This window comes from Thalassoroseus pseudoceratinae, assembly GCF_011634775.1.
In the GTDB taxonomy this organism is placed as follows: Bacteria; Planctomycetota; Planctomycetia; order Planctomycetales; family Planctomycetaceae; genus Thalassoroseus; species Thalassoroseus pseudoceratinae.
Window position 1 is genome coordinate 1 of record NZ_JAALXT010000008.1, and the last position, 115,343, is coordinate 115,343.

79 protein-coding genes (1 of these 79 running past the window's edge) are annotated in these 115,343 nt (G+C 55.2%); 35 read left to right on the top strand and 44 right to left on the bottom strand.

Going from position 1 to position 115,343, the window contains the following annotated elements:
• The coding region (locus G6R38_RS24435; RefSeq protein WP_166831426.1) for a choice-of-anchor M domain-containing protein at positions 1-5,088 on the bottom strand (5,088 nt) is incomplete at its 3' end.
• A gap of 507 nt (positions 5,089-5,595) precedes the next feature.
• On the opposite strand from G6R38_RS24435, the gene G6R38_RS24440 reads away from it, so the two are divergent.
• The 3 genes from G6R38_RS24440 (at position 5,596) to G6R38_RS24450 (ending at position 11,338) form a co-directional block, all read left to right on the top strand.
• Positions 5,596-6,915 (top strand): endonuclease domain-containing protein, encoded by a 1,320-nt coding sequence (locus G6R38_RS24440; RefSeq protein WP_166831427.1) that lies wholly within the window; start codon positions 5,596-5,598, stop codon positions 6,913-6,915.
• A 17-nt stretch (positions 6,916-6,932) separates the two neighbouring features.
• Entirely contained in the window at positions 6,933-7,958 is a 1,026-nt protein-coding gene (locus tag G6R38_RS24445; RefSeq protein ID WP_166831428.1) for a hypothetical protein, read from the top strand.
• Positions 7,959-8,092: 134 nt separating this feature from the next.
• The gene (locus G6R38_RS24450; RefSeq protein WP_206028712.1) at positions 8,093-11,338 is read left to right on the top strand and encodes a helicase HerA-like domain-containing protein; all 3,246 of its coding nucleotides are present in this window, start codon (positions 8,093-8,095) and stop codon (positions 11,336-11,338) included.
• Between the two features lie 118 nt (positions 11,339-11,456).
• On the opposite strand, the gene G6R38_RS24455 is transcribed toward G6R38_RS24450, so the two are convergent.
• Positions 11,457-11,603, bottom strand: coding sequence for a hypothetical protein (locus G6R38_RS24455; protein ID WP_166831430.1), 147 nt, complete (start codon positions 11,601-11,603; stop codon positions 11,457-11,459).
• A gap of 113 nt (positions 11,604-11,716) precedes the next feature.
• On the opposite strand from G6R38_RS24455, the gene G6R38_RS24460 reads away from it, so the two are divergent.
• On the top strand, positions 11,717-13,294 hold the full coding sequence (locus tag G6R38_RS24460) for a sulfatase family protein (protein ID WP_206028713.1): 1,578 nt from the start codon (positions 11,717-11,719) through the stop codon (positions 13,292-13,294).
• A gap of 132 nt (positions 13,295-13,426) precedes the next feature.
• Here G6R38_RS24460 and G6R38_RS24465 read toward each other — a convergent pair whose 3' ends face one another.
• The 3 genes from G6R38_RS24465 to G6R38_RS24475 all read right to left on the bottom strand — a co-directional run bounded on the left by G6R38_RS24465 (position 13,427) and on the right by G6R38_RS24475 (position 18,475).
• A complete protein-coding gene (locus G6R38_RS24465; protein ID WP_166831431.1) occupies positions 13,427-16,594 on the bottom strand; it encodes a hypothetical protein in 3,168 nt (1,055 codons plus the stop codon).
• 3 nt (positions 16,595-16,597) lie between these two features.
• Positions 16,598-17,647: a KpsF/GutQ family sugar-phosphate isomerase gene (locus G6R38_RS24470; protein WP_166831432.1), complete on the bottom strand. Its 1,050-nt coding sequence runs from the start codon at positions 17,645-17,647 to the stop codon at positions 16,598-16,600.
• A 105-nt stretch (positions 17,648-17,752) separates the two neighbouring features.
• A complete protein-coding gene (locus G6R38_RS24475; protein WP_166831433.1) occupies positions 17,753-18,475 on the bottom strand; it encodes a GNAT family N-acetyltransferase in 723 nt (240 codons plus the stop codon).
• Between the two features lie 280 nt (positions 18,476-18,755).
• Between G6R38_RS24475 and G6R38_RS24480 the strand changes: the two genes are divergently transcribed.
• The 8 genes from G6R38_RS24480 (at position 18,756) to G6R38_RS24515 (ending at position 30,922) form a co-directional block, all read left to right on the top strand.
• Entirely contained in the window at positions 18,756-23,642 is a 4,887-nt protein-coding gene (locus tag G6R38_RS24480; protein WP_166831434.1) for an outer membrane protein assembly factor BamB family protein, read from the top strand.
• 131 nt (positions 23,643-23,773) lie between these two features.
• Positions 23,774-24,670, top strand: coding sequence for an FAD binding domain-containing protein (locus tag G6R38_RS24485; RefSeq protein ID WP_166831435.1), 897 nt, complete (start codon positions 23,774-23,776; stop codon positions 24,668-24,670).
• Positions 24,671-24,723: 53 nt separating this feature from the next.
• Entirely contained in the window at positions 24,724-25,218 is a 495-nt protein-coding gene (locus G6R38_RS24490; RefSeq protein WP_166831436.1) for a (2Fe-2S)-binding protein, read from the top strand.
• 2 nt (positions 25,219-25,220) lie between these two features.
• Positions 25,221-27,524 (top strand): xanthine dehydrogenase family protein molybdopterin-binding subunit, encoded by a 2,304-nt coding sequence (locus G6R38_RS24495; RefSeq protein WP_166831437.1) that lies wholly within the window; start codon positions 25,221-25,223, stop codon positions 27,522-27,524.
• A gap of 4 nt (positions 27,525-27,528) precedes the next feature.
• Entirely contained in the window at positions 27,529-28,446 is a 918-nt protein-coding gene (locus tag G6R38_RS24500) for a TIGR02996 domain-containing protein (RefSeq protein ID WP_166831438.1), read from the top strand.
• 118 nt (positions 28,447-28,564) lie between these two features.
• Complete coding sequence (locus G6R38_RS24505; RefSeq protein ID WP_166831439.1) at positions 28,565-29,380, top strand: diacylglycerol/polyprenol kinase family protein; 816 nt, start codon at positions 28,565-28,567, stop codon at positions 29,378-29,380.
• Between the two features lie 61 nt (positions 29,381-29,441).
• Positions 29,442-29,705 carry a MoaD/ThiS family protein gene (locus G6R38_RS24510; RefSeq protein ID WP_166831440.1) on the top strand — a complete coding sequence of 88 codons (264 nt, stop codon included), beginning with the start codon at positions 29,442-29,444 and terminating at the stop codon, positions 29,703-29,705.
• A gap of 110 nt (positions 29,706-29,815) precedes the next feature.
• Complete coding sequence (locus G6R38_RS24515; RefSeq protein WP_166831441.1) at positions 29,816-30,922, top strand: hypothetical protein; 1,107 nt, start codon at positions 29,816-29,818, stop codon at positions 30,920-30,922.
• Here the strand turns inward: G6R38_RS24515 and G6R38_RS24520 are convergent.
• The 10 genes from G6R38_RS24520 to G6R38_RS24565 all read right to left on the bottom strand — a co-directional run bounded on the left by G6R38_RS24520 (position 30,919) and on the right by G6R38_RS24565 (position 47,080).
• Positions 30,919-34,002: a valine--tRNA ligase gene (locus G6R38_RS24520; RefSeq protein ID WP_166831442.1), complete on the bottom strand. Its 3,084-nt coding sequence runs from the start codon at positions 34,000-34,002 to the stop codon at positions 30,919-30,921. The genes G6R38_RS24515 and G6R38_RS24520 overlap by 4 nt on opposite strands.
• A 96-nt stretch (positions 34,003-34,098) precedes the next feature.
• Entirely contained in the window at positions 34,099-35,751 is a 1,653-nt protein-coding gene (cimA, locus tag G6R38_RS24525; RefSeq protein WP_166831443.1) for a citramalate synthase, read from the bottom strand.
• A 314-nt stretch (positions 35,752-36,065) separates the two neighbouring features.
• Positions 36,066-36,530: a hypothetical protein gene (locus G6R38_RS24530; protein WP_166831444.1), complete on the bottom strand. Its 465-nt coding sequence runs from the start codon at positions 36,528-36,530 to the stop codon at positions 36,066-36,068.
• A 103-nt stretch (positions 36,531-36,633) separates the two neighbouring features.
• Positions 36,634-37,512, bottom strand: a complete 879-nt coding sequence (locus G6R38_RS24535) for a DUF1559 domain-containing protein (RefSeq protein ID WP_166831445.1) — start codon at positions 37,510-37,512, stop codon at positions 36,634-36,636.
• Positions 37,513-37,630: 118 nt separating this feature from the next.
• Complete coding sequence (locus tag G6R38_RS24540) at positions 37,631-40,108, bottom strand: DNA translocase FtsK (RefSeq protein WP_166831446.1); 2,478 nt, start codon at positions 40,106-40,108, stop codon at positions 37,631-37,633.
• A gap of 297 nt (positions 40,109-40,405) precedes the next feature.
• Positions 40,406-41,032 (bottom strand): phosphopantothenoylcysteine decarboxylase domain-containing protein, encoded by a 627-nt coding sequence (locus tag G6R38_RS24545; RefSeq protein WP_166831447.1) that lies wholly within the window; start codon positions 41,030-41,032, stop codon positions 40,406-40,408.
• 40 nt (positions 41,033-41,072) lie between these two features.
• Entirely contained in the window at positions 41,073-41,621 is a 549-nt protein-coding gene (coaBC, locus tag G6R38_RS24550) for a bifunctional phosphopantothenoylcysteine decarboxylase/phosphopantothenate--cysteine ligase CoaBC (protein ID WP_166831448.1), read from the bottom strand.
• 23 nt (positions 41,622-41,644) lie between these two features.
• Positions 41,645-43,987 (bottom strand): efflux RND transporter permease subunit, encoded by a 2,343-nt coding sequence (locus tag G6R38_RS24555; RefSeq protein ID WP_166831449.1) that lies wholly within the window; start codon positions 43,985-43,987, stop codon positions 41,645-41,647.
• Between the two features lie 13 nt (positions 43,988-44,000).
• A complete protein-coding gene (gene asnB, locus G6R38_RS24560) occupies positions 44,001-45,950 on the bottom strand; it encodes an asparagine synthase (glutamine-hydrolyzing) (protein ID WP_166831450.1) in 1,950 nt (649 codons plus the stop codon).
• Positions 45,950-47,080, bottom strand: a complete 1,131-nt coding sequence (locus tag G6R38_RS24565) for a glycosyltransferase (RefSeq protein WP_166831451.1) — start codon at positions 47,078-47,080, stop codon at positions 45,950-45,952. Before G6R38_RS24565 ends, asnB begins: the two co-directional genes overlap by 1 nt.
• A gap of 183 nt (positions 47,081-47,263) precedes the next feature.
• On the opposite strand from G6R38_RS24565, the gene G6R38_RS24570 reads away from it, so the two are divergent.
• The 4 genes from G6R38_RS24570 to G6R38_RS24585 all read left to right on the top strand — a co-directional run bounded on the left by G6R38_RS24570 (position 47,264) and on the right by G6R38_RS24585 (position 52,706).
• Positions 47,264-49,558, top strand: coding sequence for a DUF1592 domain-containing protein (locus tag G6R38_RS24570; RefSeq protein ID WP_166831452.1), 2,295 nt, complete (start codon positions 47,264-47,266; stop codon positions 49,556-49,558).
• An 80-nt stretch (positions 49,559-49,638) separates the two neighbouring features.
• Positions 49,639-51,024: a DUF1552 domain-containing protein gene (locus tag G6R38_RS24575; RefSeq protein ID WP_166831453.1), complete on the top strand. Its 1,386-nt coding sequence runs from the start codon at positions 49,639-49,641 to the stop codon at positions 51,022-51,024.
• A gap of 73 nt (positions 51,025-51,097) precedes the next feature.
• Positions 51,098-51,880, top strand: a complete 783-nt coding sequence (locus G6R38_RS24580; protein ID WP_166831454.1) for an NYN domain-containing protein — start codon at positions 51,098-51,100, stop codon at positions 51,878-51,880.
• Positions 51,881-51,923: 43 nt separating this feature from the next.
• The gene (locus G6R38_RS24585) at positions 51,924-52,706 is read left to right on the top strand and encodes a 3-keto-disaccharide hydrolase (RefSeq protein WP_166831455.1); all 783 of its coding nucleotides are present in this window, start codon (positions 51,924-51,926) and stop codon (positions 52,704-52,706) included.
• Positions 52,707-52,831: 125 nt separating this feature from the next.
• Here G6R38_RS24585 and G6R38_RS24590 read toward each other — a convergent pair whose 3' ends face one another.
• Entirely contained in the window at positions 52,832-54,238 is a 1,407-nt protein-coding gene (locus G6R38_RS24590; RefSeq protein WP_166831456.1) for an arylsulfatase, read from the bottom strand.
• A gap of 179 nt (positions 54,239-54,417) precedes the next feature.
• Complete coding sequence (locus G6R38_RS24595) at positions 54,418-55,233, bottom strand: 2-keto-4-pentenoate hydratase (protein ID WP_166831457.1); 816 nt, start codon at positions 55,231-55,233, stop codon at positions 54,418-54,420.
• A gap of 275 nt (positions 55,234-55,508) precedes the next feature.
• On the opposite strand from G6R38_RS24595, the gene G6R38_RS24600 reads away from it, so the two are divergent.
• Together G6R38_RS24600 and G6R38_RS24605 are read left to right on the top strand one after the other, a co-directional pair.
• Positions 55,509-56,552 carry a glucose 1-dehydrogenase gene (locus G6R38_RS24600; protein WP_166831458.1) on the top strand — a complete coding sequence of 348 codons (1,044 nt, stop codon included), beginning with the start codon at positions 55,509-55,511 and terminating at the stop codon, positions 56,550-56,552.
• Positions 56,553-56,598: 46 nt separating this feature from the next.
• The gene (locus G6R38_RS24605) at positions 56,599-57,627 is read left to right on the top strand and encodes an AI-2E family transporter (RefSeq protein ID WP_166831459.1); all 1,029 of its coding nucleotides are present in this window, start codon (positions 56,599-56,601) and stop codon (positions 57,625-57,627) included.
• Between the two features lie 98 nt (positions 57,628-57,725).
• On the opposite strand, the gene G6R38_RS24610 is transcribed toward G6R38_RS24605, so the two are convergent.
• From G6R38_RS24610 to G6R38_RS24620, 3 genes are all read right to left on the bottom strand, one after another.
• A complete protein-coding gene (locus tag G6R38_RS24610; protein WP_166831460.1) occupies positions 57,726-59,075 on the bottom strand; it encodes a Gfo/Idh/MocA family protein in 1,350 nt (449 codons plus the stop codon).
• A 151-nt stretch (positions 59,076-59,226) separates the two neighbouring features.
• The gene (locus G6R38_RS24615) at positions 59,227-60,216 is read right to left on the bottom strand and encodes a glycosyltransferase family 2 protein (protein WP_166831461.1); all 990 of its coding nucleotides are present in this window, start codon (positions 60,214-60,216) and stop codon (positions 59,227-59,229) included.
• A gap of 2 nt (positions 60,217-60,218) precedes the next feature.
• A complete protein-coding gene (locus tag G6R38_RS24620) occupies positions 60,219-61,247 on the bottom strand; it encodes a lysylphosphatidylglycerol synthase transmembrane domain-containing protein (RefSeq protein ID WP_166831462.1) in 1,029 nt (342 codons plus the stop codon).
• A gap of 82 nt (positions 61,248-61,329) precedes the next feature.
• On the opposite strand from G6R38_RS24620, the gene G6R38_RS24625 reads away from it, so the two are divergent.
• A complete protein-coding gene (locus tag G6R38_RS24625) occupies positions 61,330-61,938 on the top strand; it encodes an MT-A70 family methyltransferase (RefSeq protein ID WP_166831463.1) in 609 nt (202 codons plus the stop codon).
• A 235-nt stretch (positions 61,939-62,173) separates the two neighbouring features.
• Positions 62,174-62,443 carry a hypothetical protein gene (locus G6R38_RS24630; RefSeq protein WP_166831425.1) on the top strand — a complete coding sequence of 90 codons (270 nt, stop codon included), beginning with the start codon at positions 62,174-62,176 and terminating at the stop codon, positions 62,441-62,443.
• A gap of 81 nt (positions 62,444-62,524) precedes the next feature.
• Here G6R38_RS24630 and G6R38_RS24635 read toward each other — a convergent pair whose 3' ends face one another.
• Both G6R38_RS24635 and G6R38_RS24640 read right to left on the bottom strand, forming a co-directional pair.
• Complete coding sequence (locus G6R38_RS24635) at positions 62,525-64,174, bottom strand: alpha-keto acid decarboxylase family protein (protein WP_166831464.1); 1,650 nt, start codon at positions 64,172-64,174, stop codon at positions 62,525-62,527.
• Between the two features lie 704 nt (positions 64,175-64,878).
• A complete protein-coding gene (locus G6R38_RS24640; RefSeq protein ID WP_166831465.1) occupies positions 64,879-66,222 on the bottom strand; it encodes a 6-phosphofructokinase in 1,344 nt (447 codons plus the stop codon).
• Here G6R38_RS24640 and G6R38_RS28290 point away from each other — a divergent pair.
• Positions 66,221-66,355, top strand: a complete 135-nt coding sequence (locus tag G6R38_RS28290) for a hypothetical protein (RefSeq protein ID WP_261345419.1) — start codon at positions 66,221-66,223, stop codon at positions 66,353-66,355. The genes G6R38_RS24640 and G6R38_RS28290 overlap by 2 nt on opposite strands.
• Before the next feature lie 65 nt (positions 66,356-66,420).
• Here G6R38_RS28290 and G6R38_RS24645 read toward each other — a convergent pair whose 3' ends face one another.
• Positions 66,421-67,425 carry a HEAT repeat domain-containing protein gene (locus G6R38_RS24645; protein ID WP_166831466.1) on the bottom strand — a complete coding sequence of 335 codons (1,005 nt, stop codon included), beginning with the start codon at positions 67,423-67,425 and terminating at the stop codon, positions 66,421-66,423.
• 107 nt (positions 67,426-67,532) lie between these two features.
• On the opposite strand from G6R38_RS24645, the gene G6R38_RS27900 reads away from it, so the two are divergent.
• Positions 67,533-67,745 (top strand): hypothetical protein, encoded by a 213-nt coding sequence (locus G6R38_RS27900; RefSeq protein ID WP_206028714.1) that lies wholly within the window; start codon positions 67,533-67,535, stop codon positions 67,743-67,745.
• 80 nt (positions 67,746-67,825) lie between these two features.
• Here G6R38_RS27900 and G6R38_RS24655 read toward each other — a convergent pair whose 3' ends face one another.
• The 3 genes from G6R38_RS24655 to G6R38_RS24665 form a co-directional block, all read right to left on the bottom strand.
• Positions 67,826-68,260 (bottom strand): 3-hydroxyacyl-ACP dehydratase FabZ family protein, encoded by a 435-nt coding sequence (locus G6R38_RS24655; protein WP_166831467.1) that lies wholly within the window; start codon positions 68,258-68,260, stop codon positions 67,826-67,828.
• Positions 68,261-68,334: 74 nt separating this feature from the next.
• Entirely contained in the window at positions 68,335-68,847 is a 513-nt protein-coding gene (locus tag G6R38_RS24660; protein ID WP_166831468.1) for a hypothetical protein, read from the bottom strand.
• Between the two features lie 10 nt (positions 68,848-68,857).
• Positions 68,858-70,285, bottom strand: coding sequence for a phytoene desaturase family protein (locus G6R38_RS24665; protein ID WP_166831469.1), 1,428 nt, complete (start codon positions 70,283-70,285; stop codon positions 68,858-68,860).
• Positions 70,286-70,685: 400 nt separating this feature from the next.
• Here G6R38_RS24665 and G6R38_RS24670 point away from each other — a divergent pair, with 400 nt between their 5' ends.
• The 3 genes from G6R38_RS24670 to G6R38_RS24680 all read left to right on the top strand — a co-directional run bounded on the left by G6R38_RS24670 (position 70,686) and on the right by G6R38_RS24680 (position 76,451).
• Entirely contained in the window at positions 70,686-71,531 is an 846-nt protein-coding gene (locus tag G6R38_RS24670; protein WP_166831470.1) for a sensor histidine kinase, read from the top strand.
• Positions 71,532-71,587: 56 nt separating this feature from the next.
• Positions 71,588-72,610, top strand: a complete 1,023-nt coding sequence (locus G6R38_RS24675) for an ROK family protein (protein ID WP_166831471.1) — start codon at positions 71,588-71,590, stop codon at positions 72,608-72,610.
• Positions 72,611-72,830: 220 nt separating this feature from the next.
• Complete coding sequence (locus tag G6R38_RS24680; protein WP_166831472.1) at positions 72,831-76,451, top strand: acyl-[ACP]--phospholipid O-acyltransferase; 3,621 nt, start codon at positions 72,831-72,833, stop codon at positions 76,449-76,451.
• A gap of 1,002 nt (positions 76,452-77,453) precedes the next feature.
• Here G6R38_RS24680 and G6R38_RS24685 read toward each other — a convergent pair.
• A complete protein-coding gene (locus G6R38_RS24685; protein WP_166831473.1) occupies positions 77,454-79,646 on the bottom strand; it encodes an arylsulfatase in 2,193 nt (730 codons plus the stop codon).
• 573 nt (positions 79,647-80,219) lie between these two features.
• Here G6R38_RS24685 and G6R38_RS24690 point away from each other — a divergent pair.
• From G6R38_RS24690 to G6R38_RS24715, 6 genes are all read left to right on the top strand, one after another.
• Positions 80,220-81,167: a DUF1559 domain-containing protein gene (locus tag G6R38_RS24690; protein WP_166831474.1), complete on the top strand. Its 948-nt coding sequence runs from the start codon at positions 80,220-80,222 to the stop codon at positions 81,165-81,167.
• Between the two features lie 101 nt (positions 81,168-81,268).
• The gene (locus tag G6R38_RS24695; protein ID WP_166831475.1) at positions 81,269-81,694 is read left to right on the top strand and encodes a S24/S26 family peptidase; all 426 of its coding nucleotides are present in this window, start codon (positions 81,269-81,271) and stop codon (positions 81,692-81,694) included.
• A gap of 210 nt (positions 81,695-81,904) precedes the next feature.
• Positions 81,905-83,443, top strand: a complete 1,539-nt coding sequence (locus G6R38_RS24700; RefSeq protein WP_166831476.1) for an RNA polymerase sigma factor — start codon at positions 81,905-81,907, stop codon at positions 83,441-83,443.
• A 157-nt stretch (positions 83,444-83,600) separates the two neighbouring features.
• A complete protein-coding gene (gene mqnE, locus G6R38_RS24705) occupies positions 83,601-84,743 on the top strand; it encodes an aminofutalosine synthase MqnE (RefSeq protein ID WP_166831477.1) in 1,143 nt (380 codons plus the stop codon).
• Between the two features lie 95 nt (positions 84,744-84,838).
• A complete protein-coding gene (locus G6R38_RS24710) occupies positions 84,839-85,240 on the top strand; it encodes a VOC family protein (RefSeq protein ID WP_206028715.1) in 402 nt (133 codons plus the stop codon).
• Positions 85,241-85,465: 225 nt separating this feature from the next.
• Entirely contained in the window at positions 85,466-85,669 is a 204-nt protein-coding gene (locus G6R38_RS24715) for a hypothetical protein (protein WP_166831478.1), read from the top strand.
• Positions 85,670-85,684: 15 nt separating this feature from the next.
• Here the strand turns inward: G6R38_RS24715 and G6R38_RS24720 are convergent, their stop codons facing one another.
• A complete protein-coding gene (locus G6R38_RS24720) occupies positions 85,685-87,628 on the bottom strand; it encodes a DNA gyrase/topoisomerase IV subunit B (RefSeq protein WP_166831479.1) in 1,944 nt (647 codons plus the stop codon).
• A gap of 343 nt (positions 87,629-87,971) precedes the next feature.
• Here G6R38_RS24720 and G6R38_RS24725 point away from each other — a divergent pair, with 343 nt between their 5' ends.
• A complete protein-coding gene (locus G6R38_RS24725) occupies positions 87,972-89,717 on the top strand; it encodes a hypothetical protein (protein WP_166831480.1) in 1,746 nt (581 codons plus the stop codon).
• Between the two features lie 18 nt (positions 89,718-89,735).
• Here the strand turns inward: G6R38_RS24725 and mgtE are convergent, their stop codons facing one another.
• From mgtE to G6R38_RS24745, 4 genes are all read right to left on the bottom strand, one after another.
• Positions 89,736-91,076, bottom strand: coding sequence for a magnesium transporter (mgtE, locus tag G6R38_RS24730; RefSeq protein ID WP_166831481.1), 1,341 nt, complete (start codon positions 91,074-91,076; stop codon positions 89,736-89,738).
• A gap of 141 nt (positions 91,077-91,217) precedes the next feature.
• Positions 91,218-91,592 (bottom strand): 30S ribosomal protein S9, encoded by a 375-nt coding sequence (gene rpsI / locus G6R38_RS28155; protein WP_240928376.1) that lies wholly within the window; start codon positions 91,590-91,592, stop codon positions 91,218-91,220.
• A 348-nt stretch (positions 91,593-91,940) separates the two neighbouring features.
• Positions 91,941-92,435, bottom strand: a complete 495-nt coding sequence (gene rplM, locus G6R38_RS24740) for a 50S ribosomal protein L13 (RefSeq protein ID WP_166831483.1) — start codon at positions 92,433-92,435, stop codon at positions 91,941-91,943.
• A gap of 277 nt (positions 92,436-92,712) precedes the next feature.
• Positions 92,713-94,569, bottom strand: a complete 1,857-nt coding sequence (locus G6R38_RS24745; RefSeq protein ID WP_166831484.1) for a polysaccharide biosynthesis protein — start codon at positions 94,567-94,569, stop codon at positions 92,713-92,715.
• Positions 94,570-94,911: 342 nt separating this feature from the next.
• On the opposite strand from G6R38_RS24745, the gene G6R38_RS24750 reads away from it, so the two are divergent.
• Positions 94,912-95,706 carry a Nif3-like dinuclear metal center hexameric protein gene (locus G6R38_RS24750; RefSeq protein ID WP_166831485.1) on the top strand — a complete coding sequence of 265 codons (795 nt, stop codon included), beginning with the start codon at positions 94,912-94,914 and terminating at the stop codon, positions 95,704-95,706.
• 2 nt (positions 95,707-95,708) lie between these two features.
• Here the strand turns inward: G6R38_RS24750 and G6R38_RS24755 are convergent, their stop codons facing one another.
• Complete coding sequence (locus G6R38_RS24755) at positions 95,709-97,658, bottom strand: divalent metal cation transporter (RefSeq protein WP_166831486.1); 1,950 nt, start codon at positions 97,656-97,658, stop codon at positions 95,709-95,711.
• 162 nt (positions 97,659-97,820) lie between these two features.
• Between G6R38_RS24755 and G6R38_RS24760 the strand changes: the two genes are divergently transcribed.
• Complete coding sequence (locus G6R38_RS24760; protein WP_166831487.1) at positions 97,821-99,188, top strand: TIGR02996 domain-containing protein; 1,368 nt, start codon at positions 97,821-97,823, stop codon at positions 99,186-99,188.
• Here G6R38_RS24760 and G6R38_RS24765 read toward each other — a convergent pair.
• The gene (locus G6R38_RS24765) at positions 99,179-100,357 is read right to left on the bottom strand and encodes a HEAT repeat domain-containing protein (RefSeq protein WP_166831488.1); all 1,179 of its coding nucleotides are present in this window, start codon (positions 100,355-100,357) and stop codon (positions 99,179-99,181) included. The two genes, G6R38_RS24760 and G6R38_RS24765, sit on opposite strands and share 10 nt — an antisense overlap.
• A gap of 90 nt (positions 100,358-100,447) precedes the next feature.
• Complete coding sequence (gene glgP, locus G6R38_RS24770; protein ID WP_166831489.1) at positions 100,448-102,595, bottom strand: alpha-glucan family phosphorylase; 2,148 nt, start codon at positions 102,593-102,595, stop codon at positions 100,448-100,450.
• A gap of 304 nt (positions 102,596-102,899) precedes the next feature.
• Here glgP and G6R38_RS24775 point away from each other — a divergent pair, with 304 nt between their 5' ends.
• A complete protein-coding gene (locus G6R38_RS24775; protein WP_166831490.1) occupies positions 102,900-104,372 on the top strand; it encodes an amidohydrolase in 1,473 nt (490 codons plus the stop codon).
• Between the two features lie 679 nt (positions 104,373-105,051).
• Here the strand turns inward: G6R38_RS24775 and G6R38_RS24780 are convergent.
• From G6R38_RS24780 to G6R38_RS24820, 9 genes are all read right to left on the bottom strand, one after another.
• Positions 105,052-105,852, bottom strand: coding sequence for a tetratricopeptide repeat protein (locus tag G6R38_RS24780; protein ID WP_166831491.1), 801 nt, complete (start codon positions 105,850-105,852; stop codon positions 105,052-105,054).
• Positions 105,853-106,117: 265 nt separating this feature from the next.
• Entirely contained in the window at positions 106,118-106,420 is a 303-nt protein-coding gene (locus G6R38_RS24785) for a hypothetical protein (protein WP_166831492.1), read from the bottom strand.
• 402 nt (positions 106,421-106,822) lie between these two features.
• Positions 106,823-107,788: a DUF1559 domain-containing protein gene (locus G6R38_RS24790; protein ID WP_166831493.1), complete on the bottom strand. Its 966-nt coding sequence runs from the start codon at positions 107,786-107,788 to the stop codon at positions 106,823-106,825.
• A gap of 386 nt (positions 107,789-108,174) precedes the next feature.
• Positions 108,175-110,247: an FHA domain-containing serine/threonine-protein kinase gene (locus G6R38_RS24795; RefSeq protein WP_166831494.1), complete on the bottom strand. Its 2,073-nt coding sequence runs from the start codon at positions 110,245-110,247 to the stop codon at positions 108,175-108,177.
• Between the two features lie 251 nt (positions 110,248-110,498).
• The gene (locus tag G6R38_RS24800; protein ID WP_240928372.1) at positions 110,499-111,863 is read right to left on the bottom strand and encodes a c-type cytochrome; all 1,365 of its coding nucleotides are present in this window, start codon (positions 111,861-111,863) and stop codon (positions 110,499-110,501) included.
• 126 nt (positions 111,864-111,989) lie between these two features.
• The gene (locus tag G6R38_RS24805; protein ID WP_206028716.1) at positions 111,990-112,772 is read right to left on the bottom strand and encodes a hypothetical protein; all 783 of its coding nucleotides are present in this window, start codon (positions 112,770-112,772) and stop codon (positions 111,990-111,992) included.
• Between the two features lie 13 nt (positions 112,773-112,785).
• Positions 112,786-113,322: a molybdopterin adenylyltransferase gene (gene mog / locus G6R38_RS24810; protein ID WP_166831495.1), complete on the bottom strand. Its 537-nt coding sequence runs from the start codon at positions 113,320-113,322 to the stop codon at positions 112,786-112,788.
• A 101-nt stretch (positions 113,323-113,423) separates the two neighbouring features.
• Complete coding sequence (locus G6R38_RS24815; protein WP_206028717.1) at positions 113,424-115,157, bottom strand: hypothetical protein; 1,734 nt, start codon at positions 115,155-115,157, stop codon at positions 113,424-113,426.
• 133 nt (positions 115,158-115,290) lie between these two features.
• Positions 115,291-115,343 carry the final stretch of an SRPBCC family protein gene (locus tag G6R38_RS24820; RefSeq protein ID WP_166831496.1) on the bottom strand. The gene runs 421 nt beyond the window's last position, so only the last 53 of its 474 coding nucleotides appear in the window; its start codon lies off the right edge, out of view; it ends in the stop codon at positions 115,291-115,293.

The window sequence follows — 115,343 nt, forward strand, 5'->3', positions numbered from 1 at the left end:
GTAGGTGACGATGCCGCTCTCGGTGTAGCGGTCGACGCCTTCGTCAAAAGTGCCGTTGTCATTGAGGTCGAGGAATCCGCTGGCGAACACATCGATCTCATAGATACCCGGCTGAGTGAACGCCCAATTCAAGTGGTCGTGACTGCCAGCTTGAAGGTAGAAGGTGTCTTCGTCACTGACACCATCGCTGGTTGCGATCCACACGGTCGGCTCGTCCACACGGGATGTATATAGACTAAACTGGCCGTTCGCTGGGCCTCGCATATCGACGAACTGTAGTTCGATCCAAGGAGCTGTGGCATTCACTCGCGGATCGTCGTTGGTGTAGCTGGCGAACGTCCCCGTCGCAATGCCCGAACTGCCAAGCCCCAGGTTCGGGATCGTCGGAGGCACACTCGATTGGGGCAAGACGTAAATGTCTGCTCCCGCCTCGACACCCAGGAAGGCAAACGCCGGATCGGACGGAGCAGTCACCTGACTATCCGGGCCAGCGACGATGAGCACCTCATCGGCTTCAAACGGACCATTCAAGGCATCGGGATTGATGTCGAGATCCCATAGACCGTACTCGAAATCGATGCGGATATCGCCGTGACCTTCGGTGTAGAAGTTCGTGATCTGGCGAACCTGTTGACGCTGAATCGAGAAGACCTCACCACCAACGAAGTCTTCGAGTAGTGGGTTGCCTTCTGCATCTTCGATCGTGGCCGTTTGGGCAACTTGCAGCCCAATCGTGCCACTTCCGGTCCCCGTCGATACCGTTACGAGGTACTCTTGGCCCGATCCGCTGACACCAGTGACAATCGCTCCGGTCACCCCGTCCAGCGTGAGGGCAAAGTTGTCCGTATCAACACCAGTCACCGCCTCACTGAAGGTCACCAGGAACGTTACCTCACCAACCGCGGTGGGGTTCTCCATGGAAGCACGCTCGATCGCTTGCACGACGGGAGCGGACCCGTTGACCAGCACGTCCGAGAAATCGACCGCCGGGAGCGTCAGATCAATGGGGTCACCAAACGGACCGACGATCGAACCGTCGTTGAGATCGACGGTGTTCGCGGCCAACTCAATACCGTTATCGTCCGTGTCCGTCGGCACTACCGTGTAGCGGAACAGCAATTCTGTCGTGCCGCTGCCGGATCGATAGGTTGCCACGACAGTTTGATCACCAACTTGCAGCGAGATACTGGGTGTGCCCGTGACGGTCACAGGAAAACCGAAGTGGACTGAGACATCCAAGTTCTGGCCAGCGGGGTAAGTCCGAGCGGCGGGTGGGCGAATCGTGGTGGCGAACTCATCAAATCGGTTCTGAACCACAGCGACCTCACCGCGGGCGAATGCGGCAATAACCGGGTCGGGGTCACCGTCGCCGTCCAGGTCGGCAGTGGCGATGCCATTGACTTGCCCCAACTCACGGGTGATTTCCAGCGGTTCGGTAAAAGTGCCATCGCCGAGATTTTGAAGCCAGACAACAGGGTCACCATACGACCCGATCAGGACGTCTTGGTCTCCATCTTGGTCAAAGTCCGCAGATGTCGCCGCATATGGTGTTTCTACGTTTGGCAACAAGGTCATTGGACCGATTGATCCATCCGGCTGAACGGCATGGAAACCGACATCCAGAGAATTTAGACCAACGACCAAGAGATCGGCAATTCCATCGGCGTTGAGGTCCTCAGCCGCATACACCGCAGTCCCTTCCGCGGAGGCGACCATTTGCTTCGGTCCAAACGTGCCATCACCGCCGTTGACGAAGAATGCGATTTGATCCGCTCCCAACTCGCCCGTGATAACCTCGGGATGACCATCACCATTTAAGTCACGGACGACAAATCCTGCGATTGTGTCCAAATCGGTGGCGATGACATTGCGTGAGCCGATAACGCCATCTCCCTCGTTGGCGTACCAGAAAATATCCGCACCACCATCCGGTGCCACGACCACATCGGTCAGCCCGTCGCCGTTGAGATCCGCTCCTAGGATGAACGGCCCATACACGTCCGAATCAATAGATTGAGCGGGGCCGAAGCTGTCGCCCAAATTTTCGTGCCAAACCAAGTCACCTAGGTAGCCCCCCACAATGACGTCTTGATCTCCATCCCCATCCAGATCAATCGGGTGAGCCTCCCAAGTGTAGAAAGTTTCATCAGAGACGATCCGTTCCGAGCCGAATGTTCCGTCGCCGAGGTTTTCGAACCAAACGACTTTGTCAGCCAAGAGCGATGCCGCCAGAATATCGGTGTCACCGTCGCCATCAATGTCGGCCACCTTCGGTGCAAAGACGTAACCCAAATCGGTGCCAATCACATCTGGCAATCCAAATGGGACAACATTCGGCGAAGGCGATTCCGCTGCGACATTCAGAACCGCTGCGGGAGACGGTCCATAGGCAACCGATCCGTCAGGTTTCAGGATCGAGACGCGATATTCGGCACCGTCGTCGGCTAGAGTGGCTGCGAACGAGAGCGTGCTGCCCGTCTCACCGGCAACGGGAGTGAATGACGACTCACCCGCGGCCTTCCGTTCCCAGAGATGGGTCGTGAGAATTGTTGCCCCGTTGGCTGGTAACTCGCGGGTTAGAGTGACGGTTTCGCCGGCCACGACCGACAATTCACCGGCAACAGTTAGTTGCTGTAGCGGCGCCGCGCCATGGTCATCGATTTCAATCGTCACCGGACCGGCGATGATCGGATCGAACTGCGAATCCGCGAACGTCAGAGTCGCCCGTACCTCAAGCCCGCTCAATGCTTGTTCCGCAGTAAGCTGATAGTTTAAGCCTTCGGCACCGGGAAGCATCTGCCACTCCATCCCAGGCCAACGCCACTCCCAACTGATCGTGTCGCCCTCGACCAATTCGGGATCAGCGAACAAATCGAGTTCAATTGTTGCTCCTTGGTGGAAGTGATCGGGAAGTGCGCTGAACAAGAAGAGCTGAGATGATGCATCATCAATGACGGTCAGGTAGGGATAGGCTCCACCGATCAAAGCCGTGTTGCCACTGTCGTAGGCGACTCTAGCTTGGATGAACAGTCGCTCGCCATCGAGGTCAGCCGTGAGCGGCATCTCAAAGGTGCGGCCTTCTTCGCCTTGGGCGACTTTCCACGGGTTTTGATCGTCGTCGTACAACGCCCACGAGTAAATCACTTTGTCGCCAAGATCAGGGTCGACCGTGATCGAGGCACTGAATGTCTGACCCGCGCGATATACGGGCTGCAACCCTTCAAAGAAGAATTCGACACGCGAAACGTCGACTTCAGGCATCTCAGATTGGGCCACGATGAGACCATCTCGAATCACCTGAAGAGCCAGCGGATAGACGTTGTTGCTTGGTGGTTCAAAGGCAAACGTGCGTTCGCTGAGCTGGTGGTAGCCGCGAGCCTGTAGCCAAAGGTTGGCGTGATCGAGTTCCGGATTGAGTACAATGCGAAGGCTCTCGCCGTCAGCCAACTCCCGTCCGGTCGCAACCAATGTCGCCGTATCACCGATGCGGAACGGAGTTGGTCCATTGTATGTGAGCGACAACGGCTCAACCGCATTGGCCACGGTGATCGGACCAAACCAATTGGTCGTGGCGATCGCCTGATCGTCTTGCATGACGGATGCGACCAACTCGTATCCGTTGTAGGATGCGTCCAATTGCAGATCGAGACGGCCAGCTTGAGCCTCCGGAGTGTCGGTCTCGGGAACACGTCGGCTGAGCACCGAACCGGTGAAGTCAGTCCCAACCGGCCGGATTCGCCACTGGATCTCCTGCCCTTCTCCCAGTGTCACTCCGGAGACACGGGCCTGCATGATATCCCCAGGCTGGTACGACGCAGCGATTCCAGAAATGGCGAACGGTTGGGTTGTGTCGTCGTCCTGAATTGTCACCGTTGCCGAAGTGACCTCTCCCAACAAACCGTTGGCGTCGTTCTCCTGCTGCTGTAGATACGCGTCGATGTCAGCTGGCGAAGGTTCGGACAACTCAATCGTGAACGTTTCGTCGAATTCCTGTTCCGTATCACTCAGGATGGGAACCGTGATCGTCTTGCGAGTCTCACCATCCAGAAACACGAGTGTTCCGTCGGTCGATGTGTAGTCCTCGGAGTCTGCCGTGCCGTCACTAGTGGAGTAGTCGACGCTGAGTTGTCCGTCGCTGCCGCCGGTGCGAACCACATCAATCGACGCCGTTCCCGCTTCCTCGTCCACCGCATAGCTGGATTGTTCCAACTGCAGTTGCCCGACGCTTTGGACCGAGAAGTAAATTGTGATATCGTCGCTTTCACTATACCCCTCGGCATTTGGCGTTGCGGTGTTCGCCGCACCATCGTCGCCGAAATAAGCCGACAGTTTCACGTCAACCTCGTAGCGACCAGGCTGCGTGAACCCGAAGTTATAGTGCGCATGCCCCCCGGCGATGACCCAAACTGCGTCATCAGCCGAGATGCCATCGGTTGTATCGAGGCCATTGGAATTCGGATTGGCGACGCCGTCGTCGTAAGAACTCAGAAAGACGTTTGATCCACCGAACGTGTCGGTTTGCCACATCGAGAATTCACCGTCACCGGGTGTGCCATCGGGTGTCGTATGTCGCACATCCGTCAAAGTGACCTTGGCATAGGCTGCACTGCCTGTTATTCGCCCTTTTGACTCCACCGATGCATCGTAGCGATCGACAGTCCCATTAAGACCATAGCCCGCGAAACCAACGAATAACGCATCTGGATTGTGGTTCTGCGGTAGTAGATAAAAACTCTCGCCGGAACCGACGCCAACGAAGTCAAACTCAGAACTCGATGGCCGCTGAGAAACGGACGGCGAACCAGCGTAAAGCACAACTTCGTCATTGGCATATTGAACGGCCTGAGACTCGCCAGAGGCTTGCAGACCAAGCGACCACTCAGAACTCGAGTGCTGAACATCAATGTCCACATGCTCTGTGGTGAGATATTCGACAAGTGCTGAAGTCAGAAGCGTCCTAGACTCCAAGGCCTCGATGGCTGAACGATACTCACCGCGACGTCGATCTCGACCTTTCAGTCGACTCGATCGGCGAGACAGTGGAGTGCTCCGCAGATCACGAAGGAAGTTCTGGAAACCGTTCAGCATTATCGGGCCCTTCATTTTGTTAGTCAGTGCAAAATAGGTGTTCAAAACAGCAAAACCGTCCTGCAGACGGCGTAGGTATGCTTACTGGTAGATTGCGGTCTCGTGGCATCCTGCCCCTGGTCAAACGATTTGCAGGACGTGGACCAAAGGCGTTAGGTCCTTCCGTCAGTCTGCCTAGGACTCAGGGGGACAGTCAGATTTCCATGCGTGTGGTGTCTGCAACATGTCGAAAGTCAGAGCCTCGACGTTCCCACGCAAAGACATTTTTTCAGCGAGATCAGCCTCTCGGTTGGCCGCCCACATATCGCAATCAAGAAACTAATGCAACCATTTCGTATATAAATGCTATTTACACATGCACAATTTGTGCAAACACAACATTAGGTATTTTCGTGTTACCAGTCAAGCAATTGACGAAGAATCGTCGGTCAGCAACTTCGAACGTTGTGCACCAGTCACGCTGGTATCACTTGACTTACACTGGTGTAAGTATTTTCATGTCTAGTTATGGGCGTGTCACTGTTGCAAACTCAGGAATTGGATCGCCGAAGTCGTCGGCCAACGATCTCCGTCTTATGTGGTCCAACGGCCGCATGCTTGGGCGAATGGAAGCGTTGGTGTCGTGAGAATCAGCGGACATGCGTGGCGACTCACAGCGTGACACCCGACCAATGGCTTCCCGACTACGTATCGGCGTTCCTCCAGGAATGCGATCCGTGGCAAGTCACGGAGCAATACCTGGCAGAGCGACTCTCGCAAAAAATTGGGCCGGGCGATTTATCTAAGAAGTCCGTGCATGAAATCCAACTCCTTTGCGAATCGGCGGCGTTGGACGACTCCGGCAGCGACCGTTTGTGTCAGGAGTTGCTGCTTGCACGGTGCCAAGCCCGACCCGTTACGGTAGCCGATGTGTGCGAATGGTGTGGTCATCCGGAGATTCTTGGCGAGGAGCCGGTTGACGTTCTCAGTGCGATTGTCGATTACCTGCCACCGGGTACGAGTCCGGCGATGATAATTTCGCCACCGAGCGACTCCGATTCGGCAAACTCATCGCAAGTGGAGTTCATTAAGTCGGCCGCGTCGCAACTCGCCCATGTGACCGCTCAAGTCCCAAGTTTCACGGTGGGACTGAATGTGCCCCCCGACGCTTTTCAACGGTATTTGCACGAGACTCCAGAGTGCTTCTCGAAAGCCGTGCTACGGGAATCCGTCGTTCCCATCCGCAATGTATCCGCTGAAGAAGTCGCGGACCTACTCAGACAACGAATCGGCGACCGCGTGACTCGCCATCGATCTGCGATTGATCGACTCACCCAACGGGGAGCATCCCGCGAGCTTGTCGAACGTTTCATCGATGCCGTCATCGAACAGGAAACCGCCCGGCAATCGCCGTCGCCCACGTGCGATGATCACGCGAAGTCTGCATCACCCACTCAACCGTTATCATTCGTAGACACCATCGAGGAATCGGAACAAGGTGGGGCACGAAGTGCAGCAGAGATGTTTTTGTTTAGTATATTCGAAGAAACACTAGATCTGGCGGGTCTGTTCGAACTGAATGGTCGACTCGGTTTCCCATTTGGAAACCAACCCGCTGAAGTCGATTTGGTGTGTTCTTCGAAAAGAATCGCGGTGGAAATCGACGGCTATCATCACTTCACGAACTCGGCGGCTTATCGACGAGACCGTCGCAAAGACGTCTTGCTTCAACAGCACGGATATTTCGTATTGCGATTTCTGGCGGACGATGTGGTGACGGAGTTGGAGACAATCATCGAAACCGTTCGATCCGCAATTCACTGGCGAAACGAATCCCCCAAAACCTGACAAGGAAATCCCAACGCATGAGCACCCCCTCGGCTCAACCACTCGATGTTCTAGGCCAAATGATCTTAGTCCGTCTGCTGGATTCCGGAAAAAACCCGCCGCCACGTTCTAAGATCGAAAGCGATCTAAAACTACTCGTCGCACTCTCAGCAAGCAAATCCGAATGGCAGGTACGACTCGCCGCCACGCTGAATACACTCCAAGAGAACGACTTGATCAATGTCAAACCCTACCGGTTAACCGATGCAGGCCGACAGCACGCACTAGCGTTCTTAAATATCGATTCAGTCTCCAAAGTCAATTGGCCGACCTTGCGAGACCGCTACCTCATCGCCGCTGCTTTAGGAATCTCTTCGGCCGACAAACAAGCCTTCCGTGATGTTGGTACATCCAACGGATTGCGTCCGGCGGTGTTGGTCAAGCATTTCAACTTGCCGGGTTCGGCAGTGCCATCGAAAGCGCGGGTGACGCATTTACTCGCTTGGCAGCAACTGCGATCGGCCCATGAAATCGAAATTCCGACGACGAAAGACATTAGCCATAAGAACATTCTTTTTGCCACACTGCTAGCCGGGCAAAAGGGTGACGACCCCGTCAAACTGCTTGCAGCGCAAGTCACCAAGGCGGAGAGCAATTCGATCAAACATTTGCGGGAAGCGGTCATCCGGGATTGGTTGGCGGACAAAGCACCAGTCGCGATGCCAACGCCCAGCAATCCAAAATCCGCAGACTCGGACAGTCACACGCCTAATCTCACCGAGTTCGCGGACCGCGTGCGAACGATTGCCAAGAATTCAGCGACCGGCCGGTTCGGTGACAACAAAGTCTTTCTCTCGCACGTGTGGAATCAATATCGCGGCGACGGTGGCGGTAACGGCATGACACGATCGGATTTCGATCAACTGCTCGTTGATGCCAATCGCAAAAACCTATTGACGCTCAGCCGAGCGGACTTGATCAGCGCTATGGATCCTCAAGATGTGCAAAGCTCTGAAATTCGTTTGGCGAATTCGACATTCCATTTTCTCCGTACCGATCGCTAGTGCGAAGTTCATCCGAATTTGGTAGTCGCAAAATCGACGACTAGCATGCGGACTAAGTTCGGAAATCAGTCAATTCCTAGTGGTTGCACCGCTAGACACTCGCTTGGATTCACTTGCCCCACAAGGTCTACTTTATGTCAGTTTCTTCCTATTCTGTTCCCGTCAAGAGGAAGCCATCACCCACTGATGAGGAACGTCGGGCGACAGTGTTTTGTTCCGCTAGCGGTCCCGTCATCTTTCGAGCGGTCGCCCACCCAACGGAAGTCTGGACGCCGGACCCGTTTGATGTCGAATCCATCCACGAACCTGCTCGCGATGTCTTCGTTCGACTGCTCGATCGAGCCACATCAGCTGACGAAACGAATAAAGTCGGCCGTATCCTATTGCTCAAAGGCGAATCCGGCAGTGGAAAAACGCACCTCATGCGGGCTTTCCGTACGCACACGCATCGTCGCGGTCTAGGGTACTTTGGCTACATGCAGATGACCTCTGCCAGCAACAATTACAGTCGGTATATGTTGCACAAGCTCGTCGATTCGCTCGACAAACCCTATTACCGGGCCGTTGATGCGCCGGATGAAACAACCGGTCTGTTGCGACTCGCCGAAGCAGTGACGGAATCGCCGTGCATTCCGCCGTCCGATTTAGAACTGCTCCGCCAGAACAGTCTCAATCAACGCAAGCGGAACGAGTTGATCGAAGACTTGGCGGACGAATTGCTAGGCGACCCACGATTCGCCGGTGACGAGAAACTACAAGACTTGTTACGGGCGATGTTCTTATTGCAATGCGGCCATGCCGGCGTGCGGGCCCGAGTCATGAAATACTTGCGAGGCGAAACACTCGGGGCCAGCGATCAAGAACGGCTAGCCGGTATTTCGCCACTCGACCCCGAAGCCGGTCCGCAAGAGATGCTCCAACGCTTAGGCCGTTTGATGTGGGCAGCACATGGGATGAGTCTAGTGTTGTGCGTCGATCAACTCGAAGACATGTACCGTGCCGACCAGTCCGCCGAAGCCGCCAACCGATTCCGTCGAGCGATGCAAGGACTAATTTCCATCGCCGCAGAGGTACCAACGTCAATCATGGTCGTCGCGTGCTTGGAAGACTATTACACGCAGCTCCGAAATTTGCTTGATAGTTCCTACCAGGACCGGATCGAGAGTGACCCGTCACCTGTTACGTTGGTAGCCAAGCGAAGTTCTGAAGAGATTTCTCAACTTGTCGGTGCACACCTCAATCATTTATATGACGAGACGGAGACATCATTCGATGAATCCGCCCCAACATCACCGATACCTCAAGTCTGCTTAGATCAGCAGGTCGGCCAACGGACACGCTCGGTCCTAGAGTGGTGCCGTTCTTATCGCAATTCATGTATTGCGGCAGGACGGATCTTAGAGGAATGCCATCCGGATTCTCCCGGTCATGATGACGGAGAGGACACACTCTTCGATTTAGAGCAGGAATGGAACGATTTTCTGGCTCAAGAACAACCCAGTCCGCCGGATGATGAGGCTGAGTTGGCGACTTTGTTGGAAAGCACGGTGCATTACTACGAGGACGAATTGCCGGAGAGTCATCGATTTGATAGTTATTCGCGGGGTCAGATTCTTGGCATTGTCTGGGCGCGAAATGACAAGCCCGCTCAACGGTTGCAGGTCGGCATTTGCAACAAAGCTCCGCAAGGCGGATGGTTGGGACGGCAGGTGAAGGAAGTCAGCCGAGCCGCACAGGATCAGGAACCTGAAGCCATTCCCGTCATCGTGCGATCCACCAATTTTCCCAAAAGTCCAACCTCGCAAATCTCAAAGCAGTTGGGCCAATTGGTTGCCAAAGGCGGTCGTCGCGTGGTCGTGCAAGACACCGACTGGCGAACGATGCTCGCGATGCAATCGTTCCGGAAACAGCATCACGCCGATCCACAGTTCTCAACATGGCTCGCCGAGACCAAGCCGCTCAGCCAACTCAAGAGTATTCGAGACATCTTCGGCATCGACGGCAGTTTTTCCTTCGACGAACCGGAATCCGAAGCGGACAACACCGTCGAAGCAGCCGAGTCCGTGCCTGAATCATCGAATGAACATGCTGAAGGGAATGGTCAAGTCGAGTCGGCGAAATTGACTCTGCCCACTCAACAGACGGGTACAGAACTGGCCATCGGTCAGATTCGGGCTCGCAATGCCGAGGCGATCACATTGAAACCGAACGCCCTCAAGCGGCATGCGGCGTTTCTTGGTGGCACGGGAAGCGGAAAGACAACGGCGGCCCTCAACCTGATCGAACAACTCCTATTGCAGGGTGTGCCGGCATTGCTTGTTGACCGCAAAGGTGATTTGGCTCGCTATGCCACTGAAGACGTTTGGAACAAACCACCGTCCGACCCCGCTCTCGCGGAACGATTGCAAAGGCTCAAGGAATCGGTCAACGTCACGGTTTACACGCCTGGTCGCATTGATGGTCGACCAATCACACTGACTGTCGTCCCCGAGCACATGCAAGACATGAACGCTGCCGACCGTCAACAAACCGCCCTGCAGGCCGCCCATTCACTAGCTGCGATGCTAGGCTACGGCACCACAGGAGCCAACGGCTCACGGACTGCAATCCTAGTCAAAGCGATCGAACTCTTAGCCCAAGAAGACGGTCGCGTCACACTGCAATCTCTCATCCACTATCTCGACGAATCCGATCCGGGCCTAGTCAATGCAATTGGTGTTCTCAAACCGAAACTGTTCGACAAACTTGTCGAAGATTTGCAAACACTGAAGATCAATCGTTCCAATCTATTCCCCGACCAAGGCGATCCGTTAGACGGGGATGCTTTATTCGGAAGTAATTCGCACCATCGACCCGGTAAAACACAACTAAGTGTCATTAGCACGAAGTTTCTAGGCAGTGATGCGGAAGTGCAGTTTTGGGTCTCGCAATTGCTGATGGAGCTCAGCCGCTGGATGAGCAAAACACCTTCGGATGATCTGCAAGCGGTTGTACTATTCGATGAAGCTGACTTGTACCTTCCGGCGACTAGCAAACCGGTGACTAAAGAACCGATGGAAGGCTTGCTCAAACGAGCACGGTCGGCTGGTGTGGGTCTGATGCTAGCCACTCAAAGCCCCGGTGACTTCGACTATAAATGCCGCGAAAACATCAACACATGGTTCGTTGGTAAAATCAAAGAAGATACGGCCATCAAGAAAATGAAACCGATGCTGAGCGACTGCCAATTAGATGTTTCCGACAAGCTGACTTCGCAAGAGATCGGACAGTTCTTCATTGTCCGAGATGGTCACGTCACACCCGTGCAAAGCCTTCGCTCGGCTGTCGAAACGGAACAACTCCCCGAAGACGAAATTCTGCAATTGGCAAGACAGCACTGATAGTCATCCATCGTCTTTTGTCCCGAGTTGCATTCGCCGCGTCTCTCGAACTCGAAATGTTTTTAGACTGACCAAGCGAATGCGCCCTTGTGAGAAGGCATAGATTCTGTTGTTCCGCTCAGATTCCGTCGGTCAACACCCTCGCGTGTTCCATGCTGGCCGAGTTGTTCAAGAAGATCTCAGGAAGTGTCGCTGCTGTTGCAGCCCGCTTCCAATGCCAAGCCGATTTGGAAGATTGTCCCCGCTGCTTCGTTTTCCGTTCCATTGACTTTTCCTTCCCGATCATGCCGTGGAAGTTGAACTCAGACGGCGATCACCGGATACTCGATTCTCCACATCCCACGTCATTCGAAACGTCGCTCGATTGGAGATCGGCCCATGCAATCTTGGAAACAATACGCACGCAGAGAACGTACACCACGAGTACTACACCGAGTAACGCCCCTCACTCTCATCGCCCTGACATCGATTCTGGCAATATGTTCACCAAAGACCGCGCTGTCCGCTGAAAAGCGAAGTGCACCGAATATCGTTATCATTTTGGCTGACGATATGGGCTATGGTGATGTTCATGCGTTGAATTCAAAATCGAAGATTCCCACGCCGAACCTCGACCGTTTAGCAAATGAAGGCATGACCTTCACCGATGCCCATTCCCCGTCGGCCGTTTGTACGCCGACACGGTATGCATTGCTCACCGGACGGTACTGCTGGCGGACGGAACTCAAACGAGGTGTACTCGGTGGCTACAGTCCGCCGTTGTTGGAATCGGGTCGAAAAACCATCGCGAACATGCTCAGCAAGCAGGGATACCATACGGGCGCGGTCGGGAAATGGCATCTTGGAATGGCCTTGCCGATGAAACCGGGCAAAGCGGTCAAGAGTTCGCAATGGAACGGCGATCCCGGTATTGATTGGAGCGGCAAGATCACCGACAGCCCCATTCATCACGGCTTCGATCAGTACTTTGGCGTGAGTGCCTCGCTGGATATGGCACCGTACGTTTACATCCGCGACGATCACTTCGATTCACCACCAACGATCCAACAACCAGCCGTTAAGTTTCCGCATTTCGTCCGCAAGGGACCGCGATCGGAAGACTTCGTGATTGATCAAGTCCTCGACCGGCTGACAAAAGAATCGGTCGACTACATCACCACCGCTGCAAAGAAAGATGAGCCGTTCTTCCTGTACTTCCCGTTGACCGCTCCCCACAAACCGACGCAACCCCACGAACGCTTTCGCGGCAAAACGCAACTCAACGAGTATGGCGATTTCGTGGCCCAAGTCGATTGGACGGTAGGCGAGGTGTTGAATGCTCTCGATCAATCCGGCGTGGCGGATGACACCGTCGTGTTTTACTCGTCAGACAACGGTTCCTACATGTACCGCTATGACGATCCCAACAAGAAAGACCACGTTGACGATGCGTCGATCCAGGGTTTTCGAGCGGAACATCACCGACCGAACGGACCGTTTCGCGGCACCAAAGCGGACATCTGGGAAGCCGGGCATCATGTGCCGTTATTCGCCCGATGGCCGGGCAAAATTAATGCGGGATCGAAATGCGACGAACCCGTTTGCCTGACGGACTTGTTCGCCACCGCTGCGGAAATCGTGGGAGCCGAACTCGATAACAGCATGGCCGAAGACAGCGTGTCGCTGTTGCCGATGCTGCATGGCAAGGAAACCCGACGTGCCGCCCCGGTGATTCACCATTCCGTCGCCGGGATGTTTGCGATTCGCGACGGCAAGTGGAAACTCGTCCTTGGTGATGGGTCCGGCGGACGTCAACAACCCAAGGGCAAACCGTTCGGCAAACCGTATCAGTTGTTCGATCTGTCCCAAGACATTGGCGAAGAAAACAACATCGCCGACGAACACCCCGAAATCGTCGAACGCCTTACGAAGACCGTCGAAACCATCCGCAACACCGGTCGCAGTGTCAAACGCTAGCCATGGTTGATTGGCCCATGCCCACCCTAAGCGGTGGGCATGCCACCCCGATGTTTTCGCCGTCGAAGGGTCTGAATGATCGCATTCGACCGTTGCAAAAACCGGCGTTGTCCCGACGTGACTTTGTTCGCGTTAGTTCACGAAATCGAAACCAGTTGCCCCGTCTGATTTGAGTTTCTTGAGTGTGTTGTTGGCGGGCACGAATTCCCAGCGTTGAGCATGGGCCGTACTTCGCGGTCCACCGACGCGTTCTTGACGCCAAATCGTGGCTTTGTGCGGGGCCTTCGAGTGGAGCACGTATTTCCCTTTGCGTTCGTCGAAGGTGATCGTGTCGGCTCGCCCTTGGAAGGTGCGGCCTTCGACAATCGCATTGCCCTGTGCTAACAACTCGACCCACGTCGTTTTCTTCTTGCCGTCCACGGGGGCGGCGTTCTTGTCTTCGCGTTGCGTGAACTGCAACCGATCACACTGCATCAGACCGGCATCGGTGGCAAGCCGATCGGGATCGACGGTTTGCGTGTAGCCTTTCACAGGGCCATACACTACCTGCACGCGGTCTTGGAACGTCTGGATTTTTTGATTGATGTTCCCGATCGTCGGGCCGTGAAAATCAATCTTCAAATAGTCCCAGCCATCCTCATTCTTGTCAGCCGCAGCGTTGGCTTGAACTTTGGCATTCGGCGCAAGAGCCGCTCGGTTTTCGTTGCCTCGTCGCCAAACCTTGATCCACCCTGGTCCCTCGGCGTGAGTATCACCAGTCGCCTGATTGAGCCGAAACTCCGAGAAAGACCCGCTCCGGACTTCTTTGATGATCTTGTCTTCGTACAGATAACTATCGAACTGCACGTTGTCTTTGCAGATGACAAGTTCGATGTTGGACGCTTCCTCCCGAGTCCCGTCTGCATTGCGGTTTTCTGATCCGGGTTGGCGACGGTCGGTGGAAAAATCGATCCGGTTGGTGAGGAAGACCTGCATTTCCGCACAATGGAGACTGCTGTCGCCCAGAACCGCGGCGACCCGACCATAGAAGTTGGCCTGTTTGCCATCGAACGTCATTTGCTCGTTCCAATGAATATCGAGCGGTTGTTCCTGTTCGAGTTTCTGCCCGTCGAGCGAACGCTTGACCGGCAACTGCAACAAACCTTTGCCCCGCACGGCCGACTGGTTGCTCGCTCGATCGAGAAAGATTTCTTTGCCTTCGATGAGCAATCCCTGATCCCGCACATGAGCTGGTCTACCGAAGATGGTCATGACCTGGTCGTTTTTGTCAGCGTCGGCATTAGGTCCATCCGGATCCCCACTCGGCGGATTGACAACGTGCAGATGGTCGCCGTCGATTGTGAGAGGTTTTTCAGGATCATCACGGAACTGCACGACCCGCACACTGTTTTGCGCGTGTGCTTCGGAGATGTGCGACTTCCGTCCCGATTGCCCCTGCAGAATCATCACCTTGAGCAGATCGGCCGTCAGGTGAATCGGGTTCTCGTCGTCAGATTGAGGTTGCGGTGCGGTGGTGTCGTCGGCTCGGAAGGCCACGTGCTGAATGACGGGCTCCGATTGAGCAAGCTTGACGAACTCCGCAGGATTCACAGGTTGTCGGCCATCCGGTTGATCCGGAACAACGGGGGGATTGGTTTGCACATTGAGTTGGGGAATCGGTTGGCCGGCGACCGGGAAGGGTTCGAAGAACGCTTCCAGACGTTTGGTTCGGCCTTCCAAATCAGGACTTACGATCGCGACGTTCTGCAAGGCCAATAATCGTTTCGGCTGCATCCGTTCGCTGGGGTTTTCGGTGGTTCCCGGTTGCGTTCCCGGACGCTGCGATTGCGGCTCCAACCACAGTCGCATCACATCAGACGCAAGACCAAACTGACGTTTCGGTTGGCGAACCTGAACTTCGCCGAGCAGTTCGATGATGTCCAATCCACCGGCCGGGTCCGGGTATTTGCGGAGTTCTTCCCGCCATTTGGCTGCGAATTCGACGTCGTTGGAATTCTTCTCGAGATTCGTCAGCCACCCCTGCCCACGACACCACACCCGATCGACTTCCCCACCTTCACGGTGAATGAGTTCGATCTCCGGGGCGTGCATTTCGCTTCGCCGTTGCAGCACGCGTACGGTATCGGCGGCGGCTAACTTCGCGGTTCGCAAGTCGATATCGTAATCCAGCCGATTCATGGTCGCAGTGAGCTGGTTGCGTTCGGACCGCAACACAACTTGCCGACCTTCCGCCTGCATCCGTTTGAATTTCAACTTGGAATTCAACCCGCGAAACCGATCGCTTTCCTCATCGGCTTCCACAACGATTTTCTCGTCTGTAGCTTCTTCGCCCGACTCGAAGAACAACGTCAGCCGATCGGATTCGAGCGAGTTGTATTCTTCCTCGGCGGTCGGTTGATAAACACGCACTTCCTCGCGGAACGTGGCGATATTCTGTTCTACATCGAACTCAAACGGTCCGGCGCTGCGAACCTTCACAATCGTGGGTTCCTTGGCCTTGTCGTTGTTCGATTCCCGATTCAAACCGGCGGGATTTGCGTCGCCGCGGAACTCCAGGTCCATCGACACGTTCCGCCGCAACAGCACTTGCCGAAACCCTTTGACGGCCAACTTCTCTTCCGCCTTGGCGACCGGATCTTCCACCAAGTGCACTTGCAGCCCATTGCCGTGCCCTTGGTGCGGACCGTACTGGAATTTCACTTGGCCATCGCACCAGATCTGCATCGCGTTTTCGGCGAAGAGGAAGTTCCGCCCGGTGACTTTCAATTCGTCCGGTCCGTGAATCGCGACGTCACCTTCCAGCGAACCGCCGATGACACGTCCCGGATCGGGGTCTTTGAAATCAAACTTCTTGGCAAATTTGACGTACGCCGACTGACTGACAACCGTGTAGGGTTGCTTATCAGGATCGGGATCTTTTGCCAGCCAAATCATGGCGAACGGCGTAAACCGCACGGCTTCGTCGTTGTCGAGAAGTTCGTAATCCTCGAAATAGATGAATGCCTGATCGGTCCGGATGACCGATTTCGCATTGGCAGCCCACGGTTGTGAGGCCAACCAACGCTCAGCCATTTTGATGCCCTGCATCGGTGGCGGAGCGGGTGGCAAACCGGTGAAGTCCTCGTTCTTGCCGATCGCGGGAGATTCGACGATCGGGTTGATGACCATCGAATACACCAGATAAAACCCGGTGAGAATCCCGGCGGTCAGTACCGTCAATGCAAACCGCCCCCACCCCGATTCGTTCGCAGACGGTCGGTTGGAGGAAGACGGTGTTCCCTGAGGCGGCATCGCAGTCACGGCTTACCCCGCATCCAGAAGCGATTGATTCGAAGCGTCCTCGTCGCGAGGCAGCAAACCAATGACGTCGGTAATATCGATCAAACCCACCGGCTTGTGATCCGAGTCGACTACCGGGAGTTCGCTGATTTTTCGTGTCGACAACAACTCCACTGCATCGGCCAATCGGGCTGACGGGCTGATCGTCAGCGGTGTTTTGGTCATCACGTCGCCGATGCGGGAATCGAGTTCCGCATCCATTCGGTTTTCGAGCAGCCGCGCCAAGTCACTGTCGGTATACAAACCGCTCAAACGCCCATTGGCATCGACGAGCATCACAGCACCGGTGCGTCGCCCGGTTTGCTCGACCCGCATGAAGACTTCGCGGACGGTTGTCTCTTCCGAAGCGATCCGCAATTCCGTGTCTTTCCGCATGACGTCACTCACGTGAGCCAACTTCCGCCCCAAGCTTCCACCGGGATGATAGACGGCGAATTCTTGCGGCGAGAAATTCTTGAGTTGGGCAATCACGAGCGCAAGTGCGTCTCCAATGGCGAGCATGATGGTCGTGCTGGTCGATGGAGCCAAGCCGTGCGGGCCAACTTCCTCAATCTTTCCGAGCGGAATCGTGACCGTTGATCCTCGCCCGAGTGTGCTCGACTTCTTCGCTGTGACCGCGATGATCGGGACTTTCATTCGCCCGATCGTGGGCAGCAGTCGATTGACTTCCTCGGTCTCACCGCTGTTCGAGAGAGCGAGCAACACGTCATTCGTGTGCAAACAGCCCAAATCCCCGTGCACCGCCTCGGCGGGATGCATAAAGTGGGATCGCGTGCCCGTCGACGAGAGTGTCGCAACGATTTTTTGCCCAATCAACCCAGCTTTCCCGATGCCGGTGACGATGACGGAGCCTTCGCACTCCACGATCAACCGAACCGCTTCGCAAAAAGAGGCATCGAGTCGTTGTGACAACGCCAACAGCGCATCGGCCTCATCCCGGAGAATGGCACGGGCTTCGCGAAGTTGTTCGAACGGGGTTAATGGACCATCAGACCAAGCGGCCGCGGAGTTCATGGGCGTCATCCTTGACGAAAGAACACCTAGCGGAAAGGGAATCTCGCAATTGGCGCGGAGTATACGCACGGGTCCGGCCACGGGTCAATCCGAACCTCGCGGGCCTCAAATGAGCGGAAAATGCGGTGGTTGAGTTTGAGACGCCGCGGGCCGATGAGTCATTGTCAAATAGTAGCCATCGGGTGACTCAAACCCTGTGACTTCAAAGGGTTCGAGCCGAATCTCGCCGGGAAGTTCAACCCGTTTGAGCGGTTGGGAAGCCGTCACTACGAACCCCAGTCGCTCGTAAAATCGAATAGCATGCGGATTATCTTGCATCACATGCAACACAATATCCGACGGTTGAAATGTCGTGTTTGCCCATGCAATGAGATGACCCACCGCCATCGACATTAGCCCCGGTTCGGCATCGGGCACGCCTCGGATGACGTTGTCGAGTTCCATCGTCCGCTGCGGATTGTGACATCGGGCAAACCCTGCATGACCAATGATCTGCCCCGTCCGATTGACGATTAAGAACAGAATCCGATCCGGCATGTCAAGCAAATGAGTTCGTAACCAACGGTGAGTTCGTTCCTCAGTGACCTCGAAAAAGGACGGGAATGTTGTGATCGGCTTGCGAAACTTAGTCAATAACCGCACGACGGCAGAGTCATTGGCATGACATTCACTGACGGGCACGAGAAATCCGCGTTGCCCACCCAAGGAGATCGCCACCGTTAGCAATTCCTCGCGAAGCTGAATTGCCTTCCGATGGTCGAAATCCTTCGTAATTTGGCTCTCAAACAGTTCCACAACACGGCCGGAGAGCGACGGAAATGTAATCATATTTGCCTCGGAAGAATACGCGAAGACGGGTGTCGTGATGTCATCCTAGAAAGGAGGGCTCACCCTGAGACAGGAGAAACTTCCAGATGCATTAGTAGAAACCCCAAGCCGCGCATGCTCTCCCGGACCGATGGATTTTTGCATCATTGATCCCTGGACAGGCTTTCCGTAATTCAGCCTTGAACTTGACCCGTGCTATTCTTCTAAGCCACCGCTATACTAGAGGTGTGACTCGATATCTCAACACTGCTGACGTTCTGATCGTCAAGGCTGGGATCAAATGACTGATTTGCAAACTGTTCCCGTGTGCTGCAATCCTCGCCTGGGTGGCGTCGGTATCACGGCTCTATTGACTCTCGTGTTGCTGCCGACCATTGGCTACGCGGACGATCAAGCGGATGCCGTTGAAGCCGGCGAAGCCGTGATGGAAGACGCTCCGGCAAAGGAACAAGCGGAAGCCAAGCCGGCACCGCAGAAACCCAAACCGGCCGCGAATCCATTGGGGCAGATTTTCCGGGGCATCTTCGGTCAGAAGCCACCGCAGCAGATTATCCCCCAAAACAAGAACAACCCGAAAGCGCCGCCGCAACAAACACGTCCCGCCGAGGAAGAAGCGGCGACCGAAGAAGAAGCCGACGAGAAATCGGCTCGTGACCATATCGACTTACGAGCGCCGCACGACCGCGAGTTGGCGAAAGCACTCCGTCGAGCGGAACGGTTCATCGAATCCGCCAAGGCCACGAATCAAGCCGCCGAGTGGCGAAACGCGATGGACACGTTGGCTCACATTTTGGGTTCCTCGGAAGCCAAACCTCAAGACGCCGACTCACTGACCACGAATCTCCCGGTCATCCGGCAAGAAGACGGTCAATGGACCCCCGCCGCCGATGTCGCGAACAAGCTCCTAGGAGAACTCCCGACGGAGTACCTCAACTTGTATCGTGCCACTTACGGCGGTCGTGCGAGGCAGCTGCTCGACGATGCGATTCAACAAGGGGACGCAGCGGCGATTGGTCAAATCGCGTTCCGCTATTTCCACACGCCGGCAGGAAAAGAAGCCCTCAATCGGGTGGGCATGTATCATGCGGACCGAGGGGAGTTCGGTTTGGCGGCTCGTTGGTTCGTGCGGTTGATGAATTCCCAATCGACCATTGCACAGCAGCCACGTTGGCAACTCAAGGCGGCCGCCGTTTTGAGCGCCGCGGGACATCCACTCGCCGATGAACTCTTGGAAAAGCTGAAAGAATCGGAGACCCCATTGACGGTGGGTGCGGACGTCGCGGTTGAGCCGCAGGAAATCATCACACAAATTCTGCCCAAACGAACAACGTCGCGTGTCCAATCCAATTGGCCGATGCTGCTAGGCAATCCCAGCCGCACGGGCATTGTCGACGGTGACGAACCACTCCTGTTGCCGCGTTGGCATCACCCGCTGACGAACTTCGAGCAGGGAGTCGAAAGCATCGAAATGTTAGCGGACGATCTGGTTGATCTCGGCCGTTCTCCGGTGCCCGCTTTCTTCCCGTTGGCAGTGGATGGAAAGATTCTCTCGCGGACGTTGCGGGGTGTATCCGTGTTCGATGCCGAGAGCGGTGCCGATTTGTGGGAAACCCGTGAAGGACTGTCGCCCGAACGAATTCTGTCCGGAGTCCGAATCACCAATCGCGCCAGTTTTGCGGTCGGCGGTGGTGCCATTCGGCAAGCCATGGCCTTTCCCACGAATTCCACAGGGTACTACAACGGCTACAACGCCGACCAAGACAAGCTCACCAGTTTGCTGTTCCGAAACGGCACCTGGGGAGTCATCTCCAGTGATGGTCAGCGGGTTTATGTTATCGAGGATCATGCCATTCTCTCGAAATATCAGCCAGGCAATACCTGGGCTTTTCGGAATGGCAACACCGATCCGTATCACCGTGATTTCACGAGCAACAAGATTGCCGCGTATGACATCAAGTCGGGACGATTGGAATGGGAAATCGGTGGCCAAGCGACCGACGAACCATTCGATCGACGATTGGCGGGGTGGTACTTCTCCGGTGTTCCCACCCCCGATGGCAACCGACTGCTCGTGATGGGCGAAAAAGAAAACGAAATCTGGCTGTTCGCTTTGGAACCGGAAACCGGCCGACCGCAATGGTCCCAATTGCTCGCCTTCGCCGACACCGAGATTTCGCACGACTTCGGACGCCGTTGGTGGAACGCCCAACCGTCCGTCAAGGATGGCGTCATTGTGTGTCCGACCACGATCGGTTGGCTGATCGGTGTGGACCAAACCCAACATGCGATTTTATGGTCGCATCGCTACGATCCGCCCAACACCGGTCAGCATCTGAATCGCTCGCATCGCAACGAAACCTATATTGTCCCCTCGTCACCGCTCAACGGACGCTGGACACCGTCGGCTCCGGTGATCTCCGGGCGACACGTCGTCTTCACCGCTCCCGAAACCCAGAAGGTTGTTTGCCTGGATTTGTTCACAGGAAAACCGAATTGGCAACGGAATCGAGACAACGACTTGTACTTGGCGGGTGTCTTTGACGACCAAGCCGTCTTCGTTGGCAAAACGCAGATGCGGGCTCAGAACATCACGACCGGCGAAACCGTTTGGACACTCGCATATACCGAGGATGCCAAAGACGAGACCGAACTGATGCGTCCCGCGGGTCATGGGGTGGCGGTCGATGGAATTTACCATCTGCCGTTGCTGTCGAGGCAATTGCTGTCGGTTGAGTTGGGAACCGGAAAAATCCGATCGCGACTGTTCCTCCCAGAAGATCATCCGGCTCTTGGAAACTTATTGATGCATCGTGGGTTGCTTGTGTCCGCTGGTCCGCATGGAATCACGGCATTCGAGCAACGCGACTCAGTTCGGTTGGCGATTCAAACGCGGCTGAAAGCCAACCCGATCGATGCCTGGGCGTTGTTGCGGCAAGGCGAGATTGAACTGTTGCATCACGACCACCAAGCCGCCTGGGAACTTCTGCAAAGGCTTGACTCAACGCAACTTTCCGCTGCGGATCAAACTCGATGGACTGAAGCCACGGTGTCTGCGGTTTCGCACCTCATCCGCGAGAACCTCGAAGGTGCCGACACGGAATTCGCGGCTCTCGAAGAACTCGCAGAGACTCATCCAAAGCATCGACGTCTTGTGCAACAACTTGCCGCCGAACGGTTCCGTGCCCGAGGCGATGTCAGTTCCGCGTTCCACGCGTACTTGAGCCTTGCCGATTCGACTCACGGTGAACTTGTGCCTCGCAACGATGACCGCGATGTGCGAGTTCGACTCTCACAATGGTTGGCCGGACGATTGGCAATGCTCTGGCGAGAGAGTTCCGAAGCCGATCGGAAACAATTGGACGATTTGGTCCGCGTACATGCGGACAAGCTCTGGCAAACCGATGACACGCCAAAGTCGTTCGATCGAGCCGAAAAGTTCTTGGACCTATTCCGGTTCCATCCACTCGCCAACGCGATCCGTGGAGAACTCGCGACACGTTACGCCGACAACGGCCAATTGGGAAATGCAGAACTTCATCTGCGTCGGCTCATGCAAAGCAACGACAAAGAGACTTCCCTCGCAGCGTTCGCACAACTTGCTAGTCGGTTCGAGCAGGCCGGATTACCCGCCGATGCCGCCACGGTTCGTCAGCAACAGTACCGCCGCTTCCCGGAAAGCACGCCCGCTGATCAAGCCGACCAAACGCCAACACAGGCGTTCAACACACCGGTGTCTTGGTCGGATCAAAGTGTGTCGCTGGAAATGATGAGTTCCTACTACTCATCGAATGAAGCCGCCCGTGTGCTGACTTCCCCGCCCTATCGGATGCCCTGCTTACAGCAATCGCGTTGGGAATTTCAGTATCAATATCAACAACTCGTACAAAAAAGTCTCCGAAGCGGTGAGGTCGAATGGATCGTCCCGCTGAAAATTCAGAACGGTGCACCAAGCCATAGCATGATCTCATCCGAAGTGGTGGGATCGATGATGTTCCTCGTGCACGGCGATGTCGTCCATGCCCTTTCCCCGCTGGAGAAACGAATCCTGTGGACACACGCCTTGGACCTTCGTGGTAGCAATAGCAGTCGCCGTTCGGTCAATCGAACTTCGATCCAAGCCATGCAAACCGGCAGTTCGTTCTCGAATAGTTCCAGTGTCCGTCAAAGGGCGTATGGTGGCGGGATGTTGGCGGTTGCGAACAGTGAATACGTTTGCGTATACGGTCGCCGTTCGATCTCCGTTCTCGATGCCCTCACCGGCGAAGTGCGTTGGGTCCGTGACCGTGTGCCGTCCCGGTCGGTGGTCTACGGCACGGATGAGGTCGTGCTGCTTGTGCCGCAGAACAGTACCGAAATCCAAGCCTACTCAGCGTTCGATGGTCGCAAGATCGACTTGAGAAACGCGCAGGCAGTCGTGAATAAATTGGTCCACACAACGGGTCGTCATCTCATCGTTTCCGAGCGGCGAACGTCGGCGAGCCTCTTGGGGTTGTCTGGTGCGAAGGCGTCCATCAAAGCGATTGAACCCGAAACGTCGAAAGTCAGTTGGCAACGAACCTTCCCCGAATCGACCTACTTTTCCACCACCGAAGACGGTTACTTGGCCGCTGTGCAGGCCACTGGCGATCTGAGCATGATCGACATGGAAACCGGCTTCGTGCAGAAATTTGAATCGTTTCCATCGGAATGGTTGCAAAGTTTGACCGAGCGATTCTTAGTCGTGGACTCGCATCAGGTTTACTTGTTCCTCAACAAACGCAGCCGAAACCACGTGTATTTCTCGTCGCAACTCAAACAGTTCCGCATGAACGGTCGGTTCATCGTGTTTGATCGGCAAACCGGCAAGCGAAAGTGGGATTCTGAAGTCAGCGATACCGTTTGTATCGTCGAGGAACTTCCCAATCTGCCGCTGCTGATGTTCTTCTCGGCCAAGTACCAGAAGAAGGGGAACTTCGGGTATTACTCGACCAAACTGACCGTTTACGACAAACACACCGGTTGGAAAGTCGCGGACCACGACTGGGCCACGAATTCGTCCGGTTTTCGGTCGTTGGAAGTCGATTTGAAGGACAAGCGAATCGAATTGGTGACTTACAACATGCGAATTCAAATGCAGGCCAAACCCCGTCCACCGGCGAAAGCCGAGGACGTCGGCACGGGTGAATAAGTCTTTCCCATCAACATCGGTGTATGCTAGCGAAGAATCCACCACTTCGAGTATGCTTTGAATGATCGGTGCCGGATTCGCTCGTCCGGCGACATTCATCTTCATGAAACAAAGCGAACTCGCTATCGACTATGCGTGACTTCGAATACGCCCGCCCGACAACTCTGGCCGACGCACTGAACCTGATTGCCACTCACAATGGGCAATCGCGATTGCTCGCCGGCGGGACCGACCTCATTGACCATATCCGAATGGAGCGACTCACCCCCGATTGGGTGATCGACATCAAATCGGTTCCCGAGCTGAACCGGCTGGAAGCCGATGACACGGGTTTCCACCTCGGTGCCGCGGTGCCCTGTTGGCGGATCAAACAAGACGAAACGATCTGCAATAGCTACTCGGCACTGGCGGATAGTTGCCGGATCATCGGGGGAATTCAAATCCAGAACCGGGCTTCGGTCGGCGGCAACTTGTGCAACTCTGGTCCCGCTGCGGACAGCACTCCGTCACTCATCGCCCTGAACGCCACCTGCGTGATTGACGGCGTGCACGGACGACGTGAAGTCGCGGTGGAAGAATTCTGTACCGGCCCCGGAAAAAACGTGCTTGATCCGGGTGAAATCTTGTTGGAGCTTCGGTTTCCGACGGCCCTTCCCTGGTCAGGTTCGCATTATCGCCGGTTCATTCCACGAAACGAAATGGACATCGCCAGTGTGAGTGTCGGAGCCTGGGTTCAACTCAACGAAAGTGGCGAGCGATTCGAAGCGGTTCGCGTCGCCATGGGAGCCGTGGCACCAACACCGCTTTACGTGCCGGAAATCAGCGACGAACTCGCTGGTCAAAGCGTTTCCGAAGAAACCATTCAGCGAGCGGCCGTCTTGGCGACGGCCGCGGCGCAGCCGATCGACGATATGCGGGGAACTGTCGAATTCCGCAAACACGTCAGCGGCGTCCTCACGCGACGAGTGCTCACCGAAGCCGTCGAACGTGCCCGCACCGGCCAGGTGCAATTCCACGTTCCCGGCTAATGACGTCGCAAGTTTGAATTCAGCAAGACTGTTCCCATCACGAAGGAACTCCGGTGGCCAAAAAACGAATTGTCAGTTTCACATTGAATGGACGAGTGGAAGAGTTTCTCTGTCTTCCTCGGCAAACGCTCTTGGAAGTGCTGCGAGACAACCTCAACCAGACCGGCACAAAAGAAGGTTGCTCCAACGGCAACTGCGGAGCCTGCACCGTGCTCATCGACGGTCGTCCGATCGACAGCTGTTTGGTGCTGGCGGTGGAAGCCGAAGGCGCAAAAATCGAAACGATTGAAGGTGTCGCGAAATCGGGTGAATTGCATCCACTTCAGCAAGCGTTTCTCGAAGACGCGGCATTGCAATGCGGCATCTGCACACCAGGTTTCATCATGTCCGCGAAAGCGTTATTGGATGAAACTCTCAAGCCGACCGAGGAACAAATCCGATTTGGACTCGCCGGAAACCTCTGCCGATGCACCGGTTACGACAAGATCGTCAAAGCCGTACAACATGCTGCCGAAACTCGCAATCAAATGATCGCTGAGGACCAATAATCATGTCGACAGTCGAACAACCGCAGACCACGAATGGAAAATACAAGGTCATCGGGACGCGACCGATTCGGCACGATGGTGTCGATAAAGTCACCGGCCGCGCCCAATACGGAGCCGACTTGCGTTTGCAAGGTACTCTCCGGGGGGCCATTCTCCGCAGTCCACACGCCCATGCGCGGATTCGTTCCATCGACACATCCGCCGCCGCGAAACTGCCGGGTGTGCACGCCGTCATGACCTCCGCGGATCTTCCGACGATCGAACACAAAGTCGAAGATCTCGGCGAAGGCATGTTCGATATGCAAGACCTCTCGAAGAACGTCTTGGCGACCGACAAAGTCTTGTACCGGGGTCATGCCGTCGCTGCGGTTGCGGCCGACGACGTTCATATCGCCTTGGAAGCCATCAAGCTGATTCAAGTCGATTACGAACCGCTTCCGCCCGTGCTCGATGTCCGTGAAGCGTGCCAAGACGGTGCCCCCATCTTGCACGAAGAACTACGGATGAGCGGTTTCGCCGACGCCAACGAACCGGAAGACCGCCCCACCAACATCGCCAAGAAATTCTTGCACGAAAAAGGCGACTTGGAAGCCGGTTTCGCGGAAGCTGATATCGTCGTCGAACGCGAATTCACAACGTCCACGGTCCATCAAGGCTATATCGAACCACATACCGCAACGGCCATGTGGAATTCCGATGGCAATCTGACGGTTTGGACGAGCACGCAAGGTTCGTTCACCGTTCGAGCCCAACTGGCGGGCTTGCTGGAGATTCCGCTCGCGAAAATCAAAGTTGTGCCGATGGAGATCGGCGGCGGGTTCGGTGGGAAGATCTCTGTGTATCTTCAACCGGTGGCGGCGGTGCTGTCCCGAATGACCGGGCGTCCCGTGCAATTCACCATGGACCGCACGGAAGTTCTCGAGGCAACCGGACCGACCCCCGGTTCCTGGATGAAAGTCAAACTTGGTGCCACGCGGGATGGCCAACTGACCGCCGGCGAAGCGGAAATCTATTTCGAAGCCGGTGCGTTTCCTGGTTCTCCCGTTGGTGCGGGGGCAATGTGTGTGTTTGCCTGCTACGACTTACCACACGGCCGCGTCACAGGTTACGACGTGTGCGTGAACAAACCGGCCACGAAAGCGTACCGAGCCCCCGGTTCGACACAGGTGGCCTTCGCGACCGAGAGCGTCGTCGATGAAATTTGTCGAGAACTCAATCTCGATCCTCTCGAATTCCGCATCAAAAATGCTGCCAAGGAAAGTACACGACGGATCGACGGACCGGTTTACTCCCGCATCGGTATGCAGGAAAGCGTAGAAGCGGCTCAAGAAAGTGACCATTGGAAGTCGTCACTCGATCGAGGCGAGTCTTCATCGGAAATCCGGCGTGGTCGCGGAGTTGCTTCGGGATTCTGGTTCAATGCCGGACTGAAGTCGGCTGTGTCCGCTAGCGTGAATTCCGATGGTTCGGTTTCGCTGGTGGAAGGTTCCACCGACATCGGTGGTTCCCGAGCGAGCATTGCGATGCAACTTGCTGAGACAATCGGTCTGCAAGCCGAAGACATTCGCCCCGCCGTCGTCGACACCGACTCGATCGGCTATACCGACGTCACCGGCGGCAGTCGTGTGACATACGCCACCGGTTGGGCCGCTTACGAAGCTGGACTGGATATTCGGCGTCAGTTCACCGAACGAGCCGCCATCATTTGGGATTGTCCGACCGACGAAGTCCAATACGATGACGGCACATGGCGGGGTCCGGATAATCAATCACTGTCCTTCCAGGAAATTGCCGCTCAGATCAATTCAACCGGCGGACCGGTCATCGGGCATGGCACGTCCGATCATGATGAACCCGGCGGAGCGTTCGCGACGCATGTGGTGGATGTGGAAGTCGATATCGAAACCGGCAAGGTGCAAATTATTCGCTACACCGCCACGCAGGATGTCGGTACGGCGATTCACCCAAGCTATGTCGAAGGGCAAATGCAAGGTGGGGCCGTGCAGGGCATTGGCTGGGCACTCAACGAGGAATATTGGTACGACGCCACCGGCGTGATGCGGAACAATAGTTTGCTCGACTACCGAATGCCAACATGCTATGACCTACCGATGATTGAAACGATCATCGTCGAAGTGCCGAACCCCGGTCATCCGTATGGCGTCCGAGGTGTGGGTGAAGTTCCGATTGCTCCGCCACCAGCCGCAATCGCCAACGCCATTCAAGATGCGATTGGCGTCCGAATGCGCCATCTTCCGATGTCGCCACCGCATGTATTGCACGAGATTTTAAAGTCATCGGTGTAGTTTGATGCCCCAGGATTCCGCGTTTCTTGAAGCGATTCTAGCCGATCCAGACGAGGATCTTCCTCGCTTGATTTACGCCGATTGGCTGGATGAACAAGGGGATCCTCGGGGCGAATTCATCCGCATTCAATGCGAATTGTTTCAGCGTTCTGACGATGTTCCATTTCTCCAGAACGAGATTTGGCGATTGCCACAACGGAAACGCGACGACGATCATTGGAATGCCTTGAAGTCTCGTGAACGGGAATTGCTTTCCGCCCATGAGGCCGATTGGATCCAACCGCTGAAATCCATTCAGACACGGGATTGGAAGCAATTCTATTTTCTGCGGGGGTTCGTCGAACACGGATGGTTTTCTGTTCGGGATTGGAAGAGTCACGGTGAAGAAATTTTGGACCAGGCTCCCCTGCTCGACAGTCTCGACTTGCGAGGTTTCGAGTCGCGGATGGGCACCATCGTGGAGTTGGAATCCCTGCAGAAAATTCGCCGCCTGACTCTCGAAGGGTATTTCCAAGGGTTCTCGACTGATAGCCCGCTCACCATGGGTGCCGATGGGGCCGCGTATTTGGCCGAGACGCCGCATCTGCTGAATCTCCGGGAAATTCGACTCCGAGAAAACGACATTCGCGATGCGGGTCTGCGTCACCTTTGCCAATCCCGTCATTTCGGAAGCTTGGAATTACTCGATCTCCAGCGAAACCAGATCACTGACGAAGGTATTACAGAAATCATTCGCAGCCATGCGTTTCCGAAATTACGGTCGTTGAATTTGCAATCCAATGAACTAACGGAAAGCGGGTTTTGGAGCCTCGTGAACTCGCCGCTTCCGGATCGCATGGACTACATCGACCTGCGAAATATCCGCGAATTGCGTCGCATCCGTGCACAACATCCGGAACTCCCCGATTCAATTTTGATTTGATCGCCGTCCTGCAAGGTCGGAATTGCTATCGGCTTGAACGTTGATTTCAAGTAGATTCCGCCGAATTGTCGGCCGCGATACGATTGTATCGGCAGCCCCGAATGGCGGAAGAAACTTGATGGATCAACTTCACCACCTATTTCCAACAAACTATTTACTCACGCTCGTCATCCACAATGTGGTTTTGGCGGCGTGGTGTTGGTTGTTGGGGTTGGCCGTTCTTGAGTTCGGTGTGAAAGTCAATTACACCCGGAAACTCAATCACTTCGTGCTGTTCATGCTGCCGATTGCGTTGGCCCCGCTACTGCCTTACGAACCGAATGTGTGGACGATCTCCGCCAGTGCAGTGGTTTTTCTAGCGACCACGGCCATTTTCTCCCGTCCGATTCGGGAACGCTTTTCGATCGTTCGCACGGCATTTGCGAGCGTTGATCGTCCTGAAGACCGGCCATACACCCTCTGCTGGATTATCACGCAGGCACTCGCTGCATATGCGACGTTGGTGGGCGTTTTCTTCGTGCTACGGGCGTGGGGTGATCCGAGACTGATCACCATTCCCCTGCTCATCACCGCCATCGGTGACGGACTCGCGGAACCGGTCGGCGTACGGTTCGGGCGGCATCGCTACCGTGTCATGTCCTGGGTGAGCGGCCGCGAATATGTTCGCTCGTGGGAAGGCAGTGCTTGCGTCTTGGTGTCGAGTGTAGTCATTCTTTTGTGCATGTCGTCGCTACTGACCACCACGCAACTCATTTGCCTTCTTCTATTTCTGCCCCCTTTGATGACGCTGATCGAAGCCGTCGCACCGCACTCCTGGGATGCTCCGTTTCTGTATGTTGTCGGTGGCGGGACCATTGCCATCGTGTTGCTCGTCTTCCCGACACCGGGAATGGCAACGGCGTCGCTATCTCACGCGGAGGCATTGATGAATTGATGTCGGTGGCATCAGGGTCGATAATTGCGAGAGCAACTCCAATAATCGAAGGCCGAGCCCTATGCCCCGCATTTTCATTCCGCCAATGCTGCGATCGCTGACCGAGAACCGTGATCGTTTCGAGACGAACGCCGTCACCGTTCGGGAAGCAATTGCCGATCTCGAAAGCCAGTTCCCTGGCATTGAAAGCCGGTTGTGCGTCGATGACAACTTACGACCGGACATCGCCGTGGCAATCGACGGTCGAGTCAGCCCACGCGGGCTCCGACAAAAACTCACCACCGATTGCGAAGTCCATTTTCTCCCAGCAATCGGCGGCGGATGAAAGAGACGTGAGAAGTCCCTGCTTGCGAAAATTGATCTGTTCCCTAGAGATCCTTTTCTCGCTGAATTGCGTTGTTCACTTCACACAAGAGCTCACTTCTGGGAATCGCCATGCCTGATCATCACTACGCATTTCATGTCTCGCTCAGTACAGACGATCAAACAACTGAAAGCCAATCACGCGAAGTCGATGAAATCAATGGCGAACTCAAGGTGGGGGAGTTGATTGACCGCCTGTTGAATGAATTCGGAATCGAGGGTCGATATTTCCAATGGCAACTAATGTTCGAGGGAACATTTATGCCGTTCAACAACCGACTCAACGAATGGTTCATGTCTCGGTCTGATCGCATTCCTTTGGTACTCTGCCCGAAGAATGACTTTTACGACCCGTTTAAAAGCGATTCTCAGTGGCCCGTTCAGTCAGGCAACACCAACCAAGAGATTGCTACTCACTGGATAGATCCGAGAAACTATGACGATAGCCATGAATCAGCCTTTTCGGATGATTGCCCATCAGTGTCAGACTTTAGCTTCGCTCCCGAAACTCAACGGGGTGAAAATTCAGTCCCCGCACCAGCGCAGCAATCTCGCAATGCGACGATCCGCTACTACTCTCGAATGAACCCACAGCGGGTGTACCCTTTCCTAGTCACCATTACCAAACAGATGGTAATCGAGGCAGTTCGCAAAGATGTAGGGCAAGACACAAAGGCATTTCGGCTTGCCCTAACTTTCCCTGTTGAAATTGAGCCGATTCTTCCTGGCTGCGACTGCTATCCCGCACGGATCGTCACGCGTCTCGATGACAACGACTTCCTCGCCAGGTTTCGGATTGTCCCTCGTGTTCTGGGAAAAGTGGATGGCGCTTCCGTCGTGATTCGGCAAAATCATGCTGTGCTGACCGAGATTGAATTGAAAGCCCGAGTCGTTCAGAAGATCTGGTTGATCGTCGCCGGAATTTTTACATTCGTGCTACCAGCATTCTCGACACTCGCAACACATTTTGGGCTCGATTTCGAATCCCAAAGCGAGCAGGGTTTTAGTTTCTACCTGACAGTTGCAAATCTACTACTAGATCAATTAACCCCTCTAAATTTGACCATCGGACTCGCATTGATCACAGCCGCAATTTGGTGGCGCACACGCCCCCAATCTCACGAAGTATTTTGGACTATCAGACAGGCTGAACCCGTAGCCTCCGCTGCAAACTCTTAGTCGTCCCGTAGTGCTTGCAGGATTTCTTCGACACTCTGAAGTTGGCTTTGGTGCCCTGCGAGTGTTTCTCGAATGCCGGCAACGACGTGTTCGGGAGCGTTGTTGAGGAAGCCCTCGTTGGCGAGTTTCTTCTCACTTCCCGCGATGAACTTGCGAAGTTTCTCGGCTTCTTTCTCTTGCCGTTTTAGCTCCGCTTGGCGGTCGATCAAACCTTCGAGGGGAATGAAGCCGTCTGCGTCTTCGATGGTGAAGTTCGCCGACGCCGGTGGCCGCGTGACTTCCGCCCCGGCCGCGCTGAGAACGGCTTTCGCAAGGTTGTCGAATTGGCTCGCGACACCTTGCAGGTCATCCGCAACATCAGCTTCACAGCGCACGTAGAGTTCGATCGGTTTGTTCGGTGGGATGCCGTAAACCGCTCGCACGTTCCGCACGGAAACGATGGTGTCTTGCAGCCGTTCAAATCGGCCTTCCAGGGACTTGTCTTGCCACTCTTTCGGCAATTCCGGCCAAGACGCGATGACGACACTCTCGGCGGCCGGTTCGGGTGTAGGGAGACCTCGTCCGGGCGCGATTTCTTGGAGTCGTTGCCAAAGTTCCTCGGTGACGAATGGCGTGAACGGTTGCAGCATTCGCAGAAGCGAATCCAGCACACTTACCAAAACACGCTGGGCCACCGGACGTCGAGATTCGTCCCGCAACCGTGGTTTGATCATCTCCAGGTACCAATCGCAGAACTCGTTCCACGTAAAATCGCGGAGCGTGCGTGTGGCGACATCGAATTGATACCGTCCCAAGTACGTCGTCAGTTCCTCGCTAGTCGTTGACAGTCGGCTGAGAATCCAACGGTCTTCGAGTTGTAAGTCTTCATCGGCAACCGCCCCGGGCGTGTAGCCTTCCAAGTTGAGCAGTGCAAACCGGCAGGCATTCCACAACTTATTGCAGAATTTCTGGCCGTACTCGAATCGTTCGCTCACAACGCGAGCCAACGGTTCGTCGGCAATCGGGTCAAGATACGGATGCGAGAACTGACTCTCCTCCTTACAACTCGTACAACGCATGCGTGGCGGTTCGCCGTCTTGCTTCGGTGGGAAGTCACCGATCAACGTTTCCGGCACCGAGTGGACCGCTTCGGGAGTCTTCAGTTGTTTCTGGTCGATCGTTTCGCCGCAGTGTGGGCACTCATACCCGACCGGCAACCGCACGTCTTGCGTTTCGCCGGCAAGCGAGGCAATGGTGAACCGCACCGCGTCGGTCCCATATTTGTTGATCAGGTCGACCGGATCAACCCCGTTCCCCTTCGACTTGGACATCGTCTGCCCGAAGCCGTCGAGAATTTTCGGATGGATGCACACATCGCCAAATGGAATGTCGCCCATGTTGTACAACCCCGTCAGCACCATCCGCGCGACCCAAAGCGTGATGATATCGCGACTCGTGACGAGCACATTGCCGGGGTAGAAATAGTCGAGAACTTCGTTCTTGGCGGATTGCGAATTGTCCGTGGCGGGCTGATCGGTATCCACGAGCGGCGGATTGTGTTTTTCGTCCGGCCAACCGAGCGTAGCATGCGGCCAAAGAGCAGAACTGAACCACGTGTCGAGAACGTCTTCGTCCTGCGCAAAACCAGCGGCGTCGAGTTCTTTTTCGATGTCCTCATGCCCGCCATCTACACAGACAAGGAGCACTTTCGTTCCTGGCTCGATGCCGTCCGCAACAACGCTGGCGGTGAACTCGCTCCATTCCGGCTTGATGGCTTTTGCTTCTTCCGCGCCATCGCCTTCCACACTTTTCGACCACACTGGAATCCGATGGCCCCACCAGAGTTGGCGGCTGATGCACCAGTCACGTTTTTCGCCGAGCCAATCGAGGTACGTTTTCTGATACCGTCGTGGATGGAATTTCACGCGGCCATCGGTGACGGCATCCATCGCGTTCTGTGCGAGGTCGTCCATCCTCACGAACCATTGGTCCGAAAGATAAGGCTCGATCGGCGTTTTTGAGCGGTCGCTGTGTTTGAGCGGAATCACCCGGTCCTCCACTTCTGTGAAGTGCCCCAGTTCTTCCATGGCCTCGATCACACCTTCACGGGCTTCGGGCATGGTTTTGCCGGTAAACCGACCACCATTCTCGTTCAGTGTGCCATCGGGATTGAGGATGTTGATCAAGTCGATTTCGTCGGGCTGACCGAGCTTCCGCTGATAGCAAGCATAGTCGTTCGGATCGTGAGCCGGTGTGACTTTCACAGCCCCGGTTCCCATTTCGGGATTGGCCAGCAAAGCGTCGGCGACGATCGGAATCAAGCGATCGCTGAGTGGCAATCGCACTTGTTGGCCGACGAGTTTTTCGTATCGCTTGTCACTTGGATGCACACATACCGCGGTATCGCCGAGCATGGTTTCCGGGCGGGTCGTGGAAAACGAGATTTTCTCACCGGTTTCGTTGCCGTCTGTATCGACGACCGGATACGTGAATGTCCAGAAGTGTCCTTGCACGTCTTCATCGAAGACTTCGTCATCGGCGACCGCGGTTTGCAGGTAGGTGTCCCAATTGACGAGACGTTTGCCTCGATAGATGAGACCGTCTTTGAAAAACTTGAAGAACGTCCGGCGGACCGCTTGGGAGCACACTTCATCGAGCGTGAACCGCACGCGTCGCCAATCGCAACTGGCCCCGATCGATTTCAACTGCCCGATGATGCGACCTTCGTAGGCGTCTTTCCATCGCCAAATGCGATTGACGAGCGCCTCGCGGCCGATGTCGTGTCGCGTGATTCCTTCCTCTTCGAGCATTCGACGTTCGACCACCGCCTGCGTGGCAATCCCCGCGTGGTCGGTGCCCGGCATCCACAGGGCTTCGTATCCCTGCATGCGTCGCCACCGGGTGATCAAATCCTGCAACGTCCCGTTGAGCGCGTGCCCCATATGCAACGCTCCGGTCACGTTGGGCAGCGGAATCATGATGGTATGTGGCGGCTTCGCGGGGTTGGGTTCCGCGTTGAAATAACCGCGACTTTCCCACACCGGATACCAATGCTCGCGGGCGGCGTGCGGATCGTATTGCTTCGGAATTTCCGTATTCATGATTGTTCGTTCAAGAACTCGTTAGGATTCAGTAGGTGCTCGGCAAGTGTGGGCCAAAGCGGTTTGCGTCCAGCCGTCCGATCGAGACGCTGAAATTCAGGGCATCATTTGCTCGGCCAATGACTCGGGTTGTTGGGTGGAATCGGTCGTTCCGTTTTCACCGACTTGGCCTTCATCTTTGAGCAGTTTGTACTCCACGCTATCGAACAACGCGAGCCAACTGGCTTCGATCACGTTTTCACTCACGCCGACCGTACTCCAAACTTCGTCAGCGTCGCGACTTTCGATCACGACCCGCACGCTCGCCGCGGTCCCACCGGCGGAGTTGATGACCCGCACTTTATAGTCGACCAGCTTCATTTCCGCGAGGTTCGGATAGCTCGGCAGTAGAGCTTTTCGCAATGCGTTGTCGAGGGCGTTCACGGGGCCATCGCCTTCGGCCACGACGTGTTCGATTCGCTCGTTGACGCTGAGTTTGATCGTGGCTTCGGTCAGAGCTTCGTCGAGCGGTTGATCGGGCATCGCGGGACGGTGCCCTGTTTCCACATTCACCCGGTAGTGAATGCGTTGGAATTTCGGCTCGTAATTACCGGCCAACTTTTTGACGAGCAAATCGAACGAGGCTTCCGCGGCTTCGAATTGATAACCGATGTATTCGAGTTCTTGAACCTTCTCCATGATGCGTTTCATCAAGTCGCCGTCATGATCGAGTTGATACTTGGTCGTTTTTGCAACGATGTTGGACCGCCCGGAAAGTTCACTGACCAGCACCCGCCGTTCGTTGCCGACAGCTTCGGGCTCGATGTGCTCGTAGCTCGATGCCAACCGATTCACCGCGTGCACGTGCATGCCGCCTTTGTGAGCGAATGCACTCGCTCCAACGAACGGCTGACCGTTGCGAAAATTCATGTTCGCCAGTTCGTACACATACCGCGACAACTCGGTGAGGCGTCGTTCGCCGCCATCGTGCAAGACATCGTGCCCCTTCTTGAGAGACAAATTGGCAGCCACGCTGATGAGGTCGGCGTTCCCGCAGCGTTCGCCGATCCCGTTGATCGTGCCCTGCACTTGAATCGCACCATGATCGACTGCCGCCAGAGAGTTGGCGATGGCCACATCGGAATCGTTATGACAGTGAATGCCGACGGGAATCGAGAGTTCTTTCCGTGCGATTTCGACGAATTCGGCGATCCGCTCCGGCAGACTGCCGCCGTTGGTGTCGCAAAGAACGGCGATCTCCGCGCCCGCTTCCTCAGCGGCTTTCAATGTAGAGAGTGCGTAGTCGCGGTTGGCTTCGGTGCCGTCGAAGAAGTGTTCCGCGTCGTAGACAACTCGTCGCCCTTCCGCCGCGAGAAACCCGACCGAATCGCGAATCATGGCGAGATTCTCTTCCAAATCGACTCGCAAAATTTCGGTCACGTGTAAGTCCCACGTCTTGCCGACGATGGTCACCACAGGAGCGAGGGAATCCCGGAGGGCTTTCAAACCGACATCATCTTCCGGACCAATCCCCTTACGGCGGGTCATTCCGAACGCCGCGACCTGGGCATGCTTCAAATCGAGATCACGGACCTGCTGGAAATATTCGGCGTCTTTTTGATTCGAAAGCGGATAGCCGCCTTCGATGAAATCGAAGCCCAACTCATCCAACTTCAGGGTAATTTGCAGTTTGTCCTGCAACGAGAAGTTCACGCCTTCGCCCTGGCTGCCATCGCGGAGGGTCGTATCGTAAAGTTGAATGCGAGCCATGAAACAGGTTGTCCGTTGTTCGTGATGAGTTGGAAGCCGAGCGTCAGCGGACACTCCACAAAAAAACCCCCGCAGGCCTAGCGACCTGAGGGGGTGAAATCTATTCGAAGATTCACCTACACTTCGAGCCGCTAGGACCGTCGCCAATAATGACGACGCCAATAATTTCGGCTTGAATTGTAATGGTGCAATCGAACATTAGTGAAACCATTCAGCCATTAATTTGAGTTTGATGTTAGACACGGACACGGGTGCTGTCAAATCCGTTCGGATTTTTTCCCCCGTAAACGGCGGCATGGGCGATTGCCGGCGGATCAAACTTCTTGTCGTCGGCTGCCCTTCGGCTTGGGATTCTTGGCCGATTTCGGAACTTTCAAGTCGACCGAAACCGGACTCGTGCCGTCATATTCGGGAAGATCGTACTGGAATTCGTACTCGGGAAAGAGAGGCGATCCCAGCGGCAACTCTTCATCCGGTTTGGGGTTTCCATCGAACGCCTTGACCCGAATGATGTGTGATCCACCAACCACACCGGTTCCGGCTTCAGCCGTCGTGAATTTACCGTCTTTGATTCGGGCACTTCCCGCGGGTCCGCTGTTCCCTTTGCCGCTGTCGGGGATCAAAGTAATCGTGCCAGCCGGAATTGGTTGGCCGTCGAAGACAATGCTTCCTTCAAGAGTATAACGATCGGGTGCATCGCTACCGCCACCACAACCAGTGAGCAGGCATGATACGAGAGCCAAACCGAGAACATGGGTCGAAATCAAGTTGAGCGACATCGTTGGCAACCACCCCACAGTGTTGAATTAAACTGACACGAAATAAATTAGTCGAGAGATGCCAACTAGCCCCCCTCGACTAATGTTACGCAATCGTGAACGATCAGTGGGCGACTTCCGTCTCTCCACCGGCGATACTAGCTGTCGAAAGATAGACGCCGTAGTCCACATTCTCAGAGATGAAAGCCACGGTGCCGTCACCATAGAGGAACTGAGCACCTCCAGGGTGGTTACTACCGAAGTTCATGTCGTTGAATAGCGAAGTATCGTCGCCGTTGATCTGCTGAGCGAAGTTCTTCGCGGGAGCCATGTAGCCGTTGCTGCCTGATGAACCACCGCGTGTCCAAGGACGATACCGGGTGGGATTGCCGTTTCGGTCTCCCCAAGAGATTTCCCCAACCACTGCGGTGTTTGAGGTTCCGTCGGTAACGTCACGGAACTTCTTCACGCTAGTCGTCCCATACTGGAACAATCCTTCGTGCGAGAAGCCACCGTGTGTACCGTCACTGTCGCGGTAATCGACCATGGTTACCGGGTTTTGCCCGGTCGGTCCTAAGATCCCGTAATAGTGCGTGGTGTAATCGTTGTTGTTGTCGTCGGCACGTTCTTCAGAGCCACTCGGACAGAGGTAAGCTGCCATCCGTTGTTGACGGAATGGATTGTTAACCCCGGAATTGTGTGCGATGCTAAAATCAAACTGTTCGAACAAGTTGTCTTGTTCCATGAATGGTAGAACAGAGACGAGCCAACTCAGGCCATTGCTCACGCTGACCGCACCTGGTGGAAACGCAGAGTTCACGTCGTGATAGTTGTGCAACGCGATTCCAAGTTGCTTCAACTTGTTCTTACATTCGGTTCGACGGGCCGCTTCACGAGCTTGTTGAACGGCTGGAAGAAGAAGTGCAATCAGGATTGCAATGATCGCAATCACAACCAGAAGTTCGATGAGCGTAAAGCCCCTACGTCTGACAGCATTCTGCATGTGACACCTTTCGAGAATTGACCGAACGGCCAAAAAAGAAGATTTGAAGATGTTCTAATTTACCAAGACGACAAACGGCCCGCAAGTACTGACATTTTTGAATAGCGCTAGAAATAAGCTATGCGGGCACGCCCTCACGATCGGCTTTAAGGGCTTCCCATTCTTCCATAGTGTAGAGCACTTCGCGAGCTTTGGAACCGTTGTAGTCACCGACGATGCCGTCTTCGGCCATGTAGTCGACAAGTCTCGCCGCCCGACCGTAACCGATCCCGAGAAATCGTTGCAGTCGTGAGACGCTTCCGAGTTGCTCGCGAATCACCACCTCAACAGCTTCCTCATACAGTTCGTCGCGGTCGTCAGTCCCGGTGGGTGTCCCGGATTTGTCACCCGTCGGGGCTTTGAGTTGTGCCAATTCCTGACTGTATTGCGGCTCATACTGTGAGTAGAAATCGATCACCGCGTTGACTTCTTCATCCGATACAAATGCCCCTTGCGCCCGAGTGACGGTACTTGTCCCCGGTGCAAGAAACAACATATCTCCGTTGCCGAGCAGGCGTTCGGCTCCCATTTCGTCCAACACCACACGGCTGTCCGTACGGCTGGCGACTTGGAAACTAATTCGTGCTGGCAAGTTGGATTTGATTAGTCCAGTCAGAACGTCGACAGTTGGTTTTTGTGTCGCAAGCACCAAGTGAATGCCCACCGCACGGGATTTTTGAGCCAATCGAATGATGTGCCCTTCCACGTCTTTGCCGCTGGTCATGATCATGTCGGCCATTTCGTCGGCGATGATCACAATATACGGCATCCGATCGGGAATCTCCTCGCATTCGAGCATGTCTTCCGGATCATCCGGATCAAGCCCCATCCGATCGAGAATCTCGTCTTTGCCGAGCTTGTTATAGCTGTCGAGATGGCGGACTCCGGTCCGCGCGAGCAAGTCGTAACGCTCCTCCATTTTATCCACCGCCCACGCGAGCATCGCCTCGGCTTTTTTCATATCGGTGATGACGGGGTGCATCAGGTGCGGCACGCGTTTGTATGGGCTAAGTTCGACCATTTTCGGGTCGATCATCAGCAGTTTCACGTCCTCGGGGGTTCGTGTCATCAACATGGAAATGATCAAAGTGTTGAGACACACACTTTTCCCCGTCCCCGTTCGACCGGCGATCAACAAGTGAGGCAATTTCGTAAGATCGACCGTCATCGGATGACCGCTCACGTCTTTGCCGAGATAGACCGGCACACGGTGCGAACCGCGTTCTTTCTCACAGCACTCGATGAGTTCCCGCAGACGGACCATGACCTGCTTTTCGTTCGGCACTTCCACACCAACCGTGTTTTTGCCGGGAATCGGCGCCACGACACGCACCGATGGCACTCGCAATGCAATCGCAATATCGTCGGCGAGCGCAGTGACACGCGACAATCGCAAACCGGGTTCCAACTGCAACTCGAACTGCGTGACCACAGGGCCGGTGTCGATCTCGACAACCTGAATGTTCAACCCGAACTCTTGAAAACACTGCTCCAAAGTCTGAGCCGCAACTTGAGCTTTGCTAGCTAGCAGTTCGTACGGAAACGCTTCCGGCTGTTCGAGCAAATCGGTTGTGGGCAACTCGATTGTCTGCACGACGGGTTTCGGTTTCGGCTTCGGAGCAACAGCGGCAGGTGCGGTCCGCGGACGGTTGATGCGAATCGGTTGCCGAGGTTTCGGTTCCTCCACCGCCAAGGGAATGCTTTCCGGTTCTGGATCCGGCTCCGGTTCCACTTCGAAGTTCATCTCAGATTTGAGTTGAAACTCCGGGCGAGCCGACGCATTGACGTTCCAACCGTCCGCGATTTCAAATGTTGGTGGTGGGTTGATCGGCACGGGTGGTCGCACAACCGGCGGTTCGGATCGTGGTCCATCCTCCGCTGCGTTCTGTGCCATCGAGCTTTGCAAAATCGGCGGTTGGGAAACGGGAATGCGATCCAGCTCCCACGACGATTTCTTCTCATCTTCGTCGTTCGCGTCCGGTTTTCGACGACGGAACGGGTTCAGCCAACGCAACAATCGCAACGGTGCTGTCAACGCGAACAATACGTTCCGAATGATGGCTAAGTCACCAGTCAACAACATCCCGGCGAGCAACGTACATCCGAGCAGAATCGAAACACCGATCATGTTGAACTGACCGGTCAGCAGGATTTGCCCCCACGCTCCGAACTTTCCGCCGCTACCAACGAGCGGGCCTAACGACCAATTCGGAACGAACAATTGCAGCAGCACACAGACCGCGACCAACGCCAAAGCGACACCCACGAGTCGGGAGATCCACCCCGAGACGCCCTCTTTGGAGAACAAGCGAGCGTCGGAAGTCAGCATGCAGGCCAACACAAACCACGCACCGAGTCCACAGTACTGGTTCAAATAGAACGCAACCTGCGCCCCGATCTCGCCACACACGTTGCGAATGTTCTTCGTCGCTGGCCAAATCAACTGGGAAGGCGGATCAGCCGGCGAATAACTGATCAGACTCAAAGCCACAAAGCCCGCCGCCGCCAACAGAGCCAACGCGAGCACATCATCCCGAATCCGTCGGATATTGATCATGAAACTTACCACCACGTCCGTATGGCGTCGCATCGTGGCTGGTTGGGAACGCAACACGCACCGCCGGTTGAGTAACCGTTCCAACTGCGTTTGCCAGTTCAACCCGTCCCACCCGACGAATCCGCCGCCGACTCCTAGAATTCATCTCCTTATTGGAATGCGAAATCCGACTCCCTACGATTCGCATTCCAAACTTATCACGCCGGTGCCAGAGTGATGCCAAAAAACAACACGCACTCTGGGTTTCCCGGGCGAGGTGTACCGACGGTACGGGCTGGGCAAACCTGAGAGACGGACTCAAGACGGATGAAGGTGCGTCGCGACCCAACCAACGAGGTCGTGCGCGATCTCACTTTTCAAACCGGCCCACTCCGCAAGCGTGTGGCCGGAGCCGTCCAGCAGCTCGACGGCATTGGCTTCAGAACCGATGGCGGTCGGTGCGTTCAACACCACGATGTCGCAATTCTTGGCCCGCAGCTTTTGCAATGCGTTCTCACGGGGATTGTGGGCTTCCAACGCGAACCCGACGACCCATTGGTCCGTCTTCGTTCGGCCCAACTCGGCGAGCACGTCATCGGTTTCGATCATCTCAATCGACACCGGCGCTCCCGTCTTCGCGATCTTCCCTGACACACGTTCTTTAGGTTTGTAGTCGCAAACCGCAGCGGCTGCGATCACGCCATCGCACGTGGGAAACATCTCTCGACAGACTTCGAGCATCTCGGACGTCGTCTCGACAGCGTGAAATTCACACCGAGTCGGTGGTGGCAACTCGACCGGCCCGCTGACGAGCACAACTTCGTGTCCCGCTTCGACCGCCGCCGCCGCAACCGCGTACCCCATTCGTCCGCTACTCGCATTCGAGAGGTAACGCACATCGTCCAAATATTCCCGAGTTGGCCCGGCCGTGATAAGAATTCGCATGACCCCGATCATCAAAAAAGGAAACAAGTGGCCGAAGATTCTAACCAACTGTCTCCAGCAATTCCGCGATGCGGTCGAAAATCGTTTTGGGTTCGGCCATGCGTCCGGCTCCGACGCGACCGCACGAGAGCCAACCGGAACCGGGTTCGACTATGTGCACCCCGTCGGATTTCAACGTACTCACGTTCCGCTGAACGGCCGGTTTCTCCCACATCGCAGTGTTCATTGCAGGAGCGAATAGAAACGGGCATGTGGTGGTCATCGCGAGTGTCGAAAGCAAATCGTCCGCCAAACCGTTTGCAACTTTGCCGAGAAAATCCGCCGTGGCAGGAGCGACCACGAACAATTCCGCCGCTTCCGCAAGCCCGATGTGTTCGCCACGAAAGTTGGTTTCCGGGTTCCACAGGGTTGTCAGCACCGGACGATTAGTGAGTGCTTCGAAGGTCGTCGGGCCCACAAACCGCGTGGCCGCTTCGGTCATCACCACCGACACCCCTGCTCCGGCTTGCACCAACTTGCTGCATAAGTCGGCCGTCTTGTAAGCCGCAATGCCCCCGGTCACACCGAGTAAAATTTCACGATTGTTCACAAGTCTTCCCGAATGAAATGGCGTCACGACACCTGCTGCGAACTTTGCAATCGAGCGCCGTCGAAGAGTCGGAGTAAATTCGGCAACAACACGAGATCCCCAACCAACGCGGCCACCATTGCGACGGCTGATAGTAGCCCAAAATGCGACATCGGCAGAAAATCGGATAAATACAGGATACCAAACCCAGCACAGTTCACGACGGATGTCAGCACGATCGGTCGGCCGATCTCACCGAATGTGCCCACCAGAGCCGTATCGACATCCGCGCCCTCCTCACGACGTCCCAGGTAATGCATCACGAAGTGCACCGTGTCGTTCAGACCGACTCCGAGTGCGATTGTCGTGACCATGGCCGATCCGCAGTTGAGTGGGATATCACAAATCCCCATGACACCGAACACCACCAACACTGGAAACGCATTCGGCAAAAACGCGATGGCCGTCAATCGAAACGAACGGAACAAAGCCACGCAGACGGTCGCCATCGCTAACATCGCCACCAGCAAACTCTTGGTGATCCCGCCGAGAAGCTGCTCGGAGAGCACCGCGACACTCGCTGCCGTTCCCGAGTAAAATGCCTCAAAAGATTCATCGGGAACCGCTTCGCGAGCCGCACTCATCAGCGGGCGAAACCCTTCACCCGCATCGTGCGACATGAACGTCACCCGCATCGCCCCGCTGTCCGCCCGATCGACGAGCCAATTGTTGAAGATGCGACGGAACACGGCACTCCGCCCCAAATGGGCGGCCCATTCGCGATACTCGCCGTCAGCCAACGCTTTGCCTCCTAACCGATCCCAAGCGTCAATCTTCTCCTGCATGGCGGCGGTTGAAATCGTTTTGCGAACTTCTGGCCGACCGGCGATCTTTCTTTCGAATTTCAATGCCAGATCGCGAAGGCGTCGTTCTTCTTTAGCTCGAGCCTCTGGATCGCTCGGCAACCCGTGTGGCTCCAGCACGACATCTAATAAATAGTGACCGAATTTTCGCTCGCTGAAGTGATTCAGCGCAATCGCTGTCCGTGAGGTTTCCGGGAAAAACGAGAATGGATCGGCATCGAGTCGCACCCAACTCGACGCCCACGCCAACCCCAAAAGCAATACGCACAGCACCGACGATGTCTTCCAAGGCGACCCGGTGACGAATCGCTCCATGTGTTCGAGTTTCGCAGCTGAGAGAATCACGCCCGGATACGCACGGAACGTCGGCAATGCCAACCACACACAGTACGCGCCTAGAAACGCCAGAATCGATCCAAAAAACAATTCGACCCCCAACTCTCTCGCCGGGGTGAGTTCGTTGAATGTCAGCATCAGAAAACCGAAGCCGGTCGTGATCGCCGCTCCCAGACACGGCACAGCGACCCAGTGAATGAAATGCCGTCGCTGTTCGCGGGAAACGTGTTGTGCGGTGTCCAGAGATGCTCGCTCATGGGCATCCGGCAAGACATCGTGGGAGTGACTTGGCACGGAATGGTAATGCGCAAAGTGTACCGTCGTTGTGATCACGACCACCGCCATCAGAACCGGTCCATCGACCGTTAACACGTTGAGTGTCCACCCCTGGGCAGCCACTCCGGCGAGCATCATTCCGACGGCCCACCCTCCACCGATAACCGCCGTCACAACCGCCGCCCAGGAACGGAAACCAAACCCCAACGTCAGCAACGCCAACAACACTGCAGGCGGTAACAACGTGTAGGCAATCCGCCGGGCAACTTTCTCCAATTCGAATTGAATGATGATCGGACCAGCGGCGTGAATCGTGATGTCCTCGGACGATTGCTCCGCGTGTTGCATCGCTTCGTAGATGCCGGCGGAAACGGCACGCCGTTGGTCATCGAGTTGCGACTTCTGCGTTTCCACGTCGAACTCGTCAACCATTTCGACAACCATCAACAACGTGCGACCGTCATCGGAACTGTCCTCGGTCCGCCAGACAGATGGATCATCGAACAACGAACCGCGATACATCTGGTACGGGTCCGGTTCGCCGGGTTCGGGAACGGCGACGAGTTTTGTCAGCGTGGTATCTTCGATGACTTCGGCAATCAACGAGGCATCGGTGACGCTGCGAACGCCATCGATTTGCAACAGTTCGTTCCGAAGGGACCGCATCGTTTCGAGATCGTCATCCTGTACCGGCCGAAAAAATTGCACACCGATGATGACCGAATCGCCGTACTCGTAATGCTCCGCGTACCGTTCCCACGCCCGAATGGTGCTATCGGGAAACCAACGTTCGGGGGAATCGTTGACGGATAGCGTCGGCAAAAACCACGCCAACCCGGCAAACGCCAAAACGGCGATCGTCAGCGTGACGATGCGATGCCGAGCCATCCCAATCAGTAAGGATTCGAGCAAAGTGATTCTTTCGTCAGGACGATGAACTTGAAAATTCCGTGGGACACTCCGCGGGCGACGGCTGATCGAGATACACCCGCTGCCAACCTTCCAAACAGATCAACGCCCACAATCGGGCACTGTGGTCCCACTGGCCGGAGACGTGTTCCCGCACCAATTCACGCACCGCATCCGGTCGGAATAAACCACGATCCAAAGCCCTCTGCGACAGTAACACATCGTCGAGCAATGGACGAAGCTCATCACGAAACCACGAATCGAGCGGCACACCGAACCCCATTTTCGCTCGGTTTTGGATCGGTTCGGGGATCAGGTCGTCGAATGTTTCCGTCAGAATCCGTTTGCCACGCCCGCCAGACATTTTCCATTCCAACGGCATCCGGGCGGCCAATTCAACCACATGGTGATCTAGAAACGGGCTGCGACATTCCAACCCCACCGCCATACTTGCGATGTCCACTTTGGTGAGAATATCGCAAGGCAAATACGTCAACACATCGGCCGCGGTCGCACGGGTGACGATGTCGCGACTCGGGCACAACTCATACGAAGACAACAAGAAATTCTCGCTGTGAACATCTTGCAACATCGTGCGGAATTCGTCGGAATACAAACTCTGTCGTCGCTGGGAATCGAAGATGCCAACCCAGTTGAGATACCGCAATTCCGGCGGTAGTCGGAGTCCAGCCAATAGTCGTTTCAGTCGCCGTCGGAACGATTTCTGTTTTGAGGATGCCGGAACTTGCTGCCAGAGTTTTGCAGTCAACAATTGTCTGAGCGGTTTGGGCAACCGATCGAATTTCGCACCGAAGGCGACGGCTCGATACCGATCGTAACCGGCAAACAGTTCATCACCGCCGTCGCCGGACAACGCCACTGTGACTGCTTGCCGAGTGACTTGGCACAACGCCATCGTCGGTATCGCGGAACTATCGGCAAAGGGTTCGTCGTAATGCCAGATCAAACGGGGCAACGTCTCAACCGCTTTCGGCTCGACGACGAACTCATAATGATCGGTCCCTAAGTGCTCCGCCGCCATCCTTGCGAAATGGCGTTCGTCGAATTGCTTGACGGGGAAACCGATGGAATAGGTTTGCACTTGCCGATCCGATTCCTGCTGCATCAATCCTGCGATGAGTGTGGAGTCGATCCCGCCGGAGAGAAACGCCCCCAACGGTACATCGCTCCGCATTCGTAACCGCACCGCTTCGGTTAACGTCTCTCGCAGGTGTTCGGACCAATCGGATTGAACTTTTTGATCGATTGGCCGTTCGTATGGCGGCGACCAGTAGCGTTCGATGCTGAGTTTTCCCCCTTCAAACGTCATCCGATGCGCGGGGGGAAGTTTTGCGTACCCTTTCAGAATACACATCGGGTGCGGCACATACTGATACTGCAAATACGCATCGACCGCCGCCGGATTCAACTCACGAACGGCATCGGGAAGTTGCAACAACGCCTTCAATTCACTGGCGAACACGACTCGCCCGGCATGCTCTCGATAGAACAACGGTTTCTGGCCGATGCGATCCCGAGCGATGAGCCCGCGATGCTTTCGCGTGTCCCAGATTGCGAATACGAACATGCCCCGAAAGTGATCAACGCAGTCGTCGCCATACTCCTCGTAGGCATGCACGATGACTTCCGTATCACTGTCCGTGCGGAATTGATGGCCTCGCGATTGCAGGTCGGATCGCAACTCCCGGTAGTTGTAAATCTCACCGTTGAAACTGACCCAGACGGTTTCATCCTCGTTGCAGAGAGGCTGTTTTCCGCCACCGATATCAATAATCGACAACCGCCGATGCCCCAGTGCCGCCCCGCCGAATTGGTCTTCCGACGTGAGATGGAAGCCGTCCGCGTCCGGTCCGCGATGCCGCAACGTACTGGTCATTCGGTGTAGCAATTCTTCGGAGAGCGGTTCACCATCGCCGCTCCAAAACGCACCCGCGATCCCACACATTAGCCGTTCTGCTCCTGTGTGATGGAGCGGAATAGTTCGGCATGCCGCTCGACCATTTGTTCGATGCAGAAGTGTTCCCGCATCCGTGAACGAGCCGCAGTTCCGAGTCGAGCTTTCAATTCGGAATCCGCCAAGATGCGGTCCGCGAACTGAGCAAAAGCCGGGCAGTCTCCAACGTTCACCACGTACCCCGTTTCCCCATCCACGACCAATTCCCGATTCGGTGGAATGTCGCTCGTGATGGCGGGCACACCGGCGGCCATGGCCTCCATGAGACTATTCGACATGCCTTCGAATTCGCTGGCCAACCAGAACACATCAAACAACCGCATCAAGTTCGACGAGTCTTGTCGATGCCCCGCAAAACGCACGAACGGTGCACACGTCATCTGTCGAGCGAACTCTCCCAGGGCATCACGTTCCGGCCCATCACCGACAATTAGCAGAAACACGTTCTCTTGGATTTGCCGAAGCATTTGGATGCTCCAAATCAAATCCTTGACCCGTTTCTGCGATGCCAACCGCCCGACATAGCCGACAATCCGAGCATCCGCGGGCAAGTCGAACTCCGCCAGCATGCGTTTACGTTCGTCTTGCGATAATGGTTCTGAATCGGTGACGTCCACGCCATTGGGAATCACGGTAATTTTCTCGCTGGGAACGCCCTGCTCTTGATAGAACGCCCCGACACTCTCGCCGTTGACAACCCACCGATCGGTCCGCGATTGCAGCTTTTGATCGGTCTTCAACTGCCAACCGGATTTCCAAGAATCCACGCACCGCTCGCTGACGATTACCTTTGGCTGCGGATTCTTTCCCACGGCCAGCCGTCCATAGGTGTTCGCGGTGAACAACCATGTGTGGACGATGTCTGGTTGCAAGCTCCGAACCAAACGCCGCAACCGCCACAAAGCCACCGGGTCCGCCTTCATCCGTTTGTGCAAAATCGTCAGCGGAATGTTGGCTTCTTCCAGCCAGTCGGCATACGGACCGCCCCGCGTCAACGCGACGGCGTGTAGATCGAATTCATCCTTCGGCAACCCTTTCGCCAAAAGTGAGAACTGTTTTTCGGCTCCGGAGCGGTCCAGAGTGGCAATCACGGACAACACACGAATCACGGCAGCGGACATCCTGCTAGCTGATTTTTGAAGAATCCTATTCGGCGAATCATCGACCACCGACCACGAATTTGCAACGCCACGCAATTCCTCATGCGACGACCGTCGACCAACAGGGGCTGTTCGTCAATGAGATTCCTGATAAGATGAAGCGATTAGTTTCCCGCCCAATTTCCAACCTTGAAGCATGCTCATATGCGTTGCGTTTTTCTTTTGGTCATCTCAATACTGGTGAATTCCTCGACCACTGCGGAAGAGCTGAAACCCGAGTCGGCCACGCTTTTTGAACAGTCTTTGCGGCCGGTGCTGGTCGAAACGTGCGGTGATTGCCACGACCCGGACGACGCCGAAAACGCCGTTCCGTTTCTATCGGCAACCAAAGCCGAGGCCGTCGCCACGCATCGAGGACTTTGGAAAAACGTTGCTGAGCAACTCCGCAATCGGACTATGCCGCCCGCCGATGCCGTTCAACCCAGCGAAGAAGATCGCCTGCGAATCGCGAATTGGATTGACGAAACGCTCCGCCAAACTGCGTGCCAACTCGGTGAGTACGCCGGTCAGGTTGTCAGCCGGCGATTGAATCGCATCGAATACGACAACACGATCCGCGATTTACTCGGGGTCGATCTGGACGTGTCCGACACCTTCCCCGTCGACGGGTCCGGTGGCGAAGGCTTCAACAACAACGGTGAAACCCTGTTCCTTCCCCCAATCCTGATGGAACGCTACCTCGAAGCCGCCACCACCGCACTCGATGCCGCCATTGTCACGCCACGATTGAAGAAGACGTTCCGCCCGGATGATTTGCAAATCGAGTCGAAGTCTCAACGGAATTCCAATCAAACGCTTCCGAAGAAATCGGCGGCGAATGCATTCGTGACCGTTTACGTGGCGGGTGATTACACCATTCGCGTAACGGCGGCAACAACGGAAAGTCACCCCGCGAAAGTCGTGCTGAAACTCGATGGCATCGCCGCGAACCGTTTCGAATTCACTGGCGAGAAGAACAAACCGATCCAGGAATCCGCCGTGGTCCGTCTCGCACGCGGTGTGCACGCCATTACCATCCGAACCGAGGAAACACCGCTGACGATTCATCGGCTGGAAATCACTGAGAACCGCAACGAACCGTCCGACCGCAAGTTGGAGAACCATCAAAAACTCCTCGGACGGTCACCCGGCGATATCCCGAAGAATCCACGTGACGCCGCTTACAAAGTCTTGAAGAAATTCACACGCCGAGCATTCCGCCGACCGGTGGGCGAGACGGAAATCGAGGGTTATCTTTCACTTTACGATCGAGCCGCCGAACGAGGCGATCCATACCCCGAAGCCGTCAAGTTGGCGATGAAAGCCGTCTTGGTCTCGCCACATTTCCTGTTCCGCGTGGAAGACGAACCCAACGGCAGCCAGCTCGAACCAATTGGCGACCACGAACTCGCTGTGCGGCTGTCGTACTTTTTGTGGTCGTCAATGCCAGATGACGAACTGAACCGGCTCGCCGATGCCGGGAAACTGCACGAACGCGATGTTCTCACATCGCAAATCAACCGCATGCTCAACGACCCGAAAGCCGACATTTTCGCGGAGCAGTTCATCGGTCAATGGCTTGGCACTCAGAAAGTCGGTAATGGACACGCACCGGACACCAGCACATTCCGCGATCAGTTCACGTTCAAACTCGTCTTCGATATGCAAGCCGAGCCGTTCCACTTGTTCGCTCACATTTTGGAGCAAAACCGTAGCCTGTTGGAGTTGATCGATTCCGATTACACCATTCTCAACCGCCGAATGCAGGTGCATTACGGTCTCATCAAACCGCCGAAGGATGCGGGATCAAAGTGGGTGCTGAATCAGTATCGGGAAAAAGACGGCGGCTCTTGGGAACTCGTGGAACTTCCGAACGACCAACGTGGCGGCGTGTTGGGAACGGCCGGTGTTCACATGCTGACATCCTATCCCAACCGGACCAGCCCCGTGTTGCGTGGTGGATGGGTCTTGGAAACGCTGCTCGGCGTGCATGTTCCATCACCACCACCTGACGTTCCGGAACTCAAACGTGGCAAGAAAGAAAAGAAGTCACTCCGCGAGCAACTCGCCATGCATCGTGACCATTCCGCGTGTGCCGCCTGTCACAATCTCATGGATCCGGTCGGTTTTGCGTTGGAGAACTTCGATGTCCTCGGGCGTTGGCGAGAAAAGGACGGCAACCAAGAAATCGACGCCTCCGCGACACTTCCTACCGGTCAAAAAATCAACGGCCCTGCTGGACTCCGAAAGGCATTGCTGGACCGAAAAGACGATTTCCTCCGCCAACTCACACGCAAAATGCTCGGCTACGCCCTGGGTCGCAGTCTGACGGATGCCGATGATTGCACTATTGGTCAAATTACCGACGCCGTCACCAAAGACGATTACAAGGCAAGAACACTCGTGCGTGAAATTGTTCTCAGTACCCCCTTCCGCATGCGATCCGGCCCGTCGAATTAGACGAACGGTGTATCACACGCCGAGGAAAATTCGATACGCTACGAAATCGCCGCACTCAGATATTTCCAATAGGAGCCACCATGAACCTTCGACTTTCCCGAACGATTTCCCGTCGAACCGTACTGCGTGGAACCGGAGCGGCATTGGCGTTGCCTTGGCTCAATGCGATGGCGTCCCGCACATCCGCCGCCGAATCGCTGGAGAAACCACCGCTCCGAAGCGTATTCCTGTTCATGCCCAACGGTGTGCGACCGGATCACTGGACACCCGCCGGCGACGACGAATCCTGGGAAATCACGCCGATGTTGAAGCCCTTGGCGAACGTCAAGGACGAGATCATGCTGCTGGAAAATCTGTGGAATGAACAAACCGTGGGACGGAACGGTCACTGGCCGAAAGTGCCCGCGTTTCTCTCGGGCGGTTTTGTCGTCCGCACGTCCGGACGCGACATGGACACCGGCGGAACGTCCGTGGATCAACTGATGGCCGCCAAAATTGGCGACCGCACACCATTGCCGTCGCTCGAACTTGGTGTGGATGAAGCCTACACGGGCGTCGATAATATCGGTGGCGGTTTTACACGCATCTACGGTTCGCACATTGCTTGGCGTGACCCGCACACACCGGTCCCCAAAGAAATCGTGCCGCGGTTGGCCTTCGATCGACTCTTCCGCACCGGACCGGCCGAACCGGTTGTTTCCGGTTTCACTCCCCGTCAACCGGCGGTGGTGAAATCGTTGGCACGCGACGACACAAGCGTGCTCGACCTCGTCCTCGAAGACGCCAAGAACCTGAGTCGCCGGGTCGGTAGCGAAGACAAAGTCAAAATCGACGAGTATCTCGAATCTGTCCGCAGCGTCGAACGCCGTATCGAGAACGCCCTCAAACCGCAAAAGCGCTGGATCAACGAAGGACAATTCGACCTGTCCCGCCCCAAACCCGGAATTCCGGAAACCCACATCGAGCACGTCCGCTTGATGCTCGACATCCTCGTACTCGCTCTCTGGACCGACTCCACTCGCATCGCCACATTCATGTTCGGCAACGCTCAGACGGGGCGAAACTTCTCGTTCCTCGACGGTGTTCGCGGCAGCTTCCACGGCCTTTCACACCATCGCAACGAAGCGAAAACCTTGGCTCAATACGAGAAGATCGGCACATGGCACATTGAACAATTGGCTTACGTTTTGGAGAAAATGAAAAGCCTCGATGAGGCTGGTTCATCGCTTCTCGACAACAGCCAAGTTGTGTTCGGTTCAACACTCCGCGACGGCAACCGACACGATCCCCACAACCTGCCGATCATTCTCGCGGGGCGTGGAACGGGTCTGCTCCGCCCCGGTCGTCGTGTGCGTGCCGAACGAGACACACCGCTTTGCAATCTGTATTTGACGATGTTGCATCACATGGGAATCGACGCAAAGTCGTTCGGCGACAGCACCGCCGCATTGCGAGGGCTGAGCTAAACGCCTACTCTGTGTTTCGCGAATCCGCAATATCATTTTTAGCTATCGTTAAAATCCTGCGAGGGAATTCGGGATGAGTGAGTCTGTTGAACAATTAATCGCGGTCTTCATCGATTTCGAGAACCTCGCACTGGGTGTGCGAGACATGAAGGTCGGGAGGTTCCAAATTGAGCTTGTCCTCAAGCGACTGCTGAAAAAAGGCCGCATCGTTTACAAACGTGCCTACTGCGATTGGCGAAACTACGGCGATGCCGTTCGTGAGTTTCATGGCCAAGGTATTGAGCTGATCGACATCCCCCAAACGAAAATGAGCGGCAAAAACAGTGCCGACATCCGCATGGTGGTCGATGCGCTCGACCTCTGCTATTCCAAAGACCATATCGACATGTTCGCCCTCATCTCCGGCGACAGCGATTTCTCACCGCTCGTTTCCAAGCTCAAAGAGAACAACAAACGCGTGATTGGCTGCGGCGTCAAAAGTTCGACGTCCGATTTGCTGATCAGCAACTCCGATGAATTTATCTACTACGATGACTTAATCCGCACCGCCCAAAAGAAACCGACCCCTCCCAAAACAAACAAACCCAAAAAAGAACTGTCCGACAAGGAAAAGAAGCAAGAGGCCAGCGACCGGGTCATGGAGGTGCTGCTCTCGATGGATCAAGACTATGACACGCTCTGGGGGTCGATGCTCAAACAAGCAATCCGCCGCGTCTACCCCGGCTTCAACGAAGGCTATTACGGTTACGATAGTTTCTCCGACCTACTCGAAGACTTGGAAGACCAAAGCCTCGTCGTCCTCGACTATGATGAAAGTCGCGGCAACTACAAGGTTCGTCGCGGACGAGTGAAATAAAAATCTCCCACTAAACAACAAGGCCTTTCAACGGAGACGATTCATGAGACTAGCCCTAGCAGCGCTCTGCTTGCTTGCGACCACGATGCCCGCCAATGCCGATGACGGCCCTAAAGTTGGCGAATGGTATTCGCTATTCAATGGAAAGAACCTAGACGGCTGGACCCCAAAAATCCGACATCACAAATTGGGGGAGAACTACAAAAACACCTTCCGCGTCGAAGACGGCGTGATGAAAGTTGGCTACGAAGGTTACGACAAGTTCAACGAAACTTTCGGACACATTTTCTACAACACACCGTTCTCACATTATCGACTGCGACTTGAATATCGTTTCGTCGGCGAACAGTGTGAAGGTGGTCCCGGCTGGGCGATCCGCAATAGTGGCATCATGATTCACGGCGAAGATCCAAAACTCATGGATATCGACCAAGACTTTCCCGCATCGATCGAAGTGCAACTGCTAGGCGGCGGCCCCACAGGCAAACGCACCACGGGCAACCTGTGTACTCCTTACACGCATGTGGTTATGGACGGCAAACTCCTCAAACGACACTGCACAAGCTCGACCTCGAAAACCTATCGCGGAGAACAATGGGTGACAGCCGAAGTTGAAGCCCATGGCGATGGAGAGATCAAACACTTCATCAATGGTGAAGAAGTCCTCTCTTACTCGAAACCGCAACTCGACGAAGGCGAAGCCCACTCAAAAATGCTCGCTGAGAAAGCCGGTCAAGTCATGCTCACTGGTGGCACGATTTCGCTTCAATCCGAAAGCCATCCGTGTGAGTTCCGAAAAATCGAAATTATGCTACTCAAAGAGTAGACGAGTTATCACCTCGTTTCCGTGTAACGACTGACTTTGGCGACACGGGGAAACATCAAAAAAGGACGCCCACCAATCCATCCGATTGGTGGGCGTTCTGCTTATATATCGACTATCGAAAACGACTATTTTTTGTCGAACGGAAACGGCCACAGTTTTGATGGCGTGTGAGCCTGCTCGAACATGGTCTTCGCTTCATGAACAATCTGTGGATGGCTCGCAGCCACGTTGTTGGACTCGTCAATGTCTTTTGACAAATCATAGAGTTCGATTGGCGAAGGCTTTTTCTTGTTCATATTGAGCTGCACCGCTTTCCAATTGCCGAACCGCACGGCTCGCTTCCCGCCCCGCTCGTGAAATTCCCAGTACAAATACTTGTGCGGCGTTTGCTCTTTCGGGTTTCCAAGTAGTGTAGGCACGAGAGAAATGCCGTCGACGTTTTGAGGTACCGCCACTCCGGCGAGTTCACAACAGGTCGGCAGAATATCCCAATGAGCCGAGATCAGATCGCTTGTGGTTTTCTTAGGCACGCGACCTGGCCAACGCACGAGAAACGGCGCGCGAATTCCGCCTTCATAGAGATCGCGTTTAAACCCTTTCAATGGCCCATTGCTATCAAAGAACCGCGGGTTATGCCCACCTTCCAAGTGCGGGCCATTATCTGAGGTCAACATTACGATTGTGTTTTCGTCAATTTCAAGCTCGGCTAGCAATTCGAGCAACTGTCCGACATCTTCATCAAGTTTCGTCATCATCCCCGCAAAAGCTGCGATTGGGTTATCCACTTCAGGACCACTGTAACGACCAATTTTGCCGTTGAACTGCGAGAACTTTTTGCGAAACGGATCGGAATACGAGTCGGGAACATGCATGGCAGCATGTGGAATCGTCACTGGCAGGAAACAGAAGAACGGCTTGTCCTGATGCTCCCGTACAAAGTCCAACGCATGCTTCATGATCAGATCATGCGAGTACGTTTTCCCGTCGAGCATCACCTTTTCTGTGTTGTGCCAAAGATGAGTCGGATAGTAGCTATGAGCTTCGCGTTGGCAGTTGTAGCCGAAGAACTCATCAAACCCTTGGTTAACAGGATCACCTTCCGACCCCGGCGATCCAAGTCCCCACTTGCCAAAACCGCCAGTTGCATAACCGGCTTGTTTCAACAATTCCGGCAGCGTGACCGTCTCATCGGGAATTGGCTGCTGGCCTTCGGGCTTCACTTCTTTGTTTCCACGTATATAGCAGTGCCCCGTATGCTGACCAGTCATCAGAACACACCGTGTCGGTGCACACACCGTGCAACCGGCATAGTGCTCCGTGAACTTCATCCCTTCCTCAGCGAGACGATCAATGTTTGGTGTTTCGAACTGTGACTGTCCATAACACGACAGATCACCATACCCTGCGTCGTCTAGCAGGATATAAACAATATTCGGACGCAACGGTTTCTTCGCATTGTCTTTGGCATCAGACTCCGTCGTCATCCCTAGCATCAAAGACACAAATAATAGATAGCTGAGTGTTTTCGTCATTCGAAAAGTCCTCTCCCTTCTTCAGAATCCTAAGAACTAGATTTCAGAATTGTGTGGATTGAAACGAGATCGCTTTGGTTCTGCCTGAGCGACAGTCCCAGCAACTTCCGCAGTGGAAAGGGATCTAACATAGTCCCTTCCAAACATGATTAAAACCCCGATGAATGACCCCCATTGATCTATGCAAAACGCACCGCTGCTTCTCCAAGATCCGCAAAGTGCACGCTCACGAGATCACCACGCGAGACCCATTGAGTCTGCACGACACTTCCCAATGCAATCAGCCAACCGGCTGGAATCTCGCGTTGCCGAGCGGACTCCGAATTGGCCAGCCAAACAAGAGCTTCAAGCGGGTGACCGTTGATGATGTCGCGTCCGACACCATCCCCCACGGATGTTCCGTTAATGCGCATCTCGCCGTGAACGGATGCCAAATCGAGTGTCTGCCAATCGGTGACCGGTGGACCAAGAACCAAACCCGCACCGAAGAAATCGTCCGCCACCCAAGTTCGCCAATCTGGCTCGCGGTTTGCGAAATCGACGTAACGATCATCGACAATTTCGATGGCTGCAAAGACGGCTTCCACATGATGTGCAATTTCTTCGCGACCATAGGAATGATCACGGGGCTGAATCGACTTGCCAATTCGCACCGCAATTTCGCACTCCACCCCGACATGCAGAAAGCGATCGAAGGAAACTTCGCCACTGTGCTGCAAAACCGTCGACTCAAAAATACCGCCGGCGCAGGGGTGAGCCATCCCGAGGTACGCTTGCATCACTGGTGTCGTGCAGCCGATCTTTGTGCCGACGACTTCCCCCCGCCCTGCTTCGGTCAGCAATTCATGGAGACGGCTTTGAATTGCCATCGCGTCCGCCACTAATTGCGGCCGACACACCGGGGGCAAATGCGAAATCAGTCGCGGCGGATGAGCACGCCCGCGGAAAAGTTGCCGAGCGGCCTGATCCAGTTCATCTGGAGACAGAGGCTTCATTTGATTCTCAATCGTAAATTTTCGGTGGTTATCATTCTCTCAGCTTGGACGCCGAACTACCAGCCGATTGCCCGCCGTGTCACTGATTCCGCCCGAAAACTCCGTTGCCCTGCGGTTGACAGTCCATTGTTGACCCGGGATTCCGCTTCTCCACTCGGAAGCTCTTGAAGTCACCGTCAATACGAAGGTTTTTTGACCGCAATGGTTTGCGATTTGCTGAGGAAGTCTGTTCGTTAAATGATTACCGTGCGAGACGATTCCTCAAAGGTTTTGTGATGAAAGCACTCGTTGTCCATCCCGGCCAGCCAAATTCCGCGAGTTTGCGTGAGGTCCCGGAACCGGATCCGCATCTTGGAGAAATTCTGGTGGAGACGTTAGCGGTGGGTGTCTGCGGAACCGATCGAGAAATCATCGCCGGAGAATACGGAGCCGCTCCCGCGGAAGACGACTACCTCATTCTTGGTCATGAATCTCTGGGTCGGGTATTGGAAGCTCCCGCAGATGGCGAGCTGCAACCGGGCGATTTGGTGGCGGGCATCGTGCGACGTCCCGACCCGGTTCCGTGTCCCAGTTGTGCGGTGGGCGAATGGGATATGTGCACGAATGAGAAATACACTGAGCATGGAATCAAAGGTTTGCATGGGTTCTGTGCGGAGCGTTTTCGTGTCACGACTTCGCACGCTGTTAAACTTGCCCCGAATCTTGAGAATGTCGGTGTGCTAGTCGAACCTGCAAGCGTGGTTGCCAAAGCTTGGCAACACATTGAACGTATTGGCAACCGCGCTCACTGGTCGCCGAGCCGAGTCCTAGTCACCGGCGCCGGACCGATTGGCTTGCTTGCCGCCCTGCTAGGCGTTCAACGCGGGTTTGATGTGCACGTACTCGATTTAGCCGAAGATGGTTTGAAACCCGAGCTCGTCGAAGAGCTGGGAGCCACCTATCATCATGATGGAATCCAAGAGGCATGCTGCGGAGCTGACATCGTCGTGGAATGCACGGGCGTTGGCCGTCTCGTTTATGAGGCGACGCAATGCAATGCTCATAGTGGAATCGTTTGCTTGACAGGTATTTCCTCAGGCCAGCGTGCGATTGATGTCGACTGGGCAGAACTCAATCGACGAATTGTGCTGGAAAACGATGTCGTCTTCGGCACCGTCAATGCAAACCGCGAGCACTATGAACTTGCTGCAGATGCATTGAAAGAGGCTAATAACGAATGGCTGGAACGACTAATCACAAGACGCATCCCCATCGACAATTGGCAAGCAATACTAGAACGCCCCGTCGATGACGTCAAAACTGTGATCACCTTCGACTAGCAATCATCAACTCGCAATCCTCGAACACAAATACTAGGGCTAACCAGTGAAACCATTCGCGAAACGTGTCTGGATCGCAGCCGGGATCATCGCCGCGATGGTGGTGGGACTTTGGCTTTTTACGTCTTTGTTTCAAGCCATTCTGATATTGTTCGCCGGCACGATTCTAGCAGTTTTCCTAACACAACTAAGCCATCGCCTAGCAAATGCGACCTCGTTGAATTACCAGTATGCGTTTGCACTCGTTGTGATCACATTTTTGACCATCATGATAGGCGGCGGCTATCTGATGGGCAACCAGATTGTTGACCAACTGAGCCAGCTATCCGAGGAACTTCAGTCAGCAAGTGACTATCTCCTTGACCGTATGGAAAACACCCCGAAATTGGCCGAATTCATTCGGTCGAACGGTGAATCATCCAATATCGCCAATCGCCTCTTCACAACCATTCAAACCACTGTTTCACTCACGATCACCGCTATCGGTGGGTTCATTCTGTTCTTGTTTCTCGGCTTCTACTTTGCCTATCAAAGCAAACTTTATCGAGACGGTGTGCGGCAACTCTTCCCTGACAATTTTCATAGTCGGTACGATGAGATTTGCGATCGTCTCTATAATTCCCTTTGGAAATGGATGCTCGGCCGAATGTTTAGCATGGTCGTAATCACAATTGGTTCGACCGTGGGACTATACTTTATGAACATTCCGGTGCCGATCACACTCGGTGTGATCGCGGGGCTGCTAACATTCATCCCAAATTTCGGGCCGGTACTCGCAGCGATCCCACCAATGCTGATTGGTCTCAAACAAGGTGTCGATGTCTCGGTCTATGTCGCCATCTACTATACTGGGTTGCAATTCGTCGAAAGCTATTTTCTAACACCGTTTGTTGCGGAACATCAGGTCTCATTGCCGCCAGTTGTGACTTTGTCGTGCCAACTTATCTTTGGAACGTTGGCCGGTGTGCTTGGAGTCCTTCTCGCGGAACCGCTTGCTTTGGCGACGATGTTGCTAATCCAGGAACTCTACCTCATTGATACGCTCGGACGAGATCCGGCTGACGTCCGAACCTAGTGAGTCTTGCAGTCATCGACATCTACAGTCAACGCAAAAACGCCCAAGGCGAATGCCTTGGGCGAAGCGTTTGATTGGCAATTGATTTTCAAACTGAGTTACGCGTACTCGCGTTTGGTTTCCAAGCCGGGCATTGGAACAGGATAGGTGCCATCCGGGCCTGCTTGGACAGGGGCGGGCGAACTCATCGTGAGTTGATCGACGGTCGGTGCGAATTCGTGTTCGCAGTTTAGCATTTCGTCGAATGTGATCACGCGTCCCGTGTGAGCCGCCATCCGTCCCATGGAGGTAACCAGGCTCGCTTTCGCACCGCGTTCGACTTCGTTGTAGTGTTTGTTTTCACGGATCGCGGCGATCAGATTGTTCCATTCCAACTGATAAGGATTTGGCTCGCGACGCGGACCTTGCCAAGTGATCTTGCTGCGATCGAACTTTTGTCCTTCGTAGATTCGGCTACGAGCTGGTGAGTGCGACGACGCGGAAATCACAGCGGACCCCTTCGAGCCATGGGCATAGCTCGCGAATTCGTTGTGGCAACCGACCATGTTTCGTCCGTTGAGGAACAACTTCGTGCCATCTTCGAAGGTGTACTCGACGGAATAGGTATCGAAGTTCTGGTCGACGTAGTCGTCTCGATAATGCCGACCACCGGAAGCTTTTGCTTCCACCGGCCAGGCGTTTTTCATCCAACAGCATTCGTCGATATTGTGAATCAAGAAGTCACTGTAGGCCCCACCGCTGGCCCAAAGGAACGAGTGGAACCGGCGAATCTGATATTCCAGTTCGTTCATGCCATCGGGTTTGGCTTTGGAGAACGCTGACGCAACCGGGCCAAGCATGCGGTAGGCCCGCAGGAACAAGACATCCCCGATTTCGCCGTCTTGAATCCGATTGAACAGTTCGCCGCGAATCTCACAGTGACGGCACATGAGTCCCACGCCGACTTTGAGATCTTTCTCTTTTGCCTTCTCGTTGAGAGCCAAAATCTTCCGTGTGGATGGACCGTCGACGGTGACGGGTTTTTCCATGAAGACGTTGAGGCCCTTCTCGATCGCGTATTTGTACATCACCCAGCGGAATGCAGGCGGCGTTGTGAGGATGACGACGTCACCAGGACGCAGACAATCCATCGCATTTTTGTACCCATCGAATCCGAGGAACTGCCGACCTTCCGGCACATCGCAGCGGTCGGGGAATGAAGTCGTCAGGGTTTTGTGGCTGGGTTTCAGTCGGTCCCCGAATACGTCGGCCATGGCGACGAGCTTGATCGAACCGTTTTGCACGGACAACGCGTTCGCCGCCGCTCCCGTGCCGCGTCCGCCGCAACCGACCAAAGCGATTTGAATTGTGTCATCCTCGCCCGCAAACGCATGCGGAGCGGAGGCAGCTAGCACGGCCCCGGCAGCGGCCACTTTTCCCGTGTTGGTCAGCATTTCACGACGGTTCATCAAACTCTCCTCAGGCTGGATTCATCGAAATGAAGGGGGAATCCTTGCGTGGGAAGATTCCCGGATCGAATCGTTCCAATGTACCCGGCCAAGACAGAGGGCGAAAGTGAAACGTCGGTTTCGGGTGTTTCACTGCACCTGGCGTGATGCTCTACGGCATCACGTCGGACTTCATCGCGTGATCCCCGGCCCCCGTTGACGAGGTGCGTTCGGCAACACTGTAGGTGTCGGCGTCACGACCGGTATTGGATACGATCAGTTCCGCGAGTAGCCCCAGCGAAATCGCCTGGGCCCCCAGCAATGCCGATGCGACAGAATAAGCGAGCAATGGTCGCGTGCCGATGGGGTCGAAACTGAAACCGGCGACGTTCGTCAGCAACCAGCACACAGCCAAGATGCCCAGACCAACCAGGCCCAAACCGAAGAACAGCAATCCGAACGCACCGAGCATATGTTGCGGACGCTGACCAAAACCGGTTAGAAATTTCACGGTGAGCAAGTCGAGGAACCCGCGCATAAACCGTTTGACCCCGTATTTCGAATGTCCGAATTGACGAGAACGGTGATGCACCGGCACTTCGGTCACACGGAATCCTCGTGCGTGTGCCAGCACCGCAATAAACCGGTGCAACTCCCCGTAAATGCGAATTTCGCGAGCAACTTCGGTGCGGAAGAGTTTGAGTCCGCAGTTGTGATCGTGCAAACTGAGCTTCGTCAACTTGCTGACCATCCAGTTGAAGACTTTGCTCGGGTACACCTTGTGCCATGGGTCGAGACGCCGTTGTTTCCAACCATTGACCACGTCGTAGCCTTCGTCCAATTTCGCGAGGAACTTGGGAATCTCGGCGGGGTCGTCTTGTAAGTCGGCGTCCATCATCATGATGACTTGCCCGCGAGCGGCTCGCATACCAGCGGTCAACGCAGCGGCCTTGCCAAAGTTGCGTCGAAAGCGAATGCCGCTAATGCGATCGTCTTGTTGTGCCAGTTCATCGACCACAGCCCAAGACTGGTCGGTGGAACCATCGTCGATAAAGACGACTTCAAACGCGACTTGGTTCTCATCACAAGCGGTGGTAATTTCGCTGTAAAGTTCGCGTAAACTTTCGTCTTCGTTCAGCACCGGAATGATAATGGAAAGCATGATTAGTGATCCGTTGTCAGCTGTTCGTGATTGTTGGTGGAGCCGAGCGAATACAACGTGCCGGCAATAATGACTTCAACGATAAACCAGACGAGTCGCAAGAGCACCGAGGCAGCGACCGCCTGCGATTCGGCGACATCCGGCCGGAGTGTTTGGAGCGTGACAATCAAGATTCCCTCACGCACGCCCAGACCACCGGGCGCGAAAATCGCGACGAAACCGAGGACCGTCGCCGCAGAAACCGCCCCGATAAGAATTGGCAAATCTGTGATTGCGACATTGCCGCCGACGGCTTGGAGTGTAAGTCCTAGACTGATCGCCAAGAAACCCCACCCGAGAATCAGCACACCGAACGCTTCCGCAAGCAGCCCCGCGGAAAGTTCAAACGAACGGCCTTCGCCACGCATTTCTAGTGGTGTCAGTTTGAAGACGACTGCGGTCAGAAGCTTCGCGAGCACAGGCAGAAGCCCAACACATCCGAGAACAACAAGCCCCGCCATCAGCCACGGTCGCGTTACAAACCATTGGAACCAAATCGGCGATTTCGCGACCCATTCCGACGAAAGCAACACCGGAGCGAGCGCCGTCGCCAATGCCGCCCCCACGCCCATCATGATCAAAGTCTCGAACGTTGCCGTCAGTGCGGACAACCGAATCGGCACACCAAGTGGTCGCAGTAATCCCGATCGAATGACGAGTACCGTCGCTTTTCCGGGAACATATTTGCCGAGATGTCCGCAGAAGTAAGCCCGAGTGGCATCCCACACCGGCACGTTCTCGCCGCAGGATTGCAACATCCGTCGCCAAAACCAGACTGACGGAATCCACCCCAAACCGTAAGACACGCCAGCGGCAATCGCCCAAGGCCAAGAGAATTCAAGATCCTGCGTTCCGCTTTCTTGGAACATGCGGACCGCTCGTCGTCCCACGAAAACCAGGACCAAGCCACACAGCGACCACTTCACGATCCGCCACGCCCAAACTTTCGTCGGGTTGGGAACTTCTCGGGGATCGGTCGCTTCCGTAGTCATAAGGTGATGGCCAGATGGCACTTTGCTTCAAAATCCGTTCAAATAGACCTTTGAATCATGACGATTTTCGGAGAGTGAGTCTATGTCAGTCGGTTTGCCGGGGATTGAGGGGCAATTTTCAACGATCTTGGCTGATCCCCCCTGGCGATTTCGCAACCGGACCGGCAAAGTCGCTCCGGAACACGGCCGACTAAACCGTTATCAGACCCTTTCCTTAGAGGAGATCTGCGATCTCCCCATCGCCAACCATGCCACGGAGCCGGCTCATCTTTACCTATGGGTGCCGAATGCGTTGTTGCCGGAAGGATTGCAAGTCCTTTCTGCATGGGGGTTTGAGTACAAAACCAACCTCATCTGGTACAAGACTCGCAAAGACGGCGGTCCGGATGGACGTGGTGTGGGCTTCTACTTTCGCAACGTGACGGAAATCCTACTGTTCGGTGTTCGAGGACGTTTGCGAACCGAGGCGCCAGGACGTCGGCAAGTCAACTTGATCCCCCATCGCAAGCAGGAACACTCCCGCAAACCGCGAGCGTTTCACGAGTTAATCGAAGAATGCAGCCGCGGACCGTACTTGGAACTCTTCGCCCGTGAAGCCGTGCCTGGCTGGACCCAATGGGGTGACGAGTTAGACACCTACATGGAAACACGTCGCGTGGCACCGGGATATCGGGGTGGTATCGAGAGTTGAGGACAGATATCAAAGCGTGGTGGAGGCTAGCTCTACTCTCCACCTACAACCGACGTATCACTCCGTCCACAGAGATCGGTTTATGACAATTTGCCCGAATACACGGATTCTCCCGAAGATTCCGAGATGGGTGGTCGATGATAGGGGTAACGACCGGCCTCATGGGCAAACGGGGACTGGTGAATCGTGTGACTCAGCCGAGAACGGCTGCAAGGCCAATTGTGAGGGAACATCAATGAGCCGATTGCTCCAAATGCGGTTTTGGCAGCTACCCAGCGTTTTGGCTGTCGTGGCATGCACTAGCGGCTGCCCAATGATTCCTCCGATGACGCAAACCACCGTCGGCGGTCAAACATTGCCATCCGCATACTACCTGCGAGACGATGTGCAATACTTCCCGGCCGGACCGGAATTCCAGCTGACCAACGAAGTGCAGGCGCACGAAGAATATCGCCTGCAACAGCAAGCTATCGAGGACGGACTCGACGTCGACATCGCACCGTAGTTGCCGATGCCGAGAGTGGAGGGTTGAGTGTCGAGAGTGGGAGCCAGAATTCCCCACCCTCGACCTACGACGATCGCCCCTCTACAAATGCTCCGACATCCGCGCCGCTAATCGTTGCAGCGCGGGACTTGTGTCGTGTGGCTCCAGGTGGATGTTCAGCAGACTGAAGCTGTCGGTATTGGCGAGTGCGGCTTGAATCGCCTTCTCCAATTCGCCTTCGGTGTGGACTTCAAACCCCCATCCGCCGCCGATCACGTCTGGCAGACGATGGTAGTTCCAATTCGGGATATCATTAAACGGGCCTTCCTGAAGGAACCGTTCGGTCGTGTACCCCTTGTTGTTGAGCACCATCACGATTGGGTTAAAGCCCAGCTTCAATGACGTGGACAGCTCCATTCCCGTCATCTGAAACGCTCCGTCACCGACAAGCACCAACGGACGCAGCTCCGGCTTGGCGACTTGCACACCAACGGACGCCGGCACCGCGAACCCCATCGATGTGTAATACGCCGGACTGATGAACTCGGTGTGACGGTAAATCGTCAAATCGCTGGCTGCGAACAACGAATCTCCCACGTCGGCGATGACGCACATGGATTCGTCCAACAGTCCGTTGATCCGTTGATACAACCGTTTGATCGTGAGCGGTTCGGCGGCGTTCGGTTCAAACGGGGCGATTTCGATTTTCTCTTTGGGCATTTCCCGTTTTGGTGGTTTGAGCGGTGCTTTTGCCAGCCCTTCAACGAAATCGGAAAGCATCACCTCGTGAAAGTGATGATGTCGAATACGGAGTTGCTCACTCGTGGCATAGATACATCGACTCGGATCGAGACGAGCCGTGAAGATGCCCAGATTGATATCCGTCATAAACGTGCCCAGCAGGATCACGCAATCACTGTCTTCCACGTACTTGCAGACGGATTCCCGCCCCATCGCCCCCTCGTACACACCGAGGTAGAGCGGATGTTTCTCGCTGACAACCGATTTTCCCAGCAGCGTGGCGGCCATCGGGATTTCGTGAGTCTCAGCGAGCTTGAGAACTTCCTCCCGCAGACCGAAGCGGTGAATCTCCACGCCCGCCAGGATGACCGGTTTTTTGCATTTGTCGATCAATTGCCCGGCTTCTTCGATGGCTTCGTGAAGCGCGTCGGGATTGCTCTGAGCAACATGGGTGCTCGGTTCGTGTGGGAACATGGGTTTGGTGTCGACACGGTCTCGGGGAAGTTCCAAATACACCGGTCGCCGATACCGCACCGCCGCCTCCAAACAGCGGTCGATTTCCCGAAACGCGGTGAGCGGATCATCGAGTGACGCGGTGGCGACCGTGATCTTCTCGAAGACTTCGCGTTGCGTGTTGAAGTCGCGGACTCGGTGATGCAGTAGCGGATCAGTCCGGCGTTCCTCGATTCCCGGAGCCCCGCTGATCACCACCACCGGCGACTTCTCCGCATACGCCCCGGCCACGGAGTTGCACAAACTCAATCCACCCACGCAATACGTCACGCAGACGGCTCCCAACCCGTTCACGCGAGCATACCCATCCGCCGCATAACCGACGCAATCTTCCCGCGTCATGCCAATCACGCGAATCGGGCTTTCCTCCAACTTCCCATAAAAGTTCAGCACAAAATCGCCGGGGATACCGAACAGGTCTTTCAGGCCATAATCCTGCAATCGCCGAATCAGATATTGCCCAATCGAATCCGGCTGCGTCGATTTTTTCCGAGCCATAACCGCCCTCCTTTATCATCAAAAGAGATTGTCGGGTGGGTTGTCGTTACACTTCCATTCTATGCATTAGCTAATAGACAGATGGCGAAAAGTCGGAATTCAATGCTAGAACTGGCCTTAAGTTCAGCGCAGCCAGGAGGGGCAAAATGGAAAGAATCGACGAATCAACCGATGTTGCCGGGTTGCTGGGCCGTTTCTTCGACTTCACTGACTCACTTTTGCACTCGTTATCTCTCAGATTCTCAAGGCAGGGGAATCAACGGCTTGAGGTCCGGATTGCGACCAGAGAAGCAGTCGCTGACGAGACGAATGGATGGACTGTCGGCGTTTTCGTGGTCGACAACATCATTGAAATGAAATTCGAAGAACACTGGAAACGTAAGCACGGAGTAATCTCCGATGGAATTCATGTCGTCAAGATTGGCGAATTGGTCGGCATCGAATTCGGAAACTCATACGAGAAACCTATGTCGATGAACGACCTGCAAGAGTCCGAATGCTTCGCATTGGGGAAAGAACTGTGGTTTGGAACCGAGCCATATACGGAAGAGATTTGGAGGTTTAAGCACTTCCAATGATCAATTAATCTGGACACAATCGCCGACACGACAAAAAAAGCCCCGACGCTGTGACGCCGGGGCTTCGATCTTCGATTATTGGTCGGTTGTAGTGGCGTGCTTCTACACCTGACACCTCACATCAACCTATCGGTCGTTGACGTGCGTTTCCAAAAACCGGGCGAGTTTGTGGAAGTCGCTGCCGGGTTGGATGTAGCGGACCATCGTGACGAGGTTGTCTGGATTGACGAGTTTTTCGAACGGCACGTAGTGCAAATCGAGTTGGCCAGTGACGGAGACCATCACGCCGTTGAGTCGTTCCTCGACCAAAGCCCGATACGCTCCCACACCGAGTTGGCTGCCGAGCATCACGTCGAACGCTTGCGGACGGGCACAACGGGATTCGTAACCGAGTTGGATCCCCCGTAAACGCTTCTTGCTGCCGGTTTGTCGTTGGTACTCTTCGCCGACCAGCTTCGCGATCATCTTGCCGAGATCAACGTGGGCGACCGAAATGTGCCCGTGCGGATCGCGGGGAACACCTTCGAGAGCCTGAGCCGACAAATATTCCGCCAACCCTTCAGCGAGCACGACGGCACCGAAGTTCTTGTTCTCGGATTCCTCACGAGCGCGAATCGTGCTCACGATCCGTTTGACGACGGCGTCGATGTTCATCACAGGACGAGTGGTTTTGACACCATCGACTTCGACCTCTTCTTCATCCCGGTATTTGCCACGAATGTCTTCGACGCTGATGACCAAGCTCGCTTCACCGGCAATCGCCGCACCGTAAGCCAACCAACCGGCACTGCGGCCCATGGTTTCGACGATGAAATAGCTGCCGTCGGCCTCGGCATCGGCGAGCAAGTTGCGAATCTCACCGGCGAGGGTTTCGACAGCGGTGAAGTAACCGAAGGTGAAGTCGATCCCCATGTAGTCGTTGTCGATCGTCTTCGGCACATGGACGACGGAGATCTTGCTGGTGCCTTCCGGCAGTTGATCTTGATACAGCTTAAATTTGTTGGCCGTTTTGAGGGTGTCGTCGCCACCGATCGAGACGAGCAAATCGACATCCAACGACCGTAGGGCTTCATCGACGGTCTTGAGCGGCGCGATTCGCTCGGCGTCTTGCAGGTGTTCTGGCGAACTCACGTGAGCCCCCGGATTCGCCCGTGCGGTGCCGATCATGATGCCTTGCGAGTTGCGTGATCGCCGCAGATGACGTTCGTCGAGCAGGAAGTAATCCTGATCTTCCACCATCGGTCGGTCGGCGGAGTATTGCATCAGCCGCGAGTAGCCGTACCGGACGCCGACGACTTCGATTCCGTTGTTCATGAACGAAACGGCGGCGGTGGAGATCACGGCATTCGCAGCCGGTGCCGGTCCGCCGGAGAACAAAATGGCCGCCCGGCGGAAATTGTGCTCAGCTTTTGCGGGTGGGCCGATTACGGATTCGGGTTGAGACGCATTGCCGTCAGGTGTGGTCGTCATGGCAAATCGAATTGGATACCTAAAAAATGTCTGTACGGACCGCCAGCGGAACGCTCCCCTGGGCGTGTTCGCCGCTCATCCTAACGGGTCCGTCGGCGTGTTGCCAGTGTTCGTGGCGGTGAAGATCTCGTGAGTGGAACAGAGTAATCCGACAGTCCGCTTCAGTCCAATTTCATGCCCGTTCGACAAATCTCCGCGTCAATCACGGAGCGCTTGCAATGCGAGATCGGCATCTGTTCGAATGCGGGATTCGGGATGGCTGTCGGCGATGGGTTGGATCCATTCGATGAGTTGCTCTGTCTCCGCGTCCGACCACTTACCTGCCAGGTCGCCCACCGCTTTGAGAGTATTTTTGAGCACAACCAGATTGACCTGCTGTCGCTCGACGGATTCCGGTTCGGTCTTGTTGGCGGTCTGAGTGAGCACGTCTCGAAAGACCGGCCAACCGGCGGTGACTTGCTGTCGCGCCAACGCGATTGCGGCATTGGCACGAACTTCCGAATCACCGTCGTTGAGCAGCACTTCCAATCGGTCACGCGTGGACTTCTCGGGGATTAGCCCGAGGATAAACGCGCCGGTTTGACGAAAGAGGGCGTCTTCGTCGTGCGTGAGGTCAATCATGCCTTCGACGACATCCGGCACCGCGAGCAACTCAGTCCGCAATTCCGGGACTTCACTCGATCGCCCACTGAGAACGGCCAACGATTGCGCAGCCGCTTTGCGGGTTTCTCGATCGTAATCCTCGGTCAACGCGGCTTGCTGCAACGGAGGAATGACTCGCCGGGGTTGATTGAGATACGCGAGCGTCGTCGCCAAATAGACTTGCTGCTTGATCACCGGATCGGTTTTGCCAGCGGCGAGTTGTTCTTCGAAGAGGTCCACCAAGGCTTTGCCGATTTCCGGATTGTTGCTGAGTTCGCTGTCGGAATCGGTGGCAAGATCATTTCGCAACATCTGAGCCAACCCCAAGGCGGCTCGCCAGCGGCGATGTTCGTTCGCGCTGCGAAGTTCGGTGACCAACTCCCGCCAATCTTGTTCCCCCGCGGCCAACCGACCGAACAACGTATAAACGCCGACAATCCCGATCACGATGATCGCCGGAATCACGAACAGTTGCACAATAAACTTCGCCGACGGCGGTTCCACCGGTGGAAGTTCTTCGAGTTCGTCTTGGGAATTCGGTTCCGAGGTTTCGTCGGACATGGTTGGCACCGGTTGGGCGTGTGTCGGTAGTGGCGTGTCTTCAAGTGTAGAAAACAAGCACCAAAGATCAACGAATGTAGAGGGGCGAGAGTGGGGAGCAGAGAGTCGTGCATTCCCATCACTCTCTAATCTCGACGCTCTACCCTCTACTCACCACCGATGGTCGCGGACGTGGCGGATCGGGGTTTGGTTTCGGTAATGGTGGGTCTGGCAGTGGTTGCGGTGCCGGGTCGGGTGTGGGGGACGGAATTGGTACGGGCTTAGGTTTGACGTTCATCAATGTCTTACTGTCTTGGAAGTCAGGAATTGAAGTTCAATGAGTGAGGCGTAAGTCATGTCTGGTTTTCCTCGCCTTACGCCTGACTCCTCACGCCTCACATGGTCCGCATCATCGTGTTCTCTACTTCGGAGCGGCGGCGGTGCAGGCGAATTCCAAGCGAGTCGAGACTTTCCCGTCTACCGTGACTTTGCCAGCGAGGAAAAATGCATTCGACAGTCGTTCGGTGATCTTCACTTCGATGTCGATTGTGTCGCCGGGGTGGACCATCTTGCGGAATTGCACGTTGTTCATCCGCGTGGCGACCGGAACTGCATCACCCTCGACGGGTTGAATGGTGGCAATCAGAATTGCCGACGCCTGCATACACGCCTCACACTGCAACACCCCCGGCATCACCGGAAAGTCGGGGTAATGCCCTTGGAAGACATCAATGGACGGATCGAGAAACTTCCGCGCGTGGATGGATTTGTCGGTCATCTCGACGACTTCATCAATCCACAAAAACGGCGGACGGTGCGGGATGAGTGCTTCGATTTGTTCGCGGTTGAGCGACATAGTTTTGTTGTCGTTGGATAAGAATTTGAGAGGGGACGCTCGCGTTACCCACATTGTAGACCGATCGGCCACACTCAGGTGTCGTATTCTCCGGTCCACGGCGGATAGAACAGCAAATCGTTCGGAAGAAGATGAACGTGGTAACGCATTTCCTCGTCGTCTTCCTCTTCGTCAAACATGTCGCATTCTTCAGTGGTGAGCAACCCGAAGATGCACCCGTCATGCTCGACTTGGAACCGCTCGACCGCGATATCGCAGAATGTCAGTTCGCCAATCGCGTTCAGTTTGGCCTCAAGACCGGCTCGTGCCTTTTCGATGACAGCGTCTTCACCGTCCGCAGTGGTGCCGTGCGATTCGATGTCGGAGTGCGTGTGTTTGCCGTCGGCGTCAAAATGATGGACGACCGAAAACCACGTTTTCTTCGACTCCCAACCGTCGTCTCCAAGCAACTCAAAATTGAGTGGCCCGACATTCGGTGTGACAAACCCCATGAAGAAGCCACCTGCACCCTTTTGGCCAATGTAGTGCGTGTGGTACTCCTCTTCGCGGTTGATCGGGATGCGTTTCGGCGGTTGCATGTCGTCCATCAGTCGGCACCTACAAACTTGCAGCGGCGGGTGTGAGGTACTTGTCGACATCGTTCGCGACAATCACGCCGTAATTCACCGCCCCCAACCAACCGGACATGATGATGCCCACACTGCCGGCGTGATACAGTCCACTGACTTGTTCCGGCAGGGACTTACTGACGGCGAGCCCTTCGAACTTGGTGCCGAAGGACGCTCCTTGTTGGTGAAGCGTGTAGTGTTTGAAGGTGCGTGGCGTGGAAACTTCGATGTGGTCCAACTTCTCGCGAACGTCGGGCACGTATTGTTCGAGGCAATTCAGCGTGGTTTCCGCGAGGTCGTTTTTGGCGGCTTGGTAATCCTCTTCGGAGAGGTCCGCCCAATCTTTGTAATTCGCGTTGGTAGACGAGACGACCAACCAACGATCGCTGCCCGGTCGGGTTTGCGGATAGTAGAACGAGAATGTGCGGCTGCTGACGTCGCGGCTGAGCATCGCTTCGATGTCAAAGCCTTTGTGTTCCGAGTGGAACAGCAAATCGCCGACGTCATCGAAACCTTCACCGGGTTTCAGGGCGATGTAGACTTGGCAACTGCTATTGTTCAGCCGGACGGCTTTGGTTTCTTCGACGAAATCGGGATCGAGATGATCCGGCCCGACGAGTTTCAAGATCGTGGATTTGATGTTCGCGTTCGAAAGCACCGCCCCACAAGTGATGCGACGACCGTTCACAACGACGGCTTTCACCTGGCGATCGGGCGTGATTTCGATTTTCTCGACGAGGCAGCGAATTCGCAAATCAACGCCGTTCTTGATCAGCTCCTCTTTCATCTGCGTCACAAGTTTGTCGGTGCCGCCCTCGAAGGTGAACACGCCCTTGTGCATGAAGTTCGAGAATACAATGCCGTAAGTGATGGCGGGGTCTTCGAGTGTTGAACCGTTGGCGTAGGTGATCGGCTCCATCAACAACCGCACGACATCATCACGACCGGGGAAGAATTCTTCGAACAGCTCCCGTGTGGTTTTCGATTGATCATCGAAGAAGTTCATGCTGCGAGCGGTGTCGAAGAACTTCTGCACCGTCTCCATCGGCACTTGAAATTTCTCGGTGATGATTCGCGTGAAATCATCGCGGTCGAACGTGGTTCGCAGGGAGAATTGCGGGTTCTCGAACCGGACGCCTTTGAGTTGCACGATGGAGTCAGCGATCTCGCGAGTCCAATACTTTCGGCAACTCTTGATCATGCCGTGCGGAAAACCGTGCAGGGAGATGTCAAAGATGTGGCCGCCAGAGCGTTTGAACCACGTCGCCATTCCGCCGAGTTGATAATGGTGTTCCAACAACAACACGGAGTGTCCCTGGCGAGCCAGGAGGTTCGCGGAGGTCAAACCAGCGAGACCACTACCGATAACAACCACATCGTAGTGGTCCCGAGCACCTTTGAGAAAATCTTTGGCCATAGTGTTCAGCAAACAATTCGAGAGGCGGTATGTCAGTCACCCCGACAGTGTAGGCACACGGCGGACGAATTTCGAGGGAGTTGTCTGTCACAGGGTTCCACAAGCCGCCGACAACGTCGCAACGACCGACACCAAGCGATGCAAATTGCCCGAGAAGGCCCCAAACGTCACCGGTTCCAAACACAAGAAAACACCCCATCTTACCCTGTTTCCCCGCTTTCGATTGATTGCGTAACGCTTTGGAAAAGTCGGGGGAGATCGTCTTGCGTCTTATGTCGGCAATGCTAGATTGAAGGAGAATCGCGGGCCACACCGATATCAAACCGGGAGGGGTCAGCCTGATGTATCGGTTGCCCCCCCATCACCGAAGCGGTCCAGCCACGGAAAGGCCAGTTCGCCCATGGCAACCAACTCATTGACGCCGACCGACGAAGCCTCTGACACGTCGATTGATTCGCTTTCAGCCGGCGAGGCCGCAGAGATTGAACAGCTCAAACAGCAAGTCGCGGCTCTGCAAGCCGAGCTCATGCAAGCACAGCGGTTGAGTTCCGTCGGAGCGATCGCCGCCTCGATCACGCACGAATTCAACAATATCCTGACGACGGTCATCAACTATTCGAAGATGGGGATGCGTCATAAAGACGACAAAACCCGCGACAAAGCCTTCGATAAGATCCTCTCCGCCGGACAACGTGCTTCGAAAATCACCACGGGGATGCTGTCCTACGCCCGCAACCGAGCGGATCGGCAAGAACCGATGGACTTGGTTGTGCTGGCTCAAGATGTGCTCGTGCTGGTCGAAAAGGATTTGCAAAGCCACCGGATTTCCCTCGATACCGATTTCCCGGAATCGGTGATGGTGATGGTCAATCCCAGCCAGATTCAACAGGTCCTGCTGAATTTGGTCATTAACGCCCGGCAAGCCATGGATGAGGGGGGAAGCCTGCGAATCGGAGTGCGACGCGATCCGGAAAACGGATTCGGCGAGATTTCCGTGCAGGATACCGGAAGCGGAATTCCTTCGGAGAAACTGCCGAAAATCTTTGATCCGTTCTTCTCGACCAAAGAAGCGGACTCCCAAGGACAAGGCGGGACCGGACTGGGTTTGTCGGTGTGTCGGCAGATTATTGAGCGTCATCGTGGACGAATTCGCGTCGAGAGCACTGTCGGTCGAGGCACGACATTCACACTGAAACTTCCGCTGGCGGCTCCTGTCGAATCGACAAAACCGGCATGGACTGAGTAAACTCCGACCGCTGTAACCCAAAGTGCCAACCGAGTTTCTCACGACCAAACGCAACCATGCCCCTTGACGAACATGAAGGCCCGTATTTTCTCGGGATTGATCTCGGTGGAACGAATGTCCGTGCGGGAGTGGTGAGCAATGCCGGTGAGTCGTTGGCACACGCCAGTCGACCGACGCAGGCGGCCCAGGGGTCGGAATTCGGCCTCAAGAACATTTTTCAGGTGTCGGAACAAGCGGTGACGGCTTGCAGTTTGTCATGGGACGACATCGCGGGCATCGGTGTGGCGGCACCGGGCACGATGGATATCCCCGCCGGCGTGCTGCTTCGACCACACAACTTGCCAGGTTGGTACGATGTTCCCATCCGAGAGCGGATCGCCCAACACTTTGACAAACCGGCGATCTTGCAGAACGACGCCTCCGCCGCTGCATATGGGGAATATTGGGTCGGAGCCGGTCGACACGCGGAAAGTCTCGCGTTTTGGACGCTTGGAACGGGTTGCGGAAGCGGCTTGATTATCAACGATCTGATTCTCGAAGGCGTCCACTCCTGCGGTTCGGAATGCGGGCACATCATCATCGAGATGGACAACGGCCGACTCTGCCGAAGTGGTCAGTATGGCACTCTGGAGGCGTATGTCAGCGCGACGGCTCTATTGGAAATCTGTCAGTCGAAACTCGCGGAAGGCCGGGAAACGGTCCTGACGGAGTGGATCGAAGCCGGACAAATCCTCACGCCGCTGCTGATTGGTCAAGCGGCTGAACAAGGGGATCAACTCGCGAATGAACTCATCATGGAAATGGCTCGCTGTCTGGGTGTCGGCACGGTGACGCTCATGCATGCGATCAATCCGGCGACCATTTTGATCGGGGGAGCAATGACGTTCGGTCGTCATAGCACGGAACTTGGTCGCCGTTTCCTCGAACGGGTGAAACAGGAAGTCCGCGAACGAGCCTTTCCCGTGCCTGCCGAGAGAACCATCATCGACTACGCCACGCTGGGCGGTTCCGCTGGGTACATCGGAGCGGCCGGTTGCATCCGCCGTGCAATTCGCCTGAATGAAGTCCCGGAGTGGTAGACTCTCAGCCCGCGAATTCCCCCTGTTTTCACTGTTCGGTATGTTCTTACTGAATTTGGTGTGATATTCTCCTCAAAAAATCGCCTTGGAGAATGCGTGGTATGCGACAACTCAACCGCGACTAGGGTTGTGTTTTTCATATCTGGGTCTGATCGTCAACGCGGAACAGCCATCGAAACGACGATCTTTGCGAACTTGAAGACAAGCCAGGCGGTCGCTGATGTCCAGCCCCTCACAGCCCGAAGTCCAAGACGGACTGTCCTCGAAAAGTTTCATCGCGTTATTAGTAACGCAATTCCTTGGTGCCGCGAACGACAACGCCTTCCGCTGGCTAGCCGTCTCGATTGCTATTGGTGTGATGGGCATTGCGCGGGAAGGGACCGCGTTGGCCTTGGGAACGGTCCTGTTTACGGCTCCGTACCTGCTCCTCGCCAACATGGCGGGATTTCTGGCGGATCGCTTCGACAAACGAGCGGTCATCGTTTGGTGCAAAGTCGCCGAATTGGTGTTGGCGTCGATGTTGGTTGGCTCGATTCTGCTGGGCGGCGTTGTCGGCGTGAACGGTAGTTTGGCGTTCATGTTCGTGACGGTGTTCCTCATGGGCTGCCAAAGCGCGTTGTTTGGCCCCTCCAAGTTCGGCAGCATTCCGGAGTTGGTTCGCACGGAGAAAATCTCCGCAGCTAACGGACTTATGGGAATGATCAGCGTGGTCGCCGCCGCATTGGGAACACTCGTTGGGCTGTCGCTTTACCAATTCAACGAGACGGCCATTAGCCATTTCGTCGGACACCGACTGAACATCCATGCGGAAATCACCGTGTTGGCATTGTGGCCGGTCATTCTGACACTGCTTGGAATGGCGGTGGTTGGAGTCGGTTCCAGCTTGATGATCCGTCGCCTCACGCCGGCCGACCCCAACCGCAAGATGGCGAAGAACCCGTTCCGGGAAACCGCGAACGACTTGAAAGTTCTGTTCGCCCGCCCGGCGATTTTACGGGTCGCGTTGGGCATTTCGTTCTTTTGGATGATGGCGTCGCTGGCTCAGTGCAATGTGAATCTGTACGGAGAACACGTTTTCGGTCTGAGCAAAAGCGGCGTGGGCATCCTGATGGTGGTCCTCGTGGGAGGCGTTGCCATCGGAAGCGTGTTGGCGGGTTGGCTTTCACACGGTCGTGTGGAATTGGGCATTGTGCCGCTCGGAGCGGTCGTGATCATTATAGGAACGGTCGGGTTGTGCATCGTCGGCTGGAATGCCGATTTGCCAATCACCTTCGACACCACCGCCAAACTGACCACTCCCTTCGTCATGAGTTACCCCAGTTTCTGGCTTTGTTCCGCTTTTCTATTCCTTCTGGGCTTTGGAGCGGGCCTGTTCCTGGTCCCGTTGGAAGCGTTCTTGCAGGAAGAATCGGAAACCCAGGTGCGGGGAACTGTCATCGCAGGCACGAATTTCGTCGCCTTCACAATGGTGATTCTCAGTTCGGGCATCTTCTTCATTGAACGGGATTTGCTGGGTCTGTCATCCTCGACGATCTTCCTACTGTGCGGCATCGTTTCCGTACCGGTGCTATTGTACGCATTGTATCTGCTTCCAATGGCGACCGTGCGGTTTCTCGTGTGGTTACTGATGGCGACAAACTATCGTGTACGAATCCGCGGACTTGAGAACATCCCCAAACGCGGTGGTGCGTTGATCGTGGCCAACCACGTGAGCTACGTCGATGGTTGGCTGGTGACGTTGTCGTCGCCCCGCCAAATCCGCTTGATGGCAGACGGCGATTTCTACAAAGGAAGTCGACTCATCACGTGGATGTCTGACTTGTTCAAAGTCATCTCTATCAACCCCACCATGGGTCCCAAAGGCTTGGTCAAGGCGTTGAAGGAAGCCAATCGAGCCGTCGCGAACGGTGAGTTGGTTTGCATTTTCGCGGAAGGCAAGCTGACACGGACTGGGCAACTCGACAAATTCCAACGTGGATTGCTGCGAGTGGTCGATGGGACGGACTGCCCGGTGATTCCTCTCTACATCGACAAGTTGTGGGGAAGCATTTTCAGTTATCACGGCGGAAAGATCATCTACAAATGGCCCCGACAGTGGCCGCACCGCATTTCCATGAACTTTGGCAAACCGGTACAAGAGCCCAAGAATCTGGCGGAGGTTCGTCAATCGGTGCTCGACATGAGTGCGGAATCCGCGAAACAACGACCGGAACGCAAACGCGGTCCGGTCCGGCGGTTTGTGCGTCGCTGTAAACAAGCAAAGTTCCAGACAAAGATTTCGGATTCCACGGGGCAGTCGCTCACTGGTGGAAAACTGCTGGCGGGTGCGTTGGCCTTGAAGAAGCAACTTCGCGAAGCCGGGATCACCAGCAAGCACGGCGATGCCCAAACAATCGGCGTCATGCTGCCACCGTCGGTCGGCGGATTCCTGGCGAACACGGCAATCTCGATGAGCCGAGATGTCTGCGTCAACTTGAACTACACGCTGTCCGAATCCGACCTGAATTACTGCATCGAAAAAAGTGGCCTCACGCATGTCATCACCAGCAAAAAGGTGATGGACAAACTGAATATCGAACTGAACGCCGAATCGGTTTTCCTGGAAGACCTGATTGCTTCCATCTCGAAAGGCACTCGCATCAAAGCGGGCATCCAAGCCTACGCCCTGCCCCCGTTTGTTGTGGAGCGTCTACATGGTTTGAACAAAATCCAGCCGGACGATTTGCTCACGATTCTGTTCACTTCCGGCTCGACGGGGCAGCCGAAAGGCGTGATGCTCAGTCATTACAATGTGCAGGCGAATATTGATTCCATCGACGACCTGTTCAATCTGAAAGCTCGTGATACGCAAGTCGGCGTGATGCCGTTCTTCCATGCGTTCGGGTACACGTTAGGCATGTGGCTAACCGGGACGACGCCGATTCGGGCCGTCTATCATCACAACCCAATTGATGGACGCACCGTCGGAAAGTTATGCGAGGAGCATTCCGCCACCATTTTAATGGGCACACCGACATTCCTGCGGGCCTACATCAAGCGTTGCAAGCCGGAACAAATGAAGCACCTCGATTTGGCCGTCGTGGGAGCGGAACGGCTGTCGCCGGAATTGGCAGAAGAATTCCAGCAGAAGTTCGGAGTCCTTCCGACCGAAGGGTACGGCACCACCGAGCTTGCTCCGTTGGCAACTGCCAACATTCCCAACACACGAACCGGTTTTGAAGAAGACGACGCTCGCAAGATCGGCAGTATCGGTCGTCCGATTCCAGGCGTGAGCGTTAAAGTGGTCGATCCAGACACCGGGGAAGATCGCGACTTCGGCGAAGAAGGTTTGCTGCTCGTGCGAGGAGCCAACGTCATGCAAGGCTACCTCGACGAACCGGAAAAAACCGCCGAAGTTCTCAACGACGGTTGGTACAACACCGGCGACATCGCCACCATCGACGAGAGCGGATTCGTCACGTTAGCCGGGCGACTCAATCGGTTCTCGAAGATCGGCGGCGAGATGGTCCCGCACGGTCGCATCGAAGAAGAGTTGTTGCGAATCGTCGGAAATCAAACCGAATCCGAAGGTGAAGTCCCGTTGGTTGTCACCGCCGTTCCCGACGAAAAACGGGGCGAACGGCTTGTGGTGCTGCATCGTCCGTTGGATCGCTCTCCCGAAGACATTTTGCAGGAACTTTCCGCAGGCAATCTGCCGAACCTTTGGTTGCCCTCCCGAGATAGCTTTCTTGAGGTGGAATCGATCCCGGTACTCGGTTCCGGCAAACTCGATTTGAAAGGCATCCGCGAAACTGCCGTCCAGCATTTTTCCGCAGGAACCGCTGCATCGACTTCCACATGACCGCCACAGGAACATTTGACCATGTTTCGCGGAATCTCGATTTTTTTTCTGAGATTCCGTGAGTTCTGTTGTCCTCCGCGGACAAAAAACGTTGTTCCTATTAGAGGATGCGGGCCACGATTTGAATCCTCACCCCTTGGGCAATCTGGTTCTCAAGGTTCTTGGGTCGACGATCCTCAGCATTCACGTGCTGAATCCATTGTCATTTCAACATTCAAAACTAGTCCCGTGGGGAAATGGATACGAAGCCATCCCCAGCCCAGCGGACATGCCCGGTCGGAGTACAATTCCGACCAGCGGAGGTGACGGTCATGACGCATTGGCTTTCGCAACACGGTTCCGAAATCATGCCCCAAGTCATCGCCGGTCTGGCGATCGTGTTTGTGCTTGGTGGAATCGTTTGGTATCGGCGGCGGAACCGGGGAGTCGCCGGTTTGCAGTCTCTTCAAGATCTCGCAAAACGCCAGGGCGGAAGCGTTGTGATGAACGAAGAGGGCAAACCGCAATGGCGAGTGCCATTCTACGGTGCCACGCTCGTTGTTGGATTTCGGACCACGAAAGGTGTGACCCAAAAATCCGCGCCACTCCCCTGGACTCGGGTTGCGTTGGAAGTACCGGGACTCAAAACGACCGAATTTCGCGGTATCCTGATGCAAGAACGACACGCCCCCAACCCCAACGTTTGGCGAGTTCTCGCACCACTCCGGGAAACTGCGGCTTGGGGTCCGTTGAAACTGGTGATCGATCCGAATGGCGAAGTGCCGACCGTCGAAATCTGGCGATTTGGTTGGGGTCGGCAAGACGTGAATTGGATCGAGCAAACACTCGTCTACTCGCTCGATGTTCTGCTCGATCTCACACGCACCGTCTGTGAAAACCCCTACAACGCAAAATCACTGAGGGAGTCGCTGACGACGAGTCGCATCTTCAAGAAACCCTTTTTGACGCTGGATGAAGACAACCAACTTCCCGAACGGGTGAAGTCCGCCATTTTCGAGTCGCCTAAGGGAACGTCAGAATCACGCGCTCGATTGTCCCGGAGTACTCAAACGGAGTCTCATAATTACCAACGGCTCCCGTCAAATCTTTCCCAACCTGCAAACCATCCAGCGGCATCTGGGTCAACACCCCCGCAGATTTTCCTTTCATGAACGGTTTCCGATTCACAGTCGCGTTGACGACGCCATCGTCTGCAAGGGAGACGGTGATGGTCTTGGCATCGGGCGGTAGAACTTCGGTGCTGACCAGATCATCGAGTTTGCCACTCCGCCGAACCGCGAAGTGCAATCGACCGTCTTGCACATAGACCGCATACCCAGCAGACGAACCGCCCTGCGCCACCAACACACCGTCTGACCCCAGCTCGGAAATTTTCACTGTCACGGTGAACGGTCGGTTCTCGACAAAAGGCGACTTCGAACGCGGCAGATTGGCATCGGCTTTCAGTTGGTAACGCTTCTTCTTTTTGTTGAACTTCGGTTTGTCATCGCGACCGGACAACGGCAGCACATTTGCCCGCTTTGCATAGGTCTCCCATTGATCGGCTAGCTGTTTGACCAACTCTGGATGGTCGTCGCTGAGGTCGTGTAACTCCGTGCGGTCTTTTTCGAGATCGTATAATTCCCAATCGCGGCTCTTCTTGGCGACCAATTTCCATTTTCCGTCACGGATCGCCCGGTTCCCTTCGTGTTCCCAGAAAATCGGACCGCTTCGTGAGATTTTTCCGCCTTCGAATGTCGGTCGGAGGGAAACGCCTTCGAGTGGTTTGATGTCCTGCCCGTTATGTTTGTCGGGATAGTCCGCGTTGGCCACGTCCACGCATGTCGCCATGATGTCGATGAGATGCCCCGGTTGATGTTCCAACTCTCCACGACGGGAAATGCCGTTCGGCCAATGGACGATCAACGGCGTGCTGATCCCCCCCTCATGCACAAAGTGTTTGTACTCGCGGAAGGGAGTGTTAGAGACATTCGCCCAATCAATGCCGTACGCGATGTAAGTATCTTCCGGCCCTGGCATGATGTGTGGTCCTTGCAGCGTTGGCACACCGGCTCGGTTCTGCTTTGGAATCACGTCGAGACGAATGGCATCCTGAGCAATTTTCGGTAGCGACGGGGCCACCGGACGCTTCCAATCCCCTCGCCGACCAACACCCTCCTGGCACCCACCGTTATCTTGCATGAAGAAGATCAGCGTGTTTTCGAACTGCCCTTGCTGTTTCAGCGTGTTCACAATCTGTCCGATTCCCTGATCCATACGGTCGATCATCGCGGCGTAGACTTCCATGCACCGCTGTTCCCACTCCGAATGTTGTACCTGCTCCCAATTCCCGACCGTGGGCGACATCTCCCAAGCAGCGTCGATCAACCCGAGTTTCCGCAACCGTTCGAGCCGACCTTGCCGATACGCCTCGTAACCCTGATCGAATTTACCGCGATACTTGGCGATGTCTTCCGGCAAAGCGTGCATTGGCCAATGAGCAGCCGTGTATGCCACGTACATAAAGAACGGCGATCGTTTGCCGTCCGTGCTGGAGTGCTCCGTGATGAAGCGAGCCGCATGATCGCTGATGGCGTCGGTGTAATAATACTGTTCGGGTTGATATTCGGGATCGGCAAACGGCGAGACCATCGTGTTGTCCCGCGTGAGTGTGCCGGGGTCGAAGAAACTGCCGGCTCCCGTAATCGTGCCGTAAAAGCGATCAAAACCGCGTTGCAACGGCCAATTGTGTTTCGGGCCCTCCGGATCGGTGTGCAACGTAACATGCCATTTGCCCACTCCATAAGTGGCATAACCTGACGGCTTCAACACCTCCGCCATGGTCCGGCAGCGATTGTTCAAGTTCCCCCGATAACCGTCGGTGCCACGATCGTTCATCATGTGACCGACGCCCGCTTGATGCGGATACAATCCGGTCAACAACGACGCCCGCGTCGGGCAACATCGTCCGGTGTTGTAGAATTGCGTGAAACGCAATCCCTCCCGAGCCAAACCGTCCAGCGTTGGCGTTTCGATCTCGCCACCATAACAACCAAGATCGCTGTACCCCATGTCGTCCGAAAGAATGACGATGATATTCGGACGATCCTCAGCCTGAACTGATGCCGTTGCCGCAATCAACAAAAGAATCGTCCACACGATTGATTGGACGACTTGGTGACGATTCGCGAATCGGGAATTTTGAAGGTCAAGCATTCGATGGGCCTTTGATTCTCGCAGCGCGGGAGAACTTCGACGAATACGAAACGACAACGGAATCGTTGTGCGACGATAAGTTTCTTTTTGTTCTACCCACCGACGGGGAAAATCGCGAACCCACCACAGTTTTTTCCGTTTCCACCGGTCGAGATGAGCCCGAAAACGTGGTCTGAATCTCTCGGCAAATGAGGAATGCAAAAGAGTCGATCCGAAACGTTATGGGTATGCACGTCAGTGCTGCCATTGCTCAACACGACGGAACTGTTGCCATAAGCTATCCAAACCACAGAACACACAAAACAATGCCCAAATGAACACAATGGTGTTTTTTACCGGTGTTTCAAGAATTAAATCTTGCAAGCCTTGCGAGTAGCCCCTACGATTGACGCCCCTGCAAAACCTACCACTTGGGGACAAGTTCAATCTTGAACTTCCGCTCCCCTCCGCAACTGTTAACTGCCTTCCTTCTCAAAACGATTTCCCCCTGTTTTTTCGATTCAGTTTTTGTCCGTGAGCGCCACGCTTCCGTTGCGATCACATATCTCAACTTTTCACTCTTAAGGAATTCGAATGTCAAAGCGCTCCCGAAAACACGGTTTCACTCTGATTGAGTTGCTGGTCGTCATTGCGATCATTGCGATCTTGATTGCCCTTCTGCTGCCCGCCGTCCAAGCGGCTCGCGAAGCGGCTCGCCGTTCGCAGTGTATTAACAACCTCAAACAATGGACGCTGGCCTGCCACAACTTCGCCGACATCAACAACGGATATTTCCCATTGGGTGGGATGAACTCCTTGGGCACGGTGGAGAACGGACGACAACACCAACGCATTAGCTGGCCGGTTTTCTTGTGGCCATTCATTGAGCAAGTCAACCTCTACGAACAGTACGATTTTGCTCAACCGTTCTACTTGGCCCCGAATATGTCTACGCAACGGGTCCACATTCCGGCTTACACCTGCCCGTCCGATTCCAGTCGCCCCGAACAAGCAAATTCGGACACCTATTGGCGAGTCATGGGCAACTACGTGGCTAACATGGGCAACACTCACTTGCACCAGAACGCCGCCGACCAAGCGATTTTCACCGGTGCCCCATTCGGGATTCGTCACGTGTATTCGATGAATCACTTCACCGACGGTTTGTCCAACACGGCGTGTTTCTCGGAGATTATCATTGGTGCTCCCGGTGAACTCACCGACAACCGAGGCGACTTGCTGAACGACGAAGGTAGCCCCGGCTTCATGTCGATCCTCACGCCGAACTCGTCCAGCCCGGATCAATGCCGCAAGTGTAAAGATACGTCAGAAGACCCGAACCATGCGGATTACCGCGTCATTCCCTGTGCGGAAGTTGGCTCGAACCAACAGTACCAAATCGCTCCCCGGAGTCGTCACGCGGGCAGTGTGAACGCCAGCATGTGTGACGGATCGGTCCGGACGTTCTCGGACTCCATTTCCCAAAACGCCTGGGAAGCCGCCCTCTCCACACGCGGTGGCGAAGTCGTTGAACTTCCGTAGGCACGATGATTTTCAAACGACCGTCCGTGCAAATCGTTTGCGGACGGTCGTTTTCCTATTCAAATGAATCAACTCCCCAGTGAAAGGGACGACAACCGAAAATGAATCGATTAGCTTTAAGCGCTCTCGCTCTCATGGTCACAGTGGCTTTGAGCGGTTGCGGCGATAAATCTGAGAATGTCCAGATCACCGGAAAAATTTCCATCGACGGTGAACCCATTCCCAAAGGCACAATTTCCTTTGTGTCTGCCGATGGGGAAACGCCTACCGGTGGCGGCGTCATCAAGGACGGAAGCTACACGGCACTCGTCCCGCCCGGCGACAAAGTGGTCTTGGTGTTGGGGAATAAAGTCGTCGGGAAAGAACCGCTCTACCAGGGAGTTCCCGACAGCCCAACGCGGGACAGCTACGAGAAGGTCACACCAGACGCCTATAACGCCGCCCATCTCACACCGCTGAAAGCCACAATCACCGAATCCCAAGAGAATCTCGATTTCGAGCTCACTAAAGACGTGAAAACTAAATAACGGCTGATCGCCAACGTAAAGTCTGGTCAGAATTTGCCATAGATAAGGGCGGAGTTCTTCATGAGCTCCGTCTTTTTCATGCGCAGCGACGAGTTTACGCCCTCGATTCCGAGTTTTTTCCAAGATCTCGCTGAAAGGTGCGCAACTGGCGGGTTATGATGAATTCTTATTAGGAATCAATAGGCATCGAACAAGGGGTGGTTACCTGGAATGAGTGCTTCCGTCGCGACTTTCCCTTCCGACTTTGAGTTACTCGGCCGATTTGTCGAACGCAAGGACCAGTCTGCCTTTACGGCCATTGTGCGTCGTCATGGGGGGATGGTACGCGGGGTGGCTCATCGAGTGTTGGGGGACCCGGCCGGTGCGGACGATGCGTTCCAAGCCACGTTTATTTCGCTCTCCAGACACGCACTTTCGCTGACGCAAACCGAGCAAACTCACGATTCGCTGTCGAGTTGGCTCTACCGCGTGGCTCACAATTCCGCTTTGCAGATCAAGCGAAAAGCGAAATCTCGTCGCCGATGCGAAACGACATTCGCCGAACACAAACAAGTCGAGGAACGAGAAAAAGAGTCTCGCGACGAATGGCTGCCGATCTTGGATGAAGAAATCGGTCAATTGCCCACGCGGTTTCAATCGCCGCTGGTGCTGTGCCATCTCGAAGGCCGAACCCAACAGGATGCCGCCGACGAACTCGGTTTGACCTACGCCACGATTCGCCGTCGACTTCAGCAAGCCAAGCGTTTGTTGCGAGAACGATTGGTCAATCGTGGCATGTCGGACACCGGTGCCCTGCTCGCTGTCCCGTTGTTGGTCCGAGCAGCAGAGTTGTCCGCTGCACCATCGGCCTCGGTCATTCAACAGACGATCAGTGCGGCGATGTCGCAGTCCGCGTCTACTCCGGTCGCAACCGCCGCAGCGGTCGGTGGGCAATCGTTGCTGGCAAAAGCCGTCGGCGTGATGTCGTCCGGAAAATCCATGATGGCGTGCGGACTCACCCTCATCGGTGGACTCTCCGCCGGTCTGTTGGCTAGCAATTTCGATTGGAGCACCGTCCAAGACGGCATTTCCGCCCGCACCGCACCCGCGCCGGATCTTGATCCCATCAACGACGAACACGCGAAGATCATCGCCGCAAACGATGCCTCTCCGACTCCCGAAGCGACACCGTTGGAGTCCTTCTCCGATCAGTTTGTCACAACCGAACTTGGCCAAAATCCCTTGGAATTGATCTCCGCCAACGATCGGGAAGCGGTGGAGAAACCGTACTTGGCTGCTGCGTCGGAAGTCCCCGAGTTGCAACCAATCGAAATCGACGACGAGAAACTCGACGATCAGATCGTCAACACGAATCAACCACCGCTCGATCTTCAGGAACCTGTCCAACCGGCATCGAACGAATCTCCGGAAACTTCCAAGACCAAAGCAAACGTAATCCGCAATGTCGTGACGGTTTTAGAAGATCAGAAACGTCGTCTTCACGAAGACCAATCCAACTCAGCGACGACCCGCCGCCAAGTTCCGCCGGCCGAGAAAGTCTTTAAAGGCGTGATTGTGTTCGGTGCGAAAACTCACCGATTCTACACACCGGACGAAGCCGACAAACTCTTGGAACGGTTGATCCAGCAGCCGGCACCGTCCGAAGATGTGGAGTTCCGAGCCGTCTTTCATATCGACGGTGTCGACCATGCCGCTACGGATTTCGGCCAGACACTCGACATTCTGCAACGCAAGCAATTTGTTCGTTAAGTGCATTCAATGACGGTCAGTTTGTGATTGACCGGTGGGAACGGTGGTCGAGACCGACGATTCCGCCTAGAATCCGTCGTGGACCATGCCGATGCCAGTTTGCAGGGCGTGGAATCAGAAATCCATCGAGCACACTCCAACCCTCGAAACCGCTCCCATGTCAACGACACTTTCGCCCGAACAAGCATCCTCGCAACTCGCGAACATTTCCGAGAAAGTCGCAGCCGGCGAACGGCTTTCGTTCGAGGACGGCATGTTCTTGGAAACCGAAACGGACTTGTTCACGCTGGGTCGATTGGCCAACCAGGTCCGCGAGCGGAAGAATGGCAACTTCGCGTACTACAACACCAACATTCACTTAAATCCGACGAACGTGTGCGTTTATCGCTGCACGTTCTGCGCGTTCCGAGCGGACCTGCGAGCGGAGAAGGCATACACCTTCACAGACGAGATGATCCGAGATCGCGTCTTGGAAGCGAAGGCGAACGGAGCGACGGAAATTCACGTTGTCGGTGGCCTTCACCACCTGAAAAAGTTCGATTGGTACCTCAACGTCATTCGTGTGATTCACGAGACGTGGCCGAAAATTCATATCAAAGCGTGGACGCCGGTCGAAATTGGTTGGTTCTGCAAACAAACGAAGCAGTCGATCCGTTGGGTGCTCGAAGAAATGCAAAAAGCCGGGCTGGGGAGTTTGCCCGGTGGTGGAGCGGAGATCTTCGATCCGGAAATCCGCAGCCAAATCTGTGAGCACAAAGCCGATGCCGACGTGTGGTTCGATGTCCATCGTGCGGCTCATGAACTCGGTTTGCGATCGAATGCCACGATGCTCTACGGACACATCGAGGGACCGGAGCACCGCATTGACCACCTCTGCAAACTTCGCGATCTGCAGGACCAAACAGGCGGTTTCCAGACGTTCATTCCACTTGCGTTCCACCCCGAAAACACGGGCATGGATCACTTACCGAAACCCAGCGGACTGCAAGATCTCAAGACCATCGCCATTTCCCGGTTGATGCTCGACAATTTCGACCACATCAAAGCCTATTGGATCATGTTGGGTGAGAAAATCGCCCAAACCGCGTTGGCGTTCGGTGCCGATGACCTCGACGGCACCGTGGTTCACGAAATCATCTATCACGACGCTGGCGCGGAAACGCCGCAGGGCTTGGCGGTCGAGCAACTTCACTCCCTGATCCGCGAAGCTGGTCGGGAACCCGTCGAGCGAGACACCCTCTACCGCCGCGTCATCCGCGACGGAGCCGACTGGAACACCGGCGAACCATTGGGGGCATAACTTCGATTCAACCGGCTTGAGTTGACTTTCCACTTTCGCCCGTTATCGTCGGATCACTTTGTATTTGTTCCCAGACTGCGTTTGAGGAGGCAATCGTGCCCGCAACTTCTTCTATCCGCGTGCAGACGCTTGATCACGTGACGATTGTGGTCAAAGACCTCGAACGCAGCCGACAGTTTTACTGCGATGTTCTCGGGATGGAGGAACAAGACCGCCCGAACTTCGCGTTCCAGGGAAGTTGGTTCCAAGCGGGTGACACTCAGATTCACACCATCTTGGAATTCGAAGATTCCGGCCCAGCGGGTGATGATGGCAAAAAATCGACGCGGGCCCATCACTTCGCGTTCCGTGTCGACGACGCCAAAGCGGCCGCAGAACACCTGAAGGCGTGCGGCGTGCCATTCGTTGCCGGTCCCAAAGAACGCCCCGACGGAGCCGTGCAAACCTTCGTCACCGATCCCGATGGCTACATTATCGAGCTGTGCTCCACCCCATAACCGCTGTAGTCCGGCTATCCGGAATGGATGACCGAATTATCACAAGTGGTTTTCAGAAGTTAAGTAGCGTTGGCTAGCGAGAATGGCCTATAATCGGTTAGTGTCTCAAGTTTTCGTATTTATGGTAAACGCGGCTAATGACAGGGTTTCGGTGCCTTCGTAGCAAGTGCTCCCGAACCACGGTCAATTAACGCGAATAATAAAACGTCCAACGGACAGTGTTTGATGTCGAATCTGTCGAAACGGATGGTGATCGTCTCCGGAATCGTCTCGCTACTTGTGGCGGTGGCGGCGATCCTGGATATCTTCATGGGGATACCGTTCTCATTCGGAACCCCGGACCGTCGCATGACGTTCGATATCACGCTGATTCTCGGCGCGATTGCCGCGTTGTATCTCTGCTGGGACACCTGGCGCGACGTGAAGTAACCGCGTCCCAGCCGCTTACAAGTCGACGTCATCCGCAAAACTGGCTTCATCCATGATCAGCCGGTAACGCTCGGAGGCATCTTTCCCAAGAAGCTGATGGAAGGTTTCGTCGGCCTCCACAAGGTTCTCGATATCCACCCGGAGCAGGATCCGGTTCTCTGGATCGAGTGTGGTCTCTTTGAGCTGCTTGGCGTCCATCTCCCCAAGACCTTTGAACCGCACGATTTCCGGCTTCCGATTGGCCGCGAGACCGCTGAGAATTTCTTCCTTGTGGGCATCGTCGAGGGCGTAGAAATTGTCCCGACCGACGGAAATTCGATACAACGGCGGTTGAGCGATAAAAAGCTTTTCTTGACGGATCAGATCCTGCATGTGTCGGAAGAAGAATGTCAGTAGCAGCGTGCTAATGTGGTAGCCATCGCTGTCGGCATCGGTCAGTAGGATGATCTTTCCATACCGTAGCCGACGGATGTCGAAGCTCGCTCCAATGCCGGTTCCCAGCGACTCGACCAAGTTGCTAACTTCCTGATTCTTCAGCATCTTGCTCAGACTGACGCCCTCGGTGTTGAGAATCTTCCCTTTCAGTGGCAGAACGGCTTGGTAACGGCTGTTCCGCCCCAGTGCCGCCGTCCCACCGGCGGAGTCCCCTTCGACGATGAACAACTCTCCCTCGTCGGGATTGCGACCGGAACAGTCGATGAGTTTTCCGGGAAGATTCGTTTTCTTTCCGCCAGCTTTTTTGCGGGTGACTTCATTGACCGCCGCTCGACTAGCTTCCCGGGCGCGGGCGGCAAGCACGATCCGTCCCAAAACCGCATCCGCAATGGAGGGATTGCCGTTGAGCCAGTTCTCCAGCGTTGGTCGCACGAGACCGTCCACCGCACTCGACATTTCGGAGTTGTTCAGCTTCTCTTTGGTTTGCCCTTGGAACATCGGGTCGGAATGAAACGTGGAGAGAATCGCAACGACACCTTCACGGATGTCGTCATTCGTGATGCTCACACCTTTCGGTTTGATGTCGTGGACATCCATGTAATTCCGAACGGCTTTGGCCACCCCACCCTTCAAACCACTTTCGTGCGTGCCGCCACCGTGTGTGCGAATACCGTTGACGTAACTGCGGATTTGCTCGTCGGTCGCTTCGGTCCACCGCAACACGACTTGTACCCCGATGCCGTCCTCGTCTTTTTCGGCACTGAAGAATGACTCATGAACCGGTCGCTTCTTGGCCTCGCCCGTCATCTTTTCGAGATACGCCGCGATGCCGTCGGGGTGGTGCAGTTCGTACTTTTCTTTCTTGACCTCATCCATGAAGGTGATTTGCAAACCACCGTGAATGTAGGAAATATCCTCCAAGTGCTGACGGATGGTGTCGGCGTTGAACGTGGTGCGAGGGAAGATGGTCGCATCGGGACGGAAGAAGATCGTGGTGCCGCTCGTTCCCTGATACGATCGCAGTTTCTTTACGCGTCCCGTTGGCACGCCGCCCTCGTAGACTTGTTCCCACTCCGCCTTGTCGCGGCGGATGGTGGCGATCATCTCGGACGACAACGCATTCACCACCGACGAACCCACACCGTGCAACCCACCACTGCGGGCGTAGTTCTTGCTGCTGAATTTCCCCCCTGCGTGTAGCGTGGTGAGAATGACTTCCAGCGTTGATTTCTTTTCCTCAGGGTGTTTGTCGACCGGAATGCCGCGACCGTTATCACTGACTGTGATCGACGAGCCGTCCTTGTGCAACGTGACGGTGATTTTATCCGCTTCCCCAGCCAGATATTCGTCGACAGAGTTATCGACGATTTCCCACACCAAATGGTGCAAGCCTTTGGAGTCCACGCCACCAATGTACATCGCCGGGCGATGCCGTACGGCTTCGAGCCCCTTAAGAACGGTGATGTCCTGGCCGGTGTAATTTCCGTTCGTCTTCTTGACGCCTGTGGTCGCGGTGGTCGTCATGTCTTACGCTCGTATCCGTGAATCGATTCGAATCCGTTGAATTCGTCGGAGGTTTGACGTTTCACTTGATGGAGTGACGTCGGTTTTGAGTCTGCCGATTTTAGTTCATCGCATGCTGTAGTGGAATGCGATCATTCAATCCCCAACAGACTTCATGAACAGGAGAACCAGAAAATTTTGACAAGCCGCCATAACCGGCGGATAATCAACCATCATTTCACGGGGAGTTCTTCCCTCTTTATCTGTTCGCGTTCGCATGTTGCGGTTGGGGCCAACCGTCTTGTGCGGAAGGTCACAAACACCATTCGATCGCTGACGGACACTCTCGTTCGAGGAGACTGTCATGTCACGTTCTGCGGGTCGATCGACGTCGTTGGTCCGGTATTTTGTCACTCACAACCCCTTCTATGCCATCAGTGCCGCATTGCTGATGTACTCGGTGCGTGCTGCGTACGGGGAGCTGGAAATTGGCACCATCAATTGTTGGCTGATGATGGGCGTGCTGGCCGTTTACACACTCACGTTGGCCGGAATCGGAGTTCTGCTGGTGCGGTTGGGACAGGTGTGGGAAGACGTGCGATCCGTCCTCCTATTGGTCCTGCTGATGTTTCTGGGCATCTCGATCAGTGCGGACGATCTGTTCGTGGCGATGGAATCCACAAGCGGTGGGGTCGCATTGATGGTGTTCGGCTATCTCTTTGCCGTCGTGGTCACGGAAGCCGTGTTGCGGCTCTCGCGGCTGCGGTTGAATTGGTTCTACCGCATTCCCTACTACCTATTCTTGGCGTTGTTCTTTGTGACGCCATGGTTGATGTCGCCGGAGTTGCACCCTCGAAATGCCCGGACGACGGAATGGATGCTCTTGCTCTTCCCAACCGCAGTTGCCGGCGTGATCCTCACGTTGATTCCCGCCGTCCGACGCGGACCACGGGCCGTCGAAAACAACGGAACGCCCTGGCAGTGGCCGCTGTTTCCTTGGACGATTTTCGGACTCCTCATCGGTGGAGCCGTCCTGCGAAGTTACGCGCTCTCGTTGACCTTCGGACCGACCGGACCGATTTGGGTTTATCCGAGTTCCGGAGGACGGGCGATTGCATTCGCCACGGTTTGGGGCTCGTATTTTCTCGTACCGATCATCGCCGCCATAATGGTTTTATTGCTCGAAAACGGAATTTGTCGAGGCAACCGCAAACTGACACAATCCACACTACTCGCCGCCCCACTCCTCCTCCTGTTCGCCATGCCGATTGGAGCCGGCCAGGTGTTTCGGTCGTTCTACTTCCATGTCACGTCGCAGATCGGATCGCCGATTTGGCTGTGCTTGGGCATCCTAGCGGCATTTTACGGCTACGCTTGGTTGCGAAAGGCAGCACACGCCGAGTTCGGTTTCCTGGCGACACTCGCAATGGCAGCGGTCGTCACCCCGCACACCGTCGGTTTCCGAACGCTGTCAGAACCGAATCCGTATATGCTCGCAACTCTCGCGGCGTTGTTCGCCATTCGAGGGATTCGATCCCGATCTGCTTTCACCAGTTTTGTCGCAGTTTTGATTGCGTCATTCACAACTTGGAAACTGCTTGAGGACTCCGCGTTCGCGTCGTATTCCGAGTTGGTTAGTGCGCATCTCCTGTGGATCGGCATGATCGGAATTGGCTTCTTGTACCGAGATCCCTTTGCACGACTGCTTCAGTTCCTGAGTGCAATGATGTTGCCTGTCGTGGCGGCGACAATCGTCGTGAACCCGAGTTTCTTTTCGCTCCCCCGAGCCTGGAACGTGCCGTACGTGGGCGGCATGTTTCTCGCATTCGGTTTGATCGGCTGGGCGTTTCGCAGTCGCTGGTATCTGGCCGTTGCTGCGTTGGGTGTGCTGGCGGGAATCTACGAGGGCTTCGCGTTCGGATTCCGATCAGTGGCACAGAATGTCGGTTGGGCGGCGGTTTCGGCCTTCGCTTGGAGCGTTGGTGCCCTGCTCCTTGGGTTACTCGTAAGCATGTATAAAGCGAATCGGATTCCTCCTCGAATGATGGCTTGGTTCCCCGCATCTAATCCGGAACCAACAGCAATACCAAACGAGTTGCCCGACTCCTGATGACCGGGATTCATCAAATCAATGGAGCAACAAAATGGCCACGTTGAAATAGATGACCACGCCCATCATGTCGACGATCGCCGCGATGAGGGGGTTGGACATCAACGCTGGGTCCATGCCAAGCCGTTTAAACAGCAACGGGAGCATGGACCCGGTGACCGCTCCCATCACGACCACGAGCAGCACCGTCGCCGCGACGGTCATTGCACGGGCGGGCGGGTTGAAAATTAGAGCGCACAGAAACGCCAAGACGCCCAAACACGCGCCTAACTGGCTGGCGAGCAAGACCTCACGCCAGAAAATTCGGAACGCGGTTTTTCGTCCCAACTCCCCCAATGAGACCGCCCGAATCACCAGTGTCGCCGATTGCGAACCGGCGTTTCCACCACTTGCGAGGACCATCGGCAGAAACAAAATCATCCATGGCTCTTGTTCGGCAATCGGCTGATAACCGCTAACCACCGATGCCGTCCCCAAAGCCGCTCCCAACAACAAGACCAGCCAGACACCACGTTTCCAAGTCAGAATCCGAATTGGCGTGGTGAGGTAACCGTCTTCGAGCGGCTCCATCGCCGCCAGACGTTGCACGTCTTCGGTGGCTTCTTCGTGGATGACATCGAGAATATCGTCGTGCGTGACAATTCCCACCAACCGATTCTGATTGTCGACAACCGGGATGGCGATGAAGTCGTAACGGGCCATCTCTTGAGCGACGACTTCCTGGTCATCGGTCACTCGCACGGAAATCACATCATGTTGCATGATGTCGGCGAGTTTACGATGCGGTTTGGCGAGGATCAGATCTCGAAGCGAAATAAATCCATGCAGGTGCCGTCCCTCATCGAGAATATAAATATAGTAGACGGTCTCCCGATCGGGCGCTTGTTTCCGTAACCGATCGAGAGCTTCGCTCACGGTGATATTTTCCGGAAGCGAAGCGTATTCCGTCGTCATCAACGCCCCTGCGCTGGACTCCGGATATGACAGCAACTTGCGAATGTCACTTCGCTCGGCTTGCGCGATGGACGGCAGCAGATTCTCGACCTTCTCGGCATCCATCCGAGAGAGCAAGTCGACGCGATCGTCCGGAGCCATTTCTTCCAAGAGACGCGTCAGCCGACCACGGTCAATGATTTCGGTCAGCCCAACTTGTTTCGGCAGACTGATGAATTCCAGGATCTCGACTTGCCGATCGAGACTACAAGTCCGGAGCACCCGCCACGCCAACTTGCTGTCGATGTCTTCCAGAACTTCCGCCGTCGCGGCCGGGTGGAGAATCTCACAGAATTCGCGCATGCCTTCGACGTCGTTCTCGTCGATCATGATCCGCAAATCAGGTTGAAGCAGTTCCCGGTACATTGGCGGTCAACCGATCGTCACAAAATGCGAAGCGCAGGGCGTTTAGGGTGACATGCAGATCATAGGTGGCTACAAAAAAACCCGAGGGTTTGCGACCCTCGGGTGAAATGAGTTCCGCGAAATCGGAACGAACTGATTGCGTTACCGTTTCGAGAATTGGAAGCTTTTGCGGGCCTTCTTGAGGCCGTATTTTTTCCGTTCCACCATCCGGCCGTCCCGTGTCAGGAAGCCATGCTCGGAGAGGGTGTGGTGCTGGGCCGGATCTTTGGCTTGGATCGCACGGGCAATTCCCAAGATCATGGCTCCGGTTTGGCCGGTGGTTCCACCGCCACTCACGCGAGCCCAGACGTCAACTTTGCCGTCCATGCCGGTGGCTTCCAAGACAGCCTTGATCGCTTTGCGGTCTCGTTCGACGGTGAAGTACTCATCGAGAGTCCGGTCATTGATGACCATCTTCCCGTCGCCTTCTTTGATTCGCACTCGGGCGACCGACGTTTTTCGTCGTCCGGTTCCGATGGAAACACCGAAGCGGTCGATTTTCCCGCGAATGACCGGTTGATAGTCGGGATCGACTTCGCTGGCCGCTGAGCCTTCGCCAAGCGTCAAACCAGAAGCCAGGTCGTCACCGGCAGTTTCTTCGCCAGGCGTGGTTGGTGGAACCGGTGCCGCAGCGGCCTCCGGATCGACCGTCGGTTCAGTTTCCGAAGCTGGTTGTTCGGGCGTAGCCGAAGCGGTTTCTTCGGGAACATCTGGTTTGTCGTCTTCGGGGTTGTCGGTCGACATATCAAATCATCCAGATCAGCAATCAGAAAGTGAATTCCAAAGAAGCAATCGCATCGTAACGACCAAGCGAAAGCCGATTGATTAACGCAAGTGCTCGGGCAACTCGACAGGTTGCTGCGACTGGTGCGGGTGTTCGGGACCGCAACAGAGCTTTAATTTCTTCAACATTTGCCGGCCGAGCTTGTTCTTGGGCAGCATGCGTCGAACAGCCTCTTCGAGAATGCGTTCCGGGTGCCGCTTCCAAACTTCCGCCGCCGTCGTGACCTTTCGACCACCCGGATAGCCGGTGTAGTGATCGTAAGTTTTACGGAGGAACTTCGTGGTAAAGTTTGGGTGCTCGTCGTGACTCACTGACGAACCACTGAAACGCACCAGGTGAGCATTCGTCACGATCACATAGTCGCCCGTATCCACGTGCGGCGTATATGTCGGTTTATGCTTACCCATCAGGACGGTCGCCAAACGAGTGGCAAACCGACCGACGATTTCATCGGTTCCATCAACGACGTACCACTCTGGCTGAAAGGTTTCTTTCTTGGCCACTGTGGTGCGGGGCAAAATCGGTCGCGAAGGCATAACATCATCTCCCGCCACACTGACGGGCGAACTAGAGGACAAAATGCGAACAGAAGTCGACTCAGTGATTCAGACACTCAAAATTTGACACAGCTGAGAACCACGTTGAACAGCACTTTCCTGTGGTGTTCAAATCGGGTTCACCGGCCAATTGAGAGACGATGATCCACGGACCCTCTTCCGGGAAGATCGAACATCTTAGCGGGCGCTGAGTTTGGTTTCAACGCCGAGCCATCGATTTCTTACGCTTCTCAGGAATTTTGGAAGCGTTGGGCAGTTAGGCAGCGGACCGAAGGTCGTCGTCAGTCCACGTTTCCGCATCGACGTAGCCACGCACGATGCGTCGCAAGTCCGTCGCGATGTCCGCCTGAGGCGTTTCGACGGCTTGCTCCAGCGTGGCGATATCATCGAGAACCCCGACCAAACGGGAGGGATCACGTTGAGCCCGGAAAATTTTGTCGTGAACTTTCTTCGTCCCCTCTTCCGAGAGGTAAAAGAGTTCCTCGTACAGTTTTTCACCGGGCCGAATTCCAGAGAAGACGATATCGATGTCTTCATGCGGTTTCAGCCCCGAAAGGGCAATCATGTCCTGAGCCAAGTCCAGAATCTTGACGGGCTCGCCCATTTCGAGAATCAAAATATCTCCGGAATCGCCGATGGCACCGGCTTGCAACACGAGTTGCACGGCCTCGGGGATGGTCATGAAGAACCGCGTCATCTCGGGATGGGTCACGGTGATCGGGCCGCCGCGTTCGATTTGTCGGCGGAACGTCGGAACCACGCTACCGGCGGAGTTTAACACATTCCCAAATCGCACGGTCACGAACTGAGCCGTCGTTTGGGCGGCGATCGTTTGCACGTACTTCTCGGCGACGAGTTTGGTCGAGCCCATGATACTCGTGGGCCGGACGGCTTTGTCGGTCGAGATCAGCACAAAGCGTTCGACTGGCAACGCAGCGGCCAGATCGGCGACGGTTTTCGTTCCGCCGATGTTATTCCGAACGGCCTCGCGTGGGTTTTCTTCCATCAAAGGCACATGTTTATACGCGGCCGCGTGGAAGACGATTTCGGGCTGGAAGCGGTCGAACACTTGCGACATGCTTGCCCGATCGGTCACGTCGGCAATCACGAAATGCAGCTTCTCGCTACGTTGCTTCCGATTTCTGAGTTCCTGCTCGAACAAGAACGTGCCGTATTCCGATTGATCAACCAGCACCAAGCATGCTGGGTCCAGGTCGAGAATCTGACGGCAAAGTTCCGAACCAATGCTGCCTGCCGCTCCGGTGACAAGGACTCGTCGACCTGTCAGACAATTCTGAATACTGGCGAGATCCAACTCGGCTGGGTCGCGACGCAATAAATCGTTGATGGTGACTTCACGGACCGACAAGCGATAACGCCCCCCGACAATTTCTTGCACGCCGGGAATCACGTGGACCTTGATATCCAACTTACTGCACTGCCGCGTGAGTTCACGAAGCTCTTTGCCTGGCACAGAACCTGGCACCAACAAATGCCGGGCTCCGGTTTTGTTGACCAGTTTCGTCAAGGAACTGTGTTTCGAGTAAACCCGGACGCCTGCGATAATCGACCGTGGTTTGCGTGGTCCACCGCCGATGAGTCCAACGACGTTAAAATTCGTTTGGCCTGTTTGGATCGCTCGAAGAATCCCGACCCCTTCGGATTTCGCTCCGTAGATCAAGGCGGGATTGAATGGGCTACCACGAAACAGCGGTTTGATGCTCTCGGCATACAACCGGAACGACATCCGCAACAACGCGGACGCCATGATCGTGAATCCCCAGTCAATCACAATGACCGAACGTGGAATGGGAATGCCCATCCAGCGGAGAACGGTTAGGTTCGTAATGTAAATCGCGACGGCGGCCAGAGTGGCACCGATTCCAACCCATTGCACATCGTGCAAGGATGCATAACGGAACGCGCGACGCCACTCCCCCGTTCCCAAACAGGTGACGAATTTAACCGCCAGAATGATCGGTAACGTGTAGCGAAACAGATCAAAAACAACTGGCGGAACGTTGAAGTCGCACCTGAGGACGAACGCGGTGTAATAACTGGCCACATAGATGGCCAAATAGGTTGGCAAAACGGCGGCCATTCGATGTTTCATGGATTCCGTCCGCTACTCTCACAAAACCAACCACACTCCAGGTCAGAACGGCATCGACCGCTGACTGCCAATTCACGGTGGGCACAAAAATTCTCTGTAAGACAATCGGCGATTTGGGTCTAGAGCAAATTCTACAACCGTCTCCGTTGGTTCGGTTCGGGTATCAATTGCGATCTGATATCGTCTAGTGTTGTATCCAACCGGAATTGACATGTTCGCAGTTTGCGATGAGCACGCCAACGAGCGTGCGGTCGAAGTTCTGGAACCCGTCAATACTGAGTGGTTGAACCACTAGGAAGTCCGCCCACATTGATTTCCACCGATCCCACGGAGTCCATCAAAATGACCGACCTTGCCGATATCACCCAATTTCTTGATCAGCAAAACCCTCCGGATTTAGCCGAGGATTGGGATAACGTCGGCCTTTTGCTCGGAGATCCTCAATCAAAAACCATCCGAGTTCTCACATGCCTCACATTGACCCCGGATGTCGCTGCCGAAGCGGTGAACAAAAATGTGAACTTAATTGTTTCGCATCACCCAATTCTGTTTCGACCCATCCAAAAAATTGCTTCGACAACAAGTGAAGGCGCGATGCTGTTGAAATTGATTCAACATGGAATCGCCGTTTACAGCCCGCACACGGCATTCGACAGTGCGGCGGAGGGGATCAATCAACAAATCGCCATGCGATTCGGACTGACGGAAATTCAGCCATTGCGACCGACCGACGAAAACGAGTCGATCGGCACTGGCCGATTCGGTGAACTGCCTGAAAGGATGTCTCTCAAAGAATTAGCGGCCCGAATCCGCGACGAATTCCGTTTGCCGGCCGTGCAGTTCGCGGGCGATCCCGACATGAGCGTGCAACGGTTGGGAATCGCATGCGGGTCGGCGGCGGAGTTTCTCACCGATGCCCGAAAAGCCGGTTGCCAAGCATTTCTGACTGGCGAAGCTCGGTTTCACTCCGCGTTAGAAGCCCGGACCGAAGGGATCGGATTGATCCTCATCGGTCATTACGCTTCCGAACGTCCCGCTGTCGAACAATTGGCGACCGTGATCGCGGATCAGTTTCCCCAACTGGATGTCTGGGCCAGCGACGTCGAAACTGATCCGCTGCAATGGTCGATCACCTGAGTTTAGGCTTCCTCAGTGGCATTTTTCCGACGGCTGAGATGGGCCAACAGGATGATGAACAGGAAGATTCCCATGGCGGAGAAGCCAACTTCCGGATAGTCGCTGGTTTTGATGCTCCAATAACTACCGAATGATGCCAAGCTCAAAGCCAGCAACATCAAGATGTTCCAGCAGAATCGTCGGAAGCCGGTCGGACGACGATCGCCGAGCAACGTCTTGGAATTCATCATTAGGAAGAACGTCAGGTAGGCGATGGGCAGGAGCATCATGCCGAACATCGACGTGGGCACGGTCAGCCAGAATTTTGCTTCGCCTGCGAAGACGAATGGTCCGAGCATACCGCTGAGCCCAGCCAACAACGCTCCCACACGGTGCGGCGTCCCCTTCGGTGCGACACGGATGGCCTCGCAGATTGCGAAACCGTTGATCAACATCAGGATGATGATGGTCGAAATTGCCATCCCTAACACACCGATCCCGAAGGCATAGTTCGCAATCCCTTTGCCTGCCAACGGTTCCAATGCTTTCGCGAGGTTGAACGCATCACGTTTGACGAGCATGGCAGCCATTCGGCGGTCTGCTTCCGGCAGTGCGTCGCGAGCTTCTTCAAGCGGTCCCTGTTCGGGACGGGTCTCTTTCAGCTCAGCGGTTTGGGTCGCCAGAGTTTTCAAAGACGCAATTCGCGTGTCGTCTTCCCGGGCCAAAATGGCTTCGGCTTCGGTAACAACAACACCCGTTCGCTCGTAGTATTCTTGGGCTTCTTTGAGGACTTTGAAGTCCTTCTCACCCAGTTCGGTTTTCAATCGTGTATCGAGCAGCCCTTTGAATCCACCGACGAGATTCCCGGCGGGTTGGATGGGGTTTCCATTCGGATCGGTTTCACCGAGGAAGCCGGGAGCCGGTTGCCCGTGGAATTGACTCGACGCCGCGATCACGACGCAACTGGTCGCCAACATAAACGGAATCAGCAGTCCGGTGGAAAGGTCGAAGATGGCCAAACCACGGAAGTCTTTGTCCCAACCACGGGCGAGCATTGAATATGGCAATAGGAATGTCATGTTGATCCCGACGGCGGTTGCGGCGGCGGTGATCATGACTTTCTGTTGATTGTTGACGATGTAATCCGTCCAGAATTGTTCGAAGTCTCCGGTTTGGCCAAGGGTTTCCGCAAACGCGGCCGCGGGTTTGTTGAGCAAGCTGAAGTCGGGAATGAAACCGCCGCCGATTGCACTCCAATCAAGCACACCTTCGGTGGACATCTTAATCACCACACCAAAGAAGCACAGCACAACAGTTCCGACCATCCCCTTCAAAATCAACTCGAACAGCTTGATCCCCCAACCACCAGAGTTGTAGAACCAAACCACCGTCCCCGCCGTGAAAAAGAGGATCGCCACACAGATGAGTGTGTTCTTCCGCTTCGTTTCCGCTTTGATTTGTGCGATGTCGTTGGCGGTGGCGTCCTCACCGGCATTCTCGACGGCCTTGGCAACGGCTTCTTCACCGAGCAATTCGGGAGCAAGATTCTGTTGAATGGCAGCGGTTCCGAGCCCAAATTGTGGCATACACCAGACCATGTTCGCCATGATGGTCGCTAGCAACCAACCCCAACCGAGAGCCGGGTTGATGTGCCGATTGATGGCCTGGAACGGTCGTTCTTTCGTCGAAAGTGCGACGTAACCAATCGCGCTGAGCATGATGATGCCCATCGCCATTGCGATCGGTTGCAACCACAACAGCCCAAACCCCGCGAGCACACCGAGATACAGACTTCCACCCAGCGAACCACCACCCAGAGTGATCGCACTTTGCAACCAACCCGGCCCGGAGAGTTTCGTGTAGGCCCACAGTTTTGCCAGCGGGCCACGGGCTTTGGCATCGAGGATCATTTGCCGATCGTGTTCGATGCGTTCGGGGTTTTCGATTTCGGCTTGGTCCCGGGAGTCGCTCATGTTGGGGGGTCTCGTACCGTCGGTGGGTCAGTTAAGAATCAGAGGATGGAAATTCACAATTTCGCTCGCCTTAGCAACCTAACCAGACATCTACCCCAACGCAAGCAACCTTTCCGGAACACAGCGTAAAGCCGTGCGAACCCACCTCTGGAGTCGAGAAAAATGAACGTTCCAGAAGACTGGATCGCTCCACGTCACGCTCAACTTGCCCTTGTCGGTTCATTGCAGACGGATAAAATTCCGTTTTCAGGAAGATCGACGACCCCACCAACGGATGGCGAGATGCCGCAAGCGGAACAGTTCCTACGCGAGATTCGACGACAACCGGACGACACCGTTCCGCGGTTGATCTACGCCGACTGGCTGGAAGAACGTGGCGACGCCCGGGCAGAACTCATCCGTGTGCAATGTGAGTTGGAAACACACGACGACATCCCCGAAGATTTCAGCCTCGCACTCAAAGCCCGTGAACGAGAATTGATTGCGGACTTGGAGTCTCAATGCTTGGCCGATCTGGACACGCTTGCGGTTCGAGCGGTCCGTTTTCGGGGCGGGCTGGTGGACGCGGTCATTGTCGAGGGCGATCGATTCTTGCAACACGGGCGGATTCTCAGTCGATGGGCACCGGCACTGCGTTCACTCGATTGGCGACAAATGCCCCGTGACGCCGGAACCGCACTTCGGCAAGCGTTACGGTCTCCGTTTTTGTCCGCGGTGACGGAACTTGATCTCTCTGACAATTCCATCGGTCGCAGCGGCATTCCCGAACTTGCCAACGCTCGCCGCAGTGAACAGCTTCGTTCGCTGTACGTTTCCCAAACTCGGCTGGCTGGACCGGGAATGCAGGAACTCATGCGGGCGGCGTTGTGGTCTTTGGAGCGGTTGGATTGCTCCCATAACGGACTCTCGCCGTTTGATGTGCAAGCACTCACGCGGTCGGAACAATTCGCGAAGTTGACGACGCTCGATCTCAGTCACAACACCATTGCCGACGACGGCCTCCGGATGTTGTCGCAGTGGGATCGATTGCGTTCCTTGCGGGACCTCAATCTCAGTTACAACGACATCGGCCCGGTCGGCATGAAAACGCTGACCGTTTCCGAGCACATGGTGGACCTGGATACGCTCGATCTCTCTGGCAACATCATGCACGGCGGGGGCATTCAGGAAATTGCGAGCGGTTCCAACTTTAGCCGCCTCAGCCGTCTCAAACTCAACGACGCCGGGTTGGAAGCGACCGACCTCACACGATTAGTGCGTTCGCCATACTTGAAACGCCTGACGCACTTGGAGTTGGATTTCAACCCGCTCGGCGAATTAGACCCGGACATCATGCAGTCGCCGATTCTGTCCCGATTGCGGCAACTCAGTTTGCGACACACCCAATTGGACAACGTCACTGCACGCGAAATCGCCAAGAGCGATGCGTTCACATCCATTGAACAACTCGACGTTCGTGAGAACCCGCTGATCGACAGTCGCACCAAGTTGCTACTCAATGAACGCTTCGGGCCACGCGTTCAGTTCTGAGCGGACTTGCTCTTCGCTTCATCCAGGGTCCGCAGAACTTTCCGAGCGGCTTGGCGAACGGTCGGACGGGAATCGTTCTCGACTTTTGTTAGCGCCTCCCGCACAATTCCTGGCGCGGATTGGCCGATCTCAATCAGCAAACGGTACGCTCGAATTCGATGCTGCCGATCGGTTTCGGCCAATGCTGTGATTGCTGCAGGAATAACCGTTTTGGCTTCTTCAGTGATTTGCCAAATCGCTTCGATTGCCTGAATACGAACACTGGCAGCTTCGTCGTTCAAGAGTTCTTCGAGTCGCACGACCGATGCCGACGCCTTCGGCCCCAGACGCCCAAGGATCCCTGCGGCCCGTGTCCGAACTTCCGGATCGCGATCGGCCAGCAAACCGGTGACCGATTCCATCACCGCTGGTCCGATATCCGAAAGCGAAACGGCGGCGGAATCCCGGACGGCAGCGGATTCATCGAAGATCATCGTTTCCAACAATGCGGACTGGGAAACCGATGCAGCCGGCCCGATCGCTCCCAACGCTTCGACGGCACGACGACGCACCAATTCGTTTTCGTCGTACAACGTGCGGGTCAACGCAGGCACCGCGGCGATCGCATCCGAACCGACGGTCGCCAACGATTCCCCTGCCAATGCCCGCAACGTATTCACATCCCGAGCGGCATTTTTATCAGCAGGTGGGGGCATGCCGAGCGTTTCGATCAACGCGGGAAGTGCTTGTGGATGTCGCGAACCGATCCGACCGAGCAACTCAATCATCACTTGTTTTTCTCCAAGTGACGATTGATCGGTCTGCAGGATTTCGATGGCCGTCGGAGCGACCGTGGCCGCCTCAGCCCCGAACAACGCCAACGCTTTGCCAATCCAGATTCGCGTTGAGTTACCAGCGTCCGGCTCTTTCAGAATTGCCCCCAACACCGGGACGGCGTCTTCGGCGATCGGCCCCAGTCGGCCCAGCGTCAGTGCAGCTTGACGACGCGTGAACCACGGCACGTCCGTGTCTTTCACGATCGCCACCATGCCAGAGACGGCGGATCGGCTTTCCGGGTTGTCCAATTCCAGCGACTTCATCCGCTCGCGCCACTCGTCGAGCGTCAGCCCATCATAAGTGGTGGATGGGTCACCGAGAACCGCAACACAGGCGAGGATCGCGACAACCATCGAGACACCTCCCATCTTCAGACCATAAAAAACACCTGACAACGAAAACCGCTGCCAGGTGTTGATTGTATGCACACGTTCGCCGATTGACTACGTGAGACTATTCATTTCGACCGACGTTCCACCGGCTGCCGGCACGTAAGCGTGCATCACGTAGTCCATCACCATGCGGTCGGCGTTGAATCGCCACCCCAACGTGCGGACCGCATGCTTCATCCGGCTGATCCAGTTTTGCGGCATGTCGTCGGCATCGCGTTCGTAGTACAACGGAATCACTTCGTTCAGCAAGACATCGTACAACGCATCCGAATCTCGGGCGTCTTGGATCTCGACGTTCTTGTGACTTCGGCCATCGCCAATTGCGAACCCATTGCGACCGTCGTACGCTTCAGCCCACCAACCGTCGAGAATCGAACAGTTGAGACCACCGTTGAGAACCACTTTCTGACCACTCGTTCCCGAGGCTTCCAACGGACGACGCGGGTTATTTAACCACACATCAACCCCCTGCACCAAGTGACGCCCCAGGTTGATGTCGTAATCCTCGAGCAACACGATCCGGCCTTTGAACTCCGGTTCCTGCGTGAGACGGTAGATCGTTTGCACAATCTTTTTCCCGTTCTCATCACGTGGGTGAGCTTTCCCCGCGTACACGAATTGCACAGGACGGTCCGAATTCGCAATGATCTTGCGGAACTTTTCAAGATCGCCCGCAACCAGGTCGGCCCGTTTATAGGGTGCGAATCGACGAGCGAAACCGATTGTGAGGTAATGGGGATCGAGTACGTCCTGCAACTCGGCAATTCGGGAATCGCTGTCACCGCGACGTTGAGCCTGAGCCACCAATCGTCGCCGAGCGTACGTGATGAGTCGATTTTTCAGCGATTGGTGCGTTTCCCAAAGTTCCGCCGGGGTCACACTTTCAAAACCGGCCCACACCTCGGCTTCCCCGGTTCGCAGTTCCCAACCTTCCGGAAGCACACGGTCGTAAATATCCCGCATCTGCCCCGCCAACCAGGTCGGCACATGAACCCCGTTTGTGATGTGACCGATCGGAATTTCATGCTCGCTCTTCCATGGCCACAGACTTTGCCACATCCGGCGACTGACCACACCATGCAAGTTCGAAACCGCATTGGCTCGGCGACTGGTCTTGAACGCCAACACCGTCATGCAGAAAGATTCTTCCGTGTTCTGCGGGTCGACTCGGCCCAGGCCCATCAAACCGTCATGGTTTAACCCCAGTTGATCCCCCAACGGACCCACGTGTTCTTCGACGAGATCGGCACCGAAGCGGTCGTGCCCCGCGGCCACCGGTGTGTGCGTTGTGAACACCCCCATCGAAGCGATATCACGCAGAGCTTCATCGAAGGTCAGCCCGTCCTCTTCCATGCGATTCCGAACCGCCTCCAGCCCAGCAAACGCCGAGTGGCCTTCGTTCATATGAATCACGGACGGCTTAATGCCCAATGCGTTCAACGCCCGGACTCCACCGATCCCCAGAATGATTTCCTGACGAATTCGGGTTCGGCTGTCACCCCCATACAAACGAGCCGTCAAATTGCGGTCTTCTTCCGCGTTCTGTGGAACGTCGGTGTCAAGTAGATAGAGATTGATTCGACCAACCGCGACATGCCAAATCCGAGCGAAAATTTTCTCGGCTCGCGTATCCACCGAAACCATAATCGGTTCACCGGCGGTGTCGAGGACCGGGGTGATCGGCAATTCCTGGCTGTTCAGTGGCGTGTAGGATTGTTGTTGCCAACCGTCTTTGTCGATTTGTTGAGAGAAGTAGCCTTCATCGTAAAACAGACCGATCCCAACCAACGGCACGCCCAGGTCCGACGCACTTTTCAGGTGATCGCCCGCCAACACCCCCAAACCACCGGAGTAAATCGGCAGCGATTCGTGCAAACCGAATTCGGCCGAGAAATACGCCACCGGGTGACTGCCAAGATTTCCGCCCTGAGTCGCCCCCCAAGACGTGGTGGATTCCATGTACTCGTGCCACCGTCGATACGCCCGATTGATGCTGGAATGCAGCACCAATTCACGGACACGCTCCTCCAGTTTCTCCGGGGAATATTCCTTCAACAACAAGACCGGATTGTGAGCCAACGCCGACCAACGACGCGGATCGATGGCCCGGAACAGGTTCGTCACCTCCGGTTCCCAACTCCACCAGTAGTTGCCGGCCAGTTCCGTCAATTTTTCGTACGCTGTCTTGGTGTTTGCCATGGAGTTCCGTTCCCGATCGAAGAATTTTCTGACGAGTAGCCGAAGTTCCGCAAGCCGGCAACCTGCCGGTTAAAACGTTCGAAGTATAGCGATTACGTAAACTGGGTCGAGTGCTACGGCCCATTAGTTGGAAATCGCCCATTGAGCGAGTTTCGAGATTTTCCAACCAGCCCCACACCAAGATTGCGTCTCGATCAGAAAACCGGCACGATGAACCACAACGCTTCGCAGCAACTTTGATCAATCCTCCCGAGCGTTTTCAAATTCTTGATGGGACGCAAATCTCGTGAAACGGACGACTGCCATGAAACCCTTCCTCGCCCTGATCTTCAGTTTGTGGTTCACAACCGCTGACCATTTGGCGTTCGCGGATGATCGTGACAGCACAAGACAACTCTCGGCGGCACAACAAACGGCCATTCGCACCGTCGACAGCCAACACGATTTGATTCTGCAAGCCAACCGCATGATTTGGAATTTCGCCGAAGTTGGGTTGCAGGAGAAGCACTCGGCCGCGCTCCTCGTTTCCCATTTGAAAGATGCCGGCTTCACCATTCGTGAGGGATTAGCTGGGATGCCGACGGCATTCGTCGCGGAGTTTGGCTCGGGAAAACCGGTCATTGGAATTCTGGCAGAGTACGATGCCCTGCCCGGTCTCTCACAGAAGGTCACGCCCTACCAGGAACCACTCGAAAAAGATGCTCCCGGACACGGGTGCGGTCACAGCGGTCTCGGCTCCGGAGCGCTCGGTGCGGTGCTCGCCACGAAAGCCGCAATGGAAGCCCATCAAATCCCAGGCACGATTCGGCTCTACGGCACCCCGGCGGAAGAAACCGTCATTGGCAAAGTCTACATGACGCTCGCTGGCGTATTCGACGACCTAGACATTTGCCTACACTGGCACCCATCGACGAGAAACCAAGCCTGGGCGGGCAGCAGCAAGGCGTTGATTTCGGCTAAGTTCACATTTAACGGGACCGCCGCTCACGCCTCGGGAAGTCCCGAAAGCGGACGCAGTGCTCTTGATGCGGTTGAACTCATGAACGTCGGCGTCAACTACATGCGGGAACACCTCAAAGAAGATGCCCGTATGCATTATGTCATCACTAACGGTGGCGGCGCCCCAAACGTCGTGCCACCGGAAGCCACGGTCTGGTACTTCGTGCGTGCTGACAATCACGAAGATGTCACCCGGAATTTCCAATGGCTCCAAGACATCAGTGAAGGAGCCGCCAAGATGACCCGCACCAAAGTCAAAATGCAAATCGACACCGACTGTCACGAGATCATTCAAAACCGCGTGCTAGCGGAAATCATCGACAGAAACTTGCGAGCCGTCGGCCCACCAAAATTCACCGAAAGTGACCAAGCCTTCGCACGCCGAATTCAAGGCCCGTTGATGGAACAATTTGGTTCACAGTTTCGAGTCGCAATTGAAGACACCGTCGAACCACTAGCGAAGTCGAGTAGTCCAAGCAAAGGCTCAACGGATGTCGGAGACATTAGTTGGCGTGTCCCGACCGGCGGACTTCGCACCGCGTGTTTCGCCGCCGGTAGTCCTGGTCACAGTTGGCAGAACGTCGCCGCCATCGCTTCCCCCATCGGTGAAAAAGGCATTCTCTACGGTGCCAAGTCCCTAGCAGTCACCGCGATCGAACTCTTCCAAAACCCAGATCAAATCGCAGCGGCAAAAGCCGAGTTTGAAGAACGAATGAAGAACCGAAAGTACACAACACTAATCCCCAAAGGTCAAAAACCCCCAAAGACGATTCGCTAAACGGTCACGCCCATCAAGCCGAGACCGACCGCTGACTAGTTGGGAGCAAATCTGAAGTGTCTCGAAGACGACGCCGAACAAAACGACGACACAAACGAAAAATCGCCAAAGGGAGTCGACGTCGATCACCACAGAAAGAAAACACTCCTCAATTTTCATGGCATTGGTATGCGGTCGTAATTGCTGTGGCTCTGATACTCTTTGCAATTTTCATAGCGACGCAATTTCGGCCCATCGACCGACTGCTCATGATCGGCACCTCAGGAATATGCGTTGGCATTGCTTTTCTGATCATCGGAGCCTGCACCGCAGTCGGGAATTTTGAATTGAATGAGAACTCCTGGTTCGGCAAAGTGCTAGGCTATCTCGTAGTTCTCGCAACGCCGCCAAGTTGGTCCCAACGACGGAGCAGATTGCGTTCAAAACTCAACAGAGTTTCCGCAAACATCCTTATCCCACTTGTGCTCCCGTCAGGTTTCTGCTTGTCGCTCCTAAGCCCAAAGCAAACATGGCCAGCAATCGCTTGGACTAGTGGAGGACTACTAGCCACACTCGCCGGAACTCTCTTCTTAATGATGACGAGTAGGTAGACTAGATAACAAACTGAACCGCACAAGCGATCCTACTCAACACAGCAAGACCATTTCCACTTGCTCTCGCTGACCTTTATTAGGCCTAGTTATCTTAACGCCACGGGCTCGCGTTGTGCTTTCTTGCACGCTTTCTTGTAGGTCTTTACGAGTTTTTTCTGTTGCAGGAGAGATGGTTGCAATTCAAAGAGTTGTTCGTATCGATCGCAAATTCCTTCGTAGTCTTTCATGCCTTCGGCGATGTCTGCGAGTCTAGCAACGACAGCGACATTGTTCGGGGCCAGTCTAAGAGCTTTCTCATACACCTGACGTGCTAAAGGAAGCCGCCCAGTGTTAGCACAGAACTCCCCGAATATCTGCAGAGGCACGGGGTCTTCGGCTTTCACACTGATCGCTTTCTTATAGGAATCGATCGCTTCTTCATCGTGACCAATGACTGCGAGGTCAGCGGCATCGACAAGATGATAGGCCTGACTATCCGATGGCAACACTTCCAAAATCTTTTGCACACTCTCTCCCAAACCACAGGCATGTAGCGTAACAATAGGACCGGCGAGTTGTGCACCGGCATGCACGGTATCGCCATCGGCATCAACGAAGGTGTCGTGACCATCGTTCACCGCCGCAATGGCCGGTTTCATGGCCTCGGTGATACCGCGGGTCAGGTTGGGAACTTCATCTTCGGGAACGTGGGACCCCATATCGCATTTCGCACATTGGAACAACACCCGCACGCGGCCGCCCATCGGAATCAACGGAATGAAGTAGATGTGACCGAACTTCCGCCCGAAGTAACTGAACTGCTGCCCGTACGCACCACAATGATCGCAAGAACCAAAAGTCTTGACCTGCTGCTTCTTGCCGTACATTCGTGAGCCGTAAATGATCATAGCAGTGCCCTTAGATGGGAGAGTTGAGAAGACAATGGAGACTTCCCTATTGAACCACCCCGTGTTCAATAGTTCCAGCCTGAATCAGTTTTCTACTCGACAACCCCAGCGGACTTTCGGGTACCGGTTTTCGCTAAACAGGCGAATCAGGAACCAAACCGTTCCTAGCATTGAAAAGAGACGACCCGCCACGCGTAAAAAAACGCCCCCAAAATCACAAGGATTCGGGAGCGTTGCGTGTCTGGATTGTGGATGGTGTTTGAAACTACTTCAGCTCAATGGGAAAGTCACCACCCGCTGCCGGAACTGTGACGATGTTTGGATTCATTTCATTTGATGGATCACTGTATTTGGGAGGAATCACCTGTACCGCTCCAACATCAGCCGCATCCTTGCCTTCGGGGATCGGTCCCCCATCAGGCATTGTCATCTTTGAAATGGCAACAGTATAAGTCCCTGGTTCGATGCCGTCCGCTTCGGTGCGATGCTTCAAAGTGTATTTGCCGGCTTGATCGGTTACCCCATAGGCTCCGGTTCCCTTTGTACCATCCCTCGGCACAAAACTCACCGAGGCTCCTGCCAACGGTTCGGAATTATAGGTAACCGTTCCTGTCGCAGGCACCAACTCCGGGGCTGGCTCTGACGAACCTCCACAGCCGAACGCGACCCCACAAAGAATCAGTGGAGCCCACAGTTTGAACCAGGAATTGTCAACTCCTAGCAACCTCATAAAAACTTGTCCTTGAGATAAGGAAAGGATTGGATATATGCACTCTGGCCACATCAACGACTTTTACTAGTCGGCTATTGTCATCGAGACCCAGTCGAGTTTCGACGCTGCTACCGCTTGCATCATCGTAGATGGTCTAGTCACTCTTGTGACCATCACAAACAAAGGATCGGGGAACGCGTGATTTGCTAGTCCCTCGACCCTTCGTTTATTGTCTCAATCAATCAGCAATCGACATGCTTAGAATTCTTGCAGAACATTGCCGTCGGAGATGGCGGACAAGTTCTCACGAGTCTCAGTGTCAATGGTTTCAGACAAGAATCGAACGGCACCGTCGGCTAACAAAACGTGACAGCCGCCTGGATGCAAACTACCAGGTTCACCCCACTCGCCATTTCGGCCGATTTGCTTCTGAGCATGTGGTGGCGATCGCCAAGCACAGCAAACCCAGTTGTTGATTCCGCGAGGTGCTGAGAGTTTGATCCCGAGTCCAACGTGCGAAGCACATGCCCAGGAAGCAGTTTCGCCATCGTCAACATCAAGTGTTGTTTCCACCACCGCTGCGGTGTTGCTCGTCCCGTCGATCACGTCACGAATCCGTGAGTTGGAATTGATTCCGAACAACGGCCGAGTTGCACTACCAATACTTTCCCACAAGTTGCAACTCGAACCTCCAGCAATGGAGAACCCGTAACTCGTCCGAGCGGATCTAGCAACTCCACAACCGTAAGCCGAACTTGTCGGTGCGTAGTACGGTGTTGCGTTGTCACTGGGACAGATTAGAAAATCAAGTACATTGGTCGAAAGGTCTGCGTTTCCGCTCGCAACAGGATCACCGACTAATGTTCCACCGTGAGAGTTCCAGACTCCGGTAGCCTGCGTCATGTCGAACTGTTCAAACAAATTGTTTTGTTCGACGAACGGCAGTAGCGACAACCAACCCGTGTGGTTTGTCACGTTCGACAGTCCGGACACGCCTCCACAGTAACTTGGGTTTGCGACCGCGTAGGGAAAGCGTTGGTAAGTGGAATGATAGTTGTGCAAGGACAAGCCAATCTGCTTCAGATTGTTCTTGCACTGCGTTCGACGCGCCGCTTCACGAGCCTGCTGAACGGCAGGCAGTAGCAACGCGATCAAGATGGCGATGATTGCAATCACCACCAATAACTCAATCAATGTAAAACCAGGACGAGACCGCAGACGCATGTTTCAAAACCCTTCACTAGTAATGGAGTTTGGAAATGACCGGTAGGAGAGAAAATTCGGGGGGCTAATGTGGTGGTCGGTGAGAACTCTGGTGGTTGAACCAAAGTCAATGACCAGGAGCCATCGAAGCAACAGTCATGCCATCACAGAGTGTGGGTGGGTTTGCAGCGAGCAAGATCCCGTCAACACACGATCACATGTGCCCATAAATTCTGACGTAACATTCTGCCGGGCAAAGAGTTTTGACAGTACATCTATGGTAGGCTTTTTCAATATTCCGCGAAGTTTTCAGCAACTCGCAGTGGCCGGACAGCCGGTTTGCCTAGACCGCAGGCAGGGTTGTCGAGCCACAATGCAGGCCACTAATGCCATGCGATCGTTCGTGATTACGGAATCTTGATGGACACGCGTTGGCTGCCGACTTGAAAGACACCGCCACTAGTGAGTGTCAGTTCATCGACTCGCATCCAGACGCCGTTCTTCGAACCCAGGTTGCGAATTGTCCAACGGTTTTTCGAATCCCGTTTGAGTTTCGCATGGACCGGGCTGATAAACGGATCGCCAAGCACGACCAACGCACACTTGAGAGGGTCGCGTCCGATATAAACGGACGATCGCCGTAAAGCGAACTTCTTGCCCTTCCCTTTCGGCGAGAGTTCAACAATGGAATCCAACTCTTGCGACCCAGGCTTCGCTCGGTGGAGTTGATACCGCCGAGAACCCAGCAAGAATTGTTGTTGGTCTTCTAAAATTGCCTTGGTCGCTCGGGCGAATGTTCCATTCGTGGTATTGAGATCACGAATTTCAAAATCGAACCGTCCGTCACCGGCGGGGACCAGTCGAATTTCGGCGTGTTTGCCCGACATGCTGCGATCGTAGGGTAACACGATGTCCCCCTCGGAACGCCCAATGACGAAGCTCGACTTGCGAATCCGAAATTGTTCGCCTTCCTTCGTTTCGCCGTCGTCCAGCAAGCACACCACCAGAGTGGCCGGACGGCTGAACGGTCGATATTCCATGGCAGAATCGTTGGTCTGCCGTGGGCGATGATGCACCAACGGATGCCGGTCGAGCACCACTCCATACGGCCCGTCGAGCAGTTCGTTTTCCGATTCGGTGGGCTCGGGGGTTGACTCCTCCTGATCATCTTCCGGCGCGGGCAAGTCGTCTACGGATCCATCGGAAACCGGCACGGCAGACCGGTCGTTCGTCCCGGAGACATTTTCCTGGAGGACGTTCGTACCGTTTTCTTCGAACTCGACGGACTGGCTATTCACACCAGATGCGTCAGATTCGTCTTCATCGTCAGCGGGACCGGTTGGCCGATTCCAAAGCCCCTCGATTGGCTCGAAATCGGTTTCGCGTTTCTGGTTGGATTCGTCAATCGCGGGCGGGCCAATCTCCTGGATATCCGGGATCGTGCTCATGCTTGCCCGTTCGGAATGACCGGGGTTTGGCCCCTGCTGTTGTTGGGCCGTGAGCGTTTGGATGGCCGCCATCATTTCCGCCGCATTTTGGTAGCGGTCGGTGATCGAAGGTTGCAACGCCGTCCGCACGACATCATCCCACCCTGGCGACAAGTTCGGGTCGATTTCGGACGGCCACTGAAACACACCGCGTGGACGTTGCCCGGTTAGCATCTCATAGAGCACAACGCCGACCGAGTACAAATCCGACTGATGACCGGCCGTGGTTGGATTGTCGATTTGCTCGGGCGACATGTATTCCAATGTGCCCAACGGTCCGCCGGCCTGCGTGAGTTGGGTGTGATCGTCGTTGTCTTTCCGAATAGACGCGATGCCAAAGTCGACCAGCTTCACGCGGCCAAACCGTGTGATCAAAATGTTCGATGGTTTGATATCACGGTGCACCACACCTTCTTCGTGTGCGTATGCCAGAGCATCGAGCACTTCGAGAATGATGCCTTCCGTTCGTTCCGGGTCCAGCTTTTGATCCCGAATCAGCCGAAACACCGTCTGCGGATCTTGCCGATTGGGGCCATCGACATACTCCATCACAATGCAGCAGTAGTCGTCCCGAAGAATAAAGTCGTAAATGCTGACAATGCCGGGATGCTGCAAGCGAGCCAACGTTTGGGCTTCACGCGTGAATCTCGCCTGGAAGTGCGGACTCTGAGCGAGCTTCGCGGCCAAAACCTTGATGGCGACTCGACGCCCCAAGATGTTTTGACGGGCTTCCCACACACTTCCCATGCCACCACGCCCGACGTGGCGAACCAATTCAAACCCCGGAATTTCATTGGGAATCGCGACAGACGATTCTTTAGCTTTCTTGGGTTGATCGTTGACGAGCGTCGGGACTTCTGATTCTTGATCCGATGGGGCCGCCTCGTCACTGGACGCAACGGTAACGATCGCACCGCAGAAAGGACACGTTGTCGGTTCCGTATTCTGCTGCAGCAAATCGAGTTCGGATTCACAGTCCGGACAGACAGCCATCGTCGGAAAAACACGAGATTGTGGTCAAAAGTGTTGCCCTCAGAACCTCAAACGCCACGTCCAAAGTTGACCACCATCGATTTGGGCCAACTTCAACTCGCCGAGTGACCATGTCAATCGGTCTTCTTGACCGCATCAATTTTCGGTCTCCGATTTTTCTCCATAGTACGCAGAGGTCCATGTCTTTTACGATACCAACACTCCTACCCTCACGATAGTGCAGTTTAACCTTTTCCGGCGATGTCAAGTGATCACAGGGTTTTGAGATACTCCAGCACCGCCGCCTTCTGCGGTTCGGTGAGAGATGCCGGGAAGTCGTGCCCAGCGGCGCTTTTGCCCGGCTTTCGAGTATCGAAGTAGCGACGCCGTTCTGCGATATTGGAGACACTCGGCAGACCATTCTCGTAGGACTCGACTTCTAACCCAACCCGATTCCGGTCATAGCCGGTCGCTGTTCGCCGCCAGACCGTTGGTCGCTGATCGGGATGCAAAACGTGCCACAAAGTCGGTACCGAACCATTGTGGAAGTAAGGAGCCGACGCCCAAACTCCATCCAATGGGGGAGCCACATAGCCCGCCGGATCGAGATCCACGTCGTCTTCCCCATAATGGCACATCCAACTCTCGGCGAGTTTTTGCCGATCGGTCGGTTTCAAGGCAGCCAACCGCAGAGGATCCGTGCCGACAACATCGATGGGGATGACCCGCTCGGGATAAGTCTCTTTCTGGCCGTAACTTCCGTGACAATCGCGACAGTTGTCGTTGAAGACCGCCTCGCCCTCTTTCGCTAATTCGGCGTCGATTTCCCAGGGATACTTCGGGGCCTGCAACGATTCAATCCATGCCAATACATTGCGGAAGTCGTCTTCCTTCGATTTGATCGACGCCGCATCGTTCACCGGGAGCAGCATGAACTGCACAAGGACGCGGTGATTCTTCGGCGAATGGCCGTCGCAATACAATCGGGATTTCTTTTTGACATTCCAGAACGGTGGGGCATCCATGTCATGATCGGTCCGTGGCGGTGCCGCCGATCCTTCGACGAAATTCATGTCCGCATCGCGAAGGGCCCCGAGCAGAATGCCGAACACCACGGCATTTGTCGTTCCATTCGTGCTCCCCAGCGAAAGATTGAAAATCGCCAAGTCTTTGCTGGCAAATGGTTTCTGAAGCCGAACCTTTGCCAAGCGGAGTTCTTCCGTCATGGTTTGCAACGCGAAATTCGAGTTGGGCACACCGGGGATCGCTTGGCCGGCGACCTGTCCGCCATGACACGCCAAGCAATTCATCACCCAACCGCCCTGCCCGTCATCGACATATCCGAGAGCCGGTCCGTTTCCATCGCCGTCGGGTGGTTCGACCAATCCATACCGCTCGAATGCCATTTTTCGACGCTCGGCCGCCGTTGCCTTTTCCGCTTTCGATCGCAATGGCTCGGGCCATTCTTGCCAGACGGCGTCGAACGTTTCTTGGTCAAAGTCGGTTGGCAACAACGGCGTGGAGCGGATGAACTCGTATCCTGCTTTCGCCGCGTCCGTTTGTGTCGATGGCGTTTCCGCGGCAACAGGGGTCGAGCAGAGACCAATTGTCACCAAGAACAAAAAGTGAAATTTCACGTCGCTCGTTCTCCATCAAGATATCTCGTATGACGGAAGATTATACGCCGACCGTCCCACCTCGGCCACGAAACGAAATCAACAGTTGCGATGCCATGTGAAATCAAAACCGCTTCATTCGATGCCTTAAGCCCGTCGGAGTTGCGAGAGCGGCACGTAAAACTTGGTGTAGCGGCGATTGTCGGAGTAGCGTTCGCCTTTCGGGTCCGGCACGAGAATCGTCGCTCGCTTCGTGACGCGGTTGACGTAACCAGTCAGGGTGCGACCTTCGAATGAGAACGTCACGAGATCGCCAGTTTTAATGCCGAACTGTTCGCGGGCTTGCTCGACGGGCGTGATCAGCGAATGCGTGCTCTCCCGATGACCGAACAACCGTGTGGCCATTGAGCGGAAGCGTTTGCGGAAGCAACTGGAATCATCCCAAATTAGCATTTCGACCAAGTGCAACGTTTCGTGCTCGAACACGCGTTGCATGGCCGCCAATCGATCGACGCAGGGCACCCCGCTGACGGTTATCGGCCGATGATCGCTGCCCCGAAACGCGGCAAACAACAACGCCGTCGAAATCGCGATCTCGTACTGAGCCGGTCCTTTTCGGCGGCGACGACGTTGGAACGTCTTTCCCGCCGCGGATGTCATCCGTGAGGACAACCGAAACGACAGCGTGTTCCCATCCGATCGAGCCAACCGCCCCAAGGATCCGTCATAGAAAATTTCGTCGTACAACTCGAACATTCGAGCCAAGTCCGCCTCGGCCACCCGTGTGAAGTTGGGGTCTTCGACGAGGGCGGATTCCAGCAGAATCGTATCGTAAACATCTCCCGTGCGAAGGAAGACATCGTCGTCGGCGAGTTCCGTTTTCTCGACGATTTCTTGCAAGCGACGACGGTCGGTATCCGTTCGGGGCATCGCTCGATCTCCGTCATTTCTTTTTGGGACGGAACGCGACAAGTCGGTTTTCGTCGGTGGTCAGGAACGGTCCGCCGATGAGATCGATGCAATACGGAATCGCTGGGAAGACGGCATCCAGGCATTCACCAATCGCCTTCGGTTGCCCCGGCAAATTGACAATCAACGCCCCGCCCCGGATTCCGGCCGTTTGCCGAGAGAGAATCGCCGTCGGCACCGCTTGCAACGAGACTTGCCGCATCAGTTCGCCAAACCCCGGCATCATCTTTTCACAAACCGCTTCGGTGGCTTCCGGCGTGACATCCCGCAACGCTGGTCCCGTGCCCCCTGTGGTGATGACCAAGCAACAGTGATCGAAATCGACCATCTGTTTCATCTCATCTTCAATCTCGGCTTGCTCATCCGAAACGATCTTCGCTACGGGTTCCCACTCGCTGGACAACACTTCCCGCAGATATTCTTGGATCGCCGGACCGCCCCGGTCTTCGTATTCACCACGACTGGCACGGTCGGAGACAGTGAGGATACCAATGCGAGCAGTTTCGGACATGGTTGGATTGCTTCAAGAGTCGAGGATTGACATTCAAAACCGAAAACCAGCGGCTGTGAATCAACTTGGCAATTATCGAATAATCAACCCCCATGTGCAATTCAGTTGGCCCACGCTTGAAAGCGGTCGAACCAGGTTTGCAGAGCAGCGACGCGATCGGTGGTCGACTGGTGTTTCCCGCCACGCATCCAAACCGCCCGCAACGCGAGCAAATGCCGACACGGCCCCATCCGCAAACCGGCTTTCTGATGATGTCCGCAGAAACATTTGCCGCGTTTCATTGTGCCATCGCCTTCGACGAGCAATTCGACCGGCTTCGTAGCCGCCTTGCCGGTGAGAAGGTGCAGTCCGTCTCCTTGCAGCGTATCGGTTTTGATGCTCACCACACCGCGGGCAACGATGTTCCAAGACTCCACAAGTTCCTCGTTCTCCGGCCCGAGATCGGCTTGGCTCAGTGCGTTCGGCATGATCCGTCGCCAACGGTACACGCCCGCGTGCAGGTCAAAAATGACTTCGCCGGTGCTTGCGAGTTTATTTAACGCGGCGGCACACTGCGGGACGGAAATTTGCTGGGCATTCGCGATTTCCGTTAGCGTTCCCATGCGGACCGACTGCAGATGGTCGGCGACCGAACTCAACGTGGACCCTTTGATTTCGACCGGCGGAGCCAACACATCGAGTGCGGAACCGCGTGTCCAATCGTTCGTCGTCCAACCAGACAGCCCGAGCGTGAGCCGCATGCTGCCCATGTCCGCAACCCAAAAACTCGGAAACCCGCTGCCCAGCAGATACACATCGAACCGCTCCGCCAACGGCAACACGCGCGCCAACGACAACAACCGTCGACGCCCCCAAATCCGAATCGGCTCAATTGGTTTTGATTCTGAAGACGGACCATGATACATCGTGCCGTGCGACGTGATTTTCAGTTCCCACGGTTCCAGCACAATGCTCGGGGGTTGTCCATCGACGAGTTCAAACCGCACTGCTCGCGGACTACGATCCGCCTTGTGACGTTTCAGGTACGCCAGCAGAGAATAGACAGCATCTCGGGAGAGTGTGACTTTACGCATGGGAAGCGACATCGCCGCTTGCAGTTGGCAGAACCCCCGCAACCAACCGTCCGGTAAGTCAATTTTCTCTTCCCGATGCCCCGCCGCCGCTTCGGTTTGCACGTCTAGACCAGACGGATCGACGGTGAACCGCGTCTCCCGATACGACCGCAGCGATTGAAAATGGTGATACAGATCCCAAGAGTAATCGACATTCGTCGTGCCAACTTGAAATGAATCCGAGTGCCCGAACGCATCGTCTCGGTTGACGGTCAGGCACCCGTAACTCGATTCGTCCGCTGAGAAGCATTCAAAGAACACCACATCGTCAGCCACGGTCACGATCGGATCACAGGGCATCAAAAGTCGCCAGAGTTCGCGATCGCGTCGCCACAGGTAATTGGAATACGCCTGCCGAGCTTTCCAGTACACTTTCCGGGCGTCGGTGAAGGCCCACTTGAGTTTCGGCGGGATCGGTTCACCGGCTCGCACCGCCAATTCACTTCGGGCTTGTTCCATGGCGCCGCGACGCAACTTCCGGGCGGACTCCTGCTGCTGTCGCTTCCACTCTTCGTAAGCCGACTTATCCCGAGGTTTGTAACGCAGATCGTTGATGACCACATCGTGCAACGCGGAAATTGCTTCCCGAAACCGCAACGGTTCCCGCAACGGTGCATCGAACGCGACCGGCTCCCGAAACTGGTTCGGCGAGAAATACAAGATGCGTTTGCCAGCAGCGGAGTGAACACCGCTGGGGGCGTTGTAGGAAACGGTCAGGTTCATGACGATCTTGGAATCGAGGATCCGAAAACACGGAATTGGATCATAACCAGATCGCCAGATGGCGAGCAAACACCGGCGGCAAATTACCGGTTCGTCCGCATTTCATCACCCGCCCGGATCACGCTTCCATGACTCACGTTTCCAGATGGGATTCCGTCAATTCTCGCGGAGCGTTTTCACAAAACG

Bases quoted from the DNA above. Each gene is read 5' to 3' on its own strand.
- G6R38_RS24440 (WP_166831427.1), top strand. From the start codon at position 5,596: ATGGGCGTGTCACTGTTGCAAACTCAGGAATTGGATCGCCGAAGTCGT.
- G6R38_RS24445 (WP_166831428.1), top strand. From the start codon at position 6,933: ATGAGCACCCCCTCGGCTCAACCACTCGATGTTCTAGGCCAAATGATC.
- G6R38_RS24450 (WP_206028712.1), top strand. From the start codon at position 8,093: ATGTCAGTTTCTTCCTATTCTGTTCCCGTCAAGAGGAAGCCATCACCC.
- G6R38_RS24455 (WP_166831430.1), bottom strand. From the start codon at position 11,603: ATGGAACGGAAAACGAAGCAGCGGGGACAATCTTCCAAATCGGCTTGG.
- G6R38_RS24460 (WP_206028713.1), top strand. From the start codon at position 11,717: ATGCAATCTTGGAAACAATACGCACGCAGAGAACGTACACCACGAGTA.
- G6R38_RS24470 (WP_166831432.1), bottom strand. From the start codon at position 17,647: ATGAACTCCGCGGCCGCTTGGTCTGATGGTCCATTAACCCCGTTCGAA.
- G6R38_RS24475 (WP_166831433.1), bottom strand. From the start codon at position 18,475: ATGATTACATTTCCGTCGCTCTCCGGCCGTGTTGTGGAACTGTTTGAG.
- G6R38_RS24480 (WP_166831434.1), top strand. From the start codon at position 18,756: ATGACTGATTTGCAAACTGTTCCCGTGTGCTGCAATCCTCGCCTGGGT.
- G6R38_RS24485 (WP_166831435.1), top strand. From the start codon at position 23,774: ATGCGTGACTTCGAATACGCCCGCCCGACAACTCTGGCCGACGCACTG.
- G6R38_RS24495 (WP_166831437.1), top strand. From the start codon at position 25,221: ATGTCGACAGTCGAACAACCGCAGACCACGAATGGAAAATACAAGGTC.
- G6R38_RS24500 (WP_166831438.1), top strand. From the start codon at position 27,529: ATGCCCCAGGATTCCGCGTTTCTTGAAGCGATTCTAGCCGATCCAGAC.
- G6R38_RS24505 (WP_166831439.1), top strand. From the start codon at position 28,565: ATGGATCAACTTCACCACCTATTTCCAACAAACTATTTACTCACGCTC.
- G6R38_RS24510 (WP_166831440.1), top strand. From the start codon at position 29,442: ATGCCCCGCATTTTCATTCCGCCAATGCTGCGATCGCTGACCGAGAAC.
- G6R38_RS24515 (WP_166831441.1), top strand. From the start codon at position 29,816: ATGCCTGATCATCACTACGCATTTCATGTCTCGCTCAGTACAGACGAT.
- G6R38_RS24520 (WP_166831442.1), bottom strand. From the start codon at position 34,002: ATGAATACGGAAATTCCGAAGCAATACGATCCGCACGCCGCCCGCGAG.
- cimA (WP_166831443.1), bottom strand. From the start codon at position 35,751: ATGGCTCGCATTCAACTTTACGATACGACCCTCCGCGATGGCAGCCAG.
- G6R38_RS24530 (WP_166831444.1), bottom strand. From the start codon at position 36,530: ATGTCGCTCAACTTGATTTCGACCCATGTTCTCGGTTTGGCTCTCGTA.
- G6R38_RS24535 (WP_166831445.1), bottom strand. From the start codon at position 37,512: ATGCAGAATGCTGTCAGACGTAGGGGCTTTACGCTCATCGAACTTCTG.
- G6R38_RS24540 (WP_166831446.1), bottom strand. From the start codon at position 40,108: ATGATCAATATCCGACGGATTCGGGATGATGTGCTCGCGTTGGCTCTG.
- G6R38_RS24545 (WP_166831447.1), bottom strand. From the start codon at position 41,032: ATGCGAATTCTTATCACGGCCGGGCCAACTCGGGAATATTTGGACGAT.
- asnB (WP_166831450.1), bottom strand. From the start codon at position 45,950: ATGTGTGGGATCGCGGGTGCGTTTTGGAGCGGCGATGGTGAACCGCTC.
- G6R38_RS24565 (WP_166831451.1), bottom strand. From the start codon at position 47,080: ATGTCCGCTGCCGTGATTCGTGTGTTGTCCGTGATTGCCACTCTGGAC.
- G6R38_RS24570 (WP_166831452.1), top strand. From the start codon at position 47,264: ATGCGTTGCGTTTTTCTTTTGGTCATCTCAATACTGGTGAATTCCTCG.
- G6R38_RS24575 (WP_166831453.1), top strand. From the start codon at position 49,639: ATGAACCTTCGACTTTCCCGAACGATTTCCCGTCGAACCGTACTGCGT.
- G6R38_RS24580 (WP_166831454.1), top strand. From the start codon at position 51,098: ATGAGTGAGTCTGTTGAACAATTAATCGCGGTCTTCATCGATTTCGAG.
- G6R38_RS24585 (WP_166831455.1), top strand. From the start codon at position 51,924: ATGAGACTAGCCCTAGCAGCGCTCTGCTTGCTTGCGACCACGATGCCC.
- G6R38_RS24590 (WP_166831456.1), bottom strand. From the start codon at position 54,238: ATGACGAAAACACTCAGCTATCTATTATTTGTGTCTTTGATGCTAGGG.
- G6R38_RS24595 (WP_166831457.1), bottom strand. From the start codon at position 55,233: ATGAAGCCTCTGTCTCCAGATGAACTGGATCAGGCCGCTCGGCAACTT.
- G6R38_RS24600 (WP_166831458.1), top strand. From the start codon at position 55,509: ATGAAAGCACTCGTTGTCCATCCCGGCCAGCCAAATTCCGCGAGTTTG.
- G6R38_RS24610 (WP_166831460.1), bottom strand. From the start codon at position 59,075: ATGAACCGTCGTGAAATGCTGACCAACACGGGAAAAGTGGCCGCTGCC.
- G6R38_RS24615 (WP_166831461.1), bottom strand. From the start codon at position 60,216: ATGCTTTCCATTATCATTCCGGTGCTGAACGAAGACGAAAGTTTACGC.
- G6R38_RS24620 (WP_166831462.1), bottom strand. From the start codon at position 61,247: ATGACTACGGAAGCGACCGATCCCCGAGAAGTTCCCAACCCGACGAAA.
- G6R38_RS24625 (WP_166831463.1), top strand. From the start codon at position 61,330: ATGTCAGTCGGTTTGCCGGGGATTGAGGGGCAATTTTCAACGATCTTG.
- G6R38_RS24630 (WP_166831425.1), top strand. From the start codon at position 62,174: ATGAGCCGATTGCTCCAAATGCGGTTTTGGCAGCTACCCAGCGTTTTG.
- G6R38_RS24635 (WP_166831464.1), bottom strand. From the start codon at position 64,174: ATGGCTCGGAAAAAATCGACGCAGCCGGATTCGATTGGGCAATATCTG.
- G6R38_RS28290 (WP_261345419.1), top strand. From the start codon at position 66,221: ATGGCAAATCGAATTGGATACCTAAAAAATGTCTGTACGGACCGCCAG.
- G6R38_RS24640 (WP_166831465.1), bottom strand. From the start codon at position 66,222: ATGACGACCACACCTGACGGCAATGCGTCTCAACCCGAATCCGTAATC.
- G6R38_RS24645 (WP_166831466.1), bottom strand. From the start codon at position 67,425: ATGTCCGACGAAACCTCGGAACCGAATTCCCAAGACGAACTCGAAGAA.
- G6R38_RS24655 (WP_166831467.1), bottom strand. From the start codon at position 68,260: ATGTCGCTCAACCGCGAACAAATCGAAGCACTCATCCCGCACCGTCCG.
- G6R38_RS24660 (WP_166831468.1), bottom strand. From the start codon at position 68,847: ATGGACGACATGCAACCGCCGAAACGCATCCCGATCAACCGCGAAGAG.
- G6R38_RS24665 (WP_166831469.1), bottom strand. From the start codon at position 70,285: ATGGCCAAAGATTTTCTCAAAGGTGCTCGGGACCACTACGATGTGGTT.
- G6R38_RS24670 (WP_166831470.1), top strand. From the start codon at position 70,686: ATGGCAACCAACTCATTGACGCCGACCGACGAAGCCTCTGACACGTCG.
- G6R38_RS24675 (WP_166831471.1), top strand. From the start codon at position 71,588: ATGCCCCTTGACGAACATGAAGGCCCGTATTTTCTCGGGATTGATCTC.
- G6R38_RS24680 (WP_166831472.1), top strand. From the start codon at position 72,831: ATGTCCAGCCCCTCACAGCCCGAAGTCCAAGACGGACTGTCCTCGAAA.
- G6R38_RS24685 (WP_166831473.1), bottom strand. From the start codon at position 79,646: ATGCTTGACCTTCAAAATTCCCGATTCGCGAATCGTCACCAAGTCGTC.
- G6R38_RS24690 (WP_166831474.1), top strand. From the start codon at position 80,220: ATGTCAAAGCGCTCCCGAAAACACGGTTTCACTCTGATTGAGTTGCTG.
- G6R38_RS24695 (WP_166831475.1), top strand. From the start codon at position 81,269: ATGAATCGATTAGCTTTAAGCGCTCTCGCTCTCATGGTCACAGTGGCT.
- G6R38_RS24700 (WP_166831476.1), top strand. From the start codon at position 81,905: ATGAGTGCTTCCGTCGCGACTTTCCCTTCCGACTTTGAGTTACTCGGC.
- mqnE (WP_166831477.1), top strand. From the start codon at position 83,601: ATGTCAACGACACTTTCGCCCGAACAAGCATCCTCGCAACTCGCGAAC.
- G6R38_RS24715 (WP_166831478.1), top strand. From the start codon at position 85,466: ATGTCGAATCTGTCGAAACGGATGGTGATCGTCTCCGGAATCGTCTCG.
- G6R38_RS24720 (WP_166831479.1), bottom strand. From the start codon at position 87,628: ATGACGACCACCGCGACCACAGGCGTCAAGAAGACGAACGGAAATTAC.
- G6R38_RS24725 (WP_166831480.1), top strand. From the start codon at position 87,972: ATGTCACGTTCTGCGGGTCGATCGACGTCGTTGGTCCGGTATTTTGTC.
- mgtE (WP_166831481.1), bottom strand. From the start codon at position 91,076: ATGTACCGGGAACTGCTTCAACCTGATTTGCGGATCATGATCGACGAG.
- rplM (WP_166831483.1), bottom strand. From the start codon at position 92,435: ATGCCTTCGCGACCGATTTTGCCCCGCACCACAGTGGCCAAGAAAGAA.
- G6R38_RS24745 (WP_166831484.1), bottom strand. From the start codon at position 94,569: ATGAAACATCGAATGGCCGCCGTTTTGCCAACCTATTTGGCCATCTAT.
- G6R38_RS24750 (WP_166831485.1), top strand. From the start codon at position 94,912: ATGACCGACCTTGCCGATATCACCCAATTTCTTGATCAGCAAAACCCT.
- G6R38_RS24755 (WP_166831486.1), bottom strand. From the start codon at position 97,658: ATGAGCGACTCCCGGGACCAAGCCGAAATCGAAAACCCCGAACGCATC.
- G6R38_RS24760 (WP_166831487.1), top strand. From the start codon at position 97,821: ATGAACGTTCCAGAAGACTGGATCGCTCCACGTCACGCTCAACTTGCC.
- G6R38_RS24765 (WP_166831488.1), bottom strand. From the start codon at position 100,357: ATGGTTGTCGCGATCCTCGCCTGTGTTGCGGTTCTCGGTGACCCATCC.
- glgP (WP_166831489.1), bottom strand. From the start codon at position 102,595: ATGGCAAACACCAAGACAGCGTACGAAAAATTGACGGAACTGGCCGGC.
- G6R38_RS24775 (WP_166831490.1), top strand. From the start codon at position 102,900: ATGAAACCCTTCCTCGCCCTGATCTTCAGTTTGTGGTTCACAACCGCT.
- G6R38_RS24780 (WP_166831491.1), bottom strand. From the start codon at position 105,852: ATGATCATTTACGGCTCACGAATGTACGGCAAGAAGCAGCAGGTCAAG.
- G6R38_RS24790 (WP_166831493.1), bottom strand. From the start codon at position 107,788: ATGCGTCTGCGGTCTCGTCCTGGTTTTACATTGATTGAGTTATTGGTG.
- G6R38_RS24795 (WP_166831494.1), bottom strand. From the start codon at position 110,247: ATGGCTGTCTGTCCGGACTGTGAATCCGAACTCGATTTGCTGCAGCAG.
- G6R38_RS24805 (WP_206028716.1), bottom strand. From the start codon at position 112,772: ATGCCCCGAACGGATACCGACCGTCGTCGCTTGCAAGAAATCGTCGAG.
- mog (WP_166831495.1), bottom strand. From the start codon at position 113,322: ATGTCCGAAACTGCTCGCATTGGTATCCTCACTGTCTCCGACCGTGCC.
- G6R38_RS24815 (WP_206028717.1), bottom strand. From the start codon at position 115,157: ATGAACCTGACCGTTTCCTACAACGCCCCCAGCGGTGTTCACTCCGCT.